At 69.2% G+C, this 114,540-nt stretch carries 108 protein-coding genes (1 of these 108 only partly in view); 77 read left to right on the forward strand and 31 right to left on the reverse strand.

Annotated elements, in window-relative coordinates; all coding sequences use genetic code 11:
- Positions 1–284 precede the first annotated feature (284 nt).
- The 13 genes from ACGFI6_RS30800 to ACGFI6_RS30860 all read left to right on the forward strand — a co-directional run bounded on the left by ACGFI6_RS30800 (position 285) and on the right by ACGFI6_RS30860 (position 14,117).
- Positions 285–1,982, forward strand: a complete 1,698-nt coding sequence (locus tag ACGFI6_RS30800; protein WP_393124721.1) for a replication-associated recombination protein A — start codon at positions 285–287, stop codon at positions 1,980–1,982.
- Complete coding sequence (locus ACGFI6_RS30805; RefSeq protein WP_393124723.1) at positions 1,979–2,287, forward strand: nuclear transport factor 2 family protein; 309 nt, start codon at positions 1,979–1,981, stop codon at positions 2,285–2,287. Before ACGFI6_RS30800 ends, ACGFI6_RS30805 begins: the two co-directional genes overlap by 4 nt.
- A gap of 103 nt (positions 2,288–2,390) precedes the next feature.
- Entirely contained in the window at positions 2,391–3,005 is a 615-nt protein-coding gene (locus ACGFI6_RS30810) for a hypothetical protein (RefSeq protein WP_393124725.1), read from the forward strand.
- A gap of 295 nt (positions 3,006–3,300) precedes the next feature.
- Positions 3,301–3,711, forward strand: coding sequence for a DUF948 domain-containing protein (locus tag ACGFI6_RS30815; protein ID WP_344187512.1), 411 nt, complete (start codon positions 3,301–3,303; stop codon positions 3,709–3,711).
- On the forward strand, positions 3,708–3,944 hold the full coding sequence (locus ACGFI6_RS30820; protein ID WP_393124728.1) for a DUF6167 family protein: 237 nt from the start codon (positions 3,708–3,710) through the stop codon (positions 3,942–3,944). Before ACGFI6_RS30815 ends, ACGFI6_RS30820 begins: the two co-directional genes overlap by 4 nt.
- 5 nt (positions 3,945–3,949) lie before the next feature.
- Positions 3,950–6,619, forward strand: a complete 2,670-nt coding sequence (alaS, locus tag ACGFI6_RS30825; RefSeq protein ID WP_393124730.1) for an alanine--tRNA ligase — start codon at positions 3,950–3,952, stop codon at positions 6,617–6,619.
- A 17-nt stretch (positions 6,620–6,636) separates the two neighbouring features.
- The gene (gene ruvX / locus ACGFI6_RS30830) at positions 6,637–7,095 is read left to right on the forward strand and encodes a Holliday junction resolvase RuvX (RefSeq protein WP_393124732.1); all 459 of its coding nucleotides are present in this window, start codon (positions 6,637–6,639) and stop codon (positions 7,093–7,095) included.
- On the forward strand, positions 7,092–8,300 hold the full coding sequence (gene mltG / locus ACGFI6_RS30835) for an endolytic transglycosylase MltG (RefSeq protein ID WP_393124734.1): 1,209 nt from the start codon (positions 7,092–7,094) through the stop codon (positions 8,298–8,300). The genes ruvX and mltG overlap by 4 nt, the downstream gene beginning before the upstream one ends.
- 1 nt (position 8,301) lies before the next feature.
- On the forward strand, positions 8,302–9,126 hold the full coding sequence (locus tag ACGFI6_RS30840; protein WP_393124736.1) for a shikimate dehydrogenase: 825 nt from the start codon (positions 8,302–8,304) through the stop codon (positions 9,124–9,126).
- On the forward strand, positions 9,113–10,663 hold the full coding sequence (locus ACGFI6_RS30845; RefSeq protein WP_393124738.1) for an FAD-binding protein: 1,551 nt from the start codon (positions 9,113–9,115) through the stop codon (positions 10,661–10,663). The genes ACGFI6_RS30840 and ACGFI6_RS30845 overlap by 14 nt, the downstream gene beginning before the upstream one ends.
- Before the next feature lie 14 nt (positions 10,664–10,677).
- A complete protein-coding gene (locus ACGFI6_RS30850; RefSeq protein WP_393124741.1) occupies positions 10,678–11,718 on the forward strand; it encodes a DUF2330 domain-containing protein in 1,041 nt (346 codons plus the stop codon).
- An 11-nt stretch (positions 11,719–11,729) separates the two neighbouring features.
- Positions 11,730–12,437 (forward strand): prepilin peptidase, encoded by a 708-nt coding sequence (locus ACGFI6_RS30855; RefSeq protein WP_393124743.1) that lies wholly within the window; start codon positions 11,730–11,732, stop codon positions 12,435–12,437.
- A gap of 90 nt (positions 12,438–12,527) precedes the next feature.
- On the forward strand, positions 12,528–14,117 hold the full coding sequence (locus tag ACGFI6_RS30860; protein ID WP_393124745.1) for a BBE domain-containing protein: 1,590 nt from the start codon (positions 12,528–12,530) through the stop codon (positions 14,115–14,117).
- On the opposite strand, the gene ACGFI6_RS30865 is transcribed toward ACGFI6_RS30860, so the two are convergent.
- Positions 14,118–15,233 carry an ADP-ribosylglycohydrolase family protein gene (locus ACGFI6_RS30865; RefSeq protein WP_393124747.1) on the reverse strand — a complete coding sequence of 372 codons (1,116 nt, stop codon included), beginning with the start codon at positions 15,231–15,233 and terminating at the stop codon, positions 14,118–14,120.
- Positions 15,234–15,358: 125 nt separating this feature from the next.
- Between ACGFI6_RS30865 and ACGFI6_RS30870 the strand changes: the two genes are divergently transcribed.
- From ACGFI6_RS30870 to fxlM, 8 genes are all read left to right on the forward strand, one after another.
- Positions 15,359–15,559 (forward strand): hypothetical protein, encoded by a 201-nt coding sequence (locus ACGFI6_RS30870; protein WP_393124749.1) that lies wholly within the window; start codon positions 15,359–15,361, stop codon positions 15,557–15,559.
- 63 nt (positions 15,560–15,622) lie between these two features.
- Complete coding sequence (aroC, locus tag ACGFI6_RS30875; protein WP_393124751.1) at positions 15,623–16,822, forward strand: chorismate synthase; 1,200 nt, start codon at positions 15,623–15,625, stop codon at positions 16,820–16,822.
- Positions 16,819–17,319, forward strand: coding sequence for a shikimate kinase (locus ACGFI6_RS30880; RefSeq protein WP_393124753.1), 501 nt, complete (start codon positions 16,819–16,821; stop codon positions 17,317–17,319). Before aroC ends, ACGFI6_RS30880 begins: the two co-directional genes overlap by 4 nt.
- Positions 17,316–18,416 (forward strand): 3-dehydroquinate synthase, encoded by a 1,101-nt coding sequence (gene aroB / locus ACGFI6_RS30885; RefSeq protein WP_393124755.1) that lies wholly within the window; start codon positions 17,316–17,318, stop codon positions 18,414–18,416. Before ACGFI6_RS30880 ends, aroB begins: the two co-directional genes overlap by 4 nt.
- 10 nt (positions 18,417–18,426) lie before the next feature.
- Positions 18,427–18,864: a type II 3-dehydroquinate dehydratase gene (gene aroQ / locus ACGFI6_RS30890; protein ID WP_393124757.1), complete on the forward strand. Its 438-nt coding sequence runs from the start codon at positions 18,427–18,429 to the stop codon at positions 18,862–18,864.
- Between the two features lie 97 nt (positions 18,865–18,961).
- Complete coding sequence (locus ACGFI6_RS30895) at positions 18,962–19,555, forward strand: LuxR C-terminal-related transcriptional regulator (protein ID WP_393124759.1); 594 nt, start codon at positions 18,962–18,964, stop codon at positions 19,553–19,555.
- Between the two features lie 39 nt (positions 19,556–19,594).
- Entirely contained in the window at positions 19,595–20,092 is a 498-nt protein-coding gene (locus ACGFI6_RS30900) for a MarR family winged helix-turn-helix transcriptional regulator (RefSeq protein ID WP_393124760.1), read from the forward strand.
- 2 nt (positions 20,093–20,094) lie between these two features.
- Entirely contained in the window at positions 20,095–21,264 is a 1,170-nt protein-coding gene (gene fxlM, locus ACGFI6_RS30905) for a methyltransferase, FxLD system (RefSeq protein WP_393124762.1), read from the forward strand.
- Here the strand turns inward: fxlM and ACGFI6_RS30910 are convergent.
- Complete coding sequence (locus tag ACGFI6_RS30910) at positions 21,224–22,081, reverse strand: hypothetical protein (protein WP_393124764.1); 858 nt, start codon at positions 22,079–22,081, stop codon at positions 21,224–21,226. The genes fxlM and ACGFI6_RS30910 overlap by 41 nt on opposite strands.
- A 138-nt stretch (positions 22,082–22,219) precedes the next feature.
- On the opposite strand from ACGFI6_RS30910, the gene efp reads away from it, so the two are divergent.
- Together efp and nusB are read left to right on the forward strand one after the other, a co-directional pair.
- A complete protein-coding gene (gene efp, locus ACGFI6_RS30915; RefSeq protein WP_393124766.1) occupies positions 22,220–22,783 on the forward strand; it encodes an elongation factor P in 564 nt (187 codons plus the stop codon).
- A gap of 28 nt (positions 22,784–22,811) precedes the next feature.
- Positions 22,812–23,222, forward strand: coding sequence for a transcription antitermination factor NusB (gene nusB, locus ACGFI6_RS30920; protein WP_393124768.1), 411 nt, complete (start codon positions 22,812–22,814; stop codon positions 23,220–23,222).
- Positions 23,223–23,397: 175 nt separating this feature from the next.
- On the opposite strand, the gene ACGFI6_RS30925 is transcribed toward nusB, so the two are convergent.
- Positions 23,398–23,913: a transcriptional regulator gene (locus ACGFI6_RS30925; protein WP_167209756.1), complete on the reverse strand. Its 516-nt coding sequence runs from the start codon at positions 23,911–23,913 to the stop codon at positions 23,398–23,400.
- 202 nt (positions 23,914–24,115) lie between these two features.
- Here ACGFI6_RS30925 and pyrR point away from each other — a divergent pair, with 202 nt between their 5' ends.
- The 9 genes from pyrR to ACGFI6_RS30970 are packed head-to-tail and all read left to right on the forward strand — an operon-like array spanning position 24,116 to position 34,744.
- Complete coding sequence (pyrR, locus tag ACGFI6_RS30930; protein ID WP_393124770.1) at positions 24,116–24,709, forward strand: bifunctional pyr operon transcriptional regulator/uracil phosphoribosyltransferase PyrR; 594 nt, start codon at positions 24,116–24,118, stop codon at positions 24,707–24,709.
- Positions 24,706–25,641: an aspartate carbamoyltransferase catalytic subunit gene (locus ACGFI6_RS30935; protein ID WP_393124772.1), complete on the forward strand. Its 936-nt coding sequence runs from the start codon at positions 24,706–24,708 to the stop codon at positions 25,639–25,641. The genes pyrR and ACGFI6_RS30935 overlap by 4 nt, the downstream gene beginning before the upstream one ends.
- A complete protein-coding gene (locus ACGFI6_RS30940) occupies positions 25,638–26,930 on the forward strand; it encodes a dihydroorotase (RefSeq protein WP_393124774.1) in 1,293 nt (430 codons plus the stop codon). The genes ACGFI6_RS30935 and ACGFI6_RS30940 overlap by 4 nt, the downstream gene beginning before the upstream one ends.
- Positions 26,927–27,412, forward strand: a complete 486-nt coding sequence (locus ACGFI6_RS30945; RefSeq protein ID WP_393124776.1) for a hypothetical protein — start codon at positions 26,927–26,929, stop codon at positions 27,410–27,412. The genes ACGFI6_RS30940 and ACGFI6_RS30945 overlap by 4 nt, the downstream gene beginning before the upstream one ends.
- Positions 27,409–28,542 carry a glutamine-hydrolyzing carbamoyl-phosphate synthase small subunit gene (gene carA, locus ACGFI6_RS30950; protein WP_393124778.1) on the forward strand — a complete coding sequence of 378 codons (1,134 nt, stop codon included), beginning with the start codon at positions 27,409–27,411 and terminating at the stop codon, positions 28,540–28,542. The genes ACGFI6_RS30945 and carA overlap by 4 nt, the downstream gene beginning before the upstream one ends.
- Entirely contained in the window at positions 28,542–31,847 is a 3,306-nt protein-coding gene (gene carB / locus ACGFI6_RS30955) for a carbamoyl-phosphate synthase large subunit (RefSeq protein WP_393124780.1), read from the forward strand. Before carA ends, carB begins: the two co-directional genes overlap by 1 nt.
- Positions 31,840–32,913 (forward strand): quinone-dependent dihydroorotate dehydrogenase, encoded by a 1,074-nt coding sequence (locus ACGFI6_RS30960; protein ID WP_393124782.1) that lies wholly within the window; start codon positions 31,840–31,842, stop codon positions 32,911–32,913. Before carB ends, ACGFI6_RS30960 begins: the two co-directional genes overlap by 8 nt.
- Positions 32,910–33,773, forward strand: coding sequence for an orotidine-5'-phosphate decarboxylase (gene pyrF / locus ACGFI6_RS30965; RefSeq protein ID WP_393124784.1), 864 nt, complete (start codon positions 32,910–32,912; stop codon positions 33,771–33,773). The genes ACGFI6_RS30960 and pyrF overlap by 4 nt, the downstream gene beginning before the upstream one ends.
- Before the next feature lie 11 nt (positions 33,774–33,784).
- Positions 33,785–34,744: a DUF4037 domain-containing protein gene (locus ACGFI6_RS30970; RefSeq protein WP_393124786.1), complete on the forward strand. Its 960-nt coding sequence runs from the start codon at positions 33,785–33,787 to the stop codon at positions 34,742–34,744.
- Here ACGFI6_RS30970 and ACGFI6_RS30975 read toward each other — a convergent pair.
- Positions 34,717–35,580 (reverse strand): LysR family transcriptional regulator, encoded by an 864-nt coding sequence (locus ACGFI6_RS30975; protein WP_393124788.1) that lies wholly within the window; start codon positions 35,578–35,580, stop codon positions 34,717–34,719. The two genes, ACGFI6_RS30970 and ACGFI6_RS30975, sit on opposite strands and share 28 nt — an antisense overlap.
- A 69-nt stretch (positions 35,581–35,649) precedes the next feature.
- On the opposite strand from ACGFI6_RS30975, the gene ACGFI6_RS30980 reads away from it, so the two are divergent.
- The 10 genes from ACGFI6_RS30980 to ACGFI6_RS31025 all read left to right on the forward strand — a co-directional run bounded on the left by ACGFI6_RS30980 (position 35,650) and on the right by ACGFI6_RS31025 (position 44,838).
- Complete coding sequence (locus tag ACGFI6_RS30980; protein ID WP_393124790.1) at positions 35,650–36,612, forward strand: DMT family transporter; 963 nt, start codon at positions 35,650–35,652, stop codon at positions 36,610–36,612.
- Positions 36,613–36,621: 9 nt separating this feature from the next.
- Positions 36,622–36,996, forward strand: a complete 375-nt coding sequence (locus ACGFI6_RS30985) for a hypothetical protein (protein WP_393124792.1) — start codon at positions 36,622–36,624, stop codon at positions 36,994–36,996.
- Between the two features lie 105 nt (positions 36,997–37,101).
- Positions 37,102–37,476: a hypothetical protein gene (locus ACGFI6_RS30990; protein ID WP_393124793.1), complete on the forward strand. Its 375-nt coding sequence runs from the start codon at positions 37,102–37,104 to the stop codon at positions 37,474–37,476.
- A gap of 106 nt (positions 37,477–37,582) precedes the next feature.
- On the forward strand, positions 37,583–37,897 hold the full coding sequence (gene mihF / locus ACGFI6_RS30995) for an integration host factor, actinobacterial type (RefSeq protein ID WP_141851332.1): 315 nt from the start codon (positions 37,583–37,585) through the stop codon (positions 37,895–37,897).
- 53 nt (positions 37,898–37,950) lie between these two features.
- Positions 37,951–38,571 carry a guanylate kinase gene (gmk, locus tag ACGFI6_RS31000; RefSeq protein WP_393124794.1) on the forward strand — a complete coding sequence of 207 codons (621 nt, stop codon included), beginning with the start codon at positions 37,951–37,953 and terminating at the stop codon, positions 38,569–38,571.
- Positions 38,572–38,573: 2 nt separating this feature from the next.
- Positions 38,574–38,882: a DNA-directed RNA polymerase subunit omega gene (gene rpoZ / locus ACGFI6_RS31005; protein WP_393124796.1), complete on the forward strand. Its 309-nt coding sequence runs from the start codon at positions 38,574–38,576 to the stop codon at positions 38,880–38,882.
- Between the two features lie 45 nt (positions 38,883–38,927).
- A complete protein-coding gene (gene coaBC, locus ACGFI6_RS31010) occupies positions 38,928–40,205 on the forward strand; it encodes a bifunctional phosphopantothenoylcysteine decarboxylase/phosphopantothenate--cysteine ligase CoaBC (RefSeq protein WP_393125505.1) in 1,278 nt (425 codons plus the stop codon).
- A 41-nt stretch (positions 40,206–40,246) separates the two neighbouring features.
- On the forward strand, positions 40,247–41,359 hold the full coding sequence (locus ACGFI6_RS31015) for a winged helix DNA-binding domain-containing protein (protein ID WP_393124798.1): 1,113 nt from the start codon (positions 40,247–40,249) through the stop codon (positions 41,357–41,359).
- A 189-nt stretch (positions 41,360–41,548) separates the two neighbouring features.
- Entirely contained in the window at positions 41,549–42,742 is a 1,194-nt protein-coding gene (metK, locus tag ACGFI6_RS31020) for a methionine adenosyltransferase (RefSeq protein WP_393124802.1), read from the forward strand.
- A gap of 62 nt (positions 42,743–42,804) precedes the next feature.
- Positions 42,805–44,838 carry a primosomal protein N' gene (locus tag ACGFI6_RS31025; protein WP_393124804.1) on the forward strand — a complete coding sequence of 678 codons (2,034 nt, stop codon included), beginning with the start codon at positions 42,805–42,807 and terminating at the stop codon, positions 44,836–44,838.
- Here the strand turns inward: ACGFI6_RS31025 and ACGFI6_RS31030 are convergent.
- Both ACGFI6_RS31030 and ACGFI6_RS31035 read right to left on the reverse strand, forming a co-directional pair.
- Positions 44,835–45,911, reverse strand: a complete 1,077-nt coding sequence (locus ACGFI6_RS31030; RefSeq protein ID WP_393124806.1) for a phosphotransferase enzyme family protein — start codon at positions 45,909–45,911, stop codon at positions 44,835–44,837. The two genes, ACGFI6_RS31025 and ACGFI6_RS31030, sit on opposite strands and share 4 nt — an antisense overlap.
- Positions 45,912–46,101: 190 nt before the next feature.
- Entirely contained in the window at positions 46,102–47,091 is a 990-nt protein-coding gene (locus ACGFI6_RS31035; protein WP_393124808.1) for an ArsR/SmtB family transcription factor, read from the reverse strand.
- A gap of 63 nt (positions 47,092–47,154) precedes the next feature.
- On the opposite strand from ACGFI6_RS31035, the gene ACGFI6_RS31040 reads away from it, so the two are divergent.
- From ACGFI6_RS31040 to ACGFI6_RS31050, 3 genes are read left to right on the forward strand one after another with little or no spacing between them, the layout of a single operon-like run.
- Complete coding sequence (locus tag ACGFI6_RS31040; RefSeq protein WP_393124810.1) at positions 47,155–48,366, forward strand: MDR family MFS transporter; 1,212 nt, start codon at positions 47,155–47,157, stop codon at positions 48,364–48,366.
- A 30-nt stretch (positions 48,367–48,396) separates the two neighbouring features.
- Positions 48,397–49,017 (forward strand): HAD family hydrolase, encoded by a 621-nt coding sequence (locus ACGFI6_RS31045; protein WP_393124812.1) that lies wholly within the window; start codon positions 48,397–48,399, stop codon positions 49,015–49,017.
- 4 nt (positions 49,018–49,021) lie between these two features.
- A complete protein-coding gene (locus ACGFI6_RS31050; RefSeq protein ID WP_393124814.1) occupies positions 49,022–49,564 on the forward strand; it encodes a DUF1707 domain-containing protein in 543 nt (180 codons plus the stop codon).
- Positions 49,565–49,571: 7 nt separating this feature from the next.
- Here ACGFI6_RS31050 and ACGFI6_RS31055 read toward each other — a convergent pair whose 3' ends face one another.
- Both ACGFI6_RS31055 and ACGFI6_RS31060 read right to left on the reverse strand, forming a co-directional pair.
- Positions 49,572–50,693, reverse strand: a complete 1,122-nt coding sequence (locus ACGFI6_RS31055) for a hypothetical protein (protein ID WP_393125507.1) — start codon at positions 50,691–50,693, stop codon at positions 49,572–49,574.
- Positions 50,693–51,640 (reverse strand): C39 family peptidase, encoded by a 948-nt coding sequence (locus ACGFI6_RS31060; RefSeq protein ID WP_393124816.1) that lies wholly within the window; start codon positions 51,638–51,640, stop codon positions 50,693–50,695. Before ACGFI6_RS31060 ends, ACGFI6_RS31055 begins: the two co-directional genes overlap by 1 nt.
- 380 nt (positions 51,641–52,020) lie before the next feature.
- Between ACGFI6_RS31060 and def the strand changes: the two genes are divergently transcribed.
- From def to ACGFI6_RS31080, 4 genes are read left to right on the forward strand one after another with little or no spacing between them, the layout of a single operon-like run.
- A complete protein-coding gene (gene def, locus ACGFI6_RS31065) occupies positions 52,021–52,569 on the forward strand; it encodes a peptide deformylase (RefSeq protein WP_393124818.1) in 549 nt (182 codons plus the stop codon).
- Positions 52,566–53,498, forward strand: a complete 933-nt coding sequence (gene fmt / locus ACGFI6_RS31070) for a methionyl-tRNA formyltransferase (RefSeq protein ID WP_393124820.1) — start codon at positions 52,566–52,568, stop codon at positions 53,496–53,498. Before def ends, fmt begins: the two co-directional genes overlap by 4 nt.
- Positions 53,495–54,874: an RsmB/NOP family class I SAM-dependent RNA methyltransferase gene (locus ACGFI6_RS31075; RefSeq protein WP_393124822.1), complete on the forward strand. Its 1,380-nt coding sequence runs from the start codon at positions 53,495–53,497 to the stop codon at positions 54,872–54,874. The genes fmt and ACGFI6_RS31075 overlap by 4 nt, the downstream gene beginning before the upstream one ends.
- A gap of 48 nt (positions 54,875–54,922) precedes the next feature.
- Positions 54,923–55,915, forward strand: coding sequence for a DMT family transporter (locus tag ACGFI6_RS31080; RefSeq protein WP_393124824.1), 993 nt, complete (start codon positions 54,923–54,925; stop codon positions 55,913–55,915).
- Here ACGFI6_RS31080 and ACGFI6_RS31085 read toward each other — a convergent pair.
- Positions 55,869–56,834, reverse strand: coding sequence for a DMT family transporter (locus ACGFI6_RS31085; protein WP_393124826.1), 966 nt, complete (start codon positions 56,832–56,834; stop codon positions 55,869–55,871). The genes ACGFI6_RS31080 and ACGFI6_RS31085 overlap by 47 nt on opposite strands.
- A gap of 100 nt (positions 56,835–56,934) precedes the next feature.
- On the opposite strand from ACGFI6_RS31085, the gene ACGFI6_RS31090 reads away from it, so the two are divergent.
- Genes ACGFI6_RS31090 through ACGFI6_RS31105 form a run of 4 tightly spaced genes read left to right on the forward strand, consistent with a single transcriptional unit; the run spans position 56,935 to position 62,230 of the window.
- Entirely contained in the window at positions 56,935–58,140 is a 1,206-nt protein-coding gene (locus tag ACGFI6_RS31090) for a cysteine desulfurase-like protein (protein ID WP_393124828.1), read from the forward strand.
- A 37-nt stretch (positions 58,141–58,177) separates the two neighbouring features.
- Positions 58,178–59,737 (forward strand): hypothetical protein, encoded by a 1,560-nt coding sequence (locus ACGFI6_RS31095; RefSeq protein WP_393124830.1) that lies wholly within the window; start codon positions 58,178–58,180, stop codon positions 59,735–59,737.
- Positions 59,730–60,947, forward strand: coding sequence for an ROK family transcriptional regulator (locus tag ACGFI6_RS31100; RefSeq protein ID WP_393124832.1), 1,218 nt, complete (start codon positions 59,730–59,732; stop codon positions 60,945–60,947). The genes ACGFI6_RS31095 and ACGFI6_RS31100 overlap by 8 nt, the downstream gene beginning before the upstream one ends.
- 8 nt (positions 60,948–60,955) lie before the next feature.
- Entirely contained in the window at positions 60,956–62,230 is a 1,275-nt protein-coding gene (locus ACGFI6_RS31105; protein ID WP_393124834.1) for a glycoside hydrolase family 125 protein, read from the forward strand.
- Here ACGFI6_RS31105 and ACGFI6_RS31110 read toward each other — a convergent pair.
- The 5 genes from ACGFI6_RS31110 to ACGFI6_RS31130 all read right to left on the reverse strand — a co-directional run bounded on the left by ACGFI6_RS31110 (position 62,223) and on the right by ACGFI6_RS31130 (position 66,504).
- Positions 62,223–63,068 carry an ABC transporter permease subunit gene (locus ACGFI6_RS31110; protein ID WP_393124836.1) on the reverse strand — a complete coding sequence of 282 codons (846 nt, stop codon included), beginning with the start codon at positions 63,066–63,068 and terminating at the stop codon, positions 62,223–62,225. The genes ACGFI6_RS31105 and ACGFI6_RS31110 overlap by 8 nt on opposite strands.
- Positions 63,058–63,966, reverse strand: coding sequence for an ABC transporter ATP-binding protein (locus ACGFI6_RS31115; RefSeq protein WP_393124838.1), 909 nt, complete (start codon positions 63,964–63,966; stop codon positions 63,058–63,060). Before ACGFI6_RS31115 ends, ACGFI6_RS31110 begins: the two co-directional genes overlap by 11 nt.
- A gap of 78 nt (positions 63,967–64,044) precedes the next feature.
- Positions 64,045–64,710 (reverse strand): response regulator, encoded by a 666-nt coding sequence (locus ACGFI6_RS31120; protein WP_393124840.1) that lies wholly within the window; start codon positions 64,708–64,710, stop codon positions 64,045–64,047.
- Positions 64,711–64,720: 10 nt separating this feature from the next.
- Positions 64,721–65,365: a response regulator gene (locus tag ACGFI6_RS31125; protein ID WP_393124842.1), complete on the reverse strand. Its 645-nt coding sequence runs from the start codon at positions 65,363–65,365 to the stop codon at positions 64,721–64,723.
- A complete protein-coding gene (locus tag ACGFI6_RS31130; protein WP_393124844.1) occupies positions 65,362–66,504 on the reverse strand; it encodes a sensor histidine kinase in 1,143 nt (380 codons plus the stop codon). The genes ACGFI6_RS31125 and ACGFI6_RS31130 overlap by 4 nt, the downstream gene beginning before the upstream one ends.
- A gap of 154 nt (positions 66,505–66,658) precedes the next feature.
- On the opposite strand from ACGFI6_RS31130, the gene ACGFI6_RS31135 reads away from it, so the two are divergent.
- Positions 66,659–67,174, forward strand: a complete 516-nt coding sequence (locus tag ACGFI6_RS31135) for a DUF6069 family protein (protein WP_393124846.1) — start codon at positions 66,659–66,661, stop codon at positions 67,172–67,174.
- On the opposite strand, the gene ACGFI6_RS31140 is transcribed toward ACGFI6_RS31135, so the two are convergent.
- Positions 67,097–67,858, reverse strand: a complete 762-nt coding sequence (locus ACGFI6_RS31140; protein WP_393124848.1) for a FadR/GntR family transcriptional regulator — start codon at positions 67,856–67,858, stop codon at positions 67,097–67,099. The genes ACGFI6_RS31135 and ACGFI6_RS31140 overlap by 78 nt on opposite strands.
- Positions 67,859–67,932: 74 nt before the next feature.
- Between ACGFI6_RS31140 and ACGFI6_RS31145 the strand changes: the two genes are divergently transcribed.
- Positions 67,933–69,144 (forward strand): alpha-hydroxy-acid oxidizing protein, encoded by a 1,212-nt coding sequence (locus tag ACGFI6_RS31145; protein ID WP_393124850.1) that lies wholly within the window; start codon positions 67,933–67,935, stop codon positions 69,142–69,144.
- Positions 69,145–69,202: 58 nt separating this feature from the next.
- Here the strand turns inward: ACGFI6_RS31145 and ACGFI6_RS31150 are convergent, their stop codons facing one another.
- From ACGFI6_RS31150 to ACGFI6_RS31160, 3 genes are all read right to left on the reverse strand, one after another.
- Positions 69,203–70,336 (reverse strand): sensor histidine kinase, encoded by a 1,134-nt coding sequence (locus tag ACGFI6_RS31150; RefSeq protein WP_393124852.1) that lies wholly within the window; start codon positions 70,334–70,336, stop codon positions 69,203–69,205.
- Positions 70,337–70,414: 78 nt separating this feature from the next.
- Positions 70,415–71,053, reverse strand: coding sequence for an MSMEG_1061 family FMN-dependent PPOX-type flavoprotein (locus ACGFI6_RS31155; protein WP_393124854.1), 639 nt, complete (start codon positions 71,051–71,053; stop codon positions 70,415–70,417).
- Positions 71,053–72,300: an MFS transporter gene (locus ACGFI6_RS31160; RefSeq protein ID WP_393124856.1), complete on the reverse strand. Its 1,248-nt coding sequence runs from the start codon at positions 72,298–72,300 to the stop codon at positions 71,053–71,055. Before ACGFI6_RS31160 ends, ACGFI6_RS31155 begins: the two co-directional genes overlap by 1 nt.
- 121 nt (positions 72,301–72,421) lie before the next feature.
- Between ACGFI6_RS31160 and ACGFI6_RS31165 the strand changes: the two genes are divergently transcribed.
- On the forward strand, positions 72,422–72,859 hold the full coding sequence (locus tag ACGFI6_RS31165; protein WP_393124858.1) for a hypothetical protein: 438 nt from the start codon (positions 72,422–72,424) through the stop codon (positions 72,857–72,859).
- On the opposite strand, the gene ACGFI6_RS31170 is transcribed toward ACGFI6_RS31165, so the two are convergent.
- Positions 72,852–73,508: an alpha-ketoglutarate-dependent dioxygenase AlkB gene (locus ACGFI6_RS31170; protein WP_393124860.1), complete on the reverse strand. Its 657-nt coding sequence runs from the start codon at positions 73,506–73,508 to the stop codon at positions 72,852–72,854. The two genes, ACGFI6_RS31165 and ACGFI6_RS31170, sit on opposite strands and share 8 nt — an antisense overlap.
- A gap of 176 nt (positions 73,509–73,684) precedes the next feature.
- Entirely contained in the window at positions 73,685–73,846 is a 162-nt protein-coding gene (locus ACGFI6_RS31175) for a hypothetical protein (RefSeq protein WP_393124862.1), read from the reverse strand.
- Positions 73,847–74,219: 373 nt separating this feature from the next.
- Here ACGFI6_RS31175 and ACGFI6_RS31180 point away from each other — a divergent pair, with 373 nt between their 5' ends.
- From ACGFI6_RS31180 to ACGFI6_RS31215, 8 genes are all read left to right on the forward strand, one after another.
- Complete coding sequence (locus ACGFI6_RS31180; RefSeq protein WP_393124864.1) at positions 74,220–76,271, forward strand: hypothetical protein; 2,052 nt, start codon at positions 74,220–74,222, stop codon at positions 76,269–76,271.
- Positions 76,256–77,701, forward strand: coding sequence for an amidohydrolase (locus tag ACGFI6_RS31185; RefSeq protein ID WP_393124866.1), 1,446 nt, complete (start codon positions 76,256–76,258; stop codon positions 77,699–77,701). Before ACGFI6_RS31180 ends, ACGFI6_RS31185 begins: the two co-directional genes overlap by 16 nt.
- Positions 77,702–78,183: 482 nt before the next feature.
- Entirely contained in the window at positions 78,184–78,750 is a 567-nt protein-coding gene (locus ACGFI6_RS31190) for a hypothetical protein (RefSeq protein ID WP_393124868.1), read from the forward strand.
- A gap of 114 nt (positions 78,751–78,864) precedes the next feature.
- A complete protein-coding gene (locus ACGFI6_RS31195; RefSeq protein WP_393124870.1) occupies positions 78,865–80,112 on the forward strand; it encodes an ROK family protein in 1,248 nt (415 codons plus the stop codon).
- A 15-nt stretch (positions 80,113–80,127) separates the two neighbouring features.
- Positions 80,128–81,291 (forward strand): Gfo/Idh/MocA family protein, encoded by a 1,164-nt coding sequence (locus ACGFI6_RS31200; protein ID WP_393124872.1) that lies wholly within the window; start codon positions 80,128–80,130, stop codon positions 81,289–81,291.
- Positions 81,288–82,448: a xylose isomerase gene (gene xylA / locus ACGFI6_RS31205; RefSeq protein ID WP_393124874.1), complete on the forward strand. Its 1,161-nt coding sequence runs from the start codon at positions 81,288–81,290 to the stop codon at positions 82,446–82,448. Before ACGFI6_RS31200 ends, xylA begins: the two co-directional genes overlap by 4 nt.
- A gap of 70 nt (positions 82,449–82,518) precedes the next feature.
- Positions 82,519–82,821, forward strand: coding sequence for a hypothetical protein (locus tag ACGFI6_RS31210; RefSeq protein WP_393124876.1), 303 nt, complete (start codon positions 82,519–82,521; stop codon positions 82,819–82,821).
- Positions 82,818–83,540 carry a YqjF family protein gene (locus tag ACGFI6_RS31215; protein WP_393124878.1) on the forward strand — a complete coding sequence of 241 codons (723 nt, stop codon included), beginning with the start codon at positions 82,818–82,820 and terminating at the stop codon, positions 83,538–83,540. Before ACGFI6_RS31210 ends, ACGFI6_RS31215 begins: the two co-directional genes overlap by 4 nt.
- Here ACGFI6_RS31215 and ACGFI6_RS31220 read toward each other — a convergent pair.
- On the reverse strand, positions 83,482–84,243 hold the full coding sequence (locus tag ACGFI6_RS31220; protein WP_393124880.1) for a tol-pal system YbgF family protein: 762 nt from the start codon (positions 84,241–84,243) through the stop codon (positions 83,482–83,484). The genes ACGFI6_RS31215 and ACGFI6_RS31220 overlap by 59 nt on opposite strands.
- A 66-nt stretch (positions 84,244–84,309) precedes the next feature.
- Between ACGFI6_RS31220 and ACGFI6_RS31225 the strand changes: the two genes are divergently transcribed.
- Complete coding sequence (locus ACGFI6_RS31225; RefSeq protein WP_393124882.1) at positions 84,310–84,804, forward strand: MarR family winged helix-turn-helix transcriptional regulator; 495 nt, start codon at positions 84,310–84,312, stop codon at positions 84,802–84,804.
- A gap of 137 nt (positions 84,805–84,941) precedes the next feature.
- Here ACGFI6_RS31225 and ACGFI6_RS31230 read toward each other — a convergent pair whose 3' ends face one another.
- Both ACGFI6_RS31230 and ACGFI6_RS31235 read right to left on the reverse strand, forming a co-directional pair.
- Entirely contained in the window at positions 84,942–85,556 is a 615-nt protein-coding gene (locus ACGFI6_RS31230; RefSeq protein ID WP_393124884.1) for a GNAT family N-acetyltransferase, read from the reverse strand.
- Between the two features lie 2 nt (positions 85,557–85,558).
- The gene (locus ACGFI6_RS31235) at positions 85,559–86,353 is read right to left on the reverse strand and encodes an SGNH/GDSL hydrolase family protein (RefSeq protein ID WP_393124886.1); all 795 of its coding nucleotides are present in this window, start codon (positions 86,351–86,353) and stop codon (positions 85,559–85,561) included.
- A gap of 28 nt (positions 86,354–86,381) precedes the next feature.
- On the opposite strand from ACGFI6_RS31235, the gene ACGFI6_RS31240 reads away from it, so the two are divergent.
- The 6 genes from ACGFI6_RS31240 to ACGFI6_RS31265 all read left to right on the forward strand — a co-directional run bounded on the left by ACGFI6_RS31240 (position 86,382) and on the right by ACGFI6_RS31265 (position 95,122).
- Positions 86,382–89,369: a sacsin N-terminal ATP-binding-like domain-containing protein gene (locus ACGFI6_RS31240; RefSeq protein WP_393124888.1), complete on the forward strand. Its 2,988-nt coding sequence runs from the start codon at positions 86,382–86,384 to the stop codon at positions 89,367–89,369.
- Between the two features lie 250 nt (positions 89,370–89,619).
- Entirely contained in the window at positions 89,620–91,455 is a 1,836-nt protein-coding gene (locus tag ACGFI6_RS31245) for an ABC transporter substrate-binding protein (protein ID WP_393124890.1), read from the forward strand.
- On the forward strand, positions 91,452–92,546 hold the full coding sequence (locus ACGFI6_RS31250) for an ABC transporter permease (RefSeq protein ID WP_393124892.1): 1,095 nt from the start codon (positions 91,452–91,454) through the stop codon (positions 92,544–92,546). The genes ACGFI6_RS31245 and ACGFI6_RS31250 overlap by 4 nt, the downstream gene beginning before the upstream one ends.
- A 5-nt stretch (positions 92,547–92,551) precedes the next feature.
- The gene (locus ACGFI6_RS31255; protein WP_393124894.1) at positions 92,552–93,427 is read left to right on the forward strand and encodes an ABC transporter permease; all 876 of its coding nucleotides are present in this window, start codon (positions 92,552–92,554) and stop codon (positions 93,425–93,427) included.
- Entirely contained in the window at positions 93,420–94,238 is an 819-nt protein-coding gene (locus tag ACGFI6_RS31260; RefSeq protein WP_393124896.1) for an ABC transporter ATP-binding protein, read from the forward strand. Before ACGFI6_RS31255 ends, ACGFI6_RS31260 begins: the two co-directional genes overlap by 8 nt.
- Complete coding sequence (locus ACGFI6_RS31265) at positions 94,235–95,122, forward strand: ABC transporter ATP-binding protein (RefSeq protein ID WP_393124898.1); 888 nt, start codon at positions 94,235–94,237, stop codon at positions 95,120–95,122. Before ACGFI6_RS31260 ends, ACGFI6_RS31265 begins: the two co-directional genes overlap by 4 nt.
- Here ACGFI6_RS31265 and ACGFI6_RS31270 read toward each other — a convergent pair.
- Complete coding sequence (locus ACGFI6_RS31270; protein WP_393124900.1) at positions 95,119–95,898, reverse strand: class I SAM-dependent methyltransferase; 780 nt, start codon at positions 95,896–95,898, stop codon at positions 95,119–95,121. The genes ACGFI6_RS31265 and ACGFI6_RS31270 overlap by 4 nt on opposite strands.
- A gap of 41 nt (positions 95,899–95,939) precedes the next feature.
- Positions 95,940–98,717, reverse strand: coding sequence for a BTAD domain-containing putative transcriptional regulator (locus ACGFI6_RS31275; protein ID WP_393124902.1), 2,778 nt, complete (start codon positions 98,715–98,717; stop codon positions 95,940–95,942).
- Between the two features lie 139 nt (positions 98,718–98,856).
- Between ACGFI6_RS31275 and ACGFI6_RS31280 the strand changes: the two genes are divergently transcribed.
- Positions 98,857–99,477, forward strand: a complete 621-nt coding sequence (locus ACGFI6_RS31280) for a LysE family translocator (RefSeq protein ID WP_393124904.1) — start codon at positions 98,857–98,859, stop codon at positions 99,475–99,477.
- On the opposite strand, the gene ACGFI6_RS31285 is transcribed toward ACGFI6_RS31280, so the two are convergent.
- The gene (locus ACGFI6_RS31285) at positions 99,474–101,507 is read right to left on the reverse strand and encodes a phosphocholine-specific phospholipase C (protein ID WP_393124906.1); all 2,034 of its coding nucleotides are present in this window, start codon (positions 101,505–101,507) and stop codon (positions 99,474–99,476) included. The two genes, ACGFI6_RS31280 and ACGFI6_RS31285, sit on opposite strands and share 4 nt — an antisense overlap.
- A gap of 116 nt (positions 101,508–101,623) precedes the next feature.
- On the opposite strand from ACGFI6_RS31285, the gene ACGFI6_RS31290 reads away from it, so the two are divergent.
- The gene (locus ACGFI6_RS31290; RefSeq protein WP_393124908.1) at positions 101,624–102,145 is read left to right on the forward strand and encodes a hypothetical protein; all 522 of its coding nucleotides are present in this window, start codon (positions 101,624–101,626) and stop codon (positions 102,143–102,145) included.
- Here ACGFI6_RS31290 and ACGFI6_RS31295 read toward each other — a convergent pair.
- Complete coding sequence (locus ACGFI6_RS31295) at positions 102,110–104,134, reverse strand: M6 family metalloprotease domain-containing protein (RefSeq protein ID WP_393124910.1); 2,025 nt, start codon at positions 104,132–104,134, stop codon at positions 102,110–102,112. The two genes, ACGFI6_RS31290 and ACGFI6_RS31295, sit on opposite strands and share 36 nt — an antisense overlap.
- 246 nt (positions 104,135–104,380) lie before the next feature.
- Between ACGFI6_RS31295 and ACGFI6_RS31300 the strand changes: the two genes are divergently transcribed.
- The 3 genes from ACGFI6_RS31300 to ACGFI6_RS31310 all read left to right on the forward strand — a co-directional run bounded on the left by ACGFI6_RS31300 (position 104,381) and on the right by ACGFI6_RS31310 (position 108,199).
- Positions 104,381–105,739: an NAD-dependent succinate-semialdehyde dehydrogenase gene (locus ACGFI6_RS31300; protein ID WP_393124912.1), complete on the forward strand. Its 1,359-nt coding sequence runs from the start codon at positions 104,381–104,383 to the stop codon at positions 105,737–105,739.
- 83 nt (positions 105,740–105,822) lie between these two features.
- Entirely contained in the window at positions 105,823–107,277 is a 1,455-nt protein-coding gene (locus tag ACGFI6_RS31305; RefSeq protein WP_393124914.1) for a hypothetical protein, read from the forward strand.
- 43 nt (positions 107,278–107,320) lie between these two features.
- Positions 107,321–108,199 (forward strand): hypothetical protein, encoded by an 879-nt coding sequence (locus ACGFI6_RS31310; RefSeq protein ID WP_393124916.1) that lies wholly within the window; start codon positions 107,321–107,323, stop codon positions 108,197–108,199.
- Here the strand turns inward: ACGFI6_RS31310 and ACGFI6_RS31315 are convergent.
- Positions 108,136–108,795: an excalibur calcium-binding domain-containing protein gene (locus tag ACGFI6_RS31315; RefSeq protein ID WP_393124918.1), complete on the reverse strand. Its 660-nt coding sequence runs from the start codon at positions 108,793–108,795 to the stop codon at positions 108,136–108,138. The genes ACGFI6_RS31310 and ACGFI6_RS31315 overlap by 64 nt on opposite strands.
- 123 nt (positions 108,796–108,918) lie before the next feature.
- Here ACGFI6_RS31315 and ACGFI6_RS31320 point away from each other — a divergent pair, with 123 nt between their 5' ends.
- Positions 108,919–109,431 carry a PaaI family thioesterase gene (locus ACGFI6_RS31320; protein ID WP_393124920.1) on the forward strand — a complete coding sequence of 171 codons (513 nt, stop codon included), beginning with the start codon at positions 108,919–108,921 and terminating at the stop codon, positions 109,429–109,431.
- Here the strand turns inward: ACGFI6_RS31320 and ACGFI6_RS31325 are convergent.
- From ACGFI6_RS31325 to ACGFI6_RS31335, 3 genes are all read right to left on the reverse strand, one after another.
- Positions 109,422–110,684: an aminotransferase class I/II-fold pyridoxal phosphate-dependent enzyme gene (locus tag ACGFI6_RS31325; RefSeq protein ID WP_393124922.1), complete on the reverse strand. Its 1,263-nt coding sequence runs from the start codon at positions 110,682–110,684 to the stop codon at positions 109,422–109,424. The two genes, ACGFI6_RS31320 and ACGFI6_RS31325, sit on opposite strands and share 10 nt — an antisense overlap.
- A 58-nt stretch (positions 110,685–110,742) precedes the next feature.
- Positions 110,743–113,139, reverse strand: a complete 2,397-nt coding sequence (locus ACGFI6_RS31330; protein ID WP_393124924.1) for a hypothetical protein — start codon at positions 113,137–113,139, stop codon at positions 110,743–110,745.
- A 77-nt stretch (positions 113,140–113,216) separates the two neighbouring features.
- On the reverse strand, positions 113,217–114,540 hold the 3' portion of the coding sequence (locus tag ACGFI6_RS31335) for a transglycosylase domain-containing protein (RefSeq protein WP_393124926.1). The gene runs 1,106 nt beyond the window's last position; only the last 1,324 of its 2,430 coding nucleotides appear in the window; its start codon lies beyond the right edge, outside the window; its stop codon occupies positions 113,217–113,219.

A 114,540-nucleotide genomic window follows, 5' to 3' on the forward strand; every position in this document is an offset into this window, starting at 1 on the left:
GTGGGGTATGGGCTTGGGTGGGACGGGGTGGGGTATGGGCTTGGGTGGGACGGGGTGGGGTATGGGCTTGGGTGGGACGGGGTGGGGTATGGGCTTGGGTGGGACGGGGTGGGGTATGGGCTGTTGGGGGACGGTGTGGGCTTGGGGTGAGACGAAGCGGGGTCTGGGCTTGGGTGGGACGGTGTGGGATGGGGCGGGATGGGTGGGATGTGGGATTGGGGTCGGGGGTCGGTTGGGTGTGGGGGTTGGGGTGGGGTGTCGGTGGGGGTGGTTAGGGTTCTTTTGTGAGTGATGGGTTGTTTGAGCTTCCTGGTGCGCCGGCGCCTGCTCGTGGGGGCGGGAGTTTGGCGGACACGGATCACACTGCGGCGCCGCTGGCTGTGCGGATGCGGCCGCGGAGTCTTGACGAGCTCGTGGGGCAGCAGCATCTGCTGGCGCCGGGTTCGCCGTTGCGTCGGCTGGTGGAGGGCGACCAGCCGATGTCGCTGCTGCTGTGGGGTCCGCCCGGGACCGGGAAGACGACGATCGCGGCGGTGGTGTCGCATCAGACCAACCGGAAGTTCGTCGAGCTGTCGGCGGTGACGGCCGGCGTGAAGGACGTTCGGCAGGTGATCGACGGGGCGCGGCGAGATCTGGCTCGTGCGACCGGGTCTGTTGAGACGGTGCTGTTCATCGACGAGGTGCACCGCTTCACGAAGGCTCAGCAGGACGCGCTGCTGCCGGGCGTCGAGAACCGTTGGGTCACGCTCGTTGCGGCGACCACCGAGAATCCGTTCTTCTCGGTGATCTCGCCGCTGTTGTCGCGCAGCCTGTTGCTGACGCTGGAGTCGCTCACCGACGAGGACATCTCGAGCCTTTTGGACCGCGCGATCGCCGATGAGCGCGGCCTGAACGGTGAGGTCGAGCTGACGCCCGAGGCGCGGGACCACCTGCTTCGGATGGCCGGCGGGGACGCTCGCCGCGCCCTCACCTACCTGGAAGCAGCAGCAGGCGGAGCCCGAGCCAAACAAGACCAAGCCAACAAGTACCGCGAAGCCACCGCACCAAACCCCGCCCCCGGCACAGCCCCAGCCGACGCTGCCCCCGCAGCCGGGTCCGCTGCCGCCGACGCAGATGCCGCTGCCGCCGAGGCAGCGCCAGCTGATACAGCCGCCGCCGGCACAACCCTCGCTGCCGACGCCGTTGCTGCCGCTGCCGACACCGCTGCCGCTGACGCAGCCCCAGCCGACACCGCCGCAGCCCCCGCTGCCGACACCGCCGCAGGCCCCGCTGCCGACACCGCCGCAGCCCCCATTGCCGCTGCCGACGATGCCGCCGACGTGACGAGTGGGGCCGGCGGGCGGGCTGTGGTGGATTTGGTTACTTTGGAATTGGCGGTGGATCGGGCTGCGGTTCGGTACGACCGGGCGGGGGATCAGCATTACGACGTGGCGTCGGCGTTGATCAAGTCGATTCGGGGGTCGGATGTGGACGCCTCGATGCATTACCTGGCGCGGATGATCGAGGCGGGGGAGGACCCGCGGTTCATTGCCCGCCGGCTGGTGATTTCGGCCAGTGAGGACATCGGCATGGGGGATCCGACCGCGCTCGGTGTGGCGGTCGCGGCGGCCGAGGCTGTGCAGCTGATCGGGATGCCGGAAGCGCGCATCAACCTCGCCCAGGCCGTCGTCGCGCTCGCACTTGCACCGAAGTCCAACGCGGTGATCCTCGCCGTCGACGCAGCGATCGCGGACGTGAAGGCCGGCAAAGTCGGCCCGGTTCCGCCCCACCTGCGCGATGCGCACTACTCCGGTGCGAAGAAGCTCGGCCACGGCTCCTCCTACCAGTACTCGCACGACGACCCGCGCGGCGTCCTCCCACAGCAGTACGCGCCGGACGTCATCGACGGCACCGACTACTACAACCCCACCCGCCGCGGCGGTGAAGCGTCGTACGCCGATCGGGTCGCAGCGATCCGCAAGATCCTCCGCAACCGCCGATGAGCCGGACGGCGGACCACGTCGCCGCGTTCAACGAGGCGGTCGTCACCGGCGACTGGGACATGTTCGCGGGCCGTTTCGCCGTCGACGCGACCATGAGTTTCGTACAGGTACCGGTGGGTCCGTACGAAGGTCGGACAGCGATCGCGTCCGCGTACCGGGAGAATCCGCCGGCCGAGACGATGACGCTGCTCGAGGACGACGACGAACGGGCGCGTTTCCGCTGGTCGGGCGGTGGTACCGGCACGATGGAGCTGCGCTGGGCACCGGACGGATCCGTTCAGGCACTGACAGTGAGCTTCGATTGAAGCGCTCGACTGGCTAGGCTGCCTGACGACCTGGGGCGAAAGGTTTGTTGTTGTGAGGCAGTCCGGCCCGCGGCATGTCCGCCGGCGTTTGTCAGTCCTGAAGATGAATGCAGGTGCAGCAGCTCTGGCGCTGCTGGTCGGCGTCCTGTTCCTCGTCCCGTTCGGATCGCACGACCAGCCGACCAGTACCGAGAACGTACAGGCGCCCGCGACGGCGTCGCCGTCGGCGACCGAGCGCACACAGGGTCCGTCGAGATCGAGCGCCCGCCCGGCCCTGCCGGTCGGCAAGCCGCTGGTCCCGATCCCGAGCTGGTCACCGTCGCCGACCCCGAACACACCGCCGCCGATGCTGGCCGCGCCGTCACCACCAAGCACCACCACCGACGCGCCGACCAAGGCACCGACCAAGGCGCCGACCTCGAAGGCGCCCGCCACCAGTACGCCGAAGAGCAAGCCGGCCGCCCCGTCGACGTCTCAGCCAACGACGCCGACCAGCCCGGCCCCGACAAGCCCGGCCCCGACAAGCCCAAGCCCGACCACACCGGCGCCGACGAAACCGTCACCAAGCTCCACCCCCTCAACCACCCCGTCAACGACCCCGTCGCCAACGCCCTCACCCACCCCGTCGCAGACCCCGGCTCCCACCCCCACCGGATCGCCGAGCCCGCCCGCGACCGGCCTTGGCCGCCTACTCGGCGGGATCCTCGGCGCCCTGTAACCGATCCGAACGCCGAAGCCGAACGCCGAGCCGGAGCCGAGCCGAACCGAACCGAACCCACGCCGCTCCGCGAGCCGAACGCCGAGACTGCGACCCCGCCACCACGTGTGATCACGGTGCGCGATCGCGTGGCGCCCGCACGGTGCGTGGTAGTCGGCTCCGGGGGTTTGGTGAGCGACTGTGATGTGCGGGATGGTGTCCTGAGGCGAGTGCGCCAGGGCAGCGCGATAAGGTCGGGCGGTCCACAAAGTTGTGCACTGTCGCACAAGGTCGCTACGGAAGGTGGATCGTTTCCATGAGCGTCGGTGAAGTCGCGGGGCTGATAGCCGCCTGCGCGCTGCTCATCCTGGTGGGCCTGCTGGCCTATCCGATCCTGAAGCTCGGCAAGGTGTTCGACGAGACCCGGATCATGGTGAAGGGCGTCTCCGACTCCAGCGTTCCGCTGCTCGGCGAGGTGACCACGACGGTCGCCACCACCAACGCGCAGCTCGCGAAGGTCGACACGATCACCGACAACGCGACCACCGTGACGACCAACGCGGCCGCGTTGATGTCGCTGTTCTCGGCCACCGCCGGCGGTCCGCTGGTGAAGGCGGCCGCGTTCACGTACGGCGTCCGCCGGGCGCTCGGCGACCAGCAGCGCAAGGACGTGGCGAAGCGCGTCAAGGACGAGATGAAGGCCGAGCGGAAGGCGCGCAAGCGATGAAGCGGATCTTCTGGCTGATCATCGGGATCGCCGTCGGCGTCTACGCCGTCACCAGACTGAAGAAGAAGGCCCAGGTTCTCGCTCCGGAGAGTGTCCAGGAGTCCGCGGCCAAGCTGGCCGCCGCGGTCCGGCACTTCGGCGACCAGGTCCGCGAGGGCATGGCCGAGCGGGAGACCGAGCTGCGCGACGCGCTCGGCATAGAGAACACCAACGATCGTGAGGACTACCGGTAACACCCATGGAAACCAGTGAGATCAGGCGGCGGTTCCTGCAGTACTTCGAGGACCGGGGCCACACCGTGGTGCCGAGCGCACCGCTGCCGTCGCCGGACCCGAACCTGCTGTTCAACGTCGCCGGCATGGCCCAGTTCGTGCCGTACTTCGTCGGTCAGCAGACCCCGCCGTACGCGCGCGCGACCAGCGTGCAGAAGTGTGTGCGGACGCTCGACATCGAAGAGGTCGGCAAGACCACCCGGCACGGAACGTTCTTCCAGATGAACGGCAACTTCTCCTTCGGCGACTACTTCAAGGAAGACGCCGTGAAGTTCGCCTGGGAGCTGGTCACCAAGCCGCAGAACGAGGGCGGCTACGGCTTCGACGAGTCGGTCCTGTACGCCTCGGTGTACTACGAGGACGACGAGGCGATCGACATCTGGAAGCGGGTCGCCGGGCTGCCCGACGACCGGATCGTCCGGCTCGGTATGAAGGACAACTTCTGGTCGATGGGCATCCCGGGTCCGTGCGGCCCGTGCTCGGAGATCCTGATCGACCGCGGCCCGGAGTTCGGCGCGGACCGGGACTGGGAGGCGGGCGACCGCTACCTGGAGTTCTGGAACCTGGTCTTCATGCAGAACGTCCGCGGCGAGGGCGGCGGCAAGGACGGCTATCCGATCCTCGGCGAGCTGCCGAAGAAGAACATCGACACCGGCCTCGGCCTGGAGCGGGTCGCGTACCTGCTGCAGGGCGTCGACAACATGTACGAGATCGACGAGATCTACCCGGTGATCGAGAAGGCGTCCGAGCTCAGCGGCCGCAAGTACGGCGCCGACCACGTCGACGACGTCCGCTTCCGGGTGATCGCGGACCACGTCCGCAGCGCGCTGATGCTGATCGGCGACGGCGTCACCCCGGGCAACGAGCAGGGTGGCTACGTGCTGCGCCGCCTGCTCCGCCGGGCGATCCGTTCGATGCGACTGCTCGGCTACGAGGACCCGAGCCTGGTCGAGCTGCTACCGACCAGCCTCGAGCAGATGAAGAAGTCGTACCCGGAGCTCGTCACCGACTTCGGCCGGATCAGTCAGATCGCGTACGCCGAGGAGGAGGCGTTCCGCCGCACACTCACGGCCGGTACGACGATCTTCGACGTTGCGGTGAAGGACACCAAGGCGAGCGGTGCGCACCAGCTCGAGGGCGCGAAGGCGTTCCAGCTGCACGACACGTACGGCTTCCCGATCGACCTGACCGTGGAGATGGCGGCCGAGCAGGGCCTGAACGTCGACACCGAGGGCTTCCGCTCCTTGATGAAGGAGCAGCGCGAGCGGGCCAAGGCCGACGCGCGCGCGAAGAAGGCCGGCCACGCGGACACCTCCGGCTACCGGGAGCTGCGCGAGAAGGGCGTCACCGAGTTCACCGGCTACCAGGAGCTGTCCAGCGACTCGCAGGTCCGCGGGCTGCTGCGTGACGGTACGGTCGCGCAGTTCGCGGAGCAGGGCGAGACCGTCGAGGTCGTCTTGGAGAAGACCCCGTTCTACGCCGAGTCCGGCGGCCAGATCGCCGACGAGGGCCTGATCGTCGGCGACGGCCTGCGGCTCAAGGTGCTGGACGTGCAGCGCCCGGTGAAGGGCCTGATCGTGCACCGGGTCGAGATCCTCGAGGGCGTGCTGCGTCCCGGGTCCGACGTGCACGCGCAGGTCGACCACGAGTGGCGGGTCTCGGCCTGCCAGGCGCACTCCGGTACGCACGTGGTGCACGCCGCCCTGCGCCAGGTGCTCGGCCCGAACGCGTTGCAGAGCGGTTCGTACAACAAGCCCGGCTACCTGCGCCTCGACTTCGCCTGGTCGTCGGCGCTCGACCCGGCCACCCGGTCCGAGATCGAAGAGGTCGCGAACCTCGCCGTCCGCCAGGACCTCGCGGTCTCCGCGCAGTACATGTCGCTGCCCGAGGCGCGGGAGTGGGGTGCGCTGGCACTGTTCGGGGAGACGTACGACGAGCAGGTCCGGGTGGTCGAGATCGGCGGACCGTGGTCCCGCGAGCTCTGCGGTGGTACGCACGTGAAGCACTCCTCGCAGGTCGGCGCGCTCGCCGTCACCGGTGAGTCCTCGGTCGGCGCCGGTGTCCGGCGGATCGAGGCGTTCGTCGGCATGGAGGCGCTGCACTACCTGGGCAAGGAGCGGGCCCTGGTCCGGCTGCTCAGCGAGAACCTGAAGACCCGCCCGGAGGAGCTGCCCGCCAAGGTCGCGGACCTGTCGGAGCGGCTGCGCGCGGCGGAGAAGGAGCTCGAGCGCGTCCGCGCGGCGCAGGTCCTGGAGGCCGGCGCCGACCTGGCCAAGAACGCGAAGGACGTGTTCGGCGTGCAGTACGTCGGCCACCGTGCACCGGACGGTGTGAACGGCGGCGACCTGCGCAAGCTGGCGCTCGACGTGCGCGGCCGGATGGGGAACGAGAAGCCTTCCGTGGTCGCGGTCCTGAGCGTGAACGACGGCAAGCCCGGCGTGGTGGTCGCCCTCAACGACACCGCCCGCGAATGGCGGCTGAAGGCCGGGGACCTGGTCCGGATCGCGGCCGAGAAGGTCGGCGGCCGGGGCGGCGGCAAGGACGACGTCGCGCAGGGTGGCGGCACGGATGCGGCCGGCGCCGACGACGCGCTGAGCGCCGTGGAGCACGCCATCGGTCACCAGGTCACCGGCTGACCCATGGAGTTTCGCTGATGAGACGAGGCGTGCGGATCGCGCTGGACATCGGTGACGCCCGGATCGGCGTCGCCACCAGCGATCCGCACGGCATCCTCGCCACGCCTGTGGAGACGGTCCGCCGTGGACCGGGCGATCTGGGTAGGATCGCCGCACTCGCCGCCGAACTGGAGGCGTTCGAGATCGTGGTCGGGCTGCCGCGTTCCCTGTCCGGGGGCGAAGGGCCGGCCGCGGTGAAGATCCGGGAGACGGCGAAGCAGGTGCTGGACAAGGTGCGTGAGACGAACGCGGGGACGGCGATGCGGCTGGTGGACGAGCGGTTCACCACCGTCACCGCCGAACGGATGTTGCGGGAACGGGGAAAGAAGGGCTCCAAGCGGCGTGCTGTGGTCGATCAGGCCGCGGCGGTCGTGATTCTCCAGCATGCGCTCGACCTCGAGCGTGAGACCGGCAACCCACCCGGGAGGCCCCTGTGAACGGACCATCGGTGGACCAAGACGTGAACGAGGGCGAGGAACAGCAGACCGGCGATCTCGGCGCCGGCCTCGGGCTGCGGGCGGAGAGCCGTGTCGAGCGCCGCGCCAGCCGGCGCCGGGCGCGCGGCCGCCGGGCGTTCGGCTGCTTCGCGGGCCTGATCTCGCTGCTGGTCGTCGGGGCGATCGTGGCCGGTGCTGTGGTCGGCTTCGGCAAGGGCAAGGACGCGCTGGCCGGCGTGTTCTCCGCACCGGACTATGAAGGACAGGGCACCGGCACCGTCCAGGTGGAGATCACCAACGGGCAGGGCAGCGCGTCGATCGCGGACACCCTGGAGAAGAAGGAAGTCGTGAAGAGCGCCCGCGCCTTCGAGCGGGTCGCCCGCGACGATCCGCGGGCACTGCAGATCCAGGCCGCCACCTACACGCTGCGCAAGCACATGTCGGCGAAGGCCGCGCTCGACCTGATGCTGAACACGGCCGAGTCGGTCAAGATCGCGCGGATCAGTGTCGCGGCAGGCAAGACCAAGGCCGAGGTCACCCTGATCCTGCAGGGTTCGAAGATGAAGCTCCCGGCCGGTGCGGCCGCGACCGCGATGGGCAAGACGGCGCTGCTCGGCCTGCCGAAGTACGCGCACGCCAACGCCGAGGGCTTCCTGTTCCCCGGGACGTACGACGTGCCGAAGAACGCGAACGCGTACACGATGATCAAGCTGATGACGGCCAACTACGCGAAGGCGGCCGCCTCGCTGAACCTGGAGAACAGCGCGACCCACAAGGGCCTGGACCCGTACCAGGCGGTGATCGTGGCGAGCATCATCGGCGCCGAGACCAACCGCAAGGAGGACTACCCGAAGGTCGCGCGGGTCATCTACAACCGCTTGGCCGCCGGGATGTACCTCGGGATGGACTCGACGATCCACTACGTGGTCGGCAAGGACGGCGGCGTCTTCACCTCGAAGGAACAGCGTGAGAACCCGTCGAAGTACAACACCTACAACCACAAGGGCCTGCCGCCGACGCCGATCAACTCGCCGACGCGGGACGAGCTGAGCGCGGCGATCAACCCGGCCCAGGGCTCCTGGCTGTACTTCACCCTGGTCAACCTGGACACCGGCGAGACCGCCTTCGCCACCACGTACAGCGAGCACCAGGCGAACGTGAAGAAGCTCCAGGCCTGGTGCCAGGCCCACAAAGGCCGGTGCTGACTTGACCCGGTGTGCGGTCCTCGGTTCGCCGATCGGGCATTCGTTGTCGCCGGCGATGCATCGGGCTGCGTACGCGGCGCTCGGGCTGGACTGGACGTACGAGGCGTTCGAGGTCGAGGAGGACGAGCTGCGCGGCTTCGTCGCGACGCTCGGCGACGACGTCCGCGGGCTGTCGCTGACGATGCCGTTGAAGCGGGTCGCGCTCGACCTGGCCGACACGGTCGACCCGGTTGCGGAGCTGATCGGCGCGGCGAACACGATGATCTTCGAGCCGGACGGCTCCCGCGCGGTCTACAACACCGACGTACCGGGATTGGTGAACGCGTTCGCCGAGCAGGGGATCACGGCCGCCGAGAGCGCCGTCGTCCTCGGTGGTGGCGCGACCGCCGCGTCGACGCTGGCGGCGCTGCGCGGGATGCAGGTCCGCGAGGTGACCGTCGTCGTCCGGGAGATCGCGAAGGCCGAGCGGCTCCGGGACCTGGCGGCGGAGCTCGGACTCCGGGTGTCGGTGGCGGACTTCTCCCAGGTCGAGCAGATCGGCGGCTTCGACCTGTGCGTGTCGACGCTGCCGGGCGGTGCGGTGGACCCGTGGGCGGAGCACTTCGCCGGTGTCGCGCCGGTGGTGTTCGACGTCGCGTACCACCCGTGGCCGACCCGGCTCGCGATCGCGGCGCACCGGATCGGTACAGAGCTGTTGAACGGACTTGACCTGCTCGTGCATCAGGCGACCCTCCAGGTGGAGATGATGACGGGGAGGTCGCCGGCTCCTCTGGCGGCCATGCGGACGGCTGCGCGTGAGGAGTTGGGGGATCGTGAGCCTGCTTGATCGCCGTACGGTACTGATCGCCGGTGGCGCGGCTGCCGCGGCCACGATCGCGGGTTGCGGCGACGCGAAGAAGGACGCCGGCAGTACTCCCAGCCCGTCCCAGACGCCCGCGCCGACATCGACCTCTGCGGCGCCGAGCACTCCGCCGCCCACGGAGGCGAGCAGCACTCCGCCCACGAAGCCGAGTGCCACCACGGCACCGCCGCCCAGCGCGCCGAACTGGAACACCCTCGCGAAGTCCCTGAAGGGCAAGCTGTACCTCGCCTCGACCTCCGGCTACGCCGCCGCGCACCAGCTGTTCAACCCGCGCTGGGACAGCGTCCGCCCGACCGCCGTCGTGAAGGCCGCGGCAGCCGCGGACGTCCAGCAGGCGATCGACTTCGCCCGCACTCACAAGCTCGTCCTGGTGCCGAAGAGCGGCGGCCACTCGTACGTCGGCGCATCGACGATCGCGAACGGCGTCCAGGTCGACCTCAGCGGCCTCAAGACCATGAGCTACTCCAACGGCGTCCTCACCGTCGGTGCCGGCGCGCGACTGTACGACGTGCACGCGTTCCTCGACCGGTACGGGCGCTCACTGCCGACCGGCACCTGCCCGACCGTCGGCGTCGCCGGCCTCACGCTCGGCGGCGGGATGGGCGTCCACACCCGGACGTACGGTCTGACCTGCGACCGGGTCGTCGGGATGGGCGTGGTCACCGCGGACGGCAAGGCACACAACGTCAGCGCGAGTTCGGACTCCGACCTGTTCGCGGCGCTGCGCGGCAGCGGTGGCGGCAACCTCGGCGTGGTCACGTCGTTCCAGTTCGCCACCATCCCGGCGACCAAGCTGGGGTTCTTCCGGCTGACCTGGCCGGAGTCGCAGGCGGCGGCGGTGGTCCGCGGCTGGCAGAAGTTCGCGCAGACCGCGGCGGCGACGTCCTGGGGCAACCTGCACATCGATGCCAAGAGCAACGGAACGCTGTCGATCCATGTGCTCGGCGTCTCCACGACCGGCAACGCGAGCGCGGCGGCCGCACAGCTCGAGTCGTTCGTCGGGTCGAAGGCGTCGGCGCGGACGATCTCGGTGAAGTCGCATCTGGAGGCCGTGAAGTACCTCGGTGGCGGTACGACGAGCCCGCGCCAGGGCTTCCTGGCCGGTTCCGACGTACTCAAGGGTCCGATGGACGCGACCACGATCACCGGGCTGCTCGGCGCCGTGAAGTCGGCCGCGCGGGCCGGGACGGCGGCGTCGGCGATCCTCGACCCGCTCGGCGGCCAGGCCGCGAAGCAGCCGGACGGCGGTTCGTCCTGGCCCTGGCGGAGCGCCCTGGGGGTCATCCAGTGGTACTCCTCCGCGCAGAACAGCGGCGCCAAGACCTTCATCGCGAACGGCCACAGCGCCGTCCGCGCAGCCTCTGCGGGCGGCTACGTGAACTACCTCGAGTCCGGCCGGGCGGTCAGTTCGTACTACGGCGGCAGCGCCGCGAAACTGCACGCTGCGAAGCAGAAATACGACCCGACGAACTTCTTTCACACCTCGTACACCTTCGGCTAGCTAGTGTTCGGCCCGTGAAGCTTTGGCGGGTGGTCGCGGGTGTGCTGGCGGTCGGGTTCGTTGCGGCCGGTGTGACACCTGCCTGGGCGTGTGCGTGCGGCGGTTACCTGCCGGACGCGCAGTCGCACGCTCGGGTGTACGGCGAGAACGCGCTGGTCCGGCATACAGGTGGCACCGAGCAGATCACGTTGTCGATGGGCGTCAACGGGACGTCGAAGAAGGCTGCCTGGATCATGCCGGTGCCGTCCGCGGCCAAGGTCGAGCTGGGCGACACGCAGCTGTTCTACCGGCTCGGGCAGCTGACGAAGCCGAAGCGCGTCGTGCGCAAGACGTACTGGCCGTTCCGGAACCTCGGGATCATGGCCGGCTCCGGCGACCGGGCCGCCGCGGGCGCGCCCGGGTCAGGAGTGGACGTCCGGCAGCAGATGGTGCTCGGGCCGTTCGCGGTCACGCGGCTGAGCGGCACGAGCGGTACGGCGGTGACCGACTGGCTGCGTACGAACGGCTACGTCGTCCCGGCGACCCTGGCCGCGAACCTGACGCCGTACCTGACCGAGAAGTGGGAGATCGTCGCGGTCAAGCTCGCGCCGAAGCGGACCGGCGACAGCCTGTACGGCGCGACCCCGCCGCTGCGGCTGACGTTCGCGTCCGAGCGGATCGTGTACCCGATGCGGCTCAGCAAGGGCGCGACCACCGCCCAGACTGTGACCGTGTACGTCGCAGCCGAGCATCGCGTCGACGCGACGACCGTTCCGTACGAGGGCGTCAAGCCGGAGCTGTTGTTCGCGGGCCGGGTCGAGGACGATGCGCTGGCGCAGCCCGCCGACTACCTGACCGCCTACACCGCGACGTACAGCGATCCGAGCCGGATCACGAACGACTTCACGTTCCAGCCGGCCGCGAACGACGACCCGTACCAGCGGATCACCTACGTCACCGTCAACGACGGCTTCTGGAGCACGATCGCGATGCTCTTCGGCGGCGTACTCCTGCTAGGCGTCGGCGCCGCAGTGCTCGCACGGGTACTCGTCAGGCGGGCAGCCGCAAGACGCTAGGCTGCACGATCGTGCCGGCTGAGAACGCTTTGCTCGCTGCCGGGATCGGTGCGGTCGCCTGCGGTCCAGCGGCGTACGTCCTCGGTCCCTGGCTGCTGCGGCGCATTCCCGAGCCGGTCCTGGACGAGGGCGAGACCAAGACGCTGTACGTCTCGCTCGCCGGTCGGCGCGCTGCGTACTGGTGTGGTGGTCTCGCGGCGATCGCGGGTGCCTTGCTGGGCTGGCTGGTCGGCCTGGACGCAGTACTCCCCGTGTGGCTCGTGCTCGCGGTGGCGGGCGCGGTGCTCGGCTACATCGACGCGCGGACGCGGTTCCTGCCTTCGGTGATCATCTGGCCGATGTACGCCCTCGTCGCCGTAGGGCTCGTGGTGGCGGCGCTGGCCACGGGGGAGTGGGGCTCGCTGCGGCGGGCGGCGATCGCCGGCGCGATCGGGTTCGGGGTGTTCTACGTGCTGTGGTTCGCGTTCCCGCGCGGCGTCGGCTTCGGCGACGTACGGCTGTCCGGGCTGCTCGGTCTGGCGTTGGGCTGGCTCGGCTGGGGACAGTTCGTGTCCGGTCTGTACGGCGGGTTCTTCCTCGGCGCGGTGGTCGGGATCGCGCTGATCGTCGGCCGGGTGATGACGCGCAAGCAGATGGTCCCGTTCGGGCCGTTCATGCTGGTCGGGGCGCTCGGCGGCGTCCTGCTCGGTGCGCCGCTGGAGAGGTTGTACGCCGGATAGCTGAGCCGTGGACTCCACCAGATGGTTGATGTGCACGGACGGCCGCGCTTCCTAGGGTCGAGGTATTCGAACTCTCGGGAGGGAATCTCTATGCCAGTCAGTCGTCGTGGTCTCCTGGCCGGTACCGCAGTCGCCGGTGCCGCGCTCGCAGTTCCCGGTACGGCCTCCGCCGCGCCGGTCGCTGCGAGCACCAGTGGCCCGAAGATCGGCCCGAACGACCAGCGCTATCAAGACCTCGTGCAGCGCGGGCAGAACCGGCGCTTCGTCGGCACGCCCGACTATGTGCGTGTGATCCGCTCGACCGATGACGCCGTCGACGCCGTGCAGGGCGCGGTCCGCGGCGGCAAGCGGATCGCGGTCCGCGGGGGCGGGCACTGCTTCGAGGACTTCGTGGACAGCAGCGACATCGAGGTCGTGCTGGACATGTCGGCGAACACTGCGATCACCTGGGACCCGCGGTACCGGGCCTTCTCGATCGGCTCCGGCGCGATCCTCGAGAACGTCTACAAGGAGCTGTTCTTCGGCTGGGGCCTGACCGTGCCGGCCGGCGGCTGTCTCGGCGTCGGCGTCGGCGGTCACTTCAGCGGCGGCGGGTACGGGCCGCTGTCGCGCAAGTACGGCTCGGTCGTCGACCACCTGTACGGCGTGGAGATCGTGGTTGTCGACGCGCACGGCCGCGCCCGATCCCTGGTGGCGACCCGCGACAACGCGCACCGCGACCTGTGGTGGGCGCACACCGGTGGCGGTGGCGGCAACTTCGGCGTCGTCACCCGGTACCTGATGCGTACCAACGGATCGACCGGCCGGACGCCGGAGGACTCGTTGCCCAAGGCACCGGCCGCGCTGCGGTCGAGCATCCTGGTGTACGACTGGAAGACCACGACCCAGGCAACGTTCACCCGGACCGTGCGGAACTGGTTCAACTTCTTCGAGCAGCACAACACCGCCGACTCGCCGTACGCGACGCTGTACGCGCCGTTCATCTTCACCCACTCGTCGGCCGGGCAGTACCTGCTCTCCACCCAGATCGACGCCGCCGCGCCGAACTCGGAGCAGCTGATGAACGCGTTCAACGCCGCGATCGTGGCCGGCGTGGACCCGAAACCGCAGACCATCGACGCCGGGGTCGGGCCGTTCCTGCACACCACGATGAACCGCTCGATCGGCGAGACCGCCACGCCGGGCCGCGGCAAGTACAAGGCCGGGTACCTGAAGAAGGGCTACACCGACGAGCAGATCGCGGCGCTGTACCGCGGGCTGACCGACACGACGTACACCGGGCCGGAGTCTTCGGTCCTGCTCGTCCCGTACGGCGGGAAGGTCAACACCGTCCCGTCGGACGCCACGGCCGCCGCGCAGCGGGACGTGGTCGCGAAGATGGTGCTGAGCGCGTCCTGGACCTCCGAGGCCGACGACGCGAAGCACATCGCCTGGGCCCGCAAGGTGTACGCCGACGTGTACCGCGACACCGGCGGCGTACCGGCACCGAACGCGACCAACGCCGGGTCGTACATCAACTACCCGGACGTGGATCTCGCGGATCCGGAGTACAACAAGTCCGGCGTGCCGTGGCACGACCTGTACTACCTGGGCAACTATCCCCGGCTGCAGCAGATCAAGGCGAAGTGGGACCCGCGCAACGTGTTCCACCACAAGTTGTCGATCGAGGCGGCCAAGTAGTCACCATCCCGGGTAGCGCTGCGTCCACTCGGTGTGGGGCCCGTAGTCCCCGTGCAGGCGCTTGCTCTGGGTGAACTCCAGAGCGAAGTCGTCGGCGAGTTGCAGCATCACCGAACGGCCCTCGACGGTGAAGACAAGCTCTGCGGGGAGAGCCGTCTCACCGTGCAGGGCGCCGAGCAGGTTGCCGCAGATCGCGCCGGTCGAGTCGCTGTCGCCGGAGTGCGTGACGGCCAGCGCGAGGGCGTCCAGGAACTGGTCCGGGCCTGGGTAGGCGAGGGCGGCGTAGACGGCGATCGCGAGCGCCTCCTCGGCGATCCAGCCGCCGCCGAGGCGCTCGACCGTCACCGGGCCGGCCGGCGCGGTTGCGGCCAGCTGCCTGGCGAGGGTGAGCGCCGTACTGGTCTCCTCGTGACCCTCGTGCTGGACCAGAACCTCGGTGGCGCGGCTGATCGCCTCGTCTAGGCCGGCGCCGTCGCAGAGCGCGTGGACGATCGCGGCCAGCGTGCCGGACGCGAGTTTGCCGGTCGGATGGCCGTGCGTGTACCCGGCGGCCTCCGCGGCCGAGTCGAAGACCCACTCCGTCGGGAACCGCTGCGGCAGCAGCCCGAACGGCGCCACCCGCATGACGCCGCCGCAGCCCTTGGAGTCGTTGACCGCCTGCGCGCCGAACTGTGGGATCTTCGCCGCGCCCTTCCGCGCTTCGGTGAGCGCGGTCAGGCAGGTGTTGCCGGGTGCGCGGCGGGCGTACAGCCACTGCTCGCGCTGCAGCCACCCGTCCCGCTCACCGCTTGGCCGCGGCAGCGTCTGCGTGTCCAGCCAGCGGTCGTACGCATGCTGGACAACAGCCACGGTGAACCCGAGGCCGCGGTCCGTCCGGACGTTCCCGCGGATCAGCCCCTCGAGGGTGAACAGCGTCATCTGGGTGTCGTCGGTGACCGTTCCCGCCGGCCAGCCCGCCCCACCCGGGACGAAGGTGCGCAGCCCGTCCGGGTGCTTCGCGACGATCGACCGGCCGTCGTCGAACTCCACCGGCCCGCCCAGCGCGTCCCCGATCGCCCCGCCCAGCAGGCACCCCCGCACCCGCCCCCGCCACGTCTCCTCTTCCCGCCGTGTCATGCGAGGACCCTATCGATGGTGGTGCCAGCGCTACCTCGAAGACGGGATCTGGCGCCAGTTCGCGCGGCGCTTTCCGGTCATACGGTCGTTAGTACAACGGCAACCAATCGTTCGAGGAGCATCCGATGACCCCCGCATTCCGTCGTACCGCCGGGCGCCTGGCCGCGGCGGCCCTCGCCACGACCGCGCTGACCGGCGCCGCGATCGCCGGTGGTCAGGCGGCCGATGCCAGCACCAGCTGCGACAAGTCCGCGATCGTCAAGACCTTCAATGCCGTCCTGACCGTCCGCACCGGCTCCACCCAGGACACCAACACCTGCCACTGACCCGGTACCGCTCAGTCTGAGACCGCTGTCTGGGACCTGGGACAGCCGTGGAAGAATCGGGGCATGCTGCGCTGGCTTACCGCCGGCGAGTCGCACGGACAAGCGCTCGTCGCCGTACTTGAAGGTCTTCCCGCCGGGGTCGAGGTCACGACTGATGACGTGGCCGACGCCCTGGCCCGTCGTCGGCTGGGCTACGGCCGCGGCGCCCGGATGAAGTTCGAGCGGGACGAGGTGACGTTCGTCGGCGGCTTCCGGCACGGGCTGACGCTCGGCAGCCCGGTCGCCATCCAGGTCGGCAACACCGAGTGGCCCAAGTGGGAGCAGGTGATGAGCGCCGACCCGGTCGACGCCGACACGCTCGCCGGCCTCGCCCGCAACGCCCCGCTTACCCGCCCGCGACCCGGTCACGCCGACCTCGCGGGCATGCAGAAGTACGGGTTCGACGAGGCCCGCCCGGTGCTCGAGCGGGCCAGCGCCCGCGAGACTGCGGCCCGGGTCGCGCTCGGCGAGGTCGCGTCCCGCTTCCTGCGCCAGGCGTACGGCGTGACCATCGTCAGCCACGTGGTCGAGCTCGGCACGGTCAAGGCGCCGTACGGCGTGATCCCGGCGGCCGGCGATGTCGCGCGGCTCGACGAGGACCCGGTCCGCTGCCTGGACCCGGACGCGAGCAAGCAGATGGTCGCCGAGATCGACGCCGCCCAGAAGGCCGGTGACACGCTCGGCGGTGTCGTCGAGGTGGTCGTCGACGGCCTGCCGCCGGGGCTCGGCAGCTACGTGCACTGGGACCGCCGCCTCGACTCGAAGCTGGCCGGCGCGCTGATGGGCATCCAGGCGATCAAGGGTGTCGAGCTCGGTGACGGCTTCGAGCTGGCCCGGACGCCGGGTTCGAAGGCGCACGACGAGATCGTCGCCGAGGACGGTGTGGTCCGTCGGACCAGCGGCCGCTCGGGCGGTACCGAGGGCGGCATGAGCACTGGTGAGACGCTCCGGGTGCGCGCCGCGATGAAGCCGATCGCGACCGTTCCGCGCGCGCTCCGCACGATCGACACCGCGACCGGCGAGGCCACGGCCGCGCACCACCAGCGTTCGGACGTCTGTGCCGTACCGGCCGCCGGCATCGTCGCGGAGGCGATGGTCGCGCTGGTGCTGGCAGAGGTCGCGCTGGAGAAGTTCGGCGGCGATTCGGTCACCGAGACTGCGCGCAACCACCAGTCGTACCTGGCGAACCTGCCGTCGACGATCACCCCGAGGGAGTGGGAGTGAGCCCGGTCGTCGTCCTGGTCGGCCCGCCCGGATCGGGCAAGTCCACGATCGCCGCGGTGCTGTCGAAGCGCCTCGGCGTCGAGCACCGAGACACCGACACCGACATCGAGGCGAGTGCCGGCAAGCCGATCTCCGAGATCTTCGTCGACGAGGGCGAGCCGCACTTCCGCAGGTTGGAGCGGGCCGCGATCGTCGAGGCGCTGAAGGGTGACGGCCAGGTGCTGTCGCTCGGCGGCGGTGCGATCCTGGACGCGGCGACCCGCGCCGACCTCGCCGGCCAGACGGTCGTCTTCCTGGACGTCAGCCTCGGCGAGGCATCCAAGCGCGTCGGCCTGAGCGTCGCCCGGCCGCTGCTGTTCGGCAACGTCCGCACCCAGCTCCGCAACCTGATGGAAGCACGTCGCCCCTTGTACTCCGAGGTCGCCAAGCTGACCGTGACCACGGACAACAGGACCCCGGACGAGATCGCCGACGAAATCCTGGAGCACCTCGGATGACCGGCAAGCCCACCAGGATCAGGGTTGCGGCAGCGGCTCCGTACGACGTTGTGATCGGCAACAACCTGCTCGGCGAGCTGCCGGCGCTGCTCGGCGACGGGGTACAGCGGGTCGCGGTGGTGCATCCGCGCGCGCTCCGCGAGACCGGCGACGCGATCCGCGACGACCTGACCGCGTCCGGCTTCACCGCGCACGCGATCGAGATCCCGGACGCCGAGGAGGCCAAGACCGCCGACGTGCTGGCGTACTGCTGGTCGGTCCTCGGACAGGCCGGCTTCACCCGTTCGGACGCGCTCGTCAGCGTCGGCGGCGGGACCACCACGGACCTGGCCGGCTTCGTTGCGGCGACCTGGCTGCGCGGCGTGAAGGTCGTGCACATCCCGACCACATTGCTCGGCATGGTCGACGCGGCCGTCGGTGGCAAGACCGGCATCAACACCGCCGAGGGCAAGAACCTGGTCGGTGCTTTCTGGGAGCCGGCCGGCGTGCTGTGCGACCTCGCCGCGCTCGTGAGCCTGCCGCCGAACGACTACGTCAGCGGCCTCGCCGAGGTCGTGAAGTGCGGTTTCATCGCCGACCCGGTGATCCTCGACCTGGTCGAGAAGGATCCGGCCGCGGTCCGGAGCCCGTCGTACGGCGCGACCGAGGAGCTGATCGCCCGCTCGATCCAGGTGAAGGCCGACACCGTCGGCGCCGACCTGCGCGAGCGGACCACCACCGCCGGCGGCCGGATCGGGCGTGAGGCGCTGAACTACGGGCACACCCTCGGCCACGCGATCGAGCGCCTCGAGCGGTACAAGTGGCGGCACGGCGCCGCGATCAGCATCGGGATGGTGTTCGTCGCCGAGCTCGCCCGGGCCGCGGGCCGCCTGGACGACGCGACCGCCGACCGGCACCGCGCGGTGCTGGAGTCGCTGGGGCTGCCGGTCAGCTACCGCGCGGACGCCTGGCCGCACCTGCAGGACGCCATGAAGCTCGACAAGAAGACCCGCGCCGACCGGCTCCGGTTCGTGATCCTGGACGGTCTGGCGAAGCCGACCATTCTCGAGGCCCCGGACCCCGGCCTGCTGATCGCGGCCTACGGCGAGATCGGTTAGGTTCTGGAGCGTGAGCAAGCGAGTGCTGGTACTGAACGGGCCGAACCTCGGGCGGCTGGGATCGCGGGAGCCGGAGAAGTACGGCACGACGACGTTCGCCGAGCTGGTCGGGGTCTGCGAGAAGACTGCCGCCGAGCTCGGCCTGGAGGTCGAGGTCCGGCAGACCGACGACGAGACCGAGCTGGTGCACTGGCTGCATGAGGCGGCCGACGCCCGGACGCCCGTCGTACTGAATCCGGCCGCCTTCACCCACTACTCGTACTCGCTGCGGGACGCGATCGCGCAGCGGACCGCGCCGCTGATCGAGATCCACCTGACCAACCCGGCCACCCGTGAGGACTTCCGGCACACCAGCGTCGTGGCCGGCGTCGCGACCGGCACGATCGCCGGTTTCGGCCTCGACTCGTACCGGCTCGCGCTCCGCGCCCTCATCACGCTCGAATCCTGACGCCGTAATTACTGCCCCGAATCCATAACCAAAGTGCCCGATCGGGCATCAGGTCAGTGTGGGCAGCATTCAGAACGCTCGGCGTTGGGGGACAAGGATGACTATTCCGGTCTGGGTGAAGGCGCTCGATCCGTTGTCGCAGTTCGGCCTGGTGCACGCGCTCGGGCAGCGTCCGGAGATCCTGCTGGCCGACGATCCGGACGCGGCCGCGGTCGCGCTGATCGCGGTCGACTCGCTCGACTCCGGCGCTGTCCAGGTCCTGCGGTCGGCGACCCAGCGCGGGTGCCGCCGGATCGTGCTGATCGGCAGCGCGATCGACGACGACGCGCTGATGACCGCGGTCGGGCTGGGCGTCTGCGGCGTGCTGCGTCGTACCGAGGCGACACCTGACCGGATCGTGCACCTGGTACGGGCCGCGGCCGCCGGTGACGGCAACCTGCCGACGGATCTCCTCGGCCGCCTGCTCGGGCAGCCGTCGAGCGTGCGGAGGCTGCCGCACTCCAGCCTGTCCGACCGCGAGACCCAGGTCCTGCGCCTCGTTGCCGACGGCAAGGACACGCAGGAGATCGCCCGTGAGCTGTCCTACTCCGAACGGACCGTCAAGAACGTCCTGCACGACGTGACGAGTCGCCTGCAGCTCCGGAACCGCTCCCACGCGGTCGCCTACGCGCTCCGCCAGGGCCTGATCTGAATCGCTCACCGCTAAACGATCGGGCGTTACGCTGGACGAATGGCAGATCACGTCGACCTGGTGCTCGAGCAGTGGCGCGAGCAGCGGCCCGACCTGGATGCCGCTCCGGTCGGCGTCATCGGACGGGTCAACCGGCTCGGCGCGCTGTTCGACGCCGAGCTGCGCCGGAGCCTGGCCGCGTACGACCTCGATCGTCCCTCGTTTGACGTACTGGCGACGCTGCGCCGCAGCAACGCTGAGCACAGCCTGACCCCGGCCGGTCTGATGCACGCGTCGATGGTGACCTCGGGTGCGATCAGCCAGCGGCTGGACCGGCTGGAGGCACGCGGTCTGGTCACCCGATCTCCGAGCGAGACCGACCGCCGCGGCGTACAGGTGACGCTGACACGTCAGGGGCTCGACCTGATCGACAAGGTGCTGCCGGCCCACGTCGACACCCAGTCCCAGCTCCTCGCCGGGCTTTCGGCCGCCGAGCGCGATCAGTTGGCCGGACTGCTGCGGGTGTTGCTGGAGTCTCTCGGGGACAAGCGGGACTGACCGTGACAGGCGCCGACGCAGACACGCTGCGGTCCGCCCTCGTCCAGCACCTGGTGGCCGCTGGGACCCTCAGCGACGAGCGGGTCGCCGCCGCGTTCCAGGCCGTACCGCGGCACGTGTTCGTACCCCATGTGCCGTTGGAGGTCGCGTACGCCGATGACGTCGTGCCGATGAAGCAGAACCGGGCCGGCGTGCTGACGAGTTCGGTGTCGCAGCCGAGCATCGTTGCGCTGATGCTGCAGCAGGCCGCGGTCCGGCCGGGGGACCGGGTGCTAGAGATCGGCTCCGGCGGGTACAACGCGGCGCTGCTGCGGGAGCTGGCCGGTCCGGACGGTGCGGTCACCACGGTCGACATCGACGCGGACGTGACGGACCGGGCGCGGACGTTCCTCGACAAGGCCGGGTACGCCGACGTGGACGTGGTCCGGGTCGACGGCGAGTTCGGGGAGCCGGGGCGGGCGCCGTACGACCGGATTGTGGTGACGGTCACCGCGTGGGACATCGCGACCGCTTGGTGGCGGCAGCTGCGGCCGGAGGGCCGGATCGTTGTACCGCTGCGGGTGCGGGGGCAGACGCGGTCGGTCGCGTTCGACCTGGTGGGGGAGCACCTGGAGAGCAGGTCCACCACGATGTGCGGCTTCGTCAGCATGCAGGGCGTTGGTGCGCACTACGAGCGGCTGGTGCCGCTGGACGACGCGAGGCTGACGTTCGACGAGGACCAGGAGGGCGAGCCGCACCCGGAGAAGGACGTACTGGAGCTGCACCGTGAGCAGCTGTGGTCAGGGGTGCAGCTGCAGCGCGAGGAGCCGTTGCTCGACCTCTACCTCTGGCTGGCGTGCACGCTGCCTGGGTACTGCATCCTGAACGGCGCGGAGTGGTCCTGGGTGGCAGCGGTCGCTACAGCTGACAGCGTCGCGTACGTGTCCACGCGGGCCGGTCGGGACGAGTCACATGTAGAGCTGGGATGCAGCGCCCATGGCCCGGACGCCGGTGCGCTGATGGAGTCAGTGGTCGACCAGGTGCGTACGTGGGACGCCAAGCAACGTACAGGTCCCGGGCCGACGTTCCAGGTGCATGCTGCGGGTGCTGAGCTACCGGCGGGCTTTCACATCGCCCGGCGGCACAGCTACATCACTGTGCAGTGGGAGGACCGGGCTGAGGCGGATTGCTGACGGTCTGCCAGAGCTCCTCGATGTCGGACCGGTCCTCAGGCTCGGGCTTGTCCACCCAGCCGCTGGCCCAGACGTTCTCCTCGCGGTCGTCCAGGTTGAAGATCGACTCCGAGAACGCCGCAGAGCCGACGTACCGCTCCTCGCTGGGATCGGTGTCGTCCACCGTGCCGGAGTCGTTGTCAGGTCCGGCAGAACGCTGCGGTGCGACGAGCGAGCGTGCGTACTGCTGCGCCTGCAGGATGCCGAGCTCGCGCTCCTCGCTCAGCAGCCGGACCGCGCCGACCTCGTTGCCGGCGTTCATCAGCTCGCGTACGCGGGCGTCCAGGTCCTGCGACGGCGCGGGAAGGTTGTTCTGCGGCGGGCGGTGCGCGGGGGGCTGGTACGGGCCCGGGTTGTACTGCATGGGGTACTGAGCCGGCTGGAACTGGGCAGGGGCCTGATAGACACCAGCGGGCGGGTACGGCGTGGTTGCTCCAGGCTGTGTCGGTGCCTGACCCGGCGCACTCCACTCACCCGGCCGGGGCCCCTGCCGACCGTTCTGCATGAGGCTCTGGAGGATGGCGGCCGCCTGCTGACTGCCCTGCGGGCTCCCCGACTGACCCGGCTGAGGAGCAGGCCGTGGTCCGCCCTGTCCTGCGGCCTGGGTGTACTGCCCCTGGAACTGGATCGGCTGGTTGCCGCCCTGCTGCGCCTGGATCCGCTCCATCATCGCCTGGACGCGGGCGTTCGCCTTGCCGTTCCCGCCGGACTGCTGCTTGGCCTTGTTGATCAGGCCCACCACGATCATCACCACGACGAAGATCACGAACCCCGTCATCAGCCGGCCTCCTGACATGTCGATCGACGACCTGGTCCACCAGCCTACGGGCCGCCAGGGTCCGCCGAATCGGAGGAACCCCGTCCAGACCGCTACAATCCGGTGTTACCTCTGATCGATTTCGAAGGGCATACCCGCGTGGCATCGACGAACGACCTCAAGAACGGCATGGTGCTCGACCTGGACGGGCAGTTGTGGTCCGTCGTCTGGTTCCAGCACCACAAGCCGGGCAAGGGCGGCGCCGTCGTCCGGACCAAGCTGAAGAACGTGTTGTCCGGCAAGGTGGTGGACAAGACCTTCAACGCCGACGTGAAGGTCGAGGTGGCCACCGTCGACAAGCGCGACATGACCTACCTGTACAACGACGGTTCGGCGTACGTGTTCATGGACAAGTCGACGTACGACCAGCTCCAGATCCAGCCCGAGGTGGTCGGCGACGCCACCCACTTCCTGCTCGAGAACCAGGACGCGATCGTCGCGGTCCACGACGACCTTCCGCTGTACGTCGAGCTCCCGGCCTCGGTCGAGCTCCTCGTCGAGTACACCGAGCCCGGCCTGCAGGGCGACCGCTCCAGCGGCGGCACCAAGCCGGCCCGCCTGGAGACCGGGTTCGACATCCAGGTGCCGCTGTTCCTGACCACCGGCGAGAAGGTCAAGGTGGACACCCGGACCGGGGACTACCTCGGCCGCGTCAACTCCTGATCGACGCAACCTTTAGGGACAAAAGAACATGTCTGCCCGGAGCAAGGCCCGCAAGCGCGCCCTCGACGTGCTGTTCGAGTCCGAGGTCAGGGGGCTGCCGGTCGGCGGCACCCTGGCCGACCGGGTGTCCGACAACGACCCGCCGGTCAACGAGTTCACCGTGGCGCTGGTCGAGGGGGTCGCGAAGCACGCCGAGCAGATCGACGAGCTGCTCGAGACACACTCGGTCGGCTGGACGCTGGACCGGATGCCGGCCGTCGACCGGAACATCCTCCGCATCGGCACCTACGAGCTGCTGTACGACGACCAGGTGCCGGACGTGGTCGCGGTGAGCGAGGCGGTCGCCCTGGCGCGGGACCTGTCCACTGACGAGTCCCCGACGTTCGTGAACGGCCTGCTGGCCAGGCTGCTGCAGCTGAAGCCGACGCTGGGTCTCTGAAACGGGCCTCTAGAAAGCTGCCAGGGATCGAGGGGGGCGAGCCCTCTCTGCCAAGGCCCGGTGACCGTCTCGGTACGGTCCCGGGCCCTACTTGTGCTTCCCCGTGGATGAAGCAAGGCGGGCGGCCGCGGGCCAGCTGCTACAAGCCCCGACCGTCAATGCCAACGCCCACGAATCAGGCGCCGGCGGCCTCGGACGAATCCTCGACGTCACCCTTCGCCTCGGGGTTCAGGACTCCCCAGGAGATGAAGCGCTCGGTCAGCGTCGTCGGCGACTCGTCGTAGATCACCGCGAGCGTGCGCATGTCGTCCTGACGGATCGACAGCACCTTTCCGTTGTAGTCCCCGCGCTGAGCCTGGATCGTGGCCGCGTACCGCGTCAGCGGACCGGCCTCGCTCGCGTCGAGGTGTTGCAGGGCCTCCAGGTCGAGGATCAACCGGGGAGGAGCGGCAGCCGCAGCGGCCGCGCTGGCGTTTCCTGGGAGCAGCTCACGGATGGGCACGCCGTAGAAATCGGCGAGCTCCGCGAGCTTCTGGACCGTGACGGCCCGATCGCCGCGCTCGTACGAGCCGACGACGACCGCCTTCCAGCGACCCTTGGACTTCTCTTCCACGCCATGCAGCGACAACCCTTGCTGCTGGCGGATGGCGCGCAACTTGCCACCCAGTGTCTTCGCGTATTCGCTAGGCACGCTGGTTCTTCCCTCCGACTAGTTCGTCATCCGGGGTGCCGTAACACCCCGGTTCGGTGAACCCCCCTCGATTACACAGAGTAACAATATTCCGGAGCGTAGGCCAGCGTCAAGACGGCGTGTCACATTCGGTATGATGTCAAGCGGTCCGAACGTCCTTTAAAGACCTGTCCAGAGAGGCAGGAAAGGAGGAACGGTAGCGATGAGCCCTGCCCAGAGCGCAGAGCAACCCGAGGTCACCAGGCCGCTGCAGCGTGGCAGCCGCGAGGTCCTCGACGCTTCCGACATTTCCCGGGCACTGACCCGGATAGCCCACGAGATCCTCGAGCGGAACCGCGGCGCCGACCCGGTCGTCCTGCTCGGCATCCCCACCCGCGGAGTCCCGCTCGCGCAGCGCGTCTCCGCCCGGATTCAGGCCGTCGAGGGGCAGAGCGTACCGACAGGGTCACTCGACGTGACCATGTACCGCGACGACATCGGCCTCAAGCCACCCCGCGGCCTGGAGCACACCGACATCCCGGCGGACGGGATCGACGGCAAGGTCGTCGTGCTCGTCGACGACGTGCTGTTCTCCGGCCGGACGATCCGCGCCGCGCTGGACGCGCTCGGCGACCTCGGCCGCCCGCGCGCCGTCCAGCTCGCGGTCCTGGTCGACCGCGGCCACCGCGAGCTGCCGATCCGCGCCGACTACGTGGGCAAGAACCTGCCCACCTCACTCGTGGAGCGCGTCACAGTGCACCTCGACGAACTCGACGGCGAGGACGCGGTGCTGATCGCGGACAAGGGGGAGAAGTGAAACATCTGCTGAGCGCCGGTGACCTGAGCCACGACGAGGCCCAGCTGATCCTCGACACCGCCGAGGAGATGCGGTCGCTGGCCGACCGCCCGATCAAGAAGCTGCCCGCGCTCCGTGGGCGGACCGTGGTGAACCTGTTCTTCGAGGACTCCACCCGGACCCGGATCTCGTTCGAGGCGGCCGCCAAGCGGCTGTCCGCGGACGTCATCAACTTCTCCGCCAAGGGCTCCAGCGTGAGCAAGGGGGAGAGCCTCAAGGACACTGCACTGACGCTGCAGGCGATGGGTGCCGACGGCGTCGTCTGCCGGCACGGCTCGTCGGGTGCGCCGCACCTGCTGGCCAAGTCAGGCTGGATGACCGGCTCGGTGGTGAATGCCGGCGACGGCACCCACGAGCACCCGACCCAGGCGCTGCTGGACGCGTTCACGATGCGCCGGCACCTCGGCTCGCTGGAGGGCCGCCGGATCACGATCGTCGGCGACGTCCTGCACTCGCGGGTCGCCCGGTCGAACGTGCTGCTGCTCTCGACGCTCGGCGCCGAGGTGACCGTGGTCGCTCCGCCGACGCTGCTGCCCGTCGACATGACGAACTGGCCGTGCGCGACGTCGTACGACCTCGACGGCGCCCTGGCGAAGACCGACGCCGTGATGATGCTGCGGGTGCAGCGCGAGCGGATGAACGACGCGTTCTTCCCGAGCGCCCGCGAGTACACCCGCCGCTACGGCCTCGACCGGAACCGGATGCGCCAGCTGCCGGACGAGGCGATCGTGCTGCACCCCGGCCCGATGAACCGCGGCATGGAGATCAGCGCCGAGGTCGCCGACTCCACCCGCTCGGTGATCGTCGAGCAGGTCACCAACGGCGTGGCGATCCGGATGGCCGTGCTTTATCTGTTGTTGTCAGGCAGTAGCGAAGAGGAGCAGAACGCGTGAGCGCATACCTGATCACCGGCGCGAGCATCGTGGGCGGTGCGGTGGCGGACCTGCTGATCGACGACGGCGAGATCGTTGCTGTCGGCACCGACGTCGCCAAGCCGGCGGACGCGGAGACGATCGACGCCACCGGGCTGGTCGCGCTGCCGGGGCTGGTCGACCTGCACACGCACCTGCGCGAGCCCGGCCGCGAGGACGCCGAGACGGTCTTCACCGGCACCCAGGCCGCTGCCAAGGGCGGCTTCACCGCGGTCTTCGCGATGGCCAACACCGACCCGGTCGCCGACACCGCCGGTGTCGTCGAGCAGGTCTGGAGGCTCGGCCGCGACGCCGGGTACGCCGATGTGTACCCGATCGGCGCGGTCACGGTCGGCCGGAAGGGCACCCAGCTCGCGGAGCTCGGCGCGATGGCCGACTCGGCAGCGCGGGTCCGGGTCTTCTCCGACGACGGCGACTGCGTCTGGGACGCCGCGCTGATGCGCCGCGCGCTCGAGTACGTGAAGGCCTTCGGCGGCGTGATCGCGCAGCACGCGCAGGAGCCCCGCCTGACCCAGGGCGCCCAGATGAACGAGGGCGCGCTGTCCGGCGTTCTCGGTCTGACCGGCTGGCCGAGTGTCGCCGAGGAGGCGATCATCGCCCGCGACATCCTGCTGAACGCGCACGTCGGCTCCAAGCTGCACATCTGCCACCTGTCCACCAAGGGCTCGGTCGAGATCGTCCGCGCCGCCAAGCGCCGCGGGCTCGAGGTGACCGCCGAGGTCACGCCGCACCACCTGCTGCTGACCGAGGACCTGGCCGCCTCGTACAACCCGGTCTACAAGGTGAACCCGCCGCTGCGTACCAAGGCCGACGTCGAGGCGGTCCGCGAGGGCCTGGCCGACGGCACCATCGACATCGTCGCCACCGACCACGCGCCGCACCCGGTCGAGGACAAGGACTGCGAGTGGAGCGCGGCCGCGCCCGGCATGACCGGGCTCGAGACGGCGCTCAGCGTCGTCCAGCACGCGATGGTCGACACCAAGCTGCTGACCTGGGACGAGATCGCCGACCGGATGAGCTACCGCCCGGCCGCGATCGGCCAGTCGGCCGAGCACGGCCGTCCGCTCGAGGCGGGTGCTCCGGCGAACATCGTGCTGTACGACCCGCGTGTCGAGCAGACCGTCGTACCGGACACCTCCGTGTCGTTGTCGCGGAACACACCCTTCGAGGGGATGACCCTGCCGGGCAAGGTGGTCGCGACGTTCCTCCGCGGCCGGCCGACCGTCCTGGACGGTGAGCTCCTCCAGTGAGGGCCTTCCTCGGCATCCTCGGCACGCTGCTGATCCTGGCGGCGGGCTACTTCGGCATGTACCGGGGCTGGCGCAACCGCCAGTCCCGGCAGGCCGACCTCGCACCGTTGCCCGCGGTGCCTGCGGACGACACGCGCGGCGTCGAGGGCGTGTACGTCGCGACGACCAGCGCCGGCGACTGGATGGACCGGATCGCCGTGCACGAACTGGGCGTCCGCAGCACCGCGGACCTGGCCGTCAGTGCGGACGGCCTGATCTTCCACCGGCAGGGCGCGGCGGATGTCTTCATCCCCGTGGACCACCTGACCGGGGTCCGGACCGACCGTGGCATCGCCGGCAAGGTGACCGCGGAGAAGTCCGGCCTCGTGGTGGTCACCTGGACCCATGACGGCCGCGACCTCGACACCGGCTTCCGCCCGCGTCGCAAGGCCGACACCGCCGCCCTGACCGCATCCATCTCGACCTTGATCGGAGCACCATGAGTCAGCCCGCCCAGACAGCGGCATTGCTCGTCCTCGAGGACGGCCGGGCGTTCGCCGGTACGTCGTACGGGGCGACCGGTGAGACGTTCGGCGAGGCGGTCTTCAGCACCGGCATGACCGGGTACCAGGAGACGCTGACCGACCCGTCGTACCACCGGCAGATCGTCACCCAGACTGCACCGCACATCGGCAACACCGGGATCAACGACGAGGACGACGAGTCGCAGAAGATCTGGGTCGCCGGGTACGTCGTGCGGGACCCGGCCCGCGTCCCCTCGAACTGGCGCGCCACCCGGTCGCTCGACGACCAACTGAAGGCGCAGAACGTGGTCGGCATCGCCGGGATCGACACCCGCGCGCTGACCCGGCACCTGCGCGAGCGCGGCGCGATGCGGGCCGGGATCTCCACCGAGATCCTGGACCCGGCGGAGCTGCTGACCAAGGTCCTCGAGCAGCCGCCGATGGTCGGCGCCGACCTCGCCACCGAGGTCACCACGAACGCGTCGTACGTCGTCCCGGCCGAAGGCGAGAAGCGGTTCACCGTGGTCGCGCTCGACCTCGGGATCAAGTCGATGACGCCGAAGCGGATGTCCGAACGCGGCATCGAGGTGCACGTGCTGCCGGCCACCGCGACGCTGGAGCAGGTCCTCGCGGTGAACCCGGACGGCATCTTCATGAGCAACGGCCCGGGCGACCCGGAGACCACCGAGCACCCGACCACGCTGCTCAAGCAGCTGCTCGAGCAGAACAGGCCGTACTTCGGGATCTGCTTCGGCAACCAGGTGTTCGGGCGCGCGCTCGGACTCGGTACCTTCAAGCTGAAGTACGGGCACCGCGGCATCAATCAGCCCGTGCTGGACCGCGCCACCGGGAAGGTCGAGATCACCGCGCAGAACCACGGGTTCGCGGTGGACGCCCCGCTGGACGGCCCGGTCGAGACGCCGTACGGGACGGCTGAGGTCAGCCATGTCTCGCTCAACGACAACGTCGTCGAAGGACTCAAGCTCACCGGCAAGGACGGCCGGGTGCTGGCGTTCTCAGTGCAGTACCACCCGGAAGCGGCGGCCGGTCCCCACGACTCGGCGTACCTGTTCGACCGCTTCGTAGAACTGATGGAGGGGCGGGCCTGATGCCACGTCGTACAGACATCGACTCGGTCCTGGTGATCGGGTCCGGCCCGATTGTGATCGGCCAGGCCTGCGAGTTCGACTACTCCGGGACCCAGGCCTGCCGGGTGCTCCGCGAGGAGGGCTTCCGGGTCGTCCTGGTGAACTCCAACCCGGCCACGATCATGACCGACCCGGAGTTCGCCGACGCGACCTACGTCGAGCCGATCACGCCGGAGTACGTCGAGAAGGTGATCGAGAAGGAGCGCCCGAACGCGCTGCTCGCCACCCTCGGCGGCCAGACCGCGCTGAACGCGGCGATCGCGCTGCACGAGAACGGCGTCCTGGAGAAGTACGGCGTCGAGCTGATCGGCGCGTCCGTCGACGCGATCCAGCGCGGTGAGAACCGGGAGTCGTTCAAGCACATCGTCGAGGGGCTCGGCGCGGAGGTCGCGCGCTCGGTCATCTGCCACACGATCGACGACGTGATGGGCGCCGCGGACCAACTCGGGTACCCGCTGGTCGTACGGCCGTCGTTCACGATGGGCGGCGTCGGCAGCGGGATGGCCTACGACGAGGCGGACCTGCGCCGGATCGCCGGTGCCGGGCTGCAGGCCTCGCCGACCACCGAGGTGCTGATCGAGGAGTCGATCCTCGGCTGGAAGGAGTACGAGCTGGAGGTGATGCGCGACAAGGCCGACAACGTCGTGATCATCTGCTCGATCGAGAACGTCGACCCGATGGGCGTGCACACCGGCGACTCGATCACGGTCGCGCCGGCGATGACGCTGACCGACCGCGAGTACCAGATCATGCGGGACCTGGCGATCGGCATCATCCGCGAGGTCGGCGTCGACACCGGCGGCTGCAACATCCAGTTCGCGGTGAACCCGGCGGACGGCCGGCTGATCGTGATCGAGATGAACCCGCGGGTGTCCCGTTCGTCCGCGCTGGCGTCGAAGGCGACCGGCTTCCCGATCGCCAAGATCGCGGCGAAGGTTGCCATCGGCTACACGCTGGACGAGATCCCGAACGACATCACCAAGCAGACCCCGGCCAGCTTCGAGCCGACGCTGGACTACGTCGTGGTGAAGGTGCCGCGGTTCGCGTTCGAGAAGTTCCCGGCCGCGGACGCCACGCTGACCACGCACATGAAGAGCGTCGGCGAGGCGATGGCGATCGGCCGGAACTACACCGAGGCGCTGCAGAAGGCGCTGCGCTCACTGGAGAAGCCGGAGGCCCGGTTCTCCTGGGCCGGTCAGCCCGCCACCGAGCTGGAGCCGCTGCTCGAGGGCATCAAGACGCCGCACGACGGCCGGTTGCGCGACGTCATGGACGCGATCCGGGCCGGAGCCTCGCCCGAGCAGATCTTCGACGCGACGCACATCGACCCGTGGTTCGTCGACCAGCTGTACCTGCTCCACGAGACCGCGCTGCAGGTCGCGGCCGCGCCGCGGCTGACGCCCGAGGTGATCAAGCTCGCCAAGCGGCACGGGTTCTCGGACCTGCAGCTGGCCGAGATCCGCGGGCTCACCGAGGACGTCGTCCGCGGGGTCCGGCAGGCGCTCGGGATCCGCCCGGTCTACAAGACGGTCGACACCTGTGCGGCCGAGTTCAAGGCGGAGACGCCGTACCACTACTCCTCGTACGACGAGGAGTCCGAGGTCGCGCCCCGGACCGAGCCGGCGGTGCTGATCCTGGGTTCCGGGCCGAACCGGATCGGCCAGGGCATCGAGTTCGACTACTCGTGCGTGCACGCGTCGATGGCACTGCGCGGGGCCGGCTACTGCACGATCATGGTGAACTGCAACCCGGAGACGGTCTCGACCGACTACGACACCTCCGACCGGCTGTACTTCGAGCCGCTCACCTGCGAGGACGTGCTCGAGATCGTGCACGCCGAGCTGCAGGCCGGACCGGTCGCGGGCGTGATCGTCCAGCTCGGCGGCCAGACGCCGCTCGGCCTGGCGCAGCGGCTCGCGGACGCCGGCGTACCGATCGTCGGCACCTCGCCGGAGGCGATCCACCTCGCGGAGGAGCGCGGCGCGTTCGGCAAGGTGCTCGCGGACGCCCAGCTGCCGGCGCCGAAGCACGGGACCGCGATGTCCGCCGAGGAGGCGCACGACGTTGCCGCGGAGATCGGGTTCCCGGTGCTCGTCCGGCCGTCGTACGTGCTCGGCGGCCGCGGCATGGAGATCGTCTACAGCTCTGCCGAGCTGACCGCGGCGCTGGACCGGTTGAGTGCGGGCTCGGGCTCGTGGGAGCACCCGGTGCTGATCGACCGGTTCCTGGACGACGCGGTGGAGATCGACGTCGACGGGCTGTACGACGGGAACGAGCTGTTCCTCGGCGGCGTGATGGAGCACATCGAGGAGGCCGGCGTGCACTCCGGCGACTCGTCCTGCGCGCTGCCGCCGATCACCCTCGGGAACGCGGACATCGAGAACATCCGCCGCTCCACCGAGGCGATCGCGCGGGGCGTCGGCGTCCGCGGCCTGCTGAACGTGCAGTACGCGCTGGCCGGCGACGTCCTGTACGTACTGGAGGCGAACCCGCGCGCGTCCCGGACGGTGCCGTTCGTGTCGAAGGCGACCGCGACGCCGCTCGCGAAGGCGGCCGCCCGGGTGATGCTCGGCGCGACGATCGCCGAACTGCGCGCCGAGGGAATGCTGCCGGCCGAGGGCGACGGTGGCACGCTGCCGCCGACGACGCCGATCGCGGTCAAGGAGGCCGTGATGCCGTTCAACCGGTTCCGGACCATCGACGGCGCGTCGGTCGACACCGTGCTCGGGCCGGAGATGAAGTCGACCGGCGAGGTGATGGGCATCGACGACACCTTCGGTACAGCGTTCGCGAAGTCGCAGGCGGGTGCGTCGCAGCCGCTGCCGGCCGACGGGAAGGTGTTCGTCTCGGTCGCGAACCGGGACAAGCGGCACATGATCTTCCCGGTCAAGCGGCTGGCGGACCTGGGCTTCCAGATCTTCGCGACCGAGGGCACGGCCGACGTGCTGCGGCGCAACGGGGTCGAGGCGGTCACGGTCCGCAAGAGCAGTCAGGGCCCGGGCCCGAACGGTGAGCCGACGATCGTGCAGATGGTCCAGGACGGCGAGCTGAACCTGATCGTCAACACGCCGATCGGGATCACCCAGGGCGGTTCGCCGCGGATCGACGGGTACGAGATCCGCAGTGCGGCGGTGGCACGGAACATCCCGTGCATCACCACCGTGCAGGGGCTCGCGGCCGCGGTCCAGGGCATCGAGGCCCAGCGCGCCGGCGACATCGCGGTCCGTTCGCTGCAGGACTGGGTGCCCAGGATCCACGGTGCCTGAGGTCTCCGTGCGGCGCAGGCGGTCGGCGTACGAGAGGGTTGTGCGGCCGGTGCTGTACCGGTTGGGGCGTGGGGATGCGGAGGTCGCGCACGAGCAGACGCTCGCCGGCCTCCGGCTCCTCGGCCGCGTCCCCGGCGCCCCGCGCGCCGCGGCCCGGCTGTACGGCGCGGCCAAGGCTGCGACGCCCCGGACCGTCTTCGGCGTCCGCTTCCCGTCACCAGTGGGCCTCGCGGCGGGGATGGACAAGAACGGGATCGCGCTGCGTGCGTGGCCGGCGCTCGGCTTCGGGTTCGTCGAGGTCGGCACCGTCACCGCGCATCCGCAGCCGGGAAACGAGAAGCCACGGTTGTTCCGCCTCGTGGAGCACGAGGCGGTCATCAACCGGATGGGCTTCAACAACCTCGGCAGCGAGGCGCTCGCCGGGCGACTGGCGGCGTACGGCGACCTCGGCTATCCGCTCGGCATCTCGATCGGCAAGTCGAAGGTCACCCCGCTCGAGGACGCGGTCGAGGACTACGTGACGTCGCTGAGCCGGCTCTACCGGTACGGCGACTACTTCGCAGTCAACGTGTCGTCGCCGAACACACCCGGCCTGCGTACGCTGCAGGACGCCGGGCACCTGCGTGAGTTGCTGACCGCGCTGCACGCCGAAGCGGCCGCGTTGACCGTCGCCGGTCTCGACCCGAAGCCGATCCTGGTCAAGATCGCTCCGGACCTGACCACGTCCGCGATCGACGAGCTGCTCCAGGTCTGCACCGGCACCGGCGTCGCCGGCATCATCGCCACCAACACGACCATCGGCCGCCCGGGCGTGGAGGCTCATCCGCTCGCCCAGCAGGCCGGCGGCCTGTCCGGCCGCCCGCTGGCCGAGACCTCGGCGAAGGTGGTCGCGCACATCCACAACGAGACCGGGGGAGCGTTGCCGATCATCGGCGTCGGTGGGATCGTGGACGCCGCCGACGCGACCCGCCTCTTCGACGCCGGCGCGAGTCTCGTCCAGGTGTACTCAGGACTGATCTACCGTGGACCGGGCCTGGTCCGGACCATCAACAGGAGCTTGCCATGAGCAACCAACCCTTGGGGAGCGAGATGCGTAACAAGCCGTTCGGCGCCCGGCTCCGGGCCGCGATGGACACCCGTGGTCCGCTGTGCGTCGGGATCGACCCGCACGCGCACCTGCTCGACGCCTGGGGCCTCCCGGACACGGCCGAGGGCCTGGCATCGTTCACGTACGGTGTCGTGGACGCCCTCGCCGACCAGGTCGCGGTGTTCAAGCCGCAGTCCGCGTTCTTCGAGCGGTTCGGGTCGGCCGGGATCGCCGTTCTCGAGCAGGCGACCGTCCGGCTGCGGGAGGCCGGTGCGGTGGTGATCATCGACGCGAAGCGCGGCGACATCGGTACGACGATGGCCGGCTACGCCTCGGCGTACCTGGCCGAGAAGGGGCCGCTCGCGTGTGACGCCCTGACGGTCAGCCCGTACCTCGGGTTCGGGTCGCTGCAGCCGGCGATCGACGAGGCCCGTACGGCGGGCGCCGGGCTGTTCGTGCTCGCCCTGACGTCGAACCCTGAGGGTCCGCAGTTCCAGTCGGCCCGGACCGCGGACGGCTCGACCGTCGCCGGTGCGGTGCTCGACGGCCTGCGCGCGCTGAATGCCGACGCCGAGGGGCTCGGTTCGTTCGGTGCGGTCGTTGGCGCCACCATCAGTGCGACGGACGAGAACCTCGACATCAACGGCCCGCTGCTCGCCCCCGGCCTCGGCGCCCAGGGCGGCACGGCCGAGGGCCTCGCCAAGGTCTTCGGTACGGCGGTCCGCAATGTTGTCCCGTCCAGCTCCCGCGAGATCCTCGGCGCGGGCCCGGACGCATCCGCGCTGAAGGACGCCGCTGCGCGGACCAACGACGCGTACCGGACCGTCCTCGGATACTGACCTTCATCGGCATGGAATCCGGAATTGCTTTGTGCCGACGGTTCTACAACGAGGTTGTGCGGCCGCAGCTCGACGGTCCGCACAGTGCTGCGCTGATCGGACGTGGATCGGAAGTGCTCGGGTACGACGATGCGATGTCCACCGATCACAACTGCGAGGCGCGGGTCGCGCTCTTCGTCCCGCCCGGCGTCAGCGTCGAGCCCGACGTACCTGAAGTGTTCGACGGGCGGCCGGCTTTGGTCGAGGTGCACACGGTTCGCGCGTACTTCCGGTCGAAGCTCGGATTCGATCCCGACGCGAAGTTGACCGCTGCGGATTGGCTGACGTTCCCGGAGGACCACCTACTGATGTACACGGCCGGTGCGGTCTTTCACGACGACCTCGGCCTGCAGGACGTGCGCGATCGGCTGGCGTACTACCCCGACGACCTCTGGCGGTACCTGATGATCGCCGGCTGGTGGCGCGTACATCCGGAGATGAACAACACCGGCAGGTCCGGCTACGTCGGTGACGAGCTCGGGTCGGCGATGACCGCTGCGCGGCTGGTCCGCGACTTGATGCATTTGTGCTTTCTGATCGAGCGGACCTATGCGCCGTACCCGAAATGGTTCGGGACGGCGTTCCGCCGCCTGCCCTGCGGCCCGGAGCTGAGCCCGCTGCTCCAGGACGTTGTGCGTACGTCGACGTGGCAGCAGCGCGGGGAAGCGCTGATGGCGGCGTACCGCGCAGTGGGGGAGTTGCACAACCGGCGCGGGATCACGCAGCCCGTCAAGCTTGAGGTCGGTGCGCTCTGGGACCGTCCGTTCGAGGTCGTCTGGGGCGACTTCCCGGGCGCCTTGTCAGCCACGATCGAGGACCCCGCGGTACGCCGGATCGCGGACCGCTGGCCCACCGGCGGGATCGACCAGGTGCGCGAGGTGCTGCATCGCGTCGACGAGCGTCGTCAGCTGCTCTCGCTCCTCGAAGCCTGATAGAGGCCGGTGAGCAGGTCCACGGCGGCCTGCGTCGCCGGATGCGGGTCCTCGCGATGCCAGATCAGGTGTACGTCGACGGGCGGCGCGTCCCGCACCGGGCGGTACGTGACACCGTCGCGCCGGTACTGGGTCGTGGTCGCCTGCGGGGTCATGCCGACACAACGGCCGGAGGCGATCGCGGCCAGCCAGTCGTCGACGTCCTGCGTGTACTCGATCTCCGGCCGCGCGTCCTCCGGCCAGAGATCCACCGTGGTGCTTCCGGTACGGCGGTCGATGACGAGCCGCCGTTCGCGCAGCTGATCGAGCGTCACCGTCCGTTTGCGCGTCAGCGGATCGTCGGCGGGCAGCGCGCAGTACCGCTGCTCCTGGGTGAGCAGCACGTGCGCGAACCGGCGGAGATCGAGGTGGCTGCGCACGACCGCGAGATCGCACAAGCCCTCGGCCAGACCACCGGTGGTCGTGTTGGTGCGGATGAGCTGTAGCTCGATCCCAGGGTGCTCGGCCGCCCACCTGCGCTGGAACTCGCGGGTATGACTGCCGAACGCCGACCACGCGTGGCCGACCCGCAGCCGCGTGTGACCGCTCTTCGCCTCGGTCACCAGTTCGTCGAGCTCGGCCAGGATGTGGCGGGCTCGTGCGAGCACCCGGACCCCGGCGGTGGTCGGCGTGAGCGAACGGCTGGTGCGGTGCAGCAGCCGGACGCCGAGTTCGCGTTCCAGCGCCAGCAGGTTGCGGGACACCGCGGCCTGGGAGATTCCGAGTTCGATCGCGGCGTCGGTGAACGTACCGGAGTCGACGATCTCCACCAGGCACCGCAGCTGCCGGATATCCATGACTCCAGCGTATAGATCCGCGTCCACCTGCATTTTGCCCGGCGTCGCACCGGGCGGACCCTCGGCAGGGTGAGGCGAGATCGGTTGGTCGGTGTGGCGATGATGCTCGGCAGCGGACTGTCGACGCAGGTGGGCGCGTCGGTGGCGGCGCTCGCGTTCCCGGTGATCGGGCCGGCAGGCGTGGTGGCGATCCGGCAGTGGGTCGCCGCGATCGTGCTGCTCGCGATCGGCCGGCCACGACTGCGTTCGATCACGGCCCGTCAATGGCGCACGGTGATCGGTCTGGCGGCGGTCTTCGCGGTCATGAACCTGTCGCTGTACACCGCCATCGACCGGGTCGGTCTGGGGCTGGCCGTCACGCTCGAGTTCCTCGGCCCGCTCGCCGTGGCGCTGCTGGGATCACGGCGCGTCCTCGACCTGGTGTGTGCGCTGGTCGCCGCTCCGGCCGTGGTGCTGCTGATGCGTCCGCAGGCGACCACGGACTACGTCGGTATCGGACTGGGCCTGCTCGCCGCGCTGTGCTGGGCGTTCTACATCCTGCTCAACCGGACGATCGGGCGAGAGTTGCCGGGCGCAACTGGTTCAGCTGCTGCGGCGGGGCTGTCCGGACTCGCTTACGTACCGGTCGGCGTCGTCGTGCTGCTGCATCATCCCGCGACGCTTGCTGCGGTGACGTACGCGCTGGTCGCCGGAGTGCTGTCCTCCGCCGTGCCGTTCCTCGTTGACGTATTGACGTTGCGACGGGTTCCGGCGCAGTTCTTCGGTGTGTTCATGAGCGTGAACCCCGTGCTGGCGGCGCTCGTCGGGCTCGTCGTTCTGCACCAGCAGTTGGCGATGCCGGACTGGGCGGCGATCCTGGTGATCGTCTCCGCGAACGCCGTCGCCGTCCTGTTCGGCGACGCGGCACATCACAGCCCGGTTCCAGTCGGGCCGTGCGACGTTGTTCACGGCGTGCCAGAGCTTGCGGTGACCCCGGCGTTCGGAAAGGTGTCGGCGGACGGGGAGCAACGGTCTTCCCGCGCGACACAGTGAAGGAACACGATGCGGAAGCTGGCAGCCCTCGCGGCCGTTGCGACGATGAGCGTTGGCACCCTGACAGCCTGCTCGGGTGGCGACTACTGCGGCGACCTGAAGAGCTACGTCGAGACCTCCAAGGGCCTGGACATGAAGGACTCCGGTGCCATCGACAAGGTCCTGGACGAGTCCAAGAAGGTCAAGAAGTCGGCACCGAAGGACCTGAAGGACGACTGGCAGACCGTCGTCGACTACGCGCAGAAGGTGAAGGACGCCAACGGCGACACCACCAAGCTGTCGGAGCTCGCGAAGACCGAGCTGCCGAAGATCCAGGCGGCCCAGGAAGCGATCACCAAGCAGGCCAAGGACAGCTGCAAGATCGACATGAACAGCGGTAGCTGAACCACTGCGTGAACCGGCCGGTGGGACGGCTCTGCCCGTTCCGTCCCACCGCCCACTCGGTGTAGCCGGCGTGAACTAGTCCCGTGAACTAGTACCGTGGCCGCCGTGAAGCGAACTCTCGCCGTCCTCGCGACCATGGCCGCCGGTGCCGTTGTGCTGACCGGGTGCACCGACGACCAGGCGTACTGCATCGATCTGGCCAAGTACGCGGCCAAGGCCGTCGACGTCGACCCGCAGAAACCGGTCGACTACGTGAAGATCCTCGACGCGGCGAAGAAGGTCCAGAAGTCCGCGCCCAAGGACGTACAGGACGACTGGGGCGTGGTCGTCGCGTTCGCCGAGAAGGCCAAGAAGGCGGGCTCCGACGCCAAGGAACTGGCCACGCTGAGCAAGCAGACTCCCGGTGTGATGACGGCGTACAAGAACATCACCAGCCAGGCCAAGGACAGCTGCAAGGTCGACCTCCCGTCCTGGAAGTGACGACTCCGCACGACATCGGCCCGACACCGGGCTGACCACGGGCCGGCCTCGGGCTGGACCCGTGTTAGGTTCCCTTGCGAAGCCATACAACGGGACAGGTGAAACGGTGCCACTTCCTACTTTGACCCCGGAGCAGCGTGCGGCCGCTCTGGACAAGGCCGCGGCGGCGCGGCGTGAACGAGCCGAGATCAAGAACCGGATCCGGCACTCGGGAGCGTCTCCGACGGAGGTGCTCCACGAGGGGCAGACGAACGATGTGATCGGCAAGATGCGGGTCAGCCAGCTGCTGCAGTGCATCCCCGGCGTCGGCAAGGTCCGCGCCCAGCAGATCATGGAGCGGGCGGGGATCTCGGAGACGCGGCGCGTCCGCGGCCTCGGTTCGAACCAGATCGCCGCGCTCGAGCGCGAATTCGCCGAGTGACCCCAGTGAGCCGAACCGAAACGGTGTCCGGCTCGTTGGACACTGGTGTGACGATGACCACGCACCCGAATGGCCCTGCTGCTACCGGCGCCGGTGACCGGCCGCCGGCGCGACTGACCGTGCTGGCCGGACCGACGGCGGTCGGCAAGGGGACGGTGGCCGCCGAGATCCGCGACCGGTTCACCGACATCTGGATCTCGGTGTCGGCCACCACCCGCAAGCCGCGGCCGAACGAGGTGCACGGCGTGCACTACCTGTTCGTGTCGGACGCGGAGTTCGACCGGATGATCGCCGACGGCGAACTGCTGGAGTGGGCCGTCGTCCACAAGGCGGCCCGGTACGGCACGCCGCGGCAGCCGGTCCTCGACAAGCTGGCCACCGGGCGGCCCGCGCTGCTGGAGATCGACCTGCAGGGCGCCCGCCAGGTCCGCGAGACGATGCCGGAGGCACAGTTCGTGTTCCTGGCCCCGCCGAGCTGGGACGAACTGGTCCGCCGGCTGGTCGGCCGCGGCACCGAGACCGCCGAGGAGCGCGAACGCCGGCTCGAGACCGCGGTGCTGGAGCTCGCGGCCGAGAAGGAGTTCGACGTGACGATCGTGAACGCCTCGGTTCGGGAGGCTGCCGATCAGTTGGTAAAGTTGATTCGATCACCCTCCATCTCTGGAAAGAGCTGACTTTGTCTGGCAACCAGCCCGTCGCCATCGGCATCACCTCGCCGCCGATCGACGACCTGCTCACCCGCACCGACTCGAAGTACAAGCTCGTGCTGTACTCGGCCAAGCGCGCGCGGCAGATCAACGCCTACTACTCCCAGCTCGGCGAGGGCCTGCTGGAGTACGTCGGACCGCTGGTCGAGACGCACGTCCAGGAGAAGCCGCTGTCGATCGCCATGCGCGAGATCAACGACGGCGTGCTGACCTGCACCGACATCGACCCCGAGGCCGAGGCGGAAGCCGCCGCGGCAGCGGAGAAGAAGTCCGAGTAACCCGACACCGACCGGGAACGGAGTCCGATGTCCGCAACCGGTGAAATGACCCCCGGTAGCCAGAGCGCTCCGGGGGCCGCTGTCGTACCCCGCCACCGGCCGAACGTCGTCCTCGGCGTCGGCGGTGGTATCGCTGCGTACAAGGTCTGTGACCTGCTGCGACGGCTGACCGAGTCCGGGCACAGCGTCCGGGTGGTGCCGACGGCGGCCGCGCTGGAGTTCGTCGGTGCGGCGACCTGGGCGGCGCTGTCCGGGCAGCCGGTGACCACGGATCCGTTCGACGACGTGCACGAGGTGCCGCACGTCCGGATCGGCAAGGCCGCGGAGCTCGTCGTCGTGGCGCCCGCGACCGCGAACCTGATCGCCAAGGCCGCCCACGGGCTGGCCGACGATCTGCTCACCAACACCCTGCTCACCGCGCGCTGCCCGATCCTGTTCGCGGCCGCGATGCACACCGAGATGTGGGAGCACCCGGCGACCCAGGCGAACGTCGCCACCCTGCGGTCCCGCGGGATCACGGTCCTCGACCCGGCGGTCGGGCGCCTGACCGGCGCCGACACCGGCCGCGGGCGGCTGCCGGAGCCGTCGGAGATCTTCGCGATCAGCCAGTTGATGCTCGCCGACGAGGCGGCCCGGGCGGCCGGCCAGTCGGTCGCCGACCTGACCGGGAAGCACGTGCTGATCAGCGCCGGGGGGACCCGAGAGCACCTCGACCCCGTGCGGTTCCTCGGCAACTCGTCGTCGGGCAAGCAGGGCTACGCCCTGGCCCGGATCGCCGCCGCCCGCGGCGCGAAGGTCACGCTGGTCGCCGCCAACTCCGAGCTCCCGGACCCGGCCGGCGTCCAGGTCGTCCCGGTGGTGTCGGCCGCCGACCTGTACGACGAGATCACCGGCCGCGCCGCCGACGCCGACGCGATCGTGATGGCGGCCGCGGTCGCGGACTTCCGCCCGGCTGACGTCGTCGAGCACAAGATCAAGAAGACCGCCGACGGCGCGGTGCCCTCGGTCGACCTCGTACAGAACCCGGACATCCTGGACACGATCTCGCACGACCGCACCCGCTCGGACCAGGTCATCGTCGGCTTCGCCGCGGAGACCGGCGACGCGGACCACACGGTCCTCGAGCTCGGCCGCGCCAAACTCGCCCGCAAGGGCTGCGACCTCCTGGTCGTCAACGACGTCTCCGGCGGCAAAGTCTTCGGCAGCGACCTCAACGAGGCCGTCATCCTCGACCGCACCGGCGCCACCCTCCCCGTCCCCTCCGGCAGCAAAGACGCCCTGGCCGGAGTCATCTGGAACCTCGTCGCCTCCCACTGGCCATAGGAGGACAGGAGCTGTCCGCTTTTCGGCCTACGGTTTGGGGTATGGAGATCGGTTGGCAGGCGGTTGTTGCTCGGCGGGTGCGGCGGCATGGGTTGGGGGAGGGTTTTGGTACGGCGGTGGAGGCCGTGCGGGGGATGTGTGGGGCGCATGCGCAAATCGGGGCGGCGGGGGAGGTGTCGGTTGCGCTGCGGGTGGATGGGGCTGATCGGGAGTCCGTGCAGCGCGACGACGAGTTGGTGAAGACGTTCGGGCCGCGGGGGACCGTGCATCTGCTGCCGCTGGACGATCTGCCGATGTGGACCGGGGCACTGTCGGCGCTCCAGGGGAGCGCTCAGCAGCCGGAGCCGATCCGGATGACGCCGGACGAGATCGATCAGGTGGTCGTTGCGATCGGCGAAGCGCTCGCGGCCGACGACCTGACCGTCGACGAGCTGACCGAGGAGGTCGTCCGGCGGACCGGCGACTGGGCCCGTACTCCGACCATCCCCGCCTTCCAGGGCGCGTGGGCCCGCTGGCGGCAGGCGGTCCATGTGGCGGCGCACGCCGGCGTGCTCTGTCACGGGCCGATGCGCGGCAGGCTCACGACCTACTCGAATCCGCACCGCCTGCGTCCGTTCGACCCGATGCCCGCGGACAAGGCGCTCACGGAGCTCCTGCACCAATACCTCTACTCGTACGGCCCCGCGACGCCGCAGCAGTTCGCGCGCTGGCTCAAGACCACGCCGACCACGGTCAAGCCGTACTTCGACGGCCTGCCGCAGGCGACCCTGGCGGACCAGACCGTCTGGTGTGCACCCGGCGACGACGACTTCCCGGACGAGCGCGCCGAGGGCGTACGGCTGCTCCCGTACTTCGACGCGTACGGCGTCGGCAGCTACCCGCGCGAGCTGCTCTTCCCGGGCAAGGCGTTCGAACGCGCGACCGCCCGCGGCCAGGCCGGCAATTATCCGCTGCTGCTCGTCGACGGCATCGTCGCCGGCGTCTGGCACCAGAAGAAGTCCGGCCGGACACTCCACGTCACCGTCGAGGCGCTGACCCCGCTGAACCGCCGCCGCCGGAAGCTGCTGGACGCGCAGGTGGACCGGCTGGCTGCGATCCTCGGTGCTGCGCCGTCGCTCACACTCGGCGAGGTGACGGTCGGCGCGCACGCGTGAATCCCGAGCTGGTGTCCAACATGTGATCGGCAATCTCGCATTCCGGATGAAATCGGAGTGTCCCCGGGATCGCGGGGGAAACTGCTGGCATACTTCCCAGATGCATCGCCAACCGCCGGTGCATTGGGGGGATCGCGCGGCCGTGCCAACGCGCAGCCGGGCGGCACAAGAGCAATCCGAGGGAGAATTGTGGCGAGGCGCCTTTTCACGTCCGAGTCCGTGACCGAGGGTCACCCGGACAAGATTGCTGACCAGATCAGCGACTCCATCCTCGACGCGTTGCTGGCCGAGGACCCGAAGAGCCGGGTCGCGGTCGAGACCCTGATCACCACGGGTCTGGTCGTCGTTGCAGGTGAGGTCACCACGACGGCGTACGTCGACATTCCGGGGATTGTGCGGTCGCGCATCCTCGAGATCGGCTACGACTCGTCCCTGAAGGGCTTCGACGGCGCGTCCTGTGGGGTGCAGGTCGCGATCGGGAGCCAGTCACCGGACATCGCACAGGGTGTCGACACGGCGTACGAGACGCGCTCGGACGCGTCGAAGGACGAACTGGACCTGCAGGGCGCGGGCGACCAGGGCCTGATGTTCGGCTACGCGTCCAACGAGACGCCGGAGCTGATGCCGCTGCCGATCACGATCGCGCACCGGCTGTCCGAGCGGCTCGCGGAGGTCCGCAAGAACGGGACCCTCGCGTACCTGCGGCCGGACGGCAAGACCCAGGTCACCATCGAGTACGACGGCGACAAGGCGGTCCGGATCGACACCGTGGTGGTGTCCAGCCAGCACGCGGCGGACATCAACCTGGACACGATGCTGTCGCCGGACGTCAAGAAGCACGTCGTCGACCCGGTGCTGGAGCAGTTCGACATCGACTCGAGCGACTACACGCTGCTGGTGAACCCGACCGGCCGGTTCGAGATCGGTGGCCCGATGGGCGACGCCGGCCTGACCGGCCGGAAGATCATCATCGACACCTACGGCGGGATGGCGCGCCACGGTGGTGGCGCGTTCTCCGGCAAGGACCCGTCGAAGGTGGACCGTTCGGCGGCGTACGCGATGCGCTGGGTGGCGAAGAACATCGTCGCCGCCGGGCTCGCGGACCGCGTCGAGTGCCAGGTCGCGTACGCGATCGGCAAGGCCGCCCCGGTCGGCTTCTACGTCGACACGTTCGGCACCGAGAAGGTCGAGGTCGCGAAGATCGCCGCCGCCGCCCGCGAGGTCTTCGACCTGCGCCCGGCCGCGATCATCCGGGACCTGGAGCTGCTCCGGCCGATCTACGCCCAGACCGCCCGCAACGGCCACTTCGGCCGCACCGGCGAGGACTTCACCTGGGAGCGCACCGACCGCGTAGAGGCCCTCAAGGCGGCCGTCAACAAGTAGTTGTCCACAGCGGGTCGGCAGTGCACAACCGCGCTGTCGGCCCGCTGCTTTAGCATGCGTCAGTGACATCGAACGGAGAATCACCGGAGCAGTTGACGCTGCTGCGCGACACCGTTCGGAAGTCGCGGACCAAGGAACCTGCCGAGATCACCACAACGTTGCCGGTGGCCCGGATCGCGGTCGACGTCTCGCTCCCGCACCTGGACCGGCCGTTCGACTACCTGGTGCCCGACGACCTGACCGCGGCCGCGCAGCCCGGCGCTCGGGTCAAGGTGCGGTTCGCCGGCAAGGACGTCAGCGGGTTCGTGCTGGAGCGGCTCGACGAGTCCGACCACGACGGCAAGCTGGTCCGGCTCCGCAAGGTCGTCTCGCCCGAGCGCGTGCTCACGCCGGAGATCGCGGACCTCTGCCGCGCCGTTGCCGATCGGTACGCCGGCGTGCTGGCCGACGTCACGCGCCTGGCGGTCCCGCCGCGGCACGCGAAGGTGGAGGCCGAGCCGCTGCGATGCGACCTGCCGCCGCGCCCGCCGGCGTCGACGTCCCGCTCGGAGTGGTCGCCGTACCCTCCTGGCTTCCTGGACTCGGTCGCGCGCGGCGAGGCACCGCGGGCGGTGTGGACAGCGACACCAGGGGCCGATTGGCCGCTCGCGTTCGCGCAGGCTGCCGCTGTGTGTGCGGCCGCGGGTCGTGGCGCGTTGCTGCTCGCACCGGACGCGCGCGACCTGGAGCGGCTGGCAGCGGCCTGTACTGACGTGTTGGGCGAGTCCGGCTTCGTCACGTTGTCTGCGGACCTTGGCCCGACGGCGCGATACAGAGCGTTCCTCGCCGCGCTGCACGGGCGTGCGCGCGTGGTGATCGGGACGCGCGCGGCGGCGTTCGCCCCGGTGACGGATCTCGGGCTGGTCGCGATGTGGGACGACGGCGACGAGTCGTACGCCGAGCCGCGCGCACCGTACCCGCATGCCCGGGAAGTCCTGCTGTTGCGGGCGTTCCGGCAGCAGTGTGCCGCGCTGCTCGGCGGGTACGCACGGTCGGCGGAGGCGGCGGCGCTGATCGAGTCCGGGTTCGCGCACGAGCTGATCGCGGACCGGAAGGTGATCCGCGCGGCGTCGCCGTCGGTGCACATCGCGGGGGAGTCGGACCACGACCTGGCGCGCGATCCGGCCGCGCGGGCGGCACGGTTGCCGCACCGGGCGTTCGAGATCGCCCGCGCGGGGCTGCGGATCGGGCCGGTGCTGGTGCAGGTGCCCCGCGCCGGGTACCTGCCGAGCCTCGTCTGCCAGACGTGCCGCGCACCGTCCCGCTGTGCCACCTGCGGCGGCACATTGCGCCGTACCGGAGGGTCAGGTCCCGCGAGCTGCAGCGTGTGTGGGCGGCCGGCGGTGGATCACCGGTGCCCGGAGTGCGGCGACACGCGGATGCGCGCGGCGATCATCGGCGCCCGCCGGACGGCGGAGGAGCTGGGCCGGGCGTTCCCGGGCGTCGTCGTGCGTACGTCGGGCGGCGACAACATGCTCGACGACGTACCGGACGCGCCGGCGCTGATCGTCAGCACACCGGGCGCGGAGCCGGTCGCCGAGGGCGGGTACGCGGCGGCGCTGCTGCTCGACACCTGGTTGATGCTCGCGCGCCCGGACCTCCGAGCGGCCGAGGAGGCCGTACGTCGATGGTTCAACGCGGCCGCCCTGGTGCGGCCGGCCGGCTCCGGCGGGACCGTGATCCTGGTCGGCGACCCGTCGGCACTGCAGTTGCAGGCGATCGTCCGCTGGTCGCCCGAGGGCTACGCGGCCCGTGAGATCGAGGAGCGCCGTACGGCCCGCCTCGCCCCCGCCGCCAAACTCGCGGAGCTCACCGGACCGGCCGAATCCGTCAACGACCTCGTCACCCGCCTCCGCGACGCGGTCCCGCCGTCCGCCGGCCTGGAGGTCCTGGGCCCGGTGGACGTGGACGACGAAACCGTCAGAGCCGTCGTCCGCACCCCCCGAGCCCACGGCACCGCCCTCGTCCGCGCCCTCAAAGAAGCCCAGTCAGCCCGGACCACGAAGAAGAACCCAGGCACTGTCCGGGTCCAGGTAGACCCACCAAGCTTCGGCTAGCCGCGGAACGCGGCTCTGGTCGCGGCCGCGGTGGCGGTGAAGTACTCCGCCGGCTCAAGGAACCACCACTCGTCGAACGGGACGGAGTTGCGCAGGTCGCGGTTGTAGCCGAAGCAGACCAGGTAGAGCGGCCTGATGTACATCACGCCTTCGAGCCGGTCGAGCTCCTCGTCGGTCAGCTCGACATGCCGGCGGTACGCGTCGACGACCACGCCGACGCGTTCCTCGTTGGCGCGCCTGGTCGGCGCCCAGTCTCCGGTTCCCCAGAGCAGGAACGCGAGGTCGGCGAGCCGCGGGCCGCGCCCGGAGGCCTTCCAGTTGATTGCCACCGGCCCGTTCTTGCCGATGATCGCGTGGTTGGGTGCATGCATCAGGTTGCCGTGCAGCAGGCCCTCGGGCAGACCGTCGCCGTCGTCGGCAGAACGCACCTGGTCGAGCAGTTGCTCGAAGCGCTTGCGATCGGCTGCCCCGACCTTCGTGTCCACCGCGTCGAGAAACGCCAAGCCGGCCAGGAGATCCTGCCTGGGTGCTCCCATGTGGCGAGCGTCCTCACCACTCGCCCCGCCGGGCCGGCTGACGGACTCGTCGTACGGCAGCGCGTGCAGCTGCCCGAGCAGGTCGGCCATGATCCGGAAGTCCTCGATGCCACCGGGCAGCGGCTCACTCTCGACGTACTGGGTGACGAGGACCGCGCTGCCGTCGAAGTCGGACACCGCGTCGTCGACTGCGAGACGTTCCGCGGGGAAGTCCTGCTGGGCGAGGAAGCGCAGTACTGCGGCGTCACCCTCGACGCCCGACCGCGGCCGGGCCGGTGGGAACGCCCGCGCGATCCACGGCGGCCCGTCGTTCCGGTCGATGCGGAACACGTACGTCTTGTGCACGCTGAGCTTGGTCGCCGCGATCGCGTCGATGCCGTAGCGATCCCGGAGATGTACGAGCAGCCGATCGGCGTCCGGCTCGTGGTGGATCCGCTCGTTGAGCCCCTCGAGATCGGTCAGCGCCTCGGTGTACCGCTGGCCGGTCTCCTGAGCGTGCCGCCGTACGACCTTCTTGAAATTGCCGTCCTTCGTCATGACAAGCCTCCTCGTCGACACCGTCGTCCCCCAGTGACGTGGTGTGCAGAGTTGGCCTGCTGGCTTCGACGACCGAGAGGGCAGATTCCCCTTCGCCCGATGGAACCCCGACTGGGGCGGACGTTCCACGGCTCGGCGACCGGTCGGCGCCATCAGCCAATCTCGCCGACCGCCCTGGCCTTGTCAAGGATCAGGCGGTCGTTGCGAGCGTCGTGGAGGCCGACAGCATCTGGTGCCCGAGCTGCGTGCGGTGGTACAGGACGGTGCGCCCGTCGCGACGGGATGCGACAACGCCCGCATTGCGGAGGATGCTCAGATGGACGCTGAGGGTCGGCGCCGACACGCCCAGCTGGTGGGCCAGATGCGTTGTGGACATCGGCAGATCGAGATGGCTGACGATCGCGGCGCGAGTACGGCCGACAAGGTCGGCGAGAGGCGAGTCCGCGGTGTCCTGGCGGTCCTCCCACAACCGGCCGAGACCGCGCGGCGGGTAGGTGATGGTCGGAACGTGTGGTGCCGCGGTGACGGCCAGACCGGCGGGCCAGGTGAAGACACACGGCACGAGCAGGAGGCCTTGACCGGTCATCGGTTCGCCGTCGCAGCAGAACGGCCGCTCGATCTCGATCCGGTCGCTGCGGTAGTGGATCGACGGGTGCAGGTTGCGGAACAGGCGTTCCAGCCCGCCGCTCGCCAACTCGTCGAGGCGGAATGCGAGATCTTCCTGGAGCAGGGCGCGCATCCGGCGCCAGTCCGGCTCGATCGCGCGGTGCCAGTACGACTCGAGGGCCGTGGTGATGCGCTCCAGGCCGGCGGCCGGGCGTGCGATCAGCTCGGGCAGCAGCGGGTGCGGCGTGTCCGTGTGGAGCCTGGCGAGCTCGTCCGCCACGAGGTCCAGAGGGGTGCCGGCGACCGCGGCCAGGCCCGACTCGAAGCTCGTCGACCGCCGCGGCGGCGCGGGTGTGAGGAAGTCGGGGACATAGCCGTACGGCGGGATCAGGGCCTTGAGCAACGTCAGGTCGTCGCCCTCGATGGTGGGCCGGACCTTCTGCAGCCACGGGCCGTGCACGCTGCGGGCGGTGTTGTTGCTCAGCGCCCGGACACTCGTCATGGTCTCCCAGAGCGGTGCCAGCGCGAACCGGATCCGCCCGACGTCCGCGGTGCTCAGCCTGATCGTGATCACCGGTCCAGATTAGCCCTGAGCCTAATCATCGACAACGCCCTGGCGGCAACGGAGAGTGGAACCATGAGCGCAATCGCCGTCGGCAACTCCCGGCCCGCCGCCCTTCCGCGGGCGTTCTGGGCGTTGTGGGTGTGCCAGCTGGTCAACCGGCTCGGCAGCTTCGTCCAGCCGTTCCTCGTCCTCTACCTGACCCACGACCGGCACCTCTCCGCGGGTACTGCGGGAGCCGTCGCGGCCGCGGTCGGCGCCGGTACCGTCACCGCGCAGCTCGTCGGCGGGTTCCTGGCCGACCGGATCGGGCGCCGGCTGACGATGCTGATCTGCTTCTTCGGCACCGCCGCCGCGCTGATCCTGCTCGGGTCCGCGCGCGACATGGCGCTGATCTGGGTGTGCGCGTTCCTGGTCGGCCTGCTCGGCGACCTGTTCCGTCCCGCCGTTCAGGCAACCGTCGCAGACCTGCTGCAGCCGACCGAACGCGTCCGCGCGTACGGGCTGCTGTTCTGGGCGATCAACCTCGGCTTCTCGGTGTCGACCGTGAGCGCGGGCGTCCTCGCCTCGATCGGCTACGGCCTGCTCTTCTGGCTGAACGCCGGTACGTCGGTGATCGCCGGTGCGGTGATCTGGGCGATGGTCCCGGAGAGCCGCCCGGTCCTCGACGAGACCACCCCGCCGCGCCCCGTCCTCGCCGTCGCGCTCCGGGACAACGTGTTCCTGCTGATGATCCTGCTCCAGGTCGGGTACGCGACGATCTACATGCAGGGGTACTCGACGCTGCCGCTCGCGATGTCGGAGGACGGTCTCAGCTCCAGGACGTACGGGCTGGTGATCGCGCTGAACGGCGTGGTGATCGTGCTGGTGCAGCCGTTCCTCGGCCGCTGGATGGTGAAGCTCGACCGCCCGAAGCTGCTCGCGGCCTCGATGCTCGTCGTCGGTCTCGGCTTCGGGGTCGGCGCCGTCGTGCACAGCTGGTGGGGGTACGCACTGTCGGTGGTGGTGTGGACGCTCGGCGAGATCGGGTTCGCCGCGGTGATCGGTGCAGTGTTCGCCGACCTCGCTCCGGTCGACCTGCGCGGCCGCTACATGGGTCTGTCCGGCATGGCGTTCGGCGTCGGCACAGTGGTCGGCCCCCTCGCCGGCACCAACGCCCTCGAACACCTCGGCCCAACCATCACCTGGCTCAGCTGCGCCGTCCTCGGCGTCATCATCTTCATCGGCCAGTACGCACTGGCTCCCGCCCTCCACGCCCGAGCCCAAGCAAACGCGGCGACCGCCTGAGCCGCGCCGCGGTCTCGTAGGGTGGGAGGTATGAGTGAGCGTGCGGTTGACGTGGTGGTGTTCGACATCGGTGGGGTGTTGCTGGACTGGAGTCCGACCTACCTGTACGCCGACCTGATTCCGGATGAGGGGGAGCGGGCGCACTTCCTGACCAACGTGGTGACGCCGGCCTGGAACCACAAGCAGGACGAGGGGCGGCCGTGGGCCGAGGCGGTTGCCGAGCTGACCGGCCTGCACCCGGAGCACGCGGAGTGGATCGAGGCGTACGACACCGGTTGGCTCAAGATGGTGAAGGGCGTGTTCGAGGACACCGCCGCGGTGCTCACGGAGCTCCAGGACGCCGGCGTACCGACGTACGCGCTGACGAACTTCTCCGGCGAGAAATGGGCGGTCGCCAAGGACGCTTTCCCGATCCTGACTCGCTTCGACGGGGAGGTCGTGTCCGGGATCGAGCAGACCGCGAAGCCGGACGAGAAGATCTACCGGATCCTGATCGAGCGCTTCGGCCTGGACCCGGCGCGGACCTTCTACACCGACGACATGGAGTACAACATCGTCGCGGCCCGGTCCGCCGGCCTGGACGCCGAGGTCTTCACCGGCGGCGCAAACCTCCGTACCCAACTCCACGACCGCGGCCTCGCACTACAGTGAACAGGTGAGATTCGTACCGGACGACCGCTCGCCGGCGATCGGCGATGTCGACCGCAACGCCGCCGTGCAGCGCGTCCAGGACGCGTTCACCGGCGGCTACCTCACGCACGAGGAGATGGACCAGCGGCTGCACCAGGTGCTGTCGGCGCGGACCAGGCGGGAGATCGAGGTCGCGCTGAGCTCGCTGCCGGCGCCGGATCCGGGGCGGTCGGCGACCATCTCGGCGGCGGCCGGGCGGATCCGGCGGGCCGGTGTCTGGCGGGTGCCGCGGAAGTTGACGGTGCAGTCCGCGTTCGGGCGGGTCACGCTCGACCTGTCGCGGGCGATCTTCGAGCAGCAGGACGTCGACATCGAGCTCAAGCTCGGCACCGGCAGCGCGAAGATCCGGGTGCCGCGGAATGCGGTCGTCGAGATCGACGGATTGAAGACCGGCTGGAAGGACTCGCAGTACCGGCCGCCGCGGCAGTCGTCCGGCACCGGGCCGCGGATCCGGATCATCGGCGGCGTGGGGTTCGGCCGGGTGCGAGTCCGGCACGCGCGCTGGTAGCGCGCCGCTAGACGGCTGCCGAGATGGTTTCGGTGTACGTCGGGGTGGTGGCGAGGTGTGCTGCCTCGACGTAGACGGTGCTGTCCTGGCAGGTCATCGGCGTGAGCGCGACGTTCGGCTTCCCGGCGTACATGGTCTGCGGTTGCGGCAGGCCGGGGCGCCAGCGGTTGATCTGGTACGACTCCTCGCCGGCCGCGCTGACGGTGCGCGTCTCCCAGAGGATCCAGTTGCCGCAGGCAAGGATCGTGTCGGTGACGATCATGCCGAGCGGGCGGGCGGGGGAGTCGCCGGACTCCCGGACGTACGCCTTGCTCTGGTACTGGTCCGGATCGGACGCGCCGACCTCCGACCAGACCGTCGCGCCGCGCACGGTGGCGCCGCTCCACTGGATGCAGTTGGTTGCCGCCGGCACCGGTTGCGCAGCGCCACCGGTCCGCGGGGCGGTCAGTACGCGCTTGCACCGGCGGGCGGTCTCGGGCGCGACGATTTCGCTGAACGTGATTGTGTCGGCGGACACCACCGGATCGGCGATGTAGCCAGGCGCGGCGACGCAGGTGACCGTACGGGCCTTCAGCGTCGCGAGGTCGGCGGCGATCAGGCACGAGCGGTTCTTCGCGTCGGTCGAGCTGTACGCGAACGTACCGTCGTACGCACCGATCTCAGGCTCGGAGACCGGCGGCAGCGCAGTCGGGGTGCTCGCCTTGCCGGTGGTGAGGTCGTAGCGCAGCATCTTGATCTGCGGGTCGGGTCCGTCGGAGCGGATGTCCTCGATCAGCGCCCAATGGTCGTCGATCACCACGGGGGACTGCGCGACGAAACCGGTGGCGGGGACGTGCCGTACGACGACCTTCTTGGTGGAGCGGTCCGCGATGGTCGTCGTACCGGCCTCGTCGCTGCCCCGGGTGACAATGTACTTGCGCTGCTGGGTGACGAGGTGCTCGCCGTCGACCGGCTGCCGCAGAACGTTCTTCCAAGCCGGCAACGCCGTCCCCGCGTCGGTCGGCCGCCCCGGAGTGGATGGGGCCGGCGTCGGCGGCGGGGTCGGAGTCGGCTTGCTCACCGGTGGGCTGGACGAGCAGCCCGTGAGCAGGAGAACAACAGTGCCTAGGGCAACGGTACGGCGACGCATCACAGCCCGATGTTCTTGAAGGAATTGGCGAGGGTGGCGTTGAACAGCGCCGTGGCCGGAATGTTCTTCGGGCCGTCGGTGACGTTGCCGCGACTGTTGAAGCGGCGCTCGTTGAACACCTCGTAGATCCCGATCGTGCCGTTCGCCTTGTCGTACCCGCGGCCGACCTGGTAGTGCCCGCTGTGGTTGAAGGCGAGGTACGGGAAGTACCGCTTGAGGAGCTGTACGTGCTCGATCACCGGGGCCTTGTAGACGCCGAGGTGCTTCTGGTGCACGGTGAAGAAGGTCTGCGCGTTCCAGGTCGAGACGCTCTGCACGATGTACGAGCCGGCCGCCTTCGGCCAGGCGGTCTTCAGGTTGGTCTGCTGCACCATCGCGGAGATCGCCGTACCGCTGGTTGTCGCGCCGAGGTCCTTGGCCCAGGACGCCTGCGTGTCCTTCTGGTTGTCGTCGGCCCAGTCGATCGACTGGAACGTGGCGGGACCACACCAGTACCCCTTCTCCTGCGAGGTCTGGAACCCCTTCATGATGTACGCCGAAGCCGGAGCCACCGGCGCAGCCGGAGCCACCGGCGCAGCAGACGCTGCGAGGTCGCGGAGTTCGCGGGCCTTGTCGCGGCCGTTCCACGCGGCCTGCATCTCGTCGAGCTCGATCGTCACGCGCTGACTCTTCGGAAGAGCGGCGCGCTGAGCGACCAACTCGGCCGGTGTCAGGTCACCGGTCGCGATGTCCTGCTCGACGCCGGCGTCGGCCGCGGAGCGTTCGCTCGGCTGATCCATCAGCGCGTGCCGCTGCTCGCCGGTCGGCAACTGGTTCACGAAGCCGAGCCCGAGGCAGTAGTCCTCGGTGTCGAGCTTGAAGCAGCGCATCATCGACGCCGCCTGCGACGTGCTGTCGGCCGACCGCAGCTGGACGTCTCCGGGAGAAGTCTCCGTGACTTCCTTCACGACATCGCTCCACGAGCGGGCTGTCGGCGGAGCGTCGGTCGCGGTGGGCGCCGAGGTGGGCTGCAGTGCCGGGGCCGTCGGCTGTGTGGCTGGCTGTGTTGCTGGTGGTGTGGTGCGGTTTTCGGGGCTGTGTGGCTGATAGGCCTGGGCGGTGAGGGGTGCCTGGGCGAGCAGTGCACCCAGGAGGATCAGAGTTGCCCCCCGTGCTGCTGTGAGCATTGGGTCTCCCGAGCGGCGTGTGACGACAGTGACTGAGGGTACGCCTGGGACCACAGTACGTGCTTGTGGCAACAAACGGGAGGGGCCTCCGACGAGAATTCCACTCCGCGGGCCCCGTAGACTTGCTCGGTCCCGGTCCGTGGAACCTGTGTGGAGAGTCTGTGTCGGTCCAACCCATCCGCCTGTTCGGCGACCCCGTGCTGATCACCAAGGCCGAGCCGGTCGTCGACTTCGACGCCGAGCTGCGCCGCCTGGTCGCGGACCTCACCGACACCATGCAGGACGCACCCGGTTCCGGCCTGGCCGCGCCCCAGATCGGCGTCGGACTGCGCGTGTTCACGTACCACGTCGAGGGCGAGCTGGGGCACCTGATCAACCCCGAGCTGACGCTGTCCGCCGAGGACCAGTTCGGCCCCGAGGGCTGCCTGTCGATCCCCGGGCTGACCTACGACTGCCGCCGCGCCCTGTCGGTGATCGCGAAGGGCTTCAACATGTACGGCGACCCGGTCGTCATCGAGGGCTCCGACCTCCTTTCCCGCGCGATCCAGCACGAGACCGACCACCTGGACGGCGTCCTGTTCGTCGACCGCCTCGACCGCGAGACCCGCAAACAGGCGATGAAGGCGATCCGCGAAGCCGAATGGTCCGGCCTGGCCGGCCCACCGCAGCTCAAGGTCTCGCCACACCCCACGAACGGATTTGGCCTGTGAGAGTCGTTTTTGCCGGTACGCCGGAGCCTGCGGTCATCGCACTCGAGGCGATCGTGGCGAGCGGCCACGAGTTGGTCGGCGTCGTCACCCGTCCGGACGCGCCCGCCGGCCGTGGCCGCAAGCTGGTCGCGTCCCCGGTCGCGCAGTACGCCGAAGAGCTCGGTGGCATCGAGATCCTCAAGCCGGTCAAGCCCAGCGACCCGGACTTTCTGGCCCGGATGCGGGAGATCGCCCCGGACTGTTGCCCGGTCGTCGCGTACGGCGGACTGCTGCCGCAGGCCGCGCTCGACATCCCGGAGCACGGCTGGATCAACCTGCACTTCTCGGTGCTGCCGGCCTGGCGTGGTGCGGCCCCGGTGCAGCACTCGATCATCTCCGGTGACGACGTGACCGGTGCGAGTACGTTCCGGATCGTGAAGGCGCTCGACGCCGGCCCGGTGTACGGCGTACTCACCGAACCGATCGGTCCCGAGGACACCTCCGGCGACCTGCTGCACCGGCTCGCGGTGTCGGGGTCGAAGCTGCTCGTCGACACGCTCGACGGGATCGAGGCCGGCGTGCTCGAGGCTCGTGAGCAGCCCGCCGACGGCGTCACGCTGGCGCCGAAGCTCACGGTCGACGACGCCGAGCTGGATCTGAGCGCCCCGGCGCAGCGGGTGGACCGGCTGGTGCGCGGCTGCAACCCGGCGCCTGGGGCGTGGACCACGTTCCGCGGCGAGCGGCTGAAGGTGCTCGCCGTCCGGCTGACCGACGAGGAGCTCAAGCCCGGCGAGCTGCAGGCGACGAAGTCGAGCGTCAAGGTCGGCACCGGGAGCAAGGCGGTGGAGCTCGTCACCGTGCAGCCGCAGGGCAAGAAGCCGATGGCCGCCGCCGACTGGGCCCGCGGCATCCGCCTCACCGACGACGACGCCCTGGGGATGAAGGCGTGAGCGATCGTTCGCCGCGCAACAGAGGTCCGCAGCGGCTGGCCGATCCGGTCCGGCGGGTGGCGTACCGGGTCATCCGGCAGGTCACGAGCGAGGGCGGCTACGCCAACCTCGCGCTGAACAAGGCGCTCCGCGAAGCACGGCTCAGCGGCCGTGACGCGGCCTTCTGCACCGAGCTCGTGCACGGGACGCTGCGCTGGCAGGGCACGTACGACGTCTTCCTGGCGCGTACTGTTTCGCGCCCGCTGGCCGACCTCGACCCGGAGCTGCTCGACATGCTCCGGCTCGGCGCGCACCAGCTGCTGAACATGCGCGTCGACTCGTACGCCGCGGTGTCGGAGATGGTCACGCTGACGCGGTCCGAGCTCGGGCAGAAGCGCACCGGCCTGGTGAACGCCGTGCTGCGCAAGATCAGCCAGCGCACGCTCGACCAGTGGATCGCGACGACCGCGCCGCCGTACGCGGAGGATCGCCTGGGTCACCTGGCGATCGCTGAGGCGCATCCCCGGTGGGTCATCGACGCGTTCGAGCGCGCGATCCCCGACGGCCCTGAGGGTCTCGAGGAGTTGCTTGCCGTGGACAACGAGCCGCCACGGGTCACGCTGGCGGTTCGTCCCGGGCTGGCGGACGTGGACGAGTTGGTCGCTGCGGGTGCGACGCCTGCGCACTGGTCCCCGTACGGCGCGGTGCTCGACGGTGGTGGTGATCCGGGCCGGATCGAGGCGGTCGCGACCGGGCGGGCCGGCGTACAGGACGAAGGATCGCAGCTGGTCGCGATCGCATTGGCCTCCGCGAAGGTCGACGGTGACGACGCCGAGTGGCTCGACCTGTGCGCGGGGCCCGGCGGCAAGTCGGCTCTGCTCGCGGCCCTCGTACCGGACGGTCGCCTGACCGCGGTCGAGCCGCTGAAGCACCGGGCGGATCTCGTCCGGCAGAACCTGCGCGCCATCCCCGGCGACCACAAGGTGCTGGTCGGTGACGGCACGAAGCCCACCTGGCCGGCCGGTTCGTTCGACCGGGTGCTGGCGGACGTACCGTGCAGCGGCCTCGGAGCGCTCCGGCGCCGTCCGGAAGCGCGCTGGCGCCGTACTCCGGAGGACGTGGAGGAGTTGCGTCCGCTCCAGGAGGCGCTGCTCGAGTCCGCGATCACGTCGGTCCGTCCGGGCGGTGTCGTCGCGTACGTGACCTGTTCGCCGCACCCTGACGAGACCCGCGCGGTCGTCGACGCCGTTCTGGGTCGCCGCGACGACGTGACCCTAGAGGACGCCCGGTCGCTGTTCCCCGGCGTACCGGACCTGGGGGAGGGGCCTGACGTGCAGCTGTGGCCGCATCTGCACGGCACCGACGCCATGTACCTCGCGTTGATCCGCCGGTCATAATCTGGACCTGCTGTCAGGCGCTACGGCCTGAACGGTCATGATTGTGACGTGACAACCACCGCCATGCCCCCGGCCGCTTCGACCCGGCGGCACCAGCTCGTCGGCCTGACGTCGGCGTTCGGGATCGGGATGCTGGTGGCGGTGCAGTCCCGCATCAACGGCGAGCTGGGCGGGATCCTCGGCGACGGCGTGCCCGCGGCGCTGATCTCGTTCGGGACCGGTCTGTTCGTGTTGCTGATCGCGACGGCCGTGGTTCCGCCCGTACGGCGTGGGCTCGGCAACGTGTGGCGCACGATCCGCAAGCCGATGCGCGGACACGGCAGCCTGCGCTGGTGGCAGTGCGTCGGCGGCGTCGCGGGTGCCTTCCTCGTCGCGACGCAGTCGATCACCGTGTCCGTGATCGGTGTCGCGGTGTTCCTGGTGGCCGGAGTTGCCGGGCAGGCGATCAGCAGCCTGGTTGTCGATCGCCTCGGGTTCGGGCCCGCGGGTCCGCAGCCGCTGACTCCGTTGCGCATCGTCGGTGCCCTGATCGCCTTGGTCGCGGTCGCCCTGGCGGTCTCGGAGCAGTTGAGTCACCCGGACGGTCTGCTCCTCGCGGTCCTGCCCGCGCTGGCCGGCGTGGGCACTGCGGTGCAGCAGGCGATCAACGGTCGGGTCGCGCGCACCGCGTCTCCGGATGCGTACGGCGCGGTCGCCGCCGGTGTGGTGAACTTCCTGGTCGGATTCGTCGCGCTCCTGGTCGTCTTCCTCGTCGACCTCGCGCTCCGCGGTGTGCCACGGCACCTCCCGAGCGAGCCCTGGCTGTACCTCGGCGGCCTGTGCGGCGTGATCTTCATCAGCTCCGCAGCCGCCGTCGTACGCGTCGTCGGGGTGTTCGTCCTCGGCCTCGGCACGATCGCCGGTCAGCTGATCGCGAGCCTGTTCATCGACGTCTTCGTCCCGGTCGCCGACAAGCCGATCACCGCACCGGTCGTCGTCGGCACCCTCCTGGCACTCACTGCGGTAGTGGTCGCCGCCGTGCCGAACCTCCGAGGTTCTTGAACAGACCCTGCGACACCGCGACGCCGCCCAGGACGATGAGGCCGCCGACGGGCTGGTACCAGGTGATGTGCTCGTGCAGGACGATCACGCCGACGAGGATCGAGAACACCGGCATCAGGTACGTCACCATCGACGAACGGCTCGCGCCGATCAGCCGGATGTTGCGCATGTTGAGCACGAACGCGAACCCGCTGCCCAACGCCCCGAGCGCGAGCACGCTCAGCAGCACCTTCGGCGACAGCGACCACGGGGCGGGCGGGGCCTGCCCGGTCACCAGTGGAGCGACGATCGCCAGCTGCACCGTTGCGCAGAGCAATAAAGTGGTGGACAGGGCCGTACCGGACAGGGTCGTGCCGGCCAGGAACCGTTTCTGGTAAGGGATCGCGAGCCCGTAGAAGAACGCGGCCAGCATGCACAGGCCCTGGCCGAGGAGGTCGGCGCCGCTCTGCACGCGCCACGCACCGAGCACCACGAGCATGCCCAGGAATCCGATCAGCAGCCCGAATCCGCGCTGCGCCGAGAACTTCTCGGTACGGAACAGCAGCACCGCGATCGGTAGCACGATCAGCGGGGTGATGCCGTTCCAGATGCCGGCCAGCAACGACGGGATGCGCTCCTCGCCGTACCCGAACAGGGTCCACGGGATCGCCGAGCCGATCGCGCCGACCACGAACGAGTGCGCCCACAGCCGGGGGTCCCGCGGTAGCGGCTCGCGCTTCACGACCAGGATCGCGAGCAGGACGACGGCGCCCGCGACCACCCGTCCGAGCGCCAGGTAGAGCGGCGGCAGTTCGCGGACGCCGACCGAGATGAACAAGAAGCTGCAGCCCCAGATGGCGGCGAGCGCCAGCATGGTCGGAACCCAGTCCTGGGCGGGGACCTGATCGGAGGCGCTGTCAGGAGTCGTTACCGTGCTCACTCCTGACATCCTGCACTACGGCACCGACAGTTCGCGCATCTTTATCCGTATTCGGGCAGTGACTGGCGGCGGGTGTCAGGAGCGAGAGAGGATGACGCACATGAGTGCCTTCGACGTCGTCACGGTCCGGAAGCAGTTCCCCGCGCTCGACGAGGGCGCCGCGCACTTCGACGGTCCCGGCGGTTCGCAGACCCCGCAGGCGGTCGCCGACGCGGTCGCGCGGACGATGACCTCGGCGCTCGCCAACCGCGGGCAGCTGACCGCCGCCGAACGCCGCGCGGACGAGATCGTCGTCGGCGCCCGGCAGGCGATGGCCGATCTGCTCGGCACGACGGCGCAGGGGATCGTCTTCGGTCGCAGCATGACCCAGCTCACGTACGACTTCTCCCGAACGCTCGCCAAGTCGTGGATGCCGGGCGACGAAGTGATCGTCAGTCGCCTGGACCACGACGCGAATGTCCGCCCCTGGGTCCAGGCCGCCGAGGCTGCCGGTGCCACGCTCAAGTGGCTCGGCTTCGACCCGGAGACATCCGAACTGGACGACATCGCACCGCTCCTCACCGACCGCACCCGGCTGGTGGCCGTCACCGCGGCGTCGAACCTCCTCGGCACCCGTCCGGACACCCAGAAGATCGCCGACCAGGTCCACGAGGCGGGTGGGCTGATCTACGTCGACGGCGTGCACCTCACGGCGCACGCGCCGGTCGACGCCCAGTACGCCGACTTCTACGCGTGCTCGCCGTACAAGTTCTTCGGGCCGCATCTCGGTGTCCTGACCGCTGCGCCCGAGCTGCTCGAGACGCTCAAGCCCGACAAGCTGCTGCCGTCGTCGGACACGGTGCCCGAGCGGTTCGAGTTCGGGACGCTGCCGTACGAACTCCTCGCCGGCACCACTGCCGCGGTCGACTTCATCGCCGGCCTCGGGGGCTCCGGCAGCACGCGCCGTGAGCGTCTCGTGTCCTCGCTCCAGCTGGTCGAGGAACACGAGGACGTACTGCGTGACGACCTGGAGACCAGGCTCGCCGCGCTCCCCGGCGTCACCCTCCACGGGCACGCCGCGAACCGTACGCCGACCCTGCTCTTCACGGTCGAGGGTCACGCCCCGGCCGCCGTCGCGGAACACCTCGCGAAAGCCGGAGTGAATGCGCCGGCCGGTTCGTTCTACGCGTACGAGCCGGCCCGGCACCTGGGTCTCGGCCCGGCTGGTGCGGTCCGCGCCGGCCTGGCGCCGTACAACGACCAGTCGGATGTCGACCGTCTCGTGGCGGCGGTCTCCGCCTTGACCGGTCCGAGCGGCACTAACTAAAGTCTCTGGGGAAACTAATTCCGCCCGAGGGAGTCAGGTGAGAGAACCGAGCGCTGTTTTCGTCCAGGCGGGCCCCTCGGACGGGTTGACCGCACCATCGCGCGCCGGGGCCGAGGTCACCTGGAACGACGGCACCATCGAGGTCACCGCGACCCGGATCTCCCGGGTCGCGCTGCGCTGGTCCGAGAAGCTGCCGGACGGTGCGCTGATCCTCGGCGACGCCTGGGAGCGCTCGTACGGTGACCTGCAGTGGCGGCACCAGCAACCCGAACGCTTCCTGCCCTGGTACTTCCTCGTCCACGACCCCCGGACCGGTACGACGACCGGCGCCGGCGTCGACGTGCAGCCGAACGCGTTCTGCTCGTGGACCGTCGACAGCGACGGTTTCACCCTCTGGCTCGACCTGCGGAACGGTGGCGGGCCTGTTCGGCTGGACGGCCGTACGCTGACAGCAGCGGTCGTGCGACGATTCGACGACGCGGGCACTCCCTGGCAGACCCTGGACGCAGCGGTCGCCTCCCTGAGCACCCGGCTACCGGCGCGACCTGAGCCCGCGCCGGTGGCCGGGCCTGTCGTCGGTGCGAACAACTGGTACTACGCCTACGGCGAGAACTTCGACGAGAAGGCCGTCCTCAAGGACGCGTCCACGATCGTCGAGCTCGCCGACGGCCACCCGGTGAGACCGTTCAGCGTGGTCGACGACGGCTGGTACCCGGGCGGCGTCTGCTCGGGCGGACCGTGGGACCGCGGCACGCCGGGCGTCTTCGACGACATCGCCGGTACGGCGGCAGCGATCAAGGCGATCGGTGCGCGACCGGGCATCTGGTTCCGCCCGCTCCTGGTCCGCGAGCCGAGCCCGCTGACCTCGACGGCCCCGCACGACAAGCCGGGGCGGGCGCTCGATCCGACGTACCCCGAGGTCCTGGACGGGCTTCGTGTGGACCTGCGGCGGTTCAAGGACTGGGGTTTCGAGCTCGTCAAGCACGACTTCAGTACGTACGACGTGTTCGGCGCGTTCGGCCCCGCGATGGGGTCGCGGCTGACCCGTGACGGCTGGCAGTTCCACGATCCGTCGCGGACCACGGCCGAGATCGTGCTCGGTCTCTACCGCGAGATCAGGTCCGCGGCGGACGACCTCGTACTGATCGGCTGCAACACCGTCGGCCACCTCGCCGCCGGTCTCGTCGACGTCCAGCGGATCGGTGACGACACCTCCGGCCGGGACTGGGAGCGGACCCGGAAGATGGGCGTGAACACGCTCGCGTTCCGGCTGCCGCAGCACAACCGGTTCTTCACCGTCGACGCGGACTGCGTCCCGTGCACGCCGCAGACGCCGTGGGAGCTGAACGCGCGCTTCCTCGACCTGGTCGCCCGATCCGGTACGGCGCTGTTCCTGTCGATCGATCCCGCGGCCCGGACTGCCGAGCGCGACCGTGTGCTCCGCGACGGGATCCGGCTGGCGCTCGACGGCGGCGCGCCGGAGGGGATCGAGCCGACGGACTGGCTCACGAACACCACGCCCACCGCGTGGCGATCGGGTTCCGAGGCGATCGAGTACGACTGGTCACAGCCCTGGGGCGCCGACCCGAATGGCTAGACGGGGGACGAATCTGGATCGCGTCGGGGGGTTCAACGACGCCGTTGTGCTGGACGCGATCCGCCGCAGCGAACAACTCAGCCGTGTCGAGCTCGCGGCCGCGACCGGCCTGTCCGGTCAGGCGATCTCGAACATCGCGCGCCGGCTGCTCGACGCCGGTCTGGTTCGCGAGGCGGGCGTCCTGCGCGGCGCCGGTCTCGGCAAGCCCCGCACGCTGCTCGAGCTCGAGCCGACCGGTCAGTACGCCGTCGGCGTCCATCTCGACCCGGCCGTCGTCACCGTCGTCCTGCTCGACCTGACCGGTGAAGTGGTCGCCCGGCGGCCGGTCGACCAGTACGCCGACGATCCCGACCTGCTGATCGACGGGATCGCGAAGACGATCGAGGAAGTGATCGCCGAATCGGGTGCGGCCCGCGACCGGGTCACCGGCGTCGGGATCGCCGCCCCCGGCCCGATCGACGTCGACCGCGGCGTGGTCGTGGACCCGCCGAACCTCTCGACCTGGCACCTGGTCCCGCTGCGCGACCAGCTCCACGAACGGACCGGCCTCCCGGTCGTCCTGGACAAGGACGTGACCGCGGCCGCGTCCGCGGAGAAGTGGGCCGGCCAGGGCGGGAGCTTCGTGTTCTTCTACCTCGGTACCGGCGTCGGTGCAGGGCTGGTGATCGGCGACGACGTGGTGCGCGGATCGTCCAGCAACGTCGGCGAGATCGGTCACGTGATCGTCGATCCCGACGGGCCGGTCTGCTACTGCGGGCGGCGCGGCTGCGTCGGTGAGGCCAGCCAGCCGCGGTACCTGGTGCAGCAGGCGGTGCGCGCCGGCGTACTTGCCGAAGGCATCGATCTCGACGACAGGCAGGCTGTCGACGAGGCGTTCGCGCGGCTGTGCTCGCTCGCGGCCGACGGGACAGATGGCGCCCGCCTGATCGTGGTGACCTTGGCCTCGAGGATCGCCAAGGTGGTCGAGGACATCGCGAACCTGCTCGACCTGGATCGCGTGGTCTTCGGCGGTCCGCAGTGGGAGCGTCTCGCCCCTGTCCTGAACGACGCAGTACGCAACGCCCTGGAAGACCGGTTCCTGCTGCAGGCCGTGCACCCGTTCGAGGTCACCGGTACCTCGCTCGGCGCGGACGTCGGTGCGATCGGCGCCGCCAGCCTGGTCCTGGACCGGACCTTCTCGCCCAACCCCGCTCTGGTTCCTGAAAGGTAGATGTTCTGATGATCGACCCCGAGGTCCTCTCCCGCGCCGTTGCGGCCGTCCAGCGGGCGAGCGGTGACGAGGTGATCGCGGAGATGTTCCGGCGCTCGATGGCGGAGAACCTGCCGGCGGTCGCCGAGCGGATGCCGGACGGTACGACGTTCGTGCTCACCGGTGACATCCCGGCGATGTGGCTGCGCGACTCGGCCGCCCAGCTGCGCCCGTACCTGCTGCTGTGCAAGGACGATCCGGGGCTCCAGGACGTACTGATCGGCGTGTTGCACAAGCAGCTCGAGTACGTCGTCCTGGACCCGTACGCGAACGCCTTCAACAAGGAGGCGAACGGCGCCGGGCACGTCACCGACGAGACCGAGATGACGGCGTGGGTGTGGGAGCGCAAGTACGAGATCGACTCGCTGTGCTTCCCGCTCGAGCTGGCGTACCGGCTGTGGCGGATCACCGGACGTACGGACGTCATCGACAACCGGTTCCGGGCCGCGGCCGAGGCCGTCGTCGAGCTGTGGACCGTGGAGCAGGACCACGAGGCGCGCTCGACGTACAGCTTCCAGCGTGACGAGCCGGGCATGCTGCCGTCCGACACGCTCGCCCGCGAGGGCCGCGGCCGGCTGACCCGCCCGACCGGGATGTCGTGGAGTGCGTTCCGGCCGAGCGACGACGCCACCGAGCTGGGCTTCAACGTACCGGGCAACATGTTCGCGTCGGTCGTGCTCGGGTACCTGCAGGAGATCGCGACCGAGGTCCTGCGCGACGAGCCGCTCGCCGATCGCGCGAAGGCGCTGAAGGCCGAGATCGACGAGGGGATCGCTTCGTACGGGACCGTGGATCATCCGGTGCACGGGCGCGTGTATGCGTACGAGGTCGATGGCCTCGGACAGACGCTGCTGATGGACGACGCCAACATGCCGAGCCTGCTGTCGATCCCGCTCACCGGGTACGCCGCCGCGGACGACCCGACGTACCTCGCGACGCGCTCGCTGCTGCTGAGCCCGGACAACCCGTACTACTACAGCGGCACGGCGGCCGCCGGCATCGGCAGCCCGCACACCCCGCCCCGCTACATCTGGCACATCGCCCTTGCCGTACAGGGCATTTCGAGTACGTCCGCGGAGGAACGCCAGCGCCTCCTCGAACTCCTTCGCGACACCACCGGCGGTACCGGCCAGATGCACGAGGGGTTCGACGTCGACAACCCCCACAACTTCACCCGCGAATGGTTCTCCTGGGCAAACGCCATGTTCTGCGAACTGGCCCTCGTCCACGCCGGCGTCAGGTGATGTCGCGGCGGCGGGTGGTCCAGGCGGCCAGGGCGGCGAAGACTGCGCAGTAGGCGAGCAGGGTCAGGAGCGCGCGGTTGCCGCTGACGGCGTCGCGTACTCCTGGGGGTGCGTCGGAGGCTGCCATTCCGGTGACGGCGAAGACGAGCGAGCCGGCGTTGGTACCGGGCAGGATGTCGGCGAGCCACTTCAGGCTCGGCAGCAGACTGCTCACGACGCCGGCCAGCAAGGTCTCGATGCCGAGGATCCACACCACGCCGAGCCCGATCGGCAGTGCAACGTTGCGGAAGGCAACGGCCAGGACGACACCGGCCAGGCACCACATCATCAGCACGAGCCAGCCGCCGGCCAGGCCTTGCAGCAGGTCGCCGACGCTCGGCCAGCTCATCGAACCGTCCTCGGCGGCCGCGATACCGACGCTGCAGAGCGCGCAGGCTGCGAAGATCCCGACGACCCAGAGCGCGATCATCGTGCCGAGCGCGGCGAACTGCGCGCCGAGGATCGTCAGCCGGCGCGGGCGCTGGGTGAGGACGGTCTTCAGCGTGCCCCAGGTGTACTCGCCGCCGATCACGATCGCGCCGAGCACCAGCGCGAGGGCGCCGGCGAAGATCGGATAGCCGCCGATCGTGTTGTCGATGACGCGTTCCGGCAGCATGCCGCGGAGGATTTCCGCGCGCGGTACGCCGGTCGTCTGCGGGTTGTCGTCGCCGGTCGCGTAGCCGAGGTACGGCAGCAGGTAGCCGAAGATCAGGCTGAGGACGAGGCCGGCGCCGAACAGCACCCAGACGGCGGATCGCTTGCGGAGCTTGAGAATCTCCGCGCGGTAGCTACCCAGCATCTGTCTGCTCCTCGGTCTTCAGCTCTGTGGTCAGCTCGAAGAAGATGTCTTCGAGGGCGCGTTCGGTCGTGTGCAGCTCGGACACCTCGATGCCGGCCTCGACGAGGGTGCGGTTCACCTCGGCGGCCTTCGACGGATCCACCTGCACCCGGAGCGTGTCGTCGTAGCGGTGCACGCTGCCGAAGCGGGTCAGGATGCTCTGCGCCTTGTCCTTCGGGGCCGCGCGGACGACAAGTTCCTGCTCGCCGCGGAGTTCGTCGACGTTGTGCTCGGCAACCATCCGGCCGGCGTTGATGATGCCGACCCGGTCGCAGATCTGTTGCACCTCGCCGAGCAGATGACTGGACAGGACGACGGTCCGCCCGCCGCTGCCGAGGTCGCGGATCAGCCGGCGCATGTCGCGCATCCCGGCCGGGTCGAGACCGTTCGTCGGCTCGTCGAGGATGACCAGCTCCGGGTCCTTGAGCAGCGCGGCCGCGACCCCGAGCCGTTGCTTCATCCCCAGGGAGTACGTCGAGAACCGGTCCTTCGCGCGCTCGGTGAGGTCGACGAGCTCGAGCACCTCGTCGATCCGCTCCCGCGACACGGCGGCGTACTCGGCGAGCAACCGGAGATTGTCCAGGCCGGACAGGTACGGGTAGAACGCGGGCGACTCGATCATCGACCCGGTCCGCCCGAGTACGCCGGCGTCACCCGGCCGCCCGCCCAGTACCCGCACCGTGCCGCTGCTCGGGGCGATCAGCCCGGTCAGAATCCGCAACGTGGTCGTCTTGCCCGCACCGTTCGGCCCGAGGAACCCGTACACCTCACCCGGCAGCACCGTCAGATCGACACCGTCAACCGCCAAGGTGTCGCCGTACCTCTTCGTCAGCCCACTGACCTCAACAAGCGCATCCATACCAAGAGCGTCCCGCCCCACCCACCTTCACCGCGTCGCCCCCAAGGAGTGACCCGACCTACCCCTCCGGGAGTACGGTCAACCGAGCCAGCCGGGCCGGACGAGTCCGGTTTGGTAGGCGACTACTACCAGCTGGGCGCGGTCGCGGACGCCGAGTTTGATCATCGCGCGGCTGACGTGCGTCTTCGCGGTCGCCGGGCTCAGCACGAGCCGCGCAGCGATCTCGTCGTTCGACAGGCCCTCGCCGACCAGCGCGACGATCTCCTTCTCACGCTCGGTCAGTACGTCGAGCTCCTTGCTGGCGTGCGGCTGCCGCGACCGCGACGCGAACTCCGCCACCAGCCTCCGCGTGACCCCCGGCGACAGCAGCGCATCCCCGCGCGCCACCACCCGTACGGCCTGCAGCAACTCCACCGGCTCCGTGTCCTTCACCAGGAACCCGCTCGCCCCGACCCGGAGCGCCTCGAACACGTACTCGTCCAGGTCGAACGTCGTCAGGATCACCACGTGCACGTCGGCCAGCTCAGGATCCGCGCCGATCTGCCGGGTCGCCTCGAGACCGTCGGTGCCGGGCATCCTGATGTCCATCAGCACGACGTCCGGCTTCTCCCGCCGCGCCGCCACGACCGCCTCGGCGCCGTCCGAGACCTCACCGACCACCGTGATGTCGTCCTCGGAGTTCAGCAGCGACCGGAACCCCGCCCGCACCAACGCCTGATCATCCGCCAGCAACACCTTGATCATGCGCTGGAGCTTATGCGAGCCCAGCGTCATGGGCGAGCAACGCGACCTGCGTGCGGTTGCCGAGCTCCAGCTTGGTGAGGATGTGCGAGATGTGCGCCTTGACCGTCGCGAGGCTCATGAACAGCTCGCCCGCGATCTGTGCGTTCGCCTTGCCTTGAGCGACCGCGAGCATCACGTCGTACTCCCGTGGAGACAACCGCTGCAGCTTCTGTTGCGCGATCGTGTGCGCGTCGGCCTGGGTGGCGGCGCGGTCCATCAGCCGGCGCGTGATCGCCGGTGACAGGATCGGGTCACCGACCGCGACCCGCCGTACGGCCTCGACGATCTGCGCCGGGGGAGTGTCCTTCAGCAGGAAGCCACTGGCGCCGGCGCGGAGCGCGTGCAGCACGTTCTCGTCGGTGTCGAACGTGGTCAGTACGACAACCTCCGGCGGGTTCGCGCGCGCCCGCAGCCGTTGGGTCGCGACGATCCCGTCCACCCGCGGCATCCGCAGATCCATCAGCACGATGTCCGGGAAGTGCGCGTCGACGGCGGCCGGTACCTCGTCACCGTCGGCGGCCTGTCCGACGACCGAGATCCCGTTCGCGCCGTCCAGCATCATCTCCAGGCTGGCCCTGACCAACGCGTCGTCGTCAACCACGAGTACCCGGATCATGAAGGCCACGGTAGCGAGGCCTCGAGGCGGAACGCGCCACCGGGCTCCCTTCCGTGGTCCAGAGTGCCGCCTGCGAGCTGGACGCGCTCGGTCAGCCCGACCAGCCCGGTCCCGCTGCCCGGCACCAGCGGCGTACGGTTCGAGGCCGCGTTCGTCAGCTCGATCCGCAGACCGGCACCCGGTCCGCCCGCGACCATCACCGACACCGGGTGCCCGGCCGCGTGCTTCCGGGCGTTCGTCAAACCTTCCTGCACGACCCGGTACGCCGTCCGCCCGGTTGCCGGCGGCAACGACGTGAAGTCCGCGACCTGATCGTCGTACGCGATCCTGGTCCCCGCCTCGCGAGACTCGTCGACCAGCGCGGCCAGGTCGCCGAACGTCGGCTGCGGCCGCGCCTCGTACACGTCCTCGTCCCGCAGCACGTGGATCACCTCGCGCAGCTCGTCGAGCGCCTGGTGCACGCCGGTACGGATAACGCCGGCCGCCGTGGCCAGCTTCTCCGGCGACGAATCCGGCCGGTACTCCAGAGCACCGGCGTACGTCGCCAGCAGCGACAGGCGATGAGCCAGTACGTCATGCATCTCGCGCGCCATCTTGGTGCGCTCCAGCGACCGCGCCTCCGCGACCCGGCGTCCCTGCTCCGCCTCAGCGCGACGGGCGCGCTCGCGGAGCGACTCCAGGAGCTGCTGCCGCGCCTGCGTACCTTGACCCCAGCCGAGCAGCGCGGCATGGACGACGACCACAAGGATCGCGTACCACAGGTAGGGCAGACCGTGAATCGGTTGCCACAGGCCCTGAATCAAGTGTCCTGCGGTACCGGCCGCAGCGACCAGGATGGCAGTCCGGAGCGGGCGGTGGAACGCGACGTTCAGTGTGCCGACGGTGGACGGCGGCGTGGCGGCGGGGGAGACGGCGGCGAAGGCGGCGAGGACGAGCGCGCCCGGCACCGGCCGGCGGAAGGACAGCGGGATCACCGCGAGCGAGGCGAGCCCCATCACGATGTCGAGCACCAGGAACTTGCGGTGATCCGGGTCCGGCAGCCGCCCGACGATCGTTCCCGCGACCATCAGCGCAATCAGCACGACCGCGGTGATCTCCACCGATCTCGGCGGCTTCCGCGGCGCACACAAGTCCTCCATGCCCCGAGGCTAGGCCCCACCGCGCTCCGCCACCACCAACCAAAGTCGAAGCCGCCCAGACTTCCGGCGACCCCATCCCAGCTCTACGGCCGATGCCCCACGTCGTCCTTCAGTCCCAAGCTAACCCCATCACCCCGCCACCAAGGAGCCCCAAATGCCAACCCCAAACATCCCCAGCACCCCTGCGCACCGGGGCACCTCCACCACGCCCGGCGCCCACACCTCCTACCCGGCTGCTCCCGACGCCACCACGTCTGCGGTCCAGGGCCCGCGCCGCAGGTCCGGCCGCAGCCGACTCGCGGTCGTAGGTGTCGCCGCCGTCGCAGCCCTCCTGGACTGGGTGATCCTGGCCCCGATAGCCGGCCTCACCCTGACTGCCCGCCAGGGCGGCGTCCAGCACATCGGCGCCCCAGCCGTCGTCATCTCGACGATCGTCGTCGCCTTCGCCGGCTGGGCCCTGCTGTCGATCCTCGAGCGCCGCACCCCTCGAGCCCGCGACATCTGGACCGTCGTCGCCACGATCGTCTGCATCACCTCGCTCGGCAGCCCGCTGACGAACGGCATCGGCACCGGAGCAAAACTCGGCCTCGCTTCACTCCACCTGGTGGTCGGCGCGATCGTCATCCTCGGCCTCCGCCGCACCGCCCTGGCCCCCTCCGAACGGTGCTAACTGAGCCGCCTGGTAAAACCCACGGATATGCGCGGTCACCAACGTGGCCGCGCGCTCCGGCTCACCGCCGCGCACCGCGGCCAGGATCGCCCGGTGCTCGGTCCGCAGCCCGAGAGCGGTCGCCTCCCAGTCCGGCAGATTGGGTACGGCGGCCAGCACGTATGTGTGGATCGCCGACCGCAACGACGCCATCACCGCCGCGATCAGGACGTTCCCCGCGAGCCCGGACAATGCGACGTGGAACTCTGCGTCGAGCAGATGAAACTCCTCCGGCGACAGTCCCGTGTCGTCCATCCGGTCCAGCAGCTCCTCGGCAACCTTCAGCTCACCCGTCCCGAGCTCCCGCGCAGCGGCTTCCCGCGCCGACCAGGACTCGAGCAACAGCCGCGTCTGCACGACATCGCCCATCGGCAGATGGTTGGTTGCCAAGTGCAATCGCAGTACGGCGGTCAGCGGCGAGACCGGCTCCGCCACGATCACGGCCCCCGACTCGGGACCGGACCCGGTCGCGGTCCGTACGACGCCCATCGCCTCGAGCACCCGGACCGCCTCCCGCACCGACGGCCGGCTGATCCCGAGCTGCTCTGCGAGCGCCCGCTCACCGGGCAGCCGCCCCCCGATCCGCAACCGCCCGGCGGCCAGCTCCGCCTCCACCCGATGCAGAACAAGCTCGTAGTTCTTCACCTGGACAAGTGTATCCGTGTGGTCGGACCACAGGGTAGGGTGTGGTCCGACCACAGAATCAGCCGGGAGTTGTGATGACCGATCGCCAGATGCCCAAATGGTCCGAGTTGAAGCCGCTGCTGCGGCCGAAGCCGGTCACGGTGAACGCGACCGAGCGGCGGCTCGAGAAGGCGCTGACGATCGCGGACCTGCGGACGATCGCGAAGCGCCGCACGCCGCGCTCGGTGTTCGACTACACCGACGGCGCCGCCGAGGCGGAGATCAGCCTGCGCCGGGCCCGCCGGCTCTTCGCCGAGATGGAGCTGCAGCCGTCGATCCTGCGCGACGTCTCCGAGATCGACCTCGGCACGTCGATCCTCGGCGGCCGGTCCGCGCTGCCGTTCGCGTTCGCGCCGACCGGCTTCACCCGGATGATGAACCACGAGGGCGAGAGCGCGGTCGTCAAGGTCGCCGAGGACATCGGCATCCCGTACGCGCTGTCCACGATGGGCACCACCTCGATCGAGGATGTCGCGGCCGCGGGACCGAACGCCCGCAAGTGGTTCCAGCTCTACGTGTGGAAGGACCGTGACGCCGGCGAGGACCTGGTGAAGCGCTCGGCCGCCGCCGGGTACGAGGCGCTGATGCTGACCGTCGACGTACCGGTCGCCGGCGCCCGGCTCCGTGACGTGCGGAACGGCTTCACGATCCCGCCCAGCCTCACCGTCAAGACGGTTCTGGACGCGTCGCTGCATCCTGCCTGGTGGGCGAACCTGCTCACCACCCGGCCGCTCACCTTCGCTTCCCTGTCGACCTGGGACGGCACCGTCGCCGAGCTGCTCGACAAGCTGTTCGACCCGACGATGACGATCGACGACCTCAACTGGCTGCGGTCGATCTGGGACGGCCCGCTGATCGTGAAGGGCATCCAGACCGTCGAGGACGCCCGCCGGGTCGTCGATGCCGGCGCGGACGCCGTCGTACTGTCCAACCACGGCGGCCGGCAGCTGGACCGCGCTCCGACACCGCTGCGCATCCTCCCGGACGTCCGCAAGGCGATCGGCAGCGACGCGGAGATCTACCTGGACACGGGCATCATGTCCGGCGCGGACGTCGTCGCGGCAATCGCCCTCGGCGCCGACGCCTGCCTGGTCGGACGCGCGTACCTGTACGGGCTGATGGCCGGCGGCCAGCGCGGCGTCGCCCGGGCCGCGGAGATCCTGACCAAGGAGGTGCGCCGCACGATGGCGCTACTCGGCGTCTCCAGCGTCGCCGACCTGAACCCCTCCCACGTCCGCCTGCCCTGACCCCGACCGAGAATCTGCGCCTCGGGTAGTGCGATGGGCGCCGGTACTCACCGGAAATCTACAGAGGCAGGGTCGCCGTGATCCGCAGTCCGCCGGTCGGAGTCCGGTGAGCGGTGAGGGTGCCGCCGAGTGCGGTGGCGCGTTCGCGCATGCCGGAGATGCCGTTGCCTTCCTTCGGCTGGGCGGCCAGCGATTCGCCGTTGTCGTCGATCTGCAGCACCAGAGCCTGCTCGCCGTACTGGATCCGTACGGTCGCCGAGGTGGCCCTGGCATGCCGTACGACGTTGGTCAGGGACTCCTGGACGATCCGGAACGCAGCGCGGTCGAGACCCGTCGGCAGCGGCCGCGGATCGCCGTGCACACTCTTGTGAACCTCCAGCCCGGCCCGTTCGGTACGGCTGATCAGATGGTCCAGATGGTCGAGTCCCGCGACCGGTTGGCGCGGTGCGGATTCATCCGACTGCCGCAGTACGCCGACGATCGAGCGCAGCTCCACCAGGGCTTCCTTACTGGCGTCCTTGATCGCGGACAGCGCCGGGGCGGCCCGCTCAGGTTGTCTGTCGACCAGGTGGAGTGCTGTGGAGGCTTGCACGTTGATGAGCGAGATGTGGTGCGCTACGACATCATGCAGCTCCTGAGCGATGCGTAGGCGTTCCTCACCGGCTCGGCGCAGCTCCTCCTCCCTCCGAGTACGTGCGGCCGCCATGACGCGGTCCCGGTGGGCGCGGAAGAGTTCGGCGAGGAAGCCCAGTACGCAGAAACAGGTGCCGACGAGCAGTACCTGGTACAGCCCCTGCTCGTTGATGCCGAGGATCAGCCGGCCGCCCACATGCCCCACGTACAGGGCGATCAGCCCGACCCAGCCCGCCAGCCGGTGCCCCAGACGGATCGTGGTGAACACCGCGATCACGAACGCGAAGATGATCGGCCCGTACGCGTACTGCATCAGCATGTAGACCAGGGTCGAGATGACTGTTGCCCACAGCACCCTCACCGGTTGCGTCCGGAGCCAGTACAGCGCTACGGATCCGAGCAGCAGCAGGACCACCATGAACCAGTCCGCGGCCCTACGGTCCGGCTCACCGCGGGACGCGCCGAACGAGCCGACCACGGCGATCACAGAGATCGCCAGTGGCAGCAGTACGCGGCGCGCGCGGGTCCCGAAGGTCGGGACCTCCACAGGTTCGGTCACACTACGAAACCGTAGAGGGCCGCCGGGCAGGTGTCATCGTCGCCACGGAGTACTTGGGTCTGCGCCCGCTGAAGTAGTTCAGTACTTGACCTTGTAGATCGAGTCCTCGTACTGCTTGCCGTAGTACTCGTCGAGCTTGCCGAGGTCGTCGTCCGGGCGCTCGAACGTCTGCGACATCACCGACCGGCGCGGCACCGCCTCCGGGTTCCAGGTCTCCGGCTTCCACAGCTGCGAGCGCAGGAACGACTTGGAGCAGTGGTGGAAGATCTGCTCGATCTCGACCAGCAGCGCGAGTTGCGGGCGGTTGCCCTTGACGATCATGTCGTCGAAGAACGGGGCTTCCTTGACGATCCGCGCCCGGCCGTTGATCCGTAGCGTGTCGGTGCGGCCGGGGATGAAGTAGATCAGCCCGACGTGCGGGTTGCTCAGCAGGTTGGTGAAGCCGTCGATGCGGCGGTTGCCGGCCCGGTCCGGGAGCGCGAGCGTGGTCCGGTCGAGGACCTTCGTGAAACCGGCCGGGTCGCCCTTGGGGGAGACGTCGCAGTTGCCGTCGGCGTCCGAGGTGGCGATCAGGCAGAACGGGGAGGCGCCGAGCCACTGCAGGTCGAGGTCATGGAGCTCCTTGCGCTCCTTGGCGACCGCTGCGCCGATGGGCGGCGGAACGACCTCGCGCAGCTCGTCGTGCGTGGTGATTTCAACCAGTCCGGGGATCTCCATCAGGCGGCGTTCTCCTCTACCAGCGACGGCGTGACGTCCTCGTTGACGGCCCTCGTCCGCGCAGCCCATCGTACGGCGGGACCAGTTGCGCAACTGGTCCCCAGGAACAGCGCACCGACCGCCAGCCACCCGATCGGGCCCCATCCCAGGATCACCGTGGTGAGCAGCGCCGGGCCCAGCATCCGGGCGATCGCGGGGCCGCTGCCGAAGAAGCCCTGGTACTGGCCTTGCTTGTCCGCGGGCGCCAGGCCGAAGCCGATCTCCCAGGCGCCGGACGCGAGCTTCATCTCGCCGAGGGTGAGCAGCGCCGCGGCCAGGACCAGGACGCCGGCGGTGAGCGGGGCGCTGAGGTGTGCGGCGGTCGTCGCGAACACGGCGCAGGCCGCCAGCATCGCGACTCCCGCGTACCGGACCGAACGGGTCGCGGTGCGCAGATCCCTGACAGCCTTGGCGATCCGTACCTGGAAGAGCGTGACGCCGAGGGTGTTCACGATCATCAGCGACGCGACGATCCAGCTGGGTGCGTTCGTACGGGTGACGATCCAGAGCGGTCCGACCAGGCTGATCAGCGGCATGAAGAGCAGCATCACCGCGTTGATCAGCGCGAGCAGCGCGTACGGGCGGTCGTGCAGCACCGCGAGCCGGGGCTCGCCCTTGGCGCGGATCGTGGTCACGATCGGCGGTACGCGCCGGATCAGGGCTGCCGCGATCAGGAAGCTGACCGCGTCGATTGCGAAGACGATGAGGTACGCCGCTTTGCTGTCGAAGCGGAGTGCGAGGCCCCCGAGGAGCGCGCCGACCGCGAGACCGGCGTTGACCGTGGACTGCAGGAACGCGCGGATCCTGGTCCGTTCGGCCGGTTGGACGAGCCCGGCCAGCAGGGCCTGGCGCGCTGCCGTGAGGCCGGTCTGGCTGCAGGCGTAGAGAGTCGCGGCCACGAGGAAGCCCACGAAGCTCCTCACGACCAGGAACGAGGTCACCGCCGTCGCGGTGCTGAGCGCGAGCAGGATCGCGGTTCCGCGTGCTCCCCGCCGGTCCGCGAGGTTGCCCAGCGGGACGCCGGCCAGGAAGCCCACCAGCCACGCGATCGTGAGGCCGAGCCCGACCTCCGCGGTCGAGAGGCCGACCACCCGGGTGAAGAACAACGCCGAGGTGACGACGAACGCACCGTCGCCGACCGAGTTCGCCAACTGCGCCATCGCGAGGTCCCGGGGCGCACCGGCCGGGGGCAGCATCTGGTTGCTCATGACTTCGAGCCTAGATACGCAGCGGCCCGTGGAGGAGATCCATTCAGCGTGCTAACTGATGGGCCACTTTGCCCTGTGGATAACCCGGATCCGGGGTCGGAATCGCGGCATTCTTTCAAGTATGAGCTTCGAAAATCTGACTCCCACCTGGAACGACCGACCACTCACCGACCCTGGATTCGCCGCCGACGTCGTCGACCTGATGGTCACCCTCGGCGACCGCCAGAAAGGCAGCATCACCGCCATCGTCTGCGGCCCGGACGACCGGTTCCTTACTGCGATGGCCGTGGAGCTCCGACCCGACTTCGCCGGGCTCGCCGCGACCGAGCTGTTCCGGACCGCGCTCCGACCGGTCCTCGAGGCCCTCCGAACCAGTCCCGATGCGGGCCTCGTCGTCGCGCTGGGACGGCCTGACCACGACCTGCTCGCGGCCATGGACCACGCATGGGCCCAGGCGGCCACCGAAGTCTGCGAAGCCGCCGGAGTCCGCCTGCTCGGCTTCTACGTCGCCACCAAGCTCGGCATCCATCAACCAGCGGCCGGCCGCGTCCTCATCTGACACCCCGCGGCCGGAACTGGATGCTGATCCGCGGCCCCATATGCCCCGCGGCCTTCGGAATCGCATGCTCCCAGGTGCGCTGACAAGAGCCGCCCATCACGATCAGATCCCCATGTCCCAAGGGATATCGCAAGGTCGACGAGACCGGTTGCCCCGTGCCCGGCAGCCCCGTGCCCGGCCGCGGCCGCAATGCCAACACCCGAGGCTCACCTACTGAAAGGATCGCCACCATCGTGTCCTCGTGGTTCCCGCGCCCGATCCGATCCCCGTGCCACGCGACGCTGTCCCGCCCGTCGCGGTAGAAGCACAGCCCTGCCGTACGGAACGGCTCACCCAACTCGTCCGCGTAGTGCGCACTCAACGCATCCCGAGCCTCATCGAGGACCGGCATGGGTAGCGCGGCGTCCTCCCCGTAGAAACACAACAGCCGCGGCACATCGACCACCCGGTCGTACATCTGCCGCCGCTCCGCCTGCCAAGGCACCTCCCGAGCCAGCCGCTCAAAAACCTCGTCCGCCCCCGTCAACCACCCCGGCAGTACGTCAACCCAGGCTCCCCGCCCCAACTCGGCCCGCGTCACCCCACCGAGCCCACCCACCGCCGGCTCCCCAACCAAGCCGAACAACGACCCCTGCAGTTCACCACCCATACCCCCACCCTACCCGAAACTCGAACACCTGTTCCCACTAAATCTCACCCCGCGCCACCCTCTCCAACCTCCATCTGCCCCCTCACACACCATCCGGCATCCCCGCACCGGACTGCGCGATCCGATCGCGACATCAATCCGCATCGCCCGCTGATCGACGTCAAGCTGGCGGGTGTCTACCGGAACAACATCGACCTTCCACGGAACGGCGTTGGCCGGAGCGCGCGGAGATCCTGTTCGCCGGCGACGCGACCGGCGTGCGGTGCACCGAGCAGCAGCGCGCCGGACGGCAGCGCACCGGACGGCAGCGCACCGGACGGCAGTGCGCCGCACAGCACCGCTCCGCAAGTGCACCGCTCTGCAAGTGCACCGCTCTGCAAGTGCACCGACCAACGCGTAGCCCGCGTCCAGAACCGCCGCGCGGATTACACCTCAGCAGCCGATGCGTCTCGAGCCAGGCCGCCCACCGCCTGACACCAACAGGTATCACCGTTCGCCCAACCACTGCCCCGATCAGGAAAGCGGCCTGCGATCGGCCGAATCGAGTTGCTCCACCCCCCGCCCCTCGCTCCGCCCGCGAATCGTGGATCAAGGCACTCCGTCGGCACCGAAACTCACGACTCGGCGAACAGTCCCGCCTTACACGTTTCCGACGATCCACTCACGCGAACTTTCCCCTTGTGGATAAGGGGAAAACAGCTCGATCCGGATTTGGCGAAGCAGATTCTGTGGCGTAGAATCGAACGCATGTTCGAGATCGATCTGGATGTGCTGGCGACGCGTGACCTGCTGGAGCAGGCCGCGGAGTGCCGCGCGATCGCGAACCGTTCCGACGCGCGGCTGCTGGAGTGCGCCCAGGTCTATGCCGACCGCTACCATCCGTCGAACGTGGAGCCGCGCCCTGCTCGTCGTTCGTATGACGGTCGTGAGCGTGCTGTTGTGTTGGGTGGTGACGGTTGCCCTGAGATTGCGGAGTTCGCGATCGCGGAGTTCGCGATGGTGGTCGGTGTCTCTCCTGGTGTGGGTCGTGACCTGCTCGCGGACGCTCTCGCTCTGCGGCATCGTTTCCCGCGCATCTGGGCCCGCATCCGGTCCGGTGAAGCGACGCCGTGGAAGGCCCGTCAGATCGTCCGTACCTGCATCCGTCTGCATCACGAGGCCGCGGCTTATGTCGATGCCCGGGTCGCGGACGTGGTTGACACGATCTCTCCGTACCGGCTGGCCGAGATCGTGGCCGCGGCGAAACGGGCCGCGGACCCTGGTCTGGCTGCGAAGGATGCCGCGGAGGCGGCCGACAAGCGGGGCGTGTTCATCAGCCGCGACGACGGCCATGGCAACAAGACCCTGTGCATCGTGGCCCCGTCGGCTTCGGTCGACCGTCTGAACGCGAAGTTCCGCGACATCGCCGAAGCCCTCAAGTCCCTCGGTGATCTGCGCTTGCTGCAGCACCGCCGAGCCGCCGCGGCCGAGATCTTGTCCGACCCCCGCTTCACCCTCGAGCTGCTGGCCCAGGCCCGCCACCACACCAGCCCCCTCACCACCCCCGCCCCAAGCACCGCTCCGCAGTCAACCACGACGCCCAACCCGAGCCCAGCCTCCGGCCAGCGCACAGAGTCCGATCAGCGCACAGAGTCCGAACAGCGCTCAGGGTTCGAGTCAGCAGGCGGTGCGAGCACCGATGCGCGAACGAAGTCCAAGCCTGCCCCGGAGCACGCGCCGATCCCCGAAGCTGGAGTGAGCACCGAGGCTGGAGCGAGCACCGACCCCGGCCGTGCCGCCAAGCCCCAGCCGGCCATCGCACCGGATGACCCGATGGAACCGGACGCCGAGCAGGACTTGCTCGAGTTGGCAGAGCCGATCGGGCCGCCGGAAGACCCGTGGCTGGAAGCAACCGGCCCCTACGATCCCGACCCACCCACCGACCCCTTCAAGCAGTACCCACCCACCAATCACCCACGCCCAGGCGCCTGTCCAGGCGTGCATCCGGACACGGAGACGGACCTGGAGACGGACACGGAGACGAGATCCGAGGACGAACCTGCCGACGGTCCGGCGATGGATCCTGCCGCACTTCGCGCGTTGGCCGCCCGCCTCGCGCAGATCAAGCACGACGCCTACACCAACCCCACCTACACCAACCCCACTCACGCCCACGCCCACGCCAATGCCGATGCGGGGGTCGGTTCTGGGCGAGAGCGTTCGAGGCGGGCGCGGCCGGGACAAACCGAGGTCGTCGTTCACCTCACCGATCGGACTCTCGCGACCGGCGTTGGTGTGGTGCGGGTTGAAGCTCTCGGGCCGCTCCTCGCCTCACAACTGGGCGAACTGATCGGTTATGGCCCGTACACAGTGAAGCCGGTCATCGATCTCAACGACGCCGTCAGCGTGAACGCCTACGAGATCCCCAAACGGATCCGCGAACGGGTCAAGTACATGTACCCGGTGGAACTGTTTCCGTACGGGACCCGAGAAACGAGCGACAGCATCGACCTGGACCACATCAAGCCCTACGACCCGCACGGGCCGGCCGGGCAGACCAGCACGGACAACCTGGCGCCGCTGGGACGGTTCGGGCATCGAGTGAAGACCCATGCCCGTGAATGGAGCGTGCGCCGTATCGACGACAAGACACTGGAATGGACCACGCCTCACGGCTTCACGTTCCACGTCGATTCCGACGGTACTCATCGGGTGGACCGCCGGCCGAGGAGACTGCGGTACATCGGCCGGCCTTCGCAGGAGGACACATGTCGCGACTCTTGATTCGCAATGTCTCTGTGCTCGTGGTGCCCGAGCAGGGGGAGTGCCGGGTCGACGAGGCGCAGGACATTCACATCCAGGATGACCGGATCGTCGCCATCACCTGGACATCCAGTCCCTCGGCATCCGCATCCGCGTCGCCGTCCGCGTTCCGGGCTCCGTCGTCGGCTCCGGTTCCGGGGACAGGGTTCGTGTACGAGGGGAGCGAGGTGGTTGATGGACGTGGGTTGTTGGCGGTGCCGGGGTTGGTGAATGCGCATACGCACAGTCCGATGGTGATGATGCGTGGTGCGGCCGAGGACTTGGCCATCGAGGACTGGTTCAATCAGCGGATCTGGCCGATGGAGGTGAACCTGACGCCGGAACGTGTGCGGGTCGGGGCTCGGCTGGCGTGTGCGGAGATGCTGCTCGGCGGGGTGACGACGTTCGTCGATCATTACTTCCACGCGGACCAGATCGCCGCCGCCGCGATCGAGTCAGGGATCCGTGCCGACCTCGCGCCGACATTCTTCTCCACGTCCACCTCGTCCACCTCATCGTCCACCTCGTCCACCTCATCGGCGACCTCGGCGTCCGCTGAGGCGTTCGAGGTGGCTCGGGGGCTGCGGGGTCTGCATCCGCGGGTCACGGCGAGTTTGGGGCCGCATGCGACGTACACGGTGTCGGAGGGCGATCTTCTGCGTACGGCGGAGGTGGCGCGGGCCGAGGGGTTTCGGATTCATCTGCATGCCGCGGAGACCGACGAGCAGACGCGGGCATCGCTCGAGAAGAGTGGGGTGACGCCGATCGGGGTGCTTGAGCGTACGGGGGTGCTCGACGCCGGGGTTCTGGTCGCGCACGGGTGTGGAATTCGGCCGGAGGACCTACCGATCCTTGAGCGGTACGCCGGGCGTACGGCGGTCGCGTCCTGCCCGAAGGTTTACCTGAAGCTCGCGATGGGGGAGGTGACACCGGTCAAGGGCCTGGTGTCGGCCGGCGTCAGTGTGGGCGTCGGTACCGACGGGGCTGCGGTGCACAACACGCTCGACGTCTGGGAGGCGATCCGGATGGTCGCCCTGACCCAGAAGCAGCGGGAGAACGACGCCGAGTGGATGACGCTCTCGGACACGCTCCGGCTCGCGACGCGTGGTAGCGCCGCGGCGGCGGGCCTGACAGGCCGGGTCGGTGTGCTCGAGCCGGGCTATCAGGCCGACATCGCGCTCGTCGACCTCAGTGCGCCGCACAACCAGCCGCTCCACGACCCACGGGCGGCTCTCGTGTACTCCGTTCGCGCTGCCGACGTCGTCACCGTACTGGTCGCGGGGCAGGTCGTCGTCCGGGATCGGCAGCTCACCACCATGGACCTTCAGGAAGTACTCGCCGACGCCCGCTCCCTGGCCCACACCCTCGTCGACCTCTCGTCAGGAGGTGCAATCCAGCACTACGAGCCCTAGGAAGCAGTCACGATCTGCGGTGGCGGTGGGCAACCAGCAAAAAGGGCGCGTGCACCTGACGGCGACGGTGCGGCGACCGTGCGTGCGGAAATGCAAAGATCGCGTTGAGTAACCCTCACGATGTGATTCGGTGGCCGGGTGGCAGGGGATTCTGGTCATGCCTGGGGGTTGTTCGTTGCTGTCCGCAAGGGCGGGGGAGCGGTGGGTGACGCCGACGTTTTTCCTCTGGTCCTGGGTACCGGACGCATGGCACGATCGGCCACCGAGGCACCACAGGGGACTGGGACGAGTGAGGCTGTATGAACGGGCGGACAGCGGAAGACAGCCGGATCCCGATGAACGGGACCGCGGTGACGAACGGAACCAGTAACGGTCACGGTCCGCAACCAAGCGCTCACCTCGACCCACCGCCGCGCCAAGATCCTCCGACGCGCCAAGATCCACCGCACTGGCAATCCGGCCAGCAGGTGGGCGAGGTCCACGTGGATCAGCCGCGCGAAGCGGTACCGCCTCCGGGCTGGCTCTCGGAGGTCCGCGATCGTCCGCGGGACCCCGGCACCACGTCGTTGCGGCAGTTCAACACCCCGGTCCGCGTCGACGAGATCGCGGTCGCCGCGATGACGCTGGCCGAGGACCTGCACGCCGCCACGCAGAACATGCCTGAGTCCGCCGAGTTGCGGCGGTTCCGGCGGGATCTGGACCAGGCTGCGACCACGTTCCGCGACCTGGCGAGCAAGCTGGAGGTCACGGCCGGCAAGCTCGTCCGCCTGGCTGCGAACGAGGGCCACGCGTGCGGCGTCGGCTGGGGCGTCTGCCCCGAGCACGGACTGACGCTGATGAACGTCGGCGACACCGTCACCTGTCACGTCCTGGGCTGCGGTCTGCAGAACGTCGGCGAGGTCGAGCGTTGCGAGCATCCGGTCGCGTACCGGGTCGTCGACGCGGCCGGCCCGTCGCTGCTGACCTGCTCCGGTCACGCGATCGCCTGCCGGTTGTACTTCGACAACCCCGTCATCACGGCGACCGCCGACAGCATGGAGCTGTTCTAAAACGCCCTGCCGCTGAACAAAACGCCGTCTAAACACCCCGCGCCACTCTTGACGTCCATGACCGCTCGAACTTAGTTTGTTGGATCAACAGACAAAGTCCGCGGAGGGATAGTCATGACGCTGATCGACGGCCGCCGCGCGGGCAGCAGGGCCGTTGCCGCCGATCACGTCTCGCTCCGCCGGAACAATCTCTCGGTGGTCCTGCGGCACGTTCGCGACCTCGGCCCGCGGTCCCGCGCCCGGATCGCCGAGGAGACCGGCCTGAACAAGGCGACGGTCAGCAGCCTGGTCGCCGAGCTGGTCGAACGCGGTCTGCTGCGTGAAGGCTCCGCCGACTCGAGCCGTGCCCTCGGCCGCCCCGGGCAGCTCGTCGAGCTCGACGGCAGCGGCGTCTGCGGTGTCGGCGCCGAGATCAACGTCGACTATCTCGCCGTCGTCGCGCTCGACCTGACGGGCACGGTCGCCCACGAGAAGCGCATACCCGTCGACGTCGCGCAGCTCGGGCCCGCAACGTCGCTCGACCAACTCGCCGAACTCATCAGCGAAGCTGTGGAGGCGGTGGAGACGCGCGGAGGTCAAGTCGCCGGCGTTACGCTCGCCGTTCCGGGGCTCGTCCAAGGGGAGACAGGTGAGCTGAAGCTCGCGCCGAACCTCGGATGGGGTGAGCTGTCGGTGGCCGAGGAGATGCGCGCGCGGCTCGGCGTACCGGCGTACCCGCTGCATGTGGACAACGAGGCGAATCTGGCGACGCTGGCTGCGTACGCAGAACTGCGTGACGAGGCGCTGCACGATCTGGTGCTGCTGACCGGTGCTGTCGGCGTCGGCGGCGGCGTGGTGACCGGCGGGCACCTGCTGCGCGGTGACGACGGGTACGCCGGCGAGGTTGGGCACATGCCCGTCGCGCCGACGGGTCAGCCCTGCGGCTGCGGCCGTACGGGCTGCTGGGAGACCGTCGTCGGGCTGACCGCATTGTTGCGTCAGGCAACTGATCGCGACGACCCGGTACGGGACCCGTCGCTGGACGTGGAGCAGCGGCTGGCCGCGATCGTCGAGCGGGCCGAGGCGGGCGACGACCGGACGCTGTCCGCGCTGCAAGACGTCGGCACCTGGCTGGGCGTCGGCGCCGCGATCCTGGTGAACATCCTGAACCCGGCCGTCCTCGTGCTCGGCGGCTACTTCGCCGTCCTCGGGCCGTGGCTGGAAGCGCCGCTGGAGCAGGCGATCCGGGAACGGGTGCTCGCGCCCGACGGCGGTGGCTGCCGGATCGTACGCTCCGGCCTCGGCTTCGCGGCGGCCGTCCGCGGCGGCGCCCAGATCTCCCTCGACCAGGTCTTCGCGAACCCCACCCTTGTGACCGTCTGAGAGTTAGGAGAGAACATGGCCAACCTGGGCATCGGCCTGATCGGCTACGCGTTCATGGGCGCGGCGCACTCGCAGGCCTGGCGGAGCGCCCCGCGCTTCTTCGACCTGCCGCTGCAACCCGAGCTGAACGTGCTCGGCGGCCGGAGCGCCGACGCCGTCCAGGCGGCCGCGACGAAACTCGGCTGGAAGGAGACCGAGACCGACTGGCGCAAGCTGATCGCTCGCGACGACGTCCAGCTGGTCGACGTGTGCACGCCGGGCGACACCCACGCCGAGATCGCGATCGCGGCGCTCGAAGCCGGCAAGCACGTGCTGTGTGAGAAGCCGCTGGCCAACACCGTCGAGGAGGCCGAGGCGATGACCGCGGCGGCCGCGGCGGCGAACGCCAAGGGGATCCGGTCGATGGTCGGGTTCACGTACCGCCGGGTGCCGGCCATCGCGCTCGCCCGGCAGCTCGTTGCCGAGGGCAAGCTCGGGACGATCCGGCACGTCCGGGCGCAGTACCTGCAGGACTGGATCGCGGACGAGAACGCGCCGCTGTCGTGGCGTCTCGACAAGACCAAGGCCGGTTCCGGTGCGCTCGGCGACATCGGCGCGCACATCATCGACATGACCCAGTTCATCACCGGCGACACGATCGGCGAGGTGAGCGCGCGGCTGGAGACGTTCGTCAAGGAGCGCCCGGTGGCCGCTTCCCATTCCGGGCTAGCTGGTACGGCGGGGACGCAAAGAGGACCGGTCACGGTCGACGACGCGGCAGTGTTCCTGGCGACGTTCCGCAGCGGCGCGCTCGGCGTGTTCGAGGCGACCCGCTTCGCCACCGGCCGGAAGAACGCGATCCGGATCGAGATCAACGGCAGCCTCGGCAGTCTGGCGTTCGACTTCGAGGACATGAACCTCCTGCACTACTACGACGCAGGAGAAGACTCGAGGACGGCGGGCTTCCGCCGCATCCTCGCCACCGAACCCGACCACCCGTACGTCGCCGCGTGGTGGCCGCCCGGCCACCTGCTCGGCTACGAGCACGGGTTCACCCATCAGGTCGTCGACCTGGTCACCGCGATCGCGAATGGCACCGATCCGGCGCCGTCGTTCGCCGACGGGCTGCAGGTGCAGCGCGTGCTGGCGGCGGTCGAGGCCAGTTCGGCATCTCGTCAATGGCAGGAGATTCCAGCATGAACAGCTTTACCCCGACCAAGGACGACAAGTTCTCCTTCGGCCTGTGGACCGTCGGCTGGGAGGGCGTCGACGTCTTCGGTACGGCGGTGCGCCCGGCGATGGACCCCGTGCACGCGATCGAGAAGCTCGCGGAACTGGGTGCGGCCGCGGTCACGTTCCACGACGACGACGTCGTCCCCGACGACAACACCCGCAGCCAGGTGCTCGAGCGGTTCACCAAGGCGCTCGCCGACACCGGCATGGGCGTCGAGATGATGACCACCAACCTGTTCGCGCACCCGGTCTTCAAGGACGGCGGCCTGACCGCCAACGACCGTCAGGTTCGCCGGTACGCGCTCGCGAAGGTGCTGCGCAACGTCGACCTGGCCGCCGAGCTCGGCGCGACGACGTACGTGCTCTGGGGCGGTCGTGAGGGCGCGGAATCCGGGGGCTCGAAGGACGTTCGGGCGGCGCTGGACCGCTACAAGGAGTCGATGGACATCCTCTGCGCGTACGTCCGCGAGCAGGGCTACAACCTGCGGTTCGCGATCGAGCCGAAGCCGAACGAACCGCGCGGCGACATCCTGCTGCCGTCGATCGGGCACGCGATCGCGTTCATCAACGACCTCGCCGACCCGGAGCTGGTCGGGATCAACCCCGAGGTCGGGCACGAGCAGATGGCCTCGCTGAACTACGCGCACGGCATCGCGCAGGCGCTGTGGCACGGGAAGCTGTACCACATCGACCTCAACGGGCAGCACGGTCCGCGGTTCGACCAGGACCTGCGCTTCGGCGCCGGGAACCTGCGCGAGGCGTTCTGGACGGTCGACGTACTGCAGGGTTCCGGGACGTACCCGGCCTACGACGGGCACATCCACTTCGACTACAAGCCGCCGCGCACCGAGGACGAGGAAGGTGTCTGGGAGACCGCGCGTGCCTGCATGCGGAACTACCTGATCCTCCGCCAGAAGGTGCAGGCGTTCCGCGCCGATCCGGAGGTCGCCGAGGCGCTGGCCGTGGCGCGCGTCGCGGAGCTGTCCGAGCCGACGCTCGCCGAGGGCGAGTCGCTGGGGGACCTGCGCAACGCGAAGTACGACCGGGAGGCCCTGGCCGACCGCGGCCTCGGCTTCGAGAAGCTCGACCAGCTCGCCATGGAGCACCTGCTCGGCGTGCGGTAAACGGGTCGGAGGTCCTCGGCAACGAGCTGGGGACCTCCAAATCCGGCGAGTGCCCGCTAGGCTCACTGCCATGAAGTACGTCGCGCGTATCGTCGAGGTTGTTGATCACGGCATCAAGCTCGAGCCCGAGGCCGGGACCACGGTCCCCGAAGGGCCGAACGAGGTAAACCTGCTGGGGATGTCCATCGCGCTCGCTCTGGGTGCGGCCGGCTACCGGCACCATGCGGAGCAGCGGGATCCTGAGCTGCAGACGCTGGACGCGCTGATCGCGGGCGACGCGGTGATGCCGTGGAAGCCCGGTACGCCCGGCTACCTGGTGTGTGAGCTCAACGACGGCCGGCCGACGTGTGAGGTCCGGCCGACCGCGGAGTGACCTGGCCGGAGGCGCCGGCGCTCCCGCGGCCGCGGATCCTGCGGCAGCGGTGGCTTGATCTGACGTTCGTGCATTGGGCCGTCGCGCCCGCGGACGTCGCGCGCTTCTTCCCGCCGGGGACCCGGCCGGACACCTTCGAGGGGCGGACGTACGTCGGCCTGGTCCCGTTCCGGATGGTCGGTACGGGGCTGCCGCGCGGGCCGGCTGTGCCGTACTTCGGCTCGTTCTTGGAGACGAACATCCGGCTGTACTCCGTCGACGAGACGGGCCGGCGTGGTGTCGTGTTCCTCAGCCTCGACGCGGACCGCCTGGCGGTGGTGGCAGCGGCACGGTCCGTCTTCGGGCTCCCGTACCGCTGGGCGCGGATGACGCACGAGCGCACCGGCAACCACCACGCGTACACCTCGACCGTACGGAGCTCAGGCGCTCACGCGACGATCGGCGTGGACGTCGGCGAACGGCTGCAGGCCGGCCCGCTCGAGGACTTCCTGACCGCGCGCTGGGGCCTGCACGTCCACCGCGCCGGCCGTACCTGGTACCTCCCGAACGAGCATCCGCCCTGGATCCTCCACACCGCGAACCTCACCGACCTGAACGCGGACGAGCTGCTCCGTTCGGTAGGCCTCGTACCGAACGGCAGGCCGCCGGATCAGGTGGCGTTCAGCGCGGGCGTTCCTGCGGCGTTCGGGGTGCCATCAGGTCTTCCGTCTCCTGGATGATGAACTGCACGTCGAGCTGACGCGCCCAGCGGTTGACCTCGGTCGCGAGCGCGCGTGATCCCGCGACGTCACCCTCGTCGCGCAGCAGGGTCGCGAGCGAGGCCTGCTGGGCGAGAGCCGGGCGGAGGTGACCGACCTTCTGCAGCAGCTCGGTCGATCGCTCCCACAGGCTGCGGGCCAACGCCAGATCGCCGCTGAGGTGGGCGTGGTACCCGAGGTGCCGCAGCGCCTGCCCGATCAGCGGCTCGTCATCGCTCTTCTCGCCCAGCTCCAGCGCCGCGGTGTAGTGCTCGATCGCCTCCGCGGGTTGCTCGTCGAGGTTGTCCGCGATCGCGCCGGCCCAGAAGTGCGCCGTACCACGCCGGCCATCGTCGGGCGCGTCCTCGATCAGTGCGAGCGCGCGAGACCGCACAGCGCGGTCACCTGACTGGAACAGCGCGGCTGCGTACGCCTGCCGGACCTTCAGCAGCTCCAGATCCCAAGAGTCGTCGCTGATGGCGTCGAGGGCGGCGCGGGCGTGATCGGTCCGGCGGCCGAAGTCGTGGTCGACGGCGACGTCAGCGAGGGCGAGCGCGAGCACCGAACGCTCAGCGGGATCGTCGGTGTGGGCGGCGGTGAGGAGATCGGTGGCGGCGGTCCACTGGCCGGCGCGCATCAGTCCGGCGGCGGCGTTCGCGAGAGCAACAGCGGCAAGTTCGGTCATGCGATCACAGTATTTCGACGTCGAAATATTTGACAACTAAGCTTCAGCCGCTGAAAAGTTGGGCGGGTGAAGGATTTCGTGGACACCCATGTCGAGCTTTGGGCGAGTCAGCTGCCGGACCTCGATCGAGACGTCGAGGGAATCACGGTTCGCCTCCAGGTCGTCACGCGGTACCTGGAGCGCCGGCGGGAGGCTGTGCTGGCGGCGTACGGGCTGCAGCTGTGGGAATTCAAGACGCTGCACATGCTGCGTCGCGGAGGTTCGCCGTACCGTGCGACACCCGGTGAGCTGGCGAAACAGCTGGGGATGTCGCCCGCGGCGCTCACCAACCGCCTGGACGCACTGGAGCGGCGCGGCTACATCGAGCGCTCACACGACCGCGACGACCGGCGCAAGGTGGTCGCCACGCTCACCCGCGCCGGGAACGACCTCTGGTCACGAGGCATCGGCGAGATCCTCAAGCTCGAGGAGCACCTGATCCACCAGCTGCCACCCGCCGACCGGACCCGCCTCGACGAACTGCTCCGTCAACTCGTCCTCGTGACCGAGAAGGATTCCTGACCGGCCATGTCAAGAACGTCCGTCCTGTTCCGACGTACCTGCAAAAGCGCCGAGAGAGGACAGACCGATGGAACCGCTGAACCTGATGGTGTCCCTGAGCCACTTCGCCAACGAGAAGCCCGAGAACAAGCACGGCCTCAGCGAGCAGGCGGACCGTCCTCGCCGGGTTCGGAAGTTCCCGAGGGGACTGCGCGGTACATGGCGTAGTGCATGGGGCCGCTATGCGGAAGCTCCAGCTCAGCGATGACGGTGAAGCCGAGAGACTCGTAGAAGCCGACGTTGGAGGGATCCTGCGTCTCGACGAACGTGGGGGAGTGCGCGGCGTCCGCGACCGCCAGCCCGGGCTCGATGACCTCATGTCCAAGGCCTTTGCCCTGCCGGTCGGGGTGGACGGCGGCGAGGGCGAGCAGCCAGGCCGGCGTACGGGGATGGAACAGCGCGATCGCCTGGCCGTACTCCTGGGTCAGCGCAGCCTGTGAACCGGCCAGTCTCTGGAAGTCGGCAGTGTGCGGAGCGAATGCCTCGGCAGGCAGATCGGGCGGCAGCCAGATCGCGACGGCACTCGCGTCGTCGGTGACCCAGACCCGGCCGTGTGGGATCCCTATGCGTGCGACGAACAGCCGGTGGTACTCCGTGACGCGCTCGACGTACCCATCGGGATCGAAGCAGGCACGGGTCATCGGGTAGTCGAGCAAGGCCTGCGTCAGCGTGTCGACCGCGCCGTCGACGTCAGCGTCCGTTGCCTCGCGCACCTTCATTGCTTCAGGGCGTCCAGAACGAGATCGGCGACGGCGCGCATGCCGGCCGAGTTCGGGTGGTACGGCACGAAGCCGCCGAGGTTGAGTGGCAGCATCGTGAAGCCGGTGGTCCACGGCTCGGGCGACCCGATCGCATGATCGCGACTGGCCGCGGAGGCCGCGATCAGGTCGGCGCCGGTCGCGGCGGCAGCCTTCGCGAACGCTCCGGCGAGGCCGTCGGCCATCATCGCTATGCTCGGCAGTTGTTCCTCGTTCAGCGGTACGTCGCGACGCGGCCGGGTGGCCGGGCCGACGAGACTCAGATAGTCGACCAGCAGGATCCGCGCCTCGGGGGAGCGTTCGCGGGCGCGCTCGACGACGGCGGTCAGCGAGTCCGCGACGGATTGGTACGACGCCTCGTCCTTGAGGTAGCTGACCCGCGCCCGGATCCGGTTCGCGACCCGGCGGCCGAGGATCGTCGCGGGCTTCGCGATCGTGTTCAGGAAGCTCCCGCGCAGGAACGTGCCGACGTACTCGAGATCGTTGCCGCCGATCGTGATCGTGACGAGCGCGGTGTCCGCGGTGAGGGCGTCGAGCTGCGGTGGCGCCTCGTCCTGCGGAGTGTCGAGAAGGTGCGCGGTGGTGGCGCCGGAGTACGTGACGTCGACCAGGTCGAGACCGAGCTCGCTCGCCACGAGATGCGCGTAGTTGTTCCCCGAGCGCCCGGCCGGCGGGTCCACGATCGGGCTGATCCCCGGCCCGGCAGCGAACGAGCTGCCGAGCGCCACGTACCGACTGCCGGAAGCGATCACCGGACCACGATAACGGCATACTGCCCCCGTGACTGACGACGTGTTCGGTACGACGGGAATTCGCGAACGGGTACTGGCCGGATGGACGGCCGCACCCGTCCGGTTCCGCGAGGACGCGAACGCCGAGGAGGAGCTGGCGCTCGGCGGGTACGTCGACCGGCTCGTGATCGAGCTCGCGCAGAACGCCGCTGACGCGGCGGCACGGTCCGGTCAACCCGGCCGGGTGCTGTACGAGTTTCGCGACAACACCCTGGTGGTGGCGAACACCGGCGCAGCGCTTGACGCCGAGGGCGTGCAGTCGCTGGCGACGCTGCGAGCCTCTGCGAAACGCGACGCCGAGCGCGTAGGGCGGTTCGGTGTCGGGTTCTCCGCGGTGCTTGCGGTGACGGACGAACCCGTCGTCCTGTCACGGACCGGAGGGGTGCGGTTCTCGAAGGCGGACACAGCCGCCGCGATCGCGGGGCAGCCTGCGTTGGAGACCGAGCTGCGCCGCCGGGACGGGCATGTCCCCGTCCTGCGGCTCCCGTTCGACGCCGACGGTGAGCCGCCATTGGGATACGACACCGCCGTCATCCTCCCGCTCCGCGACGAGGCCGCCGCCGAGCTGGTCCGCCGGCTGCTGGCCGAGGCCGACGATGCGCTCCTGCTCGCGCTTCCGGGTCTGGAACGCATCGAGATCGAGACCGACGACACCCACCGCGTCCTCGAGAACGTGGAGTCCCGCTGGCACATCCACCGCACTAGTGGTGTCTTGACGCCCAGCGAACGTGAGCACCTGCTCGCTGACCGCCCGACCGAAGAACGCGCCCGTCCGGCGTGGTCGGTGGTGTGGGCGCTCCCGCGGTGGACGTCCACGCAGGCAGAAGTGCCGAATCAGCCGCTTTCAGCCGCGAATTCTGGGGTTGTGCATGCGCCCACGACCACCGACGAGCCGCTCTCGCTGCCGTCGTTGCTACTGGCAACGTTTCCGCTCGACTCGACGCGCCGGCACGTGGCGAAGGGTCCGTTGACGGAGTGGCTGGTGGAGCGGGCCGCCGCAGCGTACGGCGAGCTGCTGCGCGAGCGTGCTGAAGACGGGGACGATGTACTGCGCCTCGTACCGACCGGGCTGGCGGCCGGCGCGGTGGATCGGATGCTTCGGGACGAGATCTTGCGCTCTCTGCCTGGGATCGCGATGCTTCGGGCCGTCCAAGGTGGGACTTTGTTGCGGCCGCGGGACGCAGTGGTGGTGGAGGGGGCGGACGAGGCATTTGGCGAGGTGCTCGCACCACTCGTACCGGGTCTGCTCCACACCCGTCGCGAGGACCGGCAGGCGTTGGATGCCTTGCAGGTAAGGCGACTCGAGCTCGCGGACGTCGTCGATCAGCTCGGGGGAGAGGAGCCGCCTACCTGGTGGCGAGCACTCTACGGCTCGCTCGCGGCGATGGTCACGGATCCGCTGATTCGGGAGTCCCTGGGCACCCTGCCGGTCCCGCTCGCCGACGGTCGGCTCGTCCGCGGTGCCCGAGGTCTGCTCCTGCCCGGCCCGGAGATCCCGGTCGATCCGCTGGCCGCCTTCGGTGCGTACGGCGTCCGCGTCGTGCACCCGGACGCCGTCGACCCAGCCCTGGAGCGACTCGGCGCCATCCCGGCCACACCACGATCTCTCCTCGAGGACAGCGCAGTCCGGACCGCGGTCGAGCACTCAGGCGATTCCGAAGACCCGGACGCGATCGCGCACGCGGTCCTCAGTCTGGTCGCCGCCGATCCCTCCCAAGCCGACGGTCTCTGGTGGCTTTCGGATCTCGTACTGCGGGACGCCGACGGCGACCTGGTCCCCGCGAATGCCTTGGTGATCAGGGGTTCTGCCGCCGAGTCGATCCTCGACGCGGATGAGGTCGCGCCGATCGCGAACGACCTGCAGGACCGCTACGGACTGCCCGCGCTCGAAGCCGTCGGCGTCCTCGCGACTCTCGGTGTCAGCACCGCCGCCGAGGTTGCCCTGGACCAGCTCCCCGAGATTCTTCAGGACCTCGACGGCATCGAGGACTGGGTGTACGACGTGGCGCCCGATGGATCTCCGTACGGCGCGACCGTGGGGGAGCTGCTCGCGATCCGCGACCTCGACTGGATCACCGACGGCAAGTGGCCGGAAGCCCTGCAGTTACTGGGATCCGAGCCCGAGCTGCGACGTGCACTGGTCACGCAGGTCCGTGTCGTCGGGCCCGACGATCGGTCGCTCGGCGTCCCGTCGTACGCCGCCTGGTGGATCCGCGAACACGTGCTGCTCGACGACGGTGAGCCGCTCGCCGGCCGCGCCGATCCGGAGGCCGAGCCGGTGCTCGCAAGCTTCCTCGACGCGGCGCCCGCCTGGACCGCAGCTCTCGATCCCGAGGTCCGGACGGCGATCGGCCTGGTCCGCGACGTCGGCGACCTGGATGCCGACGGCATCGGTCTGGTACTCGACCGGCTGACGGATCCTGATCACGAGGTCGACGCGGCCGCGCTGCTCCGGCTCTGGAACCGTCTCGGCACCCTCGCGCTGTTCCCCGGCGACGCCCCGGAGCAGGTCCGCGTGCTCGGCACCGACGGCCTGACGCACGTGACGGACGCGGAGCACGCGGTGGTGATCGACGGGCCGATGTGGGTGCAGCGGGAGGACCTCGGCGGGTTCGTGATCGGGTCCGGTGCGGCAGCGGACGGGCTGAGTGACCTGTTCGATGTACCGCTCGCGCAGGAGGTTGCCGAGGGCAAGATCGACGGCAACGGTACGGAGGCCGACGTACCGCAGATCGTCCGTCAGCTGGTGCCCGAGGTGCCTGCCACCTGGTGGGAGCACGAGGAGCTCACCATAGACGGTGTCGAGGTTTCGTGGTGGGTGGACGGCGACGACGCGCCGCATGCGGCGACGTTCGACGGGCTCGCGAAGGCGCTCGCCTGGGCGGCCGGACGCTGGGACCGGCGGCATGTGATCCGCGCGGTTCTCAACGAACCGGACCGTTCCGCGGAACTTCTGGTCGATGCCGTCTACGACTGACCGGAAACGGCCGCAGAGCTGTCAGGTGTACGGCGTGTAACCGGAGTTGGAAGCGTTTCCGCCTCCGGGCGTCACCGAGAGCGAGCAACGTTGTCACAGCTTGGTATATCGACTGATCTGCGGATATGACGTCGCGGTTTCAACGTGGCAACGAACTCTTGTCAACGTTGTCAACCGTACTTATAGTCCGTGGCACCTCTCGGTCCGTGACCGGCCTGTCCACGCAACGCAAACGGAGGTGACATTCATCATGAATGACGCGCCGCGCCCGCAGTACGAAGATGTCGAAGATGTCGTCCGGTACCAGTTGAGCCGACGCAGCATGATCGGAGGAGGCGCCGCGGCGATGACCGCGTTCCTGGCGGCCTGCTCCGGTGGTGGCTCGTCGTACTCCGACAAGCCGGCCAACGCGAAACCCGTCGCGACCAAGTCCATCCAGATCGGCAAGGCGAACATCCCTGTTCCCCGCGAGCAGACGGTGATCGTCGGCCAGGTCGAGTACACGGTCTTCGACAGCTTCAACGGAATGATCCCGAACGGTTCCCCGTCGGGCGCCGGTGTCGAGTTGTCCACCGAGCCGCTGTTCTTCCTGAGCTTCGCCACCGGCAAACTGACGCCGTGGCTGGCCACGGAGTACAAGTACAACGACGCCTTCACCGAGCTGACGCTGAAGTTCGATCCGAAGGCGCACTGGAACGACGGCCAGCCGCTCGGCGCGAACGACTTCAAGTTCACCGTGATGCTGCTGAAGGACCGACCGGACCTCTTCGGCGGCGGCGGTGACCTGAAGGAATTCGTCAAGTCCGTCGACGTTCCCGACCCGCAGACCGCGGTGGTCACGTTCCTGAAGCCGGCGCCGCGCTTCCACTACCTCTTCATCGCCGCGATCTCCGGTGCTCCGAACAACCTGCTGGCCGAGCACATCTGGAAGTCGCAGGACCCGACGAAGTACAAGAACAACCCACCGGTGGGCAGCGGTCCGTACAAGCTGAAGCAGGCGATCCGGAACCAGAAGATGTTCGTCTGGGAGAAGGACCCGAACTACTGGAACAAGGACAAGCTCGACGTCAAGCCGCAGTACGCCGTCTACCAAAGCACGTCGAAGCAGCTCGACCAGGCCTCGCTGGCCTTCGAGCGGGCGGAGTTCGACGTCGGTTCGGTCGACGAGCCGCACGCCAAGCTGCTGCGCAACAACGGCTACCCGAACCTCGTGACGACGCAGTTCCACGACCCGAACCCACGGGTTTTCTGGCTGAACTGCGACCCGGCGCGCGGCGTGATGGCCGAGCCGAAGATGCGCTGGGCGATCAACTACTGCATCGACCGCGAGAAGATCGGCAACTCCATCTGGCCGGTCAAGGTTCCGCCGGCGCAGTACCCGTGGGCGGACTACCCGACCAACGACAAGTGGAAGAACGACGAGCTGGCGAACAAGTACAAGTTCGAGTTCAGCGCCGACAAGGCCACCAAGCTGCTGGACGAGATCGCCCCCAAGAACTCGAGCGGCAAGCGGGCGTACAAGGGCAAGGAGATCAACCTCGAGATCATCACGGTCTCGCCGGTCGACGGTCCCGAGTACGCGATCGCCAACCTGCTGAAGACGCAGCTCGGGAAGGTCGGCGTTCCGGCCACCCTGCGCAGCCTGGCCGGCAGCGTCCACGACGACAAGTTCCAGCGCGGACAGTACGACATCGACTCGAACTGGGCCGGCTTCGCGATCGACCCGGTGCAGCTGTACACGGACTGGACCAGCGACAAGTACCAGCCGGTCGGCAAGAACGCCGCCCAGAAGAACAAGATGCGGTTCCGCAACCCCGAGTTCGACAAGCTCGTCGAGCAGCTGGGTGAGATGAACCCGGACTCGCCGGACGCGAAGCCGCTGCTCGACAAGGCGCTGGAGATCTACTTCCAGCAGTTGCCGCTGCTCGCGTCGATCCAGACCGGCTACCCGTCGTACTTCAACACGGCGTTCTGGAAGGACTGGCCGACCGACGACAACCTGTACGAGGTGCCGCTGAACTGGTGGCCGCACTTCAGCCTCGTGCTCGGCAAGATCTCGGCCACCGGCCAGAAGGGACCGGCGTGACGGCGGAAGCCCCGCCGGTCGTAGCTGTCGACAAGAGCCAGGACTCCGCACCCCCGTCCGGGGTGCGGGCCTGGCTGTCGCGGCATCCGCTGGCGGCGTATGCGATCCGGAGGTTCGGGCTGTATCTGGTGGAGCTGTGGGGAGCGCTGACGATCGCGTTCTTCTTCTTCCGCCTGATGCCTGGTGATCCGATCCAGACCCTGATCCAGACCCTGCAGCAGAACTACGTGTACAACGCGCAGGCCAGCGCCGAGCTGATCGCCCGCTACCGGCACGAGTTCGGCCTCGACGGCAACCTGTTCACGCAGTACCTGCAGTACATGAACAAGCTCGTCCTGCACGGCGACCTCGGCCCGAGCCTGATCAACTACCCGACCCCGGCGCAGACCGTGATCCTGCGGTCGCTGCCGTGGACGATCGGCCTGCTCGGCATCTCCGCGGTGCTGTCCTGGATCCTCGGCATGATCCTCGGCGCGATCGCCGGCTGGCGGCGCGGGAAGATCGGGTCGGCGATCGCCACGAACCTGTCGATCGCGCTCTCGCACGTGCCGTACTTCTTCGTCGCGCTGATCCTGGTGTACGTCTTCGCGTACTCGATGGGACTGTTGCCTGCGCGATCGGCGTACGACTCCAACATCAGTCCCGGGATCAGTCTGGCCTTCATCGGCAGCGTGCTGAAGTACGGGCTCCTACCTGGCCTGTCGATCGTGATCATCGGGACGTTCAGCTGGATCCTGTCCACCCGGATGCTGATGATCCCGATTCTCGGCGAGGACTACCTGGTGTACGCCGAGGCGAAGGGACTGAAGGGCTCCCGGATCCTGACCCGGTACGCGCTGCGGAACTGCTACCTGCCGCAGATCACCGCGTTCGGCATCTCGCTCGGCTTCATCTTCAACGGGAACGTCCTGGTCGAGCAGCTGTTCAACTACCCGGGCCTCGGGACCACCCTGGTGACCGCGATCCAGCAACTCGACTTCAACACGATCCTCGGGGTCACCGACATCGCGATCTTCTCGGTACTGACCGCCGTCCTCCTCCTCGACCTCCTGCTCCCGCTGCTGGACCCGCGGGTCAAGTACTGGAAGTGATGACGATGAGAATCCTGACCGCGGTACTGCGGACGATCCGGAACAGCCGGCGGCTGGCGACCGGACTGATCATCCTCGGCCTGATGGTGCTGCTGGCGGTGTTCAGCCCGTTGATCGTGAAGATCATCGGCGGCGGCCAGAACCCGATCGAGCTGGCGGCGTACGAGAAGTGGCTGGTGCCCGGACCGGGGCATCTGCTCGGCACCGACCAGTTCGGCCGGGACGTGTTCGCGATGGTGGTGAAGGCGCTCGCGGTCTCGCTGCAGATCGGTGCGATCGCCGGCGTGATCTCCACGGTCGTGGGTGTGATCGTCGCCTTCGTGGCCGGCTACAAGGGCGGCTGGATCGACGGCATCCTGTCCACGTTCACCGGGATCTTGCTGGTCATCCCCACGTTCCCGTTGCTGATCGCCCTGTCGGCGTACGCGAAGAACGTCAGCCTGTTCCAGGTCGGCGTGATGATCTCGATCTTCTCCTGGCCGTTCGCGGCGAAGACGATCCGCTCCCAGGTGCTGTCGCTGCGAACGCGGCCGTACGTCGACCTGGCGCGGGTCAGCAAGGCGCGGGACCTGGAGATCATCGGGACCGAGCTGCTGCCGAACCTGCTGCCGTTCATCGGCGTCGGGTTCGCGTCCTCGGCGCTCGGCGCGATCTTCGGCCTGGTCGGCCTGGAGATCATCGGTCTCGGGCCGGGCGGCGTGATCGACCTCGGCCAGATCATCTTCAACGCGATCGGCACCGGCGCCCTGACGCTCGGGGCCTGGCCGATGTTCGTGGTTCCGATCGGCCTGCTGACCTTGCTGTTCGCCGCGCTGAACATGGTGAACATCGGCCTCGAAGAGGTCTACAACCCGCGCCTGAGGGGAGTGGCCGGTGAGTGAGTCGAAGAACGTCCTGGAAGTGAAAGGGCTCGAGGTCGCGTACTCGACCAACCGTGGCGACGTGAAGGCGGTCCGGGGCATCGACCTGGAGGTACGGCGTGGCGAGATCCTCGGGATCGCGGGCGAGTCGGGCAGTGGCAAGAGCACCCTCGCGGTCGCGCTGCTGCGGCTCCTGAAGGCGCCCGGCAGGGTGACCGGTGGATCGGCGATGTTCTACCCCGCCGGCCGCTCGCCGGTGGATCTGCTCAAGGTGCACGGGGAGGAGTTGCGGGTCCTGCGCTGGAGTTCGCTCTCGTACCTCCCGCAGGGCTCGATGAGCTCGCTGAACCCGGTGATGCGGGTGGAGGACCAGTTCAAGGACGTGATCCTGGAGCACGCGCCGCAGCGCAAGGACTCGCTCGGTGAGATGATCCCGCGGCTGCTCGAGCAGGTCGGCCTGGAGCCGCGGGTCGGCCGGATGTACCCGCACGAACTGTCCGGCGGGATGAAGCAGCGGGTGCTGATGGCGATCGCGGTCGCCCTCGAACCCGACCTGGTGATCGCGGACGAGCCGACCACCGCGCTGGACGTGACGATCCAGCGGGTGATCCTGCAGTCGCTCGCGGATCTGCGCACCGACTTCGGCGTGACGCTGGCGGTGATCTCGCACGACATGGGCGTGCACGCGCAGCTGGCCGACCGGGTCGCGGTGATGTACGAGGGACAGCTGGTCGAGGTCGGCGACGTACGGCAGGTGTTCCACGATCCGCAGGACGCCTACACCCGGCAGCTGATCGACTCGATCCCGCAGATCGGACGGAGGGCCTCGTGAAGTCGGAACTCGAACTTCGTGGCGTACAGCAACGATTCCACGCCCGTGGGGTCGCCGAGGGCTACATCACCGCGGTCGACGACGTGAGCTTCAGCCTGGCCGCGTCGCCGCCGCAGATCATCAGCCTGGTCGGCCAGAGCGGCAGCGGGAAGAGCACGATCGCCCGGAACGTGCTCGGTCTGCAGAAGCCCACGGCCGGGTCGGTGCTGTACGGCGGCAAGGACATCTTCAAGCTCAGCCGGGCCGAGTACGACGAGTACCGGCGCGACGTGCAACCGGTGTTCCAGGACCCGTACGCGATCTTCAACCCGTTCTACCGGGTGGATCGGGTGCTCTGGAAGGCGGTGAAGAAGTTCGGCCTGGCCGACTCCCGCGCGAAGGGGCTCGAGCTGATCGAGGAGTCGCTGCGCGCGGTCCGGCTGGAGCCGGAGAACGTGCTCGGGCGGTACCCGCACCAGCTGTCCGGTGGTCAGCGGCAGCGGATCATGCTGGCCCGCGTGCACATGCTGAAGCCGTCGTTCATCATCGCCGACGAGCCGGTGTCGATGCTGGACGCCCAGGTACGTAAGCACTTCCTGGACATCCTGCTCGACTTCCAGCGCGAGCACGGGATGACGACGCTGTTCATCACCCACGACCTGTCCACGGTGTACTACCTCGGCGGCGAGGTGATGGTGATCACCAAGGGCAGCATCGTCGAGCGCGGACCGGTCTCCGAGGTGATGCACGAGCCGTCGCACCCGTACACCAAGCTGCTGCTGGACTCGATCCCGCAGCCCGATCCCGACAAGCGCTGGAGCACCCGGATCGCGGTCGACGAACTGGAGCACGTCGACGACAACACCCCCGGCGACACCACCGCCCCGGAGGCGCCGGTCATCTAGTCGGGCTTGCGGCCGTTGGTGTAGCGGATCTGGTAGAACCAGGCGCGGAACCGCGGGTCGAGCATCAGTTCGCGGTAGTGGGTGATTTCGTCGGCGGTGGCGCCGGCGGCCAGCAGGAGTGGTTCGGCCTGCTGGTTGAGGTTGCGATGCAGCAGGCAACCGTCGGTGCCACCGGCAACGGTCTGGGAGAACTCCATGGCGTCGACGTCGAGGAGCCCGGCGGCCGCCATCGCGTCCGCGGTCTGGCGGGCCCAGGCCCAGCTGATGCCGCGCGCCGGGCTGACCACATCGTGCGAGAGGTGCAGCATCCGCGTCCACAGGTCGCGGTCGGCCGGCTCCGGTACGGCGACGGCCTCGAGCGGCCGCTCCGTGATGTCGCCGAGCACCAGGTGACCGCCGGGTACCAGCGCGTCGACGAGCCGGGTGAGGATCTGCCGGCGTTCGGGCAGATGCATCAGCACCAGCCGGGCGTGGATCAGGTCGAACGGTCCGTCGACTCCGAGCCCGTCACGCAGGTCGTGCCGGATCACTTGAACGCCCGGAGCGACGTCGTCCAGCTGGCTCGTGTCGAGGTCGACGGCAACCACCTCGCGGGTACGCCCGGCCAGCCAGTTCGCGATCGACCCGCTACCCGCGCCGAGCTCCAGACAGCGCATGTCGGGCCGCAGCCCAAGCCCTTGCAGGCGCCAGGTCGCCGGGCCGTCCAGCATCCGGCCGAGGTGATCGAGATGGTGATGCCCGAGCTCACTGCCGGTATCGAAGATGTACTCAGTCATTCCGCCAGTCTCTGTTCCGTTGCGTACGGGCACATCCGGGATCACCCGGATCGTGCGAGCGCCCAGGCGACCACTTCGTAGCGGTTGCCGAAACCGAGCTTGCGGCGGACGTTCTCCAGATGCGTCTCGACCGTACGGCGGGAGATGTACAGGTTGCGGGCGATGTCGTCGTTGCTCAGTCCCTGTCCGGCCAGGGTCGCGACCTCGAGTTCGCGGTCGCTCAGGGGCCGATCGCCGACCGTCGGCGGTGCGAGGGCCTCGGTGATCAGGTCTGCCTGGGACAGGTCGCGCCCTTCGGCCATCAGGCGGGTGGCTCGCCGTACGCCGGTCAGTTGGCGGAGGCGTTCGACTCCTGCGTCGCAGAAGGTTGTCATGGTGCCGGACATCCGGCCGCCCTGGCGGCCCAGGGCGGTGGCGGCGCCCGCGAGCCGGAGGGCGGCGCGGGTCCGGCCTTCGTTCGCGGCCAGGCTCATGCCGGCCCACAGCCACTCGGGATCCTCGATCAGGCCGGCTGCGGCGCTGATCTGGCCGACGACGCCGCCGAGTTGCTGCCGATGCGTCGCGACGTCACCCGCCACGGCCGCGGCGAAGGCGATGCCGAGGCGGGCGGTCACGTTCATCGCAGCGCCACCGCCGGTCAGGCTGATCTCCAGTGCGGCGCGGTAGTGCGACTCGCCCTCCTCCCAGCGGCTGTCCTCGAACAGGGTCAGGCCCAGTACGGTGAGGGCCCAGCCGAGGCCGCGTTCGTCACCTGCGCGAAGGAACATCGCGATGCTCTGCTCGCACAGTTCGGCGGCGCGGTGCGGCTCGCCGCTGGACGCGGTGACCAGTGCAAGATCGCGCAAGCTCCGTGCCGTACCGTCCTCGTCGCCGAGCTGCCGCCGGAGGACGAGACTGCGGTGGTACGCGGCGCGGGCGGCAGGGTAGTCGCGCTGCCGCCAAGCGAGTCGGCCGAGCCGGGCACACGCCGCGGCGAGCACCTTCGGCTCGGTCGGTGCGAGATCGAGGACCTCTTCGATGCGTACGCGGGCCTCGTTGACCTGACCGCGGTGCTCGGAGTAGTACCCGAGTGCGGTGGACAGCCTTAGGGCCAGATCCGTTGGTTGTTCGCGTGCCCAGCGCAGTGCGGCGAGGAGGTTCGCCTCTTCGCGTTGCAGGTCGACCACCGCGGCGGCGCGGTCCGGTCCGCGGAGGCGGATGTCGTCGCGCAGGACGACTGTGAGGTAGTGCCGGGCATGGCGTTCGCGTACGGCCGTGTTGCTCCTGTCGTCCTCGAAGACGGTGACGGCGTACTGGCGGACGGGCTCCAGGAGGCGGAACCGCCTGCGCCCGTCGGGGAGCGACTCGGTGAGTACGAGTGAATGGTCAACGAGCGCGACGAGCGCGGTGAGCGCCTCATCATGACCGGCGACCGCTTCGAGCGCTTCGAGGTCGAAGCCGTCGGTGAAGACTGCGAGCCGACCGAAGAGTTGCTGCTGCGGTGGCTGCAGAAGGCGATAGCTGGCGTCGAGTGCGGCGCGCATCGTGAGCTGATGGCCGTGCGGCGCGTGCAGGAGCGGGGTGAGGCGGTCGAGGATCTGGCGCGCGGAGAGTACGCGGCTCCAGGCGGCGGCGAGCTCGATCGCGAGCGGTAGACCGTCGAGCCGCTGGCAGATCTGATGGACCGTGTCGTCGAACGTGAAGGCGGCGTTGACCAGCCGGGCGCGATCGGTGAACAGCTCGACCGCGGTTCGGTGCGCGAGCGGGGGCAGGCGGTAGACGCGTTCGCCGGTAGCGCCGAGCGGGATCCGGCTGGTCGCCAGGATGCGTACGGACGGGTACGTCGCGAGGAGCTGTAGGGCAGCCGCTCGCGCCTCGTCGACGACGTGCTCGCAGTTGTCCAGAACGACCAGGACGTCCGCGTCCTCGGTGATCGTGGTGAGCAGTGCGCCGGGCGAGGTGGACACGAGCTCGACGTGTACGACACCGGCGGCGAACCGGGAACCGATCTGCGCCGCGGCCTCGCGACTCAGCCGGGTCTTGCCGGCGCCCGGGGGACCGGCGATCGTCACGAGCCGGGAGTCACGCAACGATCGGTCCAGCTCGGCGAGCTCCTTGTCACGGCCGAAGAAGCGCGTGAGGTCGTGGGGAGGCGGTCGCTTTGGTGTTGGAGGCTGCGCGACAAGGAGGCTGCGGTGCATCGCCTGGAGCTCCGGGGCCGGATCTGCACCGAGTTCGTCGGCGAGCTGGGTGCGGAACGCCTCGTACCGATCGAGTGCCTCGGCCGACCGGCCGGCGTCACGCAGAGCCTCGAACAGCCGCAACCACAGGGTCTCGCGCAGCGGGTAGCGCGTCGTGAGCTTCTGCAACTCGGGGATGCCTGCGTCGGGGAGCTGTTCCCAGGCGGTCAGATAGCGCTCCACCAGCGCCGGGGCCTCGTGCTCCTCGAACCAGGGCGAGAGCGCACTCCCGAACGGATCGCCACGCCACAATCCCAATGCCTGTTGGGTTTTCCCGTCGTCGAGCAGCCGATGGAAGCGCAGTACGTCGACGCTGTCCGACGGCAGGTCGAGCCGATAGCCGGTCGGCTCCGTGGCGATCGCGTCGTCGCCGAGGACCCGGCGCAGTCGGCCGACGTACGTCTGCAGGCTGCCACGGAGGCGCTGCGGCGGATCGTCGGTCCACAGCGCCGCGCCGAGCGCCGTCGGCGAAACCGTACGCCCGCAATTGAGCGCCAGCATCGCCAGCAAGGCCCGCACCTTGGCACCCGGCACGCGCAGAACCTGCCCGTCACGCCGGATCTCGAACGGGCCGAGCAGCCGAATGTCGAGATGTTCCATCTCACCCCCGAGAGATATAGCCACCTACCTTACCGATCCAACGGGTCGTCCCGGCGGCAGCAGCCGACTGACAGCGAACTGACAGCGGTCGTCCGTACCGTCCTGCGGAGAGCGGGCGAGAGCCCGGATCGGGGGGATCATGCCGAGCGGGACTACCGTCCTGACCTTTTGCCTGGCGGCTCTGGTGGTGCTTGTCGTTCCGGGGCCGTCGGTCGCCTACGTGGTCGCGTGCAGCCTGCGCCACGGCCGTACTGCCGGCCTCGCGTCGGTGCTCGGCCTGGAGCTCGGCGCACTCGTCCACGTGCTCGGAGCGGCGGCGGGCCTGGGCGCACTGCTCGCGTCGGCACCGGGGCTGTTCCAGGTGATCAGGTACGCCGGGGCCGCGTACCTGCTGGTGATGGGCATCCGCGAACTCCGGCCGCCGAACGGGGACGGCCCGCAACACCGCGCGCTGCCGGGGTGCCGGCTGCGGATGATCCGCGACGGCATCCTGATCGATCTGCTGAACCCGAAGACGATCCTGTTCTTCCTCGCGTTCCTGCCACAGTTCGTCCGGCCGGCGGAGGGGTCCGGACCGGCGCAGATCCTCGTCCTCGGCGGGTGCTTCGTCCTCCTGGCGGCCGGCTGCGACGCAACGTACGCCGTCGTAGCCGGCAGCCTCGCCACCCGCTTCCACCGCTCACCCCAGGCCCACCGCCGCCTCCAGCAAACCACCGGAGGCATCTACCTCGGCCTCGCAGGCCTGGCGGTGCTGACCTAGACGGACTTGATGGCTGGGTCGCTGACGCCTGGGGTGCCGGTTTCGACGTGGCCGGCGAAGCGGCGTTGGTAGGTCGGGTCGGTATCGGTGGTGACGGTGACGTCGTACCAGCGGGTGGTTGTGGTGACGGTGTGGGTGGTTGTGCCCCTGCGGAGGTTGAGATGCGTCGGCGTACCGCCGTACCCGTTGGTGATCGTGACCTTGCGGGATGCGTCGCTGGTCAGCGTCAGGGTGACGTTGCCGGTGCGGCTGTTCTCGCGGGCGGTGATCTCCAGTGCGGTCGCGGGCTTGCCCTTGAAGGTACGCAGGAATCCGTTCGGGCCGTGGACGGTGAGATCGGTGACGCCGCCGGAGTAGATCGGGTTCCAGCTGTCGGCGACCGTCTTGCCGGCCTCGGCGGTGTACGTCCACGGGCCGTCGGTACGGTTCGCGGACGTGATCAGGAACTGGGCGCCTGTCTGCGGACCGGAGCCGAACGTCAGCCGGTACTTGCCGTCAGCAACCGCCCCGTCGACGATCGGTGCGTAGGGCAACGGTCGGGTACGGCGCGGGCCGTGTTCCTGCGCAGGGAGTTGGCCGACCGCCGGCGGTGTCGGCACGTAGTCCGGGTGCCGTTTGTTGTCCGGCGGCTCGAACGCGCTGGTGTCCGGCAGCTTCGCCGGGCGGGTGGCCGCCGTACCGAAGTCGAACGCGGACGTCAGGTCGCCGCAGACCGCGCGACGCCACGGCGAGATGTTGGGCTCGTGGACGCCGAAGCGGGTCTCCATGAACCGGATGATCGACGTGTGGTCGAACACCTCCGAGCACGTGTAGCCGCCGGTGCTCCACGGCGACACCACGAGCATCGGCACCCGCTGCCCGAGACCGTACGGGCCGTGCGCCGCCTTCGCACCCGTGTACAGGTCGGGGCCGGCGTCGACCGTCGACAGGCCCTGGTTCGCGTCCATCGGCGGGTACGGCGGGACGACGTGGTCGAAGAACCCGTCGTTCTCGTCGTAGGTGATGAACAAGGCGGTCTTGCTCCACACCTCCGGGTTCGACGTGAGCGCATCGAGGACCTGGGAGATGTACCAGGCGCCGTAGTTGGCCGGCCAGTTCGGGTGCTCGGTGAACGCCTCCGGCGCCGCGATCCAGGAGATCTTCGGCAGCCGATCCGCCTTCACGTCCGCGGTCAGCTGGGCGAACAGGTTCTCGCCGGCCTTCGCGTTCGTCCCGGTGCGGGCCTTGTCGTACAAAGGATTCCCGGGCTGCGCGTTGCGGTAGTTGCTGAAGTACAGCAGCGAGTTGTCGCCGTAGTTCCCGCGGTATGCGTCGTCGATCCAGCCCCAGCCGTGGTCGCCGTCGAGTCCGTCGCCGATGTCCTGGTAGATCTTCCACGACACCCCGGCCTGCTCGAGGCGTTCCGGGTACGTAGCCCAGCCGTACCCGGCCTCGTCATTGCCGAGGACGGGGCCGCCGCCGGTGCCGTCGTTGCCGGTGTACCCGGTCCACATGTAGTACCGGTTCGGGTCCGTCGAGCCCATGAACGAGCAGTGGTACGCGTCGCAGACCGTGAACTTGTCGGCGAGCGCGTAGTGGAACGGGATGTCCTCACGGGTCAGGTACGCCATCGTGGTCGGCGACTTCGCCGGGATCCACTGGTCGTACCGGCCGTTGTCGTGCGCCTGATGCGCATCCGGCCAGCTGTGCGCGAGATCCTGGATGAACTGCAGCCCGAGATTGTCCGCCGCCGGCCGGAACGGCAGAATCTCCCGGCCGAGCAGGTCCTGCTGGTAGAACGTCGGCTTGCCGCTCGGCAACGCCACCGGCCGCGGGTCGCCGAACCCGCGGACCCCGTTCAGCGTGCCGAAGTAGTGGTCGAACGAGCGGTTCTCCTGCATCAGGACGACGATGTGCTCCACGTCCTGGATGTCGCCGAACCGGCGGTGCGCAGGGATCGCGGCAGCCTGCTCGATACTGTTCGCCATCGCAGCGAACGCAGCCGACGCACCGGCCAGCTGCAGAAACCTCCGACGATTGATGTCTGGCATCCAAGTCTCCTGACGTTCCGGGGCGGGTGGAGTCTGATTCACCAGCAATGCAACGGAGCGCACCCTAGTCTGAACGTTTGAACGACGGAAGATGAATTGCCGGTCTGAGGAGATTGATGGAGCGAGTCTGGTACGTCGCCTATGGATCGAATCTCGCGCTCGGGCGGTTCCGGTGTTACCTGGCCGGGGGTCGGCCGGCTGGTGGCGCCCGGGTGTATCCGGGCTGCCGGGATCGCAGCGATGCCGCGCGGATGGAGGGTGTTGAGCTGGCGGGCGGACTGGTCTTTGCGGGCGCCTCGCGGGTGTGGGGTGGCGGGTCCGCATTCTTCGACCGGGCCGCGCTGAGCCGGGTCGCGGGGCGGGCGTATCTGCTCACCCCGGATCAGCTCGGCGACGTTGCTGCGCAGGAGATGCGGCGCGATCCGGGCGGTTCGTACGCCCGGGAGGTCGCCGAGCTTGATCCGGTCGCGCCCACAGCCCCGTACCTGCGCTGGATCGCGGCCGGTCTCGTCGAGGCGCACGGCTGGTCGCTCGATCAGGTGGTCGAGTACTTGCAGGGCGCGCCGGGCGTGCAATTGGGCTGGACGCCCGGCGCGCTGTTGTCAGTGCTTGACGGCGATGCAGGTGGCGGTGGATGACTTGGTGGGGTCGCTCTCGGAGGTGGCGGTCAGAGTGATCTTGCCGAGTGGGCCGCTGCCGGCCTTGGTGTAGACGGGGACGGTGACCTGCTTGCCGGCGTCTGCCGTGGCGAGGGCGTTGGGGAGTGCCATCGGCCAGCCGTCGGACTTGGCGGACAGGCGGTAGACGTCGCCCTTGACGTACTGCGCGACGTCCTCCGGCTGTGTGGACGACGCACCGGGATTGCCCGTGTTGGTGAGGCGGAACGTGCAGGTCTGAACGCCGTTGCGGCCCGGCTTCGCGACGGCGGGCAGGAGACGTACGCCGCGCTTCTGCGGGCCGGCCCCGTCGAGGGAGCGGATCGCGACGGTGTATGACAGCACGCCCTTCGCGTCCCGGCGCACGTTGGTGATGTAGAAGTGCAGCCGGTTCGCTGAGTCGGTGTACTCGTACTCGCTACCGGACCCGGTGCCGGCGTGGAACAGCGCGTCGGACAACTGCCGGTAGTCGCCGATCGTGATCGGGACCTTCGTACCGTCCGGCAGGACGTAGTCGGTCAGGTTGATGTCCTGCGGATTGGCGTCGACGACCCACTCGAAGGGTGCACGGTCCTGGTTCTTGGTCTTCGCCAGCAGTACGCCGGCGTCGGGCGTGAACGAGTCGGTACCCATCCGGTCCACGACCTCGACCGTGTAGTTCTGGTACCCGCGGCCGTCGCAGAGCGGGTCCTTCGTGGCATCGCACGGCGTGTCGAGATCGCCCGCGCCACCGAGCTCGATGTTGATCCCGGAGAGGTCGCGCGCGCCCGGCTCGACACTGCGCGCCTTGACGTTCGCGATCACCACGCCGGAGGTCGCGAGTGCCTCGCGGGAGAGTCGCAGGACGTTCTGCTCGTCGACCATCTCGAGCTTGATCTTGTTGCGCAGCATGTGTTGCGCGCCCATCGACGCGCCGCCGGTCGCGGGAATCATCCACCGGCTGTGCGGTCCGCCCGGTCCGTTGAAGCTGCCGCGGCTGAGCATCTCCCAGATGCCTGTGTACGCGCGTCTGGGCGGCACGCCGTACGGATTGTTGTAGTTGTCGCCGATACCGAGGATGTGGCTGAACTCGTGCGCGAACACCGCCATCCCGGAGCTCTCCGCCTGCGTCGACGAGCCGCCGCCGGCGTTCGGCCAGATCGACGAGCCGGCCGCCCACGACGTCCAGTCGACGTACCGGGTGTCCGACCAGTTCGGCAGCGCCGGGTCCGGTGGACCGAAGTCGTCGGAGACGTCCTCCTTGGTCGGGAACTTCATCATCCCGAACTCCTGCCAGGTGGACGACTCGTCCTGCCCGGCGCTGAGGAAGAACACGAAGTCGTAGCCGGCCGGCACCTCGGGACCCTGGTCGGCGACCCACGCGGCCTTGCCGTCGGTCCGGATGTCGCGGTCGCAGTTGTCGCCGGCCGGGCATTCCGCGGGGCTCTGGAACTCCATGCCGTACTCGTGCGACTTGCCCGGCATCCGGTACGGGCCGAACGCGGTGAGATCGACGCCGTACCGGCCGCCCGAGTCCTCCATCCAGTATTCGTGCAGCGTGTGGCCTTGGTTCAGCGGCTCGGGCTTGTTCAGGAAGTCGTGGTAGAACGACGCGACCTGGTCCCGCGGTACGCCGTTGGCCGCGGCACTCGGATTGCCGAACGGCGTCGAGCCCTTCGGCTTGGTGACGACGAAGTCCTGGTTCGGGTAGTCGAGCAGCACGAGCGCGCCCTTGAAGGTCCGGTCGGAGCCCTGCACCGCAGGATCGGCCCAGTTCGTACCCGGCGGCTTGACGTAGTCGTCCCACGTCATGTGATCCGGGTTCTCCCAGTTCTGCGGATCGATCGGTCCCGGCAGGCCGCTGGACGCGGTCTTGGCGACCCGCAGATCCGGGCCGGACTCCTGCCAGGGCTGCTTCTGCGGCCAGTGCGGGTACTGCCACGCATTGACCGGGTCCGGGGGAGCCGAGCCACCGGGTGCCGCCAGCGCCATCGAAGGCACCGAAACCGCAGCCAGCACAGCCACCAACCGCACAACACGACGAATCTTCCGTTGCTCAGACACGGGCAGGCATCCGATCGACGAAGGGGCGGAACATCGATCCCCCGAGCATGCCTCCTGGGACCTCGCGCGACAACAGCTCCCGGCGTGCTGCCCCGAACCAGCCTGTGGACGGCAACCTGTTCGGCGTCGACTGTATACAGTATGGTGGCGGGGTTGTCTGGGAATGGAGGAATTGTGTATTCAGTCACCGACCCGGCGACGGGTGTGCTGGTGGAGGAAGTGGCCAACTCGAGTGCGGAGGAGGTGCGGGCGGCGATCGAGCGGGTGGACGGGGCCTATGCGGAGTGGCGGGGACGGTCGGTGGGGGAGCGGGCCGGGATCGTCGCGCGGGCGGCGGACCTGTTCGAGGAGCGGGCCGACGAGCTTGCGGCGGTGATGACGCTGGAGATGGGCAAGCGCGTCAACGAGGGGCTCGGCGAGGTGGGGATCGTCGTCGACATCTTTCGGTACTACGCGGAGCACGGGCCGGCGCTGCTCGCGGACGAGCCGGTGCCGATCGCGGGCGGGAAGGCGGTCATCACCAAGGGCCCGATCGGGCCGCTGCTCGGGATCATGCCGTGGAACTTCCCCTGCTACCAGGTCGCGCGGTTCGTGGCGCCGAACCTGGTGCTCGGCAACACGATCCTGCTCAAGCACGCCTCGATCTGCCCGCGGTCGGCGCGCGCGATCGAGGAGATCCTGCACGCGGCCGGCGTACCGGAAGACGTCTACGTGAACACGTTCGCGTCCAGCCGGCAGATCCCGGGGATCCTCGCCGACCCACGGATCGCCGGCGTCTCGCTGACCGGCAGTGAGCAGGCCGGGATCTCGGTCGCCGCGGAGGCCGGCAAGAACCTCAAGAAGACCGTGCTCGAACTCGGCGGCTCCGATCCGCTGATCATCCTCGACACCGCCGACATGGACGAGACCGTCAACGCCACCGCGACGGCGCGGATGCGCAACTGCGGCCAGTCCTGCAACGCACCCAAGCGGATGATCGTGCTCGCGGACCTGTACGACGAGTACGTCGACCGGCTGACCAAGCGCGTCGCCGAGTACTACGTCCCGGGCGACCCGGCGGATCCGGCGACCAAGCTCCCACCGCTCGCGTCCGCCGCGGCCGCGGACGAGGTTGCCGCCCAGGTCGCGAAGGCGGTCGAGCAAGGCGCGACCCTGCGCGCGGGCGGTCACCGCATCACCCCCGGCGCATTTCTCGAGGCCACGGTGCTCACAGACGTGACGCCCGCGATGGACGCGTACTACGAGGAGATCTTCGGCCCGGTCGTGATCGTCTTCAAGGCCGCCGACGAGGACGACGCGGTCCGGCTCGCGAACGACACCCCGTTCGGTCTGGGTGCGTCCGTGTGGGGCACCGACCCGGCCCGGAACCGCCGCGTCGCCGATCGCATCGACGCCGGCATGGTGTACCTGAACCGCGCCGGCGGCTCCCAGGCGGACCTGCCGTTCGGCGGCATCAAGCGCTCCGGCCTCGGCCGCGAACTCGGCCCGGCCGGCATCGAGGAGTTCATGAATCGCAAATCGATCCGGCTCTGATGTCAGGAACCGGCCATCGACCTGCGGGTGGCCCCGCACAGCGGCAGACTGTTGGTGACGATTCGTGACCGAGAGCGATGCCGATGAGCTATCAGCAGTACCCGCCCCCGCAAGGCCGGCCGTACGCCGGACCCGCCCCGAAGGTCCCGGACCGGCGTCCGCGCGATCCGGTTGCCGTTGCTATCGGCAACCTTTCGCTGCTCGGTCTGGGCTACTTCCTGATCCGGCGGGTGTTCCTCGGCATCGTCGGGCTGATCGGTACGACGATCCTTGTCCTCCTGCTGTGCTCCGAGCGGAAGTCCGGCTACGAGCTCGGGCTGGCCGGCTGGGCACTGCTGCAGGCCCTCCACGGCTGGTGGCTGGCCAAGCGGCACCCGTACCGGTCGACCAGTGTGCCGAAGCGTGTGGTCGCCGCGGTCGTCACGCTGGTGGTGATCGCCGGCGTCGCCTTCGAGCGGTACGACGTACGGCGGATCGACAAGGAGGCAATCGCGGCGCGCCAGGCCGGCAACTGTGCGGGTGTCCGGGCGGCGGAGGCCAAGTACAACCTCGGGCATCGCCTCGGCGATGCTCCGCGCAGCGGTCGCGTCAAGACCGACGTGTCGGCCTGCGACCGGATCGACGAGGCCGCCGAGAAGATCCGTAAGGCCCGGCCGGTGGCCGACACCGCCGGCCTGCAGGCGGGATTCGCCAGGCTGTCCGCGGTTCTGGTGGCGCCCGATCAGGTGCCGACCGTCCGAACGGTCCTGGACGAGTTCATCCACGGCCTGCCGCTGAAGGACTCCTGCCGCACCTTGGTGATCATCGACTGGCTGCGGACGCGGAAGCCGGCCGGCAACATCCTCGACGACGCGAAACAGCTCGTGCCGAAGCTCGAGCCGAACGCGCTGCTCGCCTGCGGCGACACCCAGGCGGCCAAGGCCTCCTGGCCACAGGCCCGCGCCACGTATGTCCGGCTGATCAACAGCTATCCGAAGGCCAAGCAGGCGGTCCGCGCGCGGGCCGGCGTGCAGAAGGCCGACCAGGCCATCCTGCAGGCGAAGATCAAGGCCGAGCTGGACAGGGTGCGGGAGCTGGTCACCTCCGGCGACTACTGCGCCAGTCCGGCGAAGTTCAGCCTCGCCCCGCGGCTGCGATCCGGGGTGAACCGCGCCGTGTTCGGCGGCACCGACACCTACACCGAGAAGCTGCCCTCGCAGTGGAAGGGCACCACGGCCGACAACTCGGCGCTGGTCATCTGCTCCAGCGAGGAGACGCAGGGCTCGGCGGTCCGTACCTGCCCGTACACAGCCATCATCGGTTCCAGCGGCACGCACTACGTGACGTTCCACAAGATCGCGGTCCCGGTGAAGGTGTACGAGCTGCGCACCGGCCGGCTGCTCAAGAAGACCACGATCCAGATCAGCGGCTCGGTGTGCCCGTCGACGATCTCCTACACGACGTACAACGGCGTCGGCGCTCCGGATCCGGACGAGTCCGTCAAGGAGACCGCGGCCACCATCCAGGCGGCGTACCGGCCTCTCGTGGTCCGGCCCTGAACGGCGCATACTGACTCCGCACCGGCTCGCGGAGGGACCGAGGATGAGCTACTCGATCAAGACCTACCGCTACCTGCGGATGGCGATGGTGGCGATGATCGTGCTGCTCGGCGTCGCCGTGCTGATCGAGTGGGCGAAGACCGATCCGCGCTGCCTGCAGACCTCGATCAGCGCGTACTACTACACGCCGGTCCGGGCGATCTTCGTCGGCGCGCTGATCACCATCGGCGTCTGCATGGTGGTGCTGAAGGGCAATACCGAGACCGAGGACATCCTGCTCAACGTGGCCGGCATCCTCGCCCCGGCCGTCGCGCTGGTGCCGACGCCGGGGCAGGGCCGCTGCCACTCGGTCCCGGTGGTGCTCGGCGATGCGGCGGCGAACGTCGCGAACAACATGCTGGCGCTGTTCGTGGTCGGCGTACCGTGCCTGCTGCTGACCGCGTTCTTCATCGTCCGGGACCGGCGCCGGCAGCCGGCCGGGTGGACGCCGCTGTACGTCGTCGGCCTCGGTGTCGCGGTGCTGATCTTCGGCGGCGGGCTGGCATGGTTCCTCGTCGACCGGTCCGGGTTCATCGGGCACGCGCACTACGCGGCCGCGATCGTGATGTTCGCGTGCATCGTCGTGGTCGTACTGGTGAACGCCGAGCAGTACCGGCGCAAGCACGCGGACCCGCGCTCACCCGCCAACCGGTACTCGGTGATCGCGATCGCGATGGTCGTCGTCCCGCTGCTGATGGTCGCCTGGAAGAAGCTGTTCGGCTGGGAGCATGCCGTGCTGGGGATCGAGGCCGTACTGATCCTGCTGTTCGCGGCGTTCTGGGTCAGCCAGACGGAGGAGCTGTGGAACGAGGGACTTCGTCAGGAGTTGCCGCGGTCACCGCAGGCCTCGCCGTCACCGTTGCGGTCCAGCGCCGACGAGTAGCCGGGGTCGCCGCGGTGCAGCGGCGCCTTGCCTGCCGCGCGGACCTCGGCGCAGTTCTTGTAGACGGTCGGTGTCGCCCGTACGGCAGCCTGGGACGTCGATGCTGACGGGGTCGGTTGCGTCGACGTGACGGCGCTGATCGGCGATGGTGGTGGCGGGAGCGGCGTCGGCGTGCGGACCGTCTGCCGTGTTGGTCGCTCCGTCCGGAGCGCCGGCGCGTGGGTGACCGGCGTGGTCCGTGGTGCGGTCGCCTGAGTGGTCTTGAGCGCGCTCGGTGCTGTGGTGTGCGTTGCCGGCCGTGGTGCGGTCGGCTGGAACTCCGGCGCGGTGCTCGTGGTCTGGCTGCCGCCGAACGGGTACAGCAGCAGTGTCACGATCAACGCGACCGGGACGACGACCATCGCGAGCGCGGTCATCCGGCGCGGACCGCCGTACCGTCCGATCGGCCCGCGGACCGAGTGTCCGTCTTCGTCGACCCAGAACGCCCAGCGTGCCGGTGCGGCCGGCCAGGTCGCCGGCGGATGCCACCGTCGCGGCGGTCGCCAATCCTGGTGTGGTGGTGCCGGCCACTGCGGTGGTGTGTTGAACAGCCTCACTTCGTTCCTCCCCGCACGGCAGCCTAGCGATCCTGGGCCGCGAGGGAACAGGGGCCCACGGATCGGGTTCCGGAGGTCTAAGTCTCATTGACAGACTCAGACAGGTGGTGTGAGGCTCGGTCCATGACGGAGACTCAGCAGGGAGTCCGGAGCCGGACGTTCGAATGGTCCGATCCGGCGCAGACGGCGGCGCGGCTCGGACGCTCGTCGGGGCTGGAGATGCTGCGGGCGATGCGGGACGGCGACCTGCCGGCGCCGCCGATCCTGAACCTGGTCGGCGGCACCGGGTTCGAGGTCGAGGAGGGCAAGGTCGCCGTACTGATGCCTGCGGCCGAGTTCCACTACAACCCGCTCGGCACCGTGCACGGCGGCGTCATCGCGACGTTGCTCGACACCGCCGCCGGCTGCACCGTGCACTCGACGCTGCCGGCCGGCGTCGGCTACACGTCACTCGACCTGATGACCCGCTTCATCAAGCCGGTCACGGTCGCGTCCGGGCTGCTGCGCTGCGAGGGCGGGATCATCAGCCGCGGTCGTCGTACGGCGGTCGCCGAGGCCCACCTGTACGACGAACGCGGCAAGCTCCTCGCCCACGCGACGTCGAACTGCCTGATCTTCGAACTGCCTCAGGCCTGATCGGCGAGCAGCTTCTCACTCGCCACGAGCCGCACGCAGGTCGCGAGGCCGGTGATCGCGGCCTCGACCTCGGGCAGCTCCGGGTACGTCGGGGCGATCCGGATGACCTGGTCGGTCGGGTCGTCGCCGTACGGGTGGGTGGCGCCGGCCGGGGTGATCGCGATCCCGGCCGCCTTGGCCTTCGCGACCACGGCGCGGGCGCAGCCCTCGGGCACCTCCAGGCTGACGAAGTACCCACCGGCGGGGGCGGTCCACGTCGCGAGCCCGGTGCCGCCGAGCTCGGCGGTGAGGATCTTGTCGACGGCGTCGAACTTCGGCCGGATCAGCGCGGCCAGCGTCCGCATGTGCTCGCGCAGCCCGTCGGCGTCGCGGAGGAACTGCACGTGCCGGAGCTGGTTGATCTTGTCCGGCCCGATGCTCCGCTTCACCGTGTGGCTCAGCCACCACTTGATGTTGTCCGGGGACGACCCGAAGAACGCGACACCGGCGCCGGCGAAGGTGATCTTCGAGCTCGACCCGAACACGAACGCCCGGTCCGGGTGTCCGTTCTCGGCGCAGAGCGCGAGCACGTCGGCCAGCGGTGCGGGGGAGTCCGTCAGGTGGTGCACGGCGTACGCGTTGTCCCAGAAGATCCGGAAGTCCGGCGCGGCGGTCTCCATCGCGGCCAGTCGCCGGACGGTCTCGTCGGAGTACACCGTGCCGTCCGGGTTGCTGTACTTCGGCACGCACCAGATGCCCTTGATCGCGGCGTCCTCGGCGACCAGGCGCTCGACCACGTCCATGTCCGGGCCCTCGGCGGTCATCGGCACCGGGATCATCTTGATCCCGTACCGCTCGCAGATCCCGAAGTGCCGGTCGTAGCCCGGGACCGGGCAGAGGAACGCGAGCCCCTCGACGTCGGCCCAGCGGGTCTCGGCGCCCGGCACCTTGCCGAGCAGCGCGTACACGACCGCGTCGTGCATCAGCTCGAGGCTCGAGTTCCCGGCGGCGAGCAGCTGGTCGACCGGGACCTGGAGGTCCTCGGCGAAGATCGCCCGCACCTCGGGCAGACCGTTGAGCCCGCCGTAGTTGCGCAGGTCGGTGCCGTCGGCGGCCACCGGGTCGCCGCTCAGCCCGAGCACCCCGTTCGCCGCGTCCAGCTGCTTGGGCGACGGCTTCCCGCGCGTCAGATCCAGCTTGAGCCCCTTCGCCACCAGCGTTTCGTAATCCTGGCGCGCACGCTCGGCCTGGGCAGTCAGCTCATCGACACTCACGAGGAGTCCTTTCACAAGTACTTGGTGTTGCCCCAAGCCTAATGACGCCCCGCCACCACTATTTCGGGAGGTCCATCTCCAGGGCGTAGTACCCACCTCCGGCGGGCGGTGTGTCGTAGGCGACGGCCAGCAACTTCGCACCGTCGACGACCGCCGAAACCATGCCCTGCCGCCCCGGACCCCGCACCCGATCGCCCGGTATCGGAACCGGCTTCCAGGTGTGGCCGTCGGCGCTGAACCACGCGGCCGCGTCGACGTCCTCGTCGCCGGTCTGCCCGAGCGCGAGGATCCCGTTCGGAACGGTCACAAGGCTCCAGGTCGACGCATGAATCGGTACGGCGATGTGGGCCGCGCTCCAGGTCAGCCCGCCGTTCTTGGAGGTCCAGCTGACCCAACCGCCTTCGCCGTCCCCGTCCGTCCGCTCGTACTGCCCGACGGCGACGAGGGTGTTCCCGGTGCGTCCCAGCGTGGAGACACTGGCCGAGTGCATGCCCTTCGCGAGCGGGAGTTTCACGACGGTCTTCCAGTCGCTCCCGTTCGGTGAGAGCCAGACCGCCGGCGAGCCGTCACCGCGATCGCCGCCGGCCACGAACCGGGAGCCGACCGCGAGCACCGTGGTCATCCAGGCTGCGTCCGAGGTCGCGCTGCGCAGGTTCGCCGCCCGGGTCCTCCGGGTGTCACTCGCCGGGTCCGCCGGAAGCACCTTGCCGCCGACACCCTCGACCCAGGTCTTGCCGTCCTTCGAGAAGGCCGACCAGGCGTCGTAATGAGCGTCACCGTCGTGACGCTGGCCCACGACGACGATTCCGCCCGGTCCCGCGGCGACCGCCTGTGCATCGGGTCCGCCGTACGGAGATCGGGCGCCGACACCCAGTACCGGGGAGTCCGGCTCGGACCACTGCCCGTTTTTCGCCCGGATCCACACCGCGGCCCGCGACCCGAACGGCACGTCCTTCTGACCGACGGCCACGACCCGGCCGTCGGGTGCCGCCGTCGAGTCGGCCACCTCGGCCTGCACGCCGTTCTTCCGGCCGGGCAGCGTGGTCGCCTGCCAGTCCGCGCCGGAGCGCGTCCAGGCGCTTGGTGCACTGGACACATCGCCGACGGCGACTACTGCGTCACCCGCGCGCACGAGTGTTTGGACGTACGAGGACGCGCGGCCGGCGGAGGCGTCAGCGGGGAGCGTGACCGGTGTAACGCGCGATTCGGAGTAGCGCCAGACGGCCGGCTCGGTGGAACCGGTGCGGTCGTTCGTACCGACCATCACCACGTCGTTGCCGACAGCAACGGAGTCGAGGATCCGCTGGTCGCCGCGGGCGTGCTGGCTGTCCGCGTCGGTGGCGTCCGCGAACTGTGCCCAGGTAGGTCCGACGGCTACCGACGCGTCGACCGTCGCCGAGGTCACGTCGGTCGTCGCGACCCAGTCCTCGCCGGCCTTCACCAGGCTGGTCGGGCTGTCGTCGAACGCCGAGCCGAGGGTCCATGGAGTCGCGGCGACCTGCCAGGACGCGCCGGTCGCGCCGCCCTCGACCACAACGCCGTCCCAGGATCCCTTGACCTCGTCGAACCCATTGCCCTGGGCCAGAGCGACGAACTTGCCGTCGCCGACGGCCAGCGCATTGTTGTAGACCCGGTAGTCGGTCGCGAGGTCGCCGCGCACCGCAGCGGCACGGAACTTGCGGCCGCCGTCGATGGAGTACCAGTACTGCAGGCGGTTGCTCTGCTTCGGGTTCGAGGGTGTGGACAGCTCGCCGCTGATCACGACCGTCTTGCCGGAGGCAACAATCGCCGAGACGGACGGTTCGCCGGCCGCGGTCGGCGAGAGCCCGATGGGCGGGCCGTCGGTACGAGTCCATTTCGCACCGTCGGCGGATCGCCAGTAGACGAGTCGCCCGGTGCCGCGGCTGTTGCTGCCGGCGATCGCGAATCCGTCGGCGGTCGCGGTGATCGCACTCAGATAGTCGGAGTCGAGGAACACCTTCTTGTCCCTCGCGAGCCGCTGCCACTTCGTACCGTCGGCACTGTGCCAGAGCACCCTTCCCGAGAGACCGTCGCCGATGGCAACGAACCCGGCCGGCCCGGCGGCCAGATCGGTCACGGCTTCGGAGGTCGAGGACCGCTCGATCGACTCCTTCTCCAGGGCCCGGCGGGTCCAGGTCCGGCCGGCGTCGTCACTGGTCAGGAACAGCGCCCGGCCGAGGTTGTCGGACTGGTCGACGCCGGCGGCAACGACTCGGTGGCCCCTGGCGGCGACCGCATGCAGACTCTGGTCCGTCCGGTCGCCGACCGGAGCGCCCTTCTCCGCGGCCTGAGGCGTGCTCGGAGCCTTGAAGTCGACCGGCCGCGCGACGGGTCGATCGGTGGTGAGCTGACCCGTGCCCGGCGAGGAGGACGTACAGCCGGACAGGAGTACGGCCGAACAGAGGAGAGTGACGCGGAGCCCCAGACGCTTCATGTCCGGAAGTCTAGGGAGCCGCGACGCGTCCGTGGGGTGTCGAGATCGAACCTGTGGATAACCTCAACGGGCAGGTGTTACCGGCGTCTGCATTTCGGGAAGTTCGGATCGGTTGGTGGGCAGGTGGGGAAGTTCGGCGGGGGCTTGATGGTTGCCGGGGGCGGGATCACCGGTGGGGTCACCGGGGGAGGGGTGACCGGAGGCGGCGTGGTGGGCTTGGCCTTGCTGCCGTTGGAGATGTACAGCAGAACCGTTGCGCCGGCCGGTGCGCCGTCCTCCTGGCGCGGGTTGGTCCACGCGACCGTACCGTCGGGGGCGTCGGAGTCGACCCGGTCGCCGTGGTCCATCTGCGCCTTGAAGCCCATCGAGATCAGCTTGGCAGCCGCGTCCGCGGGCGTCATGCCCTTCAGGTACGGCAGGTCCTTCACGTTGCCGCGGATGATCTTGTCGTCGGCCTTCACGAACTTGGTCGACGGCTTGCCCTGCAACGCCAACTGCATCGCGGACTCCCAGATCGGGCCCGCGGTGCCGGAACCGGAAGCGTCCTTGAGCGTCTTGCCGTCGAACGTCTGGTTGATCATGTTCTCTGCGGGCGGGTCGGCGTCGGCGACGACGGCGGCGGCGGCGAGACCTGTCGAGTAACCGGCGAACCAAACCGCCTTGTTCTCGTCGGTGGTACCGGTCTTGCCGGCTAGGTCGCTCTTGCCGAACTTCAGCTTCGCACCGGTGCCGCCCTTGGCCATCACCTGCTGCAGCACGTAGTTGACGCCGTCCGCGACGCCCGGGGACAGCACGCGGTGACACTTCGGACCGGGAGTCGGGATTGACTTGCCGGTCTTCAGCGACTTGACGGACGTGATCACCACCGGGCTGCAGTACATGCCGCGGGCGGCGAACGTCGCGTACGCGTTGGACAGCATCATCGGCGTCACCAGACCGGCCGAACCGAGCGTGTACGACACGACCTGCTTCAGCGGCTTCAGCTGCTGGGTGTCGTACATGCCGAGCTGGCCGGCGATGGTCGCGATCGGGCAGAGGCCGATCTGCTGCGAGAGCTGCAGGAAGTAGGTGTTGGTCGAGGCCCGGGCCGCGTCCACCATCGACGGGTCGAGGACCGTGTGCGTCGAGTTCTTCGGGACGTAGTTGTCGGCCGAGGTCGGGCCCTTGCAGGTCTCGAAGGTCTTGCCGCTGAGGTCGATGGTCTGCGGCGACCGGATCCGGTACGTCGTCGGCACGCCCTTCGCGATCGCCGCGGCGATCGTGAACGCCTTCATCGTCGACCCGTTCTGGAAGCCGCCGAAACCACCGGGGTAGGACTTCTCGACGTTGAAGTTGTACGCCGTCTGCCCCTTCTTCGCGCCGTACGGACGGCTCTGCGCCATCGCCTTCACCAGGCCGGTG

Source organism: Kribbella sp. NPDC048928 (assembly GCF_043197975.1).
GTDB lineage: Bacteria > Actinomycetota > Actinomycetes > Propionibacteriales > Kribbellaceae > Kribbella.

What these genes read in the sequence shown, in the direction of transcription:
- aroB (WP_393124755.1), top strand. Translation starts at nt 17,316, where the DNA reads ATGACCGGCAAGCCCACCAGGATCAGGGTTGCGGCAGCGGCTCCGTAC.
- ACGFI6_RS31320 (WP_393124920.1), top strand. Translation starts at nt 108,919, where the DNA reads ATGACGGAGACTCAGCAGGGAGTCCGGAGCCGGACGTTCGAATGGTCC.
- ACGFI6_RS30805 (WP_393124723.1), top strand. Translation starts at nt 1,979, where the DNA reads ATGAGCCGGACGGCGGACCACGTCGCCGCGTTCAACGAGGCGGTCGTC.
- ACGFI6_RS31090 (WP_393124828.1), top strand. Translation starts at nt 56,935, where the DNA reads ATGAGTGCCTTCGACGTCGTCACGGTCCGGAAGCAGTTCCCCGCGCTC.
- carA (WP_393124778.1), top strand. Translation starts at nt 27,409, where the DNA reads ATGAGTCAGCCCGCCCAGACAGCGGCATTGCTCGTCCTCGAGGACGGC.
- ACGFI6_RS31165 (WP_393124858.1), top strand. Translation starts at nt 72,422, where the DNA reads ATGAGCTTCGAAAATCTGACTCCCACCTGGAACGACCGACCACTCACC.
- ACGFI6_RS31120 (WP_393124840.1), bottom strand. Translation starts at nt 64,710, where the DNA reads ATGATCAAGGTGTTGCTGGCGGATGATCAGGCGTTGGTGCGGGCGGGG.
- ACGFI6_RS30975 (WP_393124788.1), bottom strand. Translation starts at nt 35,580, where the DNA reads ATGGATATCCGGCAGCTGCGGTGCCTGGTGGAGATCGTCGACTCCGGT.
- ACGFI6_RS31135 (WP_393124846.1), top strand. Translation starts at nt 66,659, where the DNA reads ATGCCAACCCCAAACATCCCCAGCACCCCTGCGCACCGGGGCACCTCC.
- ACGFI6_RS31270 (WP_393124900.1), bottom strand. Translation starts at nt 95,898, where the DNA reads ATGACTGAGTACATCTTCGATACCGGCAGTGAGCTCGGGCATCACCAT.
- ACGFI6_RS31055 (WP_393125507.1), bottom strand. Translation starts at nt 50,693, where the DNA reads ATGCGTCGCCGTACCGTTGCCCTAGGCACTGTTGTTCTCCTGCTCACG.
- ACGFI6_RS31015 (WP_393124798.1), top strand. Translation starts at nt 40,247, where the DNA reads ATGGAGATCGGTTGGCAGGCGGTTGTTGCTCGGCGGGTGCGGCGGCAT.
- ACGFI6_RS30865 (WP_393124747.1), bottom strand. Translation starts at nt 15,233, where the DNA reads ATGACACGGCGGGAAGAGGAGACGTGGCGGGGGCGGGTGCGGGGGTGC.
- ACGFI6_RS31045 (WP_393124812.1), top strand. Translation starts at nt 48,397, where the DNA reads ATGAGTGAGCGTGCGGTTGACGTGGTGGTGTTCGACATCGGTGGGGTG.
- ACGFI6_RS31115 (WP_393124838.1), bottom strand. Translation starts at nt 63,966, where the DNA reads ATGGATGCGCTTGTTGAGGTCAGTGGGCTGACGAAGAGGTACGGCGAC.
- ACGFI6_RS31195 (WP_393124870.1), top strand. Translation starts at nt 78,865, where the DNA reads ATGACGCTGATCGACGGCCGCCGCGCGGGCAGCAGGGCCGTTGCCGCC.
- ACGFI6_RS31100 (WP_393124832.1), top strand. Translation starts at nt 59,730, where the DNA reads ATGGCTAGACGGGGGACGAATCTGGATCGCGTCGGGGGGTTCAACGAC.
- ACGFI6_RS31280 (WP_393124904.1), top strand. Translation starts at nt 98,857, where the DNA reads ATGCCGAGCGGGACTACCGTCCTGACCTTTTGCCTGGCGGCTCTGGTG.
- alaS (WP_393124730.1), top strand. Translation starts at nt 3,950, where the DNA reads ATGGAAACCAGTGAGATCAGGCGGCGGTTCCTGCAGTACTTCGAGGAC.
- ACGFI6_RS30895 (WP_393124759.1), top strand. Translation starts at nt 18,962, where the DNA reads ATGACTATTCCGGTCTGGGTGAAGGCGCTCGATCCGTTGTCGCAGTTC.
- ACGFI6_RS31110 (WP_393124836.1), bottom strand. Translation starts at nt 63,068, where the DNA reads ATGCTGGGTAGCTACCGCGCGGAGATTCTCAAGCTCCGCAAGCGATCC.
- ACGFI6_RS30910 (WP_393124764.1), bottom strand. Translation starts at nt 22,081, where the DNA reads ATGACGGGGTTCGTGATCTTCGTCGTGGTGATGATCGTGGTGGGCCTG.
- pyrR (WP_393124770.1), top strand. Translation starts at nt 24,116, where the DNA reads ATGAGCCCTGCCCAGAGCGCAGAGCAACCCGAGGTCACCAGGCCGCTG.
- ACGFI6_RS30970 (WP_393124786.1), top strand. Translation starts at nt 33,785, where the DNA reads ATGGAATCCGGAATTGCTTTGTGCCGACGGTTCTACAACGAGGTTGTG.
- xylA (WP_393124874.1), top strand. Translation starts at nt 81,288, where the DNA reads ATGAACAGCTTTACCCCGACCAAGGACGACAAGTTCTCCTTCGGCCTG.
- carB (WP_393124780.1), top strand. Translation starts at nt 28,542, where the DNA reads ATGCCACGTCGTACAGACATCGACTCGGTCCTGGTGATCGGGTCCGGC.
- ACGFI6_RS30985 (WP_393124792.1), top strand. Translation starts at nt 36,622, where the DNA reads ATGCGGAAGCTGGCAGCCCTCGCGGCCGTTGCGACGATGAGCGTTGGC.
- ACGFI6_RS31155 (WP_393124854.1), bottom strand. Translation starts at nt 71,053, where the DNA reads ATGGAGATCCCCGGACTGGTTGAAATCACCACGCACGACGAGCTGCGC.
- ACGFI6_RS31220 (WP_393124880.1), bottom strand. Translation starts at nt 84,243, where the DNA reads ATGACCGAACTTGCCGCTGTTGCTCTCGCGAACGCCGCCGCCGGACTG.
- ACGFI6_RS31330 (WP_393124924.1), bottom strand. Translation starts at nt 113,139, where the DNA reads ATGAAGCGTCTGGGGCTCCGCGTCACTCTCCTCTGTTCGGCCGTACTC.
- ACGFI6_RS31305 (WP_393124914.1), top strand. Translation starts at nt 105,823, where the DNA reads ATGAGCTATCAGCAGTACCCGCCCCCGCAAGGCCGGCCGTACGCCGGA.
- ACGFI6_RS31130 (WP_393124844.1), bottom strand. Translation starts at nt 66,504, where the DNA reads ATGGAGGACTTGTGTGCGCCGCGGAAGCCGCCGAGATCGGTGGAGATC.
- pyrF (WP_393124784.1), top strand. Translation starts at nt 32,910, where the DNA reads ATGAGCAACCAACCCTTGGGGAGCGAGATGCGTAACAAGCCGTTCGGC.
- ACGFI6_RS31245 (WP_393124890.1), top strand. Translation starts at nt 89,620, where the DNA reads ATGAATGACGCGCCGCGCCCGCAGTACGAAGATGTCGAAGATGTCGTC.
- ACGFI6_RS31310 (WP_393124916.1), top strand. Translation starts at nt 107,321, where the DNA reads ATGAGCTACTCGATCAAGACCTACCGCTACCTGCGGATGGCGATGGTG.
- ACGFI6_RS30900 (WP_393124760.1), top strand. Translation starts at nt 19,595, where the DNA reads ATGGCAGATCACGTCGACCTGGTGCTCGAGCAGTGGCGCGAGCAGCGG.
- ACGFI6_RS31160 (WP_393124856.1), bottom strand. Translation starts at nt 72,300, where the DNA reads ATGAGCAACCAGATGCTGCCCCCGGCCGGTGCGCCCCGGGACCTCGCG.
- ACGFI6_RS30860 (WP_393124745.1), top strand. Translation starts at nt 12,528, where the DNA reads ATGCCAGTCAGTCGTCGTGGTCTCCTGGCCGGTACCGCAGTCGCCGGT.
- ACGFI6_RS30870 (WP_393124749.1), top strand. Translation starts at nt 15,359, where the DNA reads ATGACCCCCGCATTCCGTCGTACCGCCGGGCGCCTGGCCGCGGCGGCC.
- ACGFI6_RS31030 (WP_393124806.1), bottom strand. Translation starts at nt 45,911, where the DNA reads ATGACGAAGGACGGCAATTTCAAGAAGGTCGTACGGCGGCACGCTCAG.
- ACGFI6_RS31125 (WP_393124842.1), bottom strand. Translation starts at nt 65,365, where the DNA reads ATGATCCGGGTACTCGTGGTTGACGACGACGCGTTGGTCAGGGCCAGC.
- ACGFI6_RS30810 (WP_393124725.1), top strand. Translation starts at nt 2,391, where the DNA reads ATGAATGCAGGTGCAGCAGCTCTGGCGCTGCTGGTCGGCGTCCTGTTC.
- ACGFI6_RS31285 (WP_393124906.1), bottom strand. Translation starts at nt 101,507, where the DNA reads ATGCCAGACATCAATCGTCGGAGGTTTCTGCAGCTGGCCGGTGCGTCG.
- ACGFI6_RS30820 (WP_393124728.1), top strand. Translation starts at nt 3,708, where the DNA reads ATGAAGCGGATCTTCTGGCTGATCATCGGGATCGCCGTCGGCGTCTAC.
- ACGFI6_RS30815 (WP_344187512.1), top strand. Translation starts at nt 3,301, where the DNA reads ATGAGCGTCGGTGAAGTCGCGGGGCTGATAGCCGCCTGCGCGCTGCTC.
- aroC (WP_393124751.1), top strand. Translation starts at nt 15,623, where the DNA reads ATGCTGCGCTGGCTTACCGCCGGCGAGTCGCACGGACAAGCGCTCGTC.
- ACGFI6_RS31295 (WP_393124910.1), bottom strand. Translation starts at nt 104,134, where the DNA reads ATGGCGCTGGCGGCACCCGGTGGCTCGGCTCCCCCGGACCCGGTCAAT.
- ACGFI6_RS31040 (WP_393124810.1), top strand. Translation starts at nt 47,155, where the DNA reads ATGAGCGCAATCGCCGTCGGCAACTCCCGGCCCGCCGCCCTTCCGCGG.
- ACGFI6_RS31105 (WP_393124834.1), top strand. Translation starts at nt 60,956, where the DNA reads ATGATCGACCCCGAGGTCCTCTCCCGCGCCGTTGCGGCCGTCCAGCGG.
- nusB (WP_393124768.1), top strand. Translation starts at nt 22,812, where the DNA reads ATGTCTGCCCGGAGCAAGGCCCGCAAGCGCGCCCTCGACGTGCTGTTC.
- ACGFI6_RS31210 (WP_393124876.1), top strand. Translation starts at nt 82,519, where the DNA reads ATGAAGTACGTCGCGCGTATCGTCGAGGTTGTTGATCACGGCATCAAG.
- ACGFI6_RS31185 (WP_393124866.1), top strand. Translation starts at nt 76,256, where the DNA reads ATGTCGCGACTCTTGATTCGCAATGTCTCTGTGCTCGTGGTGCCCGAG.
- ACGFI6_RS31255 (WP_393124894.1), top strand. Translation starts at nt 92,552, where the DNA reads ATGAGAATCCTGACCGCGGTACTGCGGACGATCCGGAACAGCCGGCGG.
- ACGFI6_RS31145 (WP_393124850.1), top strand. Translation starts at nt 67,933, where the DNA reads ATGACCGATCGCCAGATGCCCAAATGGTCCGAGTTGAAGCCGCTGCTG.
- ACGFI6_RS31200 (WP_393124872.1), top strand. Translation starts at nt 80,128, where the DNA reads ATGGCCAACCTGGGCATCGGCCTGATCGGCTACGCGTTCATGGGCGCG.
- ACGFI6_RS31275 (WP_393124902.1), bottom strand. Translation starts at nt 98,717, where the DNA reads ATGGAACATCTCGACATTCGGCTGCTCGGCCCGTTCGAGATCCGGCGT.
- ACGFI6_RS31290 (WP_393124908.1), top strand. Translation starts at nt 101,624, where the DNA reads ATGGAGCGAGTCTGGTACGTCGCCTATGGATCGAATCTCGCGCTCGGG.
- ruvX (WP_393124732.1), top strand. Translation starts at nt 6,637, where the DNA reads ATGAGACGAGGCGTGCGGATCGCGCTGGACATCGGTGACGCCCGGATC.
- coaBC (WP_393125505.1), top strand. Translation starts at nt 38,928, where the DNA reads ATGACCCCCGGTAGCCAGAGCGCTCCGGGGGCCGCTGTCGTACCCCGC.
- ACGFI6_RS31170 (WP_393124860.1), bottom strand. Translation starts at nt 73,508, where the DNA reads ATGGGTGGTGAACTGCAGGGGTCGTTGTTCGGCTTGGTTGGGGAGCCG.
- gmk (WP_393124794.1), top strand. Translation starts at nt 37,951, where the DNA reads ATGACCACGCACCCGAATGGCCCTGCTGCTACCGGCGCCGGTGACCGG.